Here is a 115,343-nt window from a genome sequence, read left to right as displayed (position 1 = left end):
CGCGAACGACCAGAGCGCGAGCCGCGACGGCGGAATTCTCGCCAGTACGCGCGGATGGCGCCGGCGCATCAGCAACACCAGACCGAAGCCGATCACCAGCACGCTCGCGCCGATCTGCATCTGACGCTGCCACGCGAGCACGCTGGCCAGCATCGCGAACGGCAGCATCATCAGCAATATGGCGAGCGCGTGCCCCGCCGCGAGATAAAGAAGCGCTACGACCAGCGCTTGCGAGCGCCGCTGCATCAGCGCGTTCGACACCGCGAGCGGCCACCCCATCGCCGGATTGAGTCCGTGATACACACCGCTCGCGAGGACGGCCAGCCACAGTGCCGCTTGCGGCGACACCGCGCCGCTCAAACGCCCACCGAGGGATAGCAGAACGAATCGGTCGAACAGTCGCCGCCTTCGAGGCGAATCTGGTGCGCGCGATAGCCGGCGGGAAACTCGACGAAGTAATCTTCGACGAGTTCGAGACCGCCATTGGGCTCGGCATGCGCCATCACTTGCACGCCGGGCACACCATCCGGGTAGAACTGGTCGTCCCACGTCGAATAGAGCGAGTTGGTCCAGTAGATGCGCTTGCCGTCGCGACTGATCTCGACCATCTGCGGACCGCCGGCGAAAGCCTTGCCGTTCGGATGCGGCGCGCAATGTTCGATTCCACCGATGCGCACCGAGCCCGTCAATTTCGGCTTGCGCGGTTCGCTCACGTCGTACTGGCGCATCTCGCCGGTGCCCCAGCAGGAGACGTAGAGGAATTTATCGTCGATCGAAAGATCGATGTCGGTGACGAGCGGCGGCACCGCGCCGAAACCTTGCAGCAGCGGCGGCAATTCATCGGCATGCGCGGGCTCCGGTGGAATGGTCGCGGTCTTTTCGATGTGGAAGTGGCCGCCTTCGCGCCACCAGGTCCAGATCGACCCTTCCAGATTCGTCGTATCGACCACGACGCCGATAAAGCCGTACTCGCGGCTCGGGTCGTGCGCGGGTCGCACTTCGAGCGCCATCTGATGATTCGCGCCGAGATCGAGCGTCTGCACGTTGCGCCTCGCGCGCAGATCCCAGCAGTGCACGCGGTGGCCGTATTTGTTCGCGAGCAGGTCTTCGGGCACGATGCCGTTTTCGAATTGCGGCGGCAGCGCCCATTCGGTCGACACCATGTAGTCGCGCGGCAGATTCCACCAGAAGTCGTAATGCTTTTCCTGCGCGCCGCGCTCGATTTCCCAGCGGCCCAGCACCTCGAATGTTTGGCAGTCCATGATGAAGATTCCGGGCGGCCCGTCGGTGCCGTCCTTGCCACCGCCGCCGAGCGTGCTCACGTAGATGCCCTCCGGTCCGCAATGCACGGTGTGCGGACGCGAATAGCCGGTCTTGCGGAAAATTTCGTCCGGCTCGATGATCTTGTGAATCTTCGCCTGGGTCGGATGCGGCTTCGTATCGACGATATAGATGCGCGACGAGCGCATGCCCGGAATGATCAGATAGCGACGTTCCAGAAACGCGTGGCCTGTCAACGGCGACAACGCGGACGAACACGCGTTCCAGCCGAAGTGATGGAATTCGTCGCCCTTGTTCGGCACCGGCACCGTGTGGACCACCTGGCTATAAGTCGGCGAACCGGGCTTCACGTCGATCACGGCGAGCGCGTCGGGCTGGGAGGAGTCCGGACTTAGCAGCACCGTGTACGCGTATTCTTCCGCCGGCGCATCCATCGCGAGCTTCGGCGATGCATGAAAGGTAGGATCGGGGCGCATTCTCATGACGGCACTCTCCCTGTCGTTCGAACGGTTCTGAACGGAAGCCCGGCCCGCCAAAAATCGAGCCAGCGTAACTTTAGATTTGTAGTTCACGATAGCCGCGGACGCAACCGGAAATATGCACCCGAACGCAGGTGCGATCCGACTGCCGGGCCGCATCGCACGAGAACTGCCAATTTGGTGGGGGTGAAGAGGCGCGGGGAAGGCGGTATGGCGGGGTGGTATTGGAGGAATGAAAGGGAGCCAGCGGTTTGGGGCTATTGCGCTATCGCGCACGCCGAGCTTCGATAAAAGCTTCGACATAACGCAGCGCCTGTTCGCACTGCTCGGGCGTGAACGCGTGAATGCTCGCCGGAACCGGATCGAAGCCAAGCTCGGTCGCGACCCACCGGATCGCTTTCGCGCGGGCTTCGAACGCGTTGACACCATCGCGGCGCACCTTCCCGGCAACGAGCGGTTCGAGCGCATCGTGCAGCTTGCTCTTCGACTCGCGCAACGTTGCGTCGGCGAGGCGGCCGAGCGGCAGGTTGTGTTTGCTGCGCGAATAAACGCCGATCCACGCCTGACATGCGGTGCAGATCCACAGCGGCCCTTGATCGCTGCGATAGGGGTAGGACTCGTCGCCGTAACGCGCGAGCAACGCACGGTTGCCGCAGTAGTCGCATGACGGCTGCGGCAGTGCCTTGACGGGCTTGCCTACGCGCATGGGGAGTGCCCCCGGGATAATTCGCCGTACTTCATCGCATCGATCCGACTGACGGAAACGGGTAGAGCCACACAGTTTAATGGAATGCCCGTACCCGCATGCAAGACTTAGCTTCTCTGCGCGATCTCCATCACCACCCGGCGCCGCGCGGCCAGGCCTTCCGCCGAGCGTCGCCGGACCAGTTCCACCACCGCTTGCGGCGCCAACGCCGGATCGCCCGCGTCGAACGGCGGGGCCGGCGCGTATTCGAGTTCGAGCTGGATCGCCTGCGCCTCTTCTACGCCCGCCAGTTCGGCCGCGACGGTCAACCCGAAATCGATGCCCGCCGTCACGCCGCCGCCGGTAATCAGATTGCCATCGCGGACCACACGCGCATGTGTCGGTATCGCGCCGAGCGGTTCAAGCAGCGAGTGAAACGCCCAGTGAGTCGTCGCGCGCCGCCCGCGCAGCAAGCCGGCCGCGCCAAGCAGCAACGCGCCGGTGCAGACCGACGTCACGTAGCGCGCGCTCGCGGCCTGTCGGCAAACGAAGTCGATCGTTTGCTCGTCTTGCAACAGGTCGGTCACGCCGCTTCCGCCTGGCACACAGATCACGTCGAGCGGCGGGCAGCTTTCGTAGGTCGTGCCCGGCGTCAGCACGAGCCCGTTACTCGACACCACGGGCTCCCGTGTCTTCCAGATCAGATGCATCGTGGCGCCCGGCAACGATGCAAGTACGTCGTGCGGGCCAGTCAGATCGAGTTGCTGTACTTTCGGAAACACCAGAAAACCGATTTGCAGGTTCATAGGGATACCTTATTCAGGGAGAAATCGAAACGCGTGATCCGCCGCGTCTTCCACGTGGACGGATTGATTCTATGCGCGTAGGCTTTGGCAAGACTGCCATTAACCCCAGTTTTTCTGCCACGCGCGCTCGCTCCCTCTTACAGCCCCCCTGTTACACACGATATGTTCAGCGCTCCCCCCTCCATCGTGCTGCTCGCCTTCCCCAACATGCAACTGCTCGACGTCAGCGGTCCGCTGCAGGTATTTGCGTCCGCCAATGAACTCGTCGCGCAGCGTGGGCTCGACGAACTCTACTCACCCCGCGTCGTGGCAGCCGAAGCCGGGCCCGTCACGTCGTCGTCGGGACTTGCGGTACTCGCCGGTTCGCTGCGCTCGGTGAAAGCGCCGGTCGATACGCTGATCGTTCCGGGCGGCTGGGGGATTCGTCAGGCATCGGCCGATCAGCGTCTGATTCGCTGGACGCAGCGCCATGCGCCGCATTGCAGACGCGTTGCCTCGGTCTGCTCGGGCGCGTTCCTGCTCGCCGAGGCGGGACTGCTCGACGGCCGCCGCGTCGCCACGCATTGGGGGCGTTGCGACGAACTCGCGCAGGCGTATCCGCAACTGCGCGTCGAAGCCGATCCAATCTTTATTCGCGACGGGGCTATCTGGACATCGGCGGGCGTCACCGCCGGCATCGACCTCGCGCTGGCCATGCTCGAAGAAGATCATGGACGCGCGTTGGCGCTCGATGTCGCGCGCGAGCTCGTCGTGTTTCTGAAGCGGCCGGGGGGTCAGTCGCAGTTCAGCGCGACGCTGTCGCTGCAACATGCCGACGACCGTTTCGGCGAATTGCATGCATGGATGACGTCGCATCTCGCATCCGACCTGTCGGTCCCCGCGCTCGCGCGAAGGCTTCATATGAGCGAGCGCAGCTTCATGCGCCACTACAAGGCACAAACGGGCCGCACGCCGGCCCGCGCGGTCGAGCAGTTGCGCATCGAAGCGGCACAGCGCTTGCTATGCGAGACATCCTGGTCGATCAAACGAATCGCGGCGCGGTGTGGATTCGGCAGCGAGGAAACGATGCGATGCAGCTTCGTGCGTCAGCTGCGCGTGGCGCCGCAGGTGTATCGCGAGCGCTTTTCGTCGACGTGACTCGTCGACGTGACATGCGCGGCCGTCCGACATCACTCAGTAGCGACGTTTGACGATCAGCGTCGCGCCCGTATCGTGAGAATGCAGAACCGCGACGCGCGCGGTGCCGGAGAACACCCAGTCGTCGATCGTCAAGGACAAGCGTCGCTGCGGTGACGCGCCTATCGACAACGCTGAACTGTTCATCTGAACGATGGACAATTGCGGCGCGGTAGATGGACCCAGATGCAGAGGATTCGAAGCATTTTGCGCGGCAGGTTTTGCGCCCGGTTCGGACACCGGCGCGAACTCCGGTCCGGACGACCCCAATGCCTTCGCCGTGCCGAGCTGGACATCGCGCGTCACGTCCACACTATAGTAATTCTCCATTTGCGCGAAGAACGGCTTGCCCTGATCCCCGTGATACTCCATCGCATAGCGCTGCTGCTCGAAGTAGTGCCGAGGCTCGGGAATCGGCGGCACGACTTCGACGGGCGACGCGACGATGTTGGCGACCATCATCGCTTGCGGCACATCGCCGAAGGGGCCGCCCGCAAACGCGTAGCCGCTCACCAAGACGAGTACCGCTCCGACAATCCTCTCGTTTTGGCACGTCATCGCATGCCTCCAGTGAAGGAATTGAAATGTCACATGACACGGCGCTCCCGTCGAACCGAGCGCCTTGCAGCGTCGCTTGCACTCAGACATTGTAGTCAGTCATTGGCGTACTGGTAGGTCAAAGTGTGAGGTACGTCGCGTGTGTGGCGAGCGCATGCGCCTTCGCGACTCAGCGCTGGAGTCGACGTCGAAGTGGACCGATTGAGAATGATTCCTGGCAACGCTCTCCGGCCTCGAAGACCGGCAAGACCTTCTGGCGCAAGCCTCGTGAGTCGGTCGAACCCGGCAACTCTTGCGAGGTTTCGCAAGCAACTACGCTGCTCGATTGGATACCTGCACCTTCAACCGTTGCAGCGTCAACGTTCGCGCCCGCGTGAGTCAGTCGACTCGTGTCGGCCGGCCATTGAATGCCGGCGCGATCTGCAAAACGATCGTTCGAATGCGCTTTCGCCAGGCGCGCGGCCATGCGAGAACGGCATCCGGCATGAAGCGCGCGACGAGCAGCAGCAACGCGAGCAGCGCTGGACACCAGCGCAGATCGGTCGGCACCGGTTCGCGGCGAGCGAAGCGCGCATCGAGCAGCGCATCGCCGAACGACGTCACGTTCAGCAGGCGCCGGTAGTCGAGGCCAGTCTGCCCCGCCACCGACGCAAGGTACTCGCCGCGCAATTCGGACAACTCCTCGTGCGTTTGCGCCTCGACACCGGAGCCTGGCGTCGGCGGCACCTGGATCACGTCGTCGGCCTGCCAGTAGCCGATCCGGTTACCGTCGGCGTCGGTCTTCGGAATGGCCGCGGGCTGGTCGCCGCCGACGCCGATCAGCCAGCCCCTGATTCGCGCGGCATTGATGCCCTCCATCAGCGGGCGCGCCGCCGATACCGGCGGCGCCTCCTGACCATCGGTGACGAACGCGATGGCCGCGCCGCCGCCGACCTCCTGCGCGACCCGCACGGCCGAATACACACCGCCCTCGGCAATGCGGCTCCAGTTGGTCCAGCGCATGCGCCCGTCGATGCCCTCGAGCGACACCAGCAGCGCGTCGTAGTTGCCACAGACTTCGACCGGCGCCATCAGCAGCAACGCCCGCTGCCCCGTGAACACGCTCCAGCCGACCTTCGAGCCGCACGGCAAGCGCCCGAGCGCGTCGCGCATCGCGGCCTGCGCGAATTTGAGCCGGCTGACCGGAGCGCCGTCGAGCACCACGTCCTCGACGTCCATGCTTTGCGTGATATCGAACGTCACGATGTAGTTAAACGTGTTGCGCGGCAAAGTGACCTCCGGCATCGCAACCGCCGCGATCAATGCGACGAGCGCGAGCGGCGTCAACGCGTGACGCCATCTTGCGAAGCCGCGCTCGCGCGAGACGCCGCTCATGGCAAGTCCTGGCTCTGCGGGTCACGCAGCTTGACATTGTGCTGCTCTTTCACATCGGGCCCGGCGAGCGCGGACGGCGTTTCCGGCGCAAGCCACAGCGCGCGCTCGAGGTTGTAGCGCACGTCCCAATCGTCGGGCGCCGCGCGCAGCGCGAGCCGGTAGCGCGCCTTGGCCTCACCGATCATCGCGAGAGACCTGACCGTCTGCGCCGTGTCGCCGCTGCCTTCGCGCAGGTACAGGTTGCCGAGATCGAACAGCGCCGCGCGGCCGACTTCGTCCGGCGGGCTGCCCTCGGGGATCAGACCGTTATAGAGCCGCGCCGCCGCGTCATACGCGCCCGCTTTCGACAGCGCTATCGCGCGGGCCAGTTGGACCTCGCGCGCGTCGTCGCCGGCAGCCTGGTCGCGCGAAGCGGCGTTCGTCGCGAGAATGGCCTGATCGACGCGCTCCGCGTGCTGCAGACGAACGAAGCCATACGCGGCCCACGCGGCGCAACAGATCGCCACGGTGCCGAACAGCGTATGGATCAGCGTGCGCTTCATGCCCAGCTCCTGACCTGCAACTGGTGCAGCAGCACCAGCAGCGCCGAACAGAACAGCGCCAGCGCGAAACAGTACAGACTCAGGTCCTGGCGAGGCAGATGCTCGACGAACGTCGTCGTCGCGTTCTGCTGCCGGTTGATCTCCGCGATCGCCGCCATCATCGCCTTCGGGTCTTCGGCCTGAAACAGCCTATACGGTGTCCTGAGCGTCAGAAAGAAGCGATGCAGCTGCGCTTCGGCCGAGGTTCCGCTGACGGGCTGCGTCGCGTTCAGATCGGGACTGAAGACGCTGCTGCGCAAGTAGATGAAGTACAGGGCGATCCGGTTGCGTCGCAGTCCCGCCTCGATGCGCCGTTGCATCGTTTCGTCGAGCAACGCGCCGCCATCGGAGACGAGCACGATCGCGCGGCGGCCCGACGACAAGCGCCCGTCGAACTGCGCGATCGCCGCGAGCATGCCGCGATCGAGCTCGGTGTCCGGCATGCCACGGCCAATCGCCGTCGCCGCCACAGCGGCCTCGATCACGCGATGGTTGTACGTGAACGGCATCGCCAGCACGGGGTTGGTGCCGAACATCATGAACGCGAGCCGGTCGTTGGGCCGCTGCTCGACGAAGCGCGTCAACGCGGCGCGCGCCACGTGGTTCTTGGAGTCGCCGCGCGGCGCCTCGACGCCCTTGCTGCCCATCGGCTCGTCCATGCTCGCGCTGCGGTCCATCAGGATCAGGATCTGCGCGCCGCTGCCGGTGCGCAGCACCTGCAACTGCGAGCGCCCCGGCCCCGCCAGCCCGACGACGATCGCGGCGATCGCCAGTGCCGCGCCGCCGCGTACGAGCCAGCCGGCCGCGCGCCCGAGATCGTCGGCGGGCAGCCACGCGACGCTCGAAAACACCAGCGTGTCGCTGCGTCGCCGCAGCAGCGGCAGCGCGGCGAGCGGCAGCAGCACCAGCATCCACGGCAGAGCGAAATCGAGGCTCATGGTCATCGCTGATGGCGCCTCTCCGCCCGATACAACGCACGGCACAGCGCGTGCAACGAAAGCTCGCCGGGATTCCCGACGGCCTTCGGCGCCGGTGTGAAAAAGCGCTCGGACGACGCCAGATAGAAACGTTCGAGCTGCGCGCGCAGCGGTTGCAGATAGGGCGCGCGCGCGAGCAACGCGGATAGCGAAGCCGCATGCACGACCTGGCCGGCGGTTTCGTTCAGTGCGCGATGCAGGCAGACCCACGCATCGTTCGATGAAGCAGCGGGCGCCTCCGGCAGCCGCTGCATCTGCCGCCATGCACGCGCGAACGGCAGCCGTGCCGCCTCGCGTCGGTTGCGCGCCCACCACCAGCTCGCCCACGCGAGCAGGGTCGCGAGCAGCAGGCCGAGCGCCCACGCGATCTGCCGACGCCAGCCGGCCGTGCCCAGCATGGGTGCCTGACGATCGGGCCGCAGCGGCTGCAAATCCCCTGCGGCGAACGCGGTTTGCGGCGTCAACGGTCCGATGCTCGCCGGCCATTCGGCGACCTGCAATTGCGTGCCCGCCGCCGACGTCAACGTCAACGCGGGCAACGTGATCTGCGTGAGCGTCTGCGGCGCGTTGACGACCTGATACGCGATCACCATCCACTTGCGGCCGTTGGCATCGGTTTCGAGCGTCACGGGCCGGCGCTCGAGCCACACGCCCGTGCGTCCGACCGAAGGCGGCGTGACCGCGCCGATGTCCCGATCGTTGGCCTCCAGCAGCACGCGCTGCGTCAGCACATCGCCGAGCACATAGCCGAACGCGCGCGGCTCCTGAACGAGCGCGGTCGCCACGGCAGCGCTGGCCGTCGCGCTCGCGGCGCCGCAAAGCGACGCGATCAGCATATGCAGCGCCGCCCGCCGAGCGCCGCCACCGCGCACACCGCGCGCGCTCATACCGTCATCTCCAGAAAGTAACGCGACATCGCTTCCGGATCGAACGCGCCTTCGACATAGAACGGCCGGATGCCGCGCGCGCCGAACCCCGCGGCGAGTTCGTCGCGACGGCGCGCGACGCCTTCGCGCCAGCGCTCGCGCACATCGCGCGAAAGCCACACGCGACGCTCCTCGCCGGACTCCGCATCGTTGACGGCCAGCAGCGACGCGTGGTGCGGCGGCGTGATCTCGGCCGCGTCCCACACGACCATCGGCACCACACACGCATGCACCAGCATGTCGAGTACCGACGACAGTCGCGCGAGCGGCCAGTGGAAATCGGACACGACGAACACGAGCGCCTGGCGTCCAGCGATACGGATCGCGCAACGCCGCAATCCTTCGACGGCCGCGCGTCCGGCCTGACGCTCTGCCTGACGTTCTGCCTGACCATTCGCCTGACGATCAGCCGTTTCACCGGCGCGTTCGCGCAGCATGCTCGCGAGCAGCGAGCCGGTGCCCCGCCCCGTGCGCGCCGGCATGAACAGATCGTCGCGTTCGCCGCCATCGAAGGCCAGCATGCCGAGCCGGTCGCCGACCCGGAACGCGCTATGGCCGAGCGCTTCGACGAAATCGGCGACGACCTCCAGCTTCGTTTTACGGCTGCCGAACCGCATCGACGCCGATACGTCGACGATCACGAACACCGGCACCGCGACGCGCTGCAAATGCACGCGCACGAGCCACTCGTCGCGCGCCGCGCGCAAGCTCGCGCGCAGATCGAGCCGGCGCGGGTCCGGGTAGTCGAACAAGCGGCCGTGCATCGCGAACTGCTGACCCGAGCCGAAGCTCGAGCCCGGATGCGAGCCGGGCCGCGCGCCGGCCGCGCGCATCGGCAGACGGTAGTGGAATTCCGCGGTGTCGTTCATCGTGGTGCGCGCGCCGCCGGTCAGCGAGGCACGGCGACGTTCGCGACGATCCGCGCGATCAGCGCCTCGGCCAGCTCCTGGCGGCGTAGCTCGTAGATCGGTGTGAAGAACACCCGATGCCCCAGCGCCGGCAGCAGCACTTCGTGAATGTCCTCCGGAAGCAGATGCGTGCGTCCCGCGAGCCACGCGACCACGCGCGCGGCCCGCAGCAGCGCGCTCATGCCGCGCGGACTTGCGCCCGCGAGAATCAGCTGCTCCATGTCGACGCCGTCGAGCGCGATGCCGAAGCGCGCCGGCGTTTCCGTCGCCTGCCAGATGTCGTGCACGTAGCGCTCGATCGTCTCGCTCGCCTGCACGCCCTGCTGGATCGCCGCGCCGATCCGGTTCAACTGTTCCCACGGCACGATCGACGGAGTCAGTTGCGCGAGCAGGCCGTCGACGTCGTGGAACCTCGTGTCGAAGACGAGGCTGCGCCGCGCCTCCTCGTCGGTCGGCGTCGGCATGTTCAGCTCGAACAGGAAGCGGTCGCGCGCCGCCGACGCGAGCTCGAAGGTCTCTTCCTTCTCGACCTTGTTGCGGTCGGCGTATACGGTCATGTGCGGAAAGCGATGCTCGCGGTCGAACGCCCACACGGAACGTTCGGCCATCGCGCGCAACAGCAGCGATTGCACCTGCGGACGCGCGCGATTGATCTCGTTGAAGAAGAAGGTGGTCAGCTGCTCGCCGTGGCGCAGCAGCGGGCCCGGTTCGATACGCGGCTTGCCGTCGGCATCGACATAGGTGTGATAGACGAGGTCGCCCGGCATCAGATCGATCGTGCCTTCGACGCGCTCGAAGTCGCCGCCGACCACGCGCGCGAACGCCCGCAACACGGTCGTCTTGCCGACCCCGACGCCGCCTTCGAGCAGGACGTGGCCGCGTGCGAACAACGCGACGTTGATAAGCCTCAGCGTTTGCTGCTGACCGACGACGACTCTCGCGACTTCGTTTTCGATCCGCTGGGCGTGAGAACGCCAGTCCTGAAGCTGCTCGCCGGAAACCATCGCTGCGATCCCCTTCCGTGGTGCTGGCGTTTATTTGCACGACGCCCGAACGTCGACGCGCTTCAAGCGCTCGCCAGCCTTCCGTTCAAGCATGGTTTATGCCGATCGTGAGCACGGGACCCAAGAGTTAAATCGAATGCGAAAAGTTGGCAGCCTGTCACGACAGCCGGGTACAGACTGTGCCATCGACGCCGCCTGGGACGCGTCGTTCACCAGCAAGCCGACGAGCGCAGTCGCGCGACGCGCGCATGACGCTACCGCTTCGCGCCGACCGGCGGTTTCGCAAACACCCCGGCAAACTGCGCATATTCCTGCTCCAGATGCACCGCCGCATGCTCGAGCAGAAACTGCCGGAAGATCATGCTGGTCGGCGAAAGCTGCTTCGTGCGCAGATGCACGACCTGCCACGCGCGTTCGATCGGCGTGCCGTTCACGTCGAGCAGCGCGATCTCGCCGGTGCGCAACTCCAGCTGCAACGTATGCAGCGAGATCAGACTCACGCCCATGCCCGCCATCACCGCCTGCTTGATCGTTTCGTTGCTGCCGAGCGTGACCGTTTTCGCGGGTGTGAACAGATGCTGCCGGAACATCGCCTCGGCGGCCATGCGCGTACCCGAGCCCGGCTCGCGCAGCAGGAAGGTGTCGCGGCGCAACTCCTGCAGATCGAAGCGGCGCGCGCCGCACAGCGGATGATCGAGCGGCGCGATCACCACCTGAGGATGACTCGCGAGCGGCTCGGCCGTCGTATCGAGTTCGGGCGGCGGGCGGCCCATGATCGCGAGATCGATCGCGTTGTCCTGCAACAGACGCAGCAACGCGTCGCGATTGCCGACCGAGAAGTGCACGTCGACCTTCGGGTATAGATGCGAGTACATCGCCAGCAGTTTCGGCGCGAAGTAAGTCGCCGAACTGACGATGCCCACGTTGATCGAGCCGCTGTCGGCCTGCTTCAGCGACATCATCGCGTCTTCGGTGTCCTTGATTTCGCCGAGAATGCGGCTCGCGTGATGGGTCAGCACCTCGCCCGCTTCGGTCAGCGTGAGCTTGCGCGCGATGCGCTCGAACAGCCGCAGGCCGACCGCCTCTTCGAGCTGATGAATCTGCATCGACACCGCCGGCTGCGTCAGATGCAGCTCCTCGGCCGCGCGCGCGAAACTCGTATAGCGGCTCGCGACGACGAAAATCTGCAACTGCCGCAGGGTCAGCGTGCGAACGAAATTCAGCTTGACCCGGTTCGCCGCGAAACTCGCGTTCTGCATTGGATTCAGCGACTCGCTCGCGGCGCATTCGATGACGGTTTCGCCGGCGCCTTGCCCGAAGGCAACTTGTTCAGTGCCGATTGAAAGCTCAACGACTCCGTATGCGCCGGATGCGCAAAGTCGTTGTTAGGACCCGGCACGTCGGTGCGGATCTGCACGACCTGGCCCGGCACGCCGTCTGCGAGCAGGAACGTGTAGCGCTTGCCCGTGTATTGTGCGAAGCGCTCCGCGTTCGGATCGTTCAGATAAGGCTGCACGACGATGCGCCGCGCGCTGACCGGCTTGCCGCCGACCTCGCTCGGCACGCTCTCGATCTGCGGCCCCGCGGCGAGCGCGAGACGCAGACGCTGCTGGAAATAGCGGCGCTGCCCGCCGGTGAGACCCTGCATCTCCGCGATGTCGTGTTCGAGAAAATAAATGATTGCCGGATTGCACTGCAGGCCGCCGATCGGCAGGTTCACGCTGCCGCCATGGTCGGACACCTGTGCGTCGCCTTTCGCGTTGTTCTCGCTCAGCACCAGCACCTTGACGACATCGGCGCTGCGAGACGGTTGCCCGGAATCGATCAGCGCGTAGTCGAGTTCGGTCTGCGCGGCGACGCCGTGCAGATGATCGGTCAGAAAAATCAGCCGCTCGGCCGGCGTGATCTCGTCGCCGCCCGGCGCCGACGCCGGACTCGCCGCACGCGCGGCGGCTGGCGCGAGGCACAGCACACACAGCGTCCCCATCAGCGCGGCGCGTGCCGCGCGCAGCCACGCGCCGCGCGCGCGCGTCATGGCGACGCGTCGCCAGGCTTGCCCGCCGGCGCGTCGACCGGTTTGAGCATCGGCACCTGGTAGGTCGCGAGGATGCTGTCGATCTTGTCGTGATTCGCGCCGATCCATTGATCCACCTTGTCCTTCCAGTCCTTCTCGCCGTAGCGCACGCCCATCGAAATCGTGTAGTCGAAGCGGATGCCGGGCCCCGGCGGGAACGGCACGAGCCTGACCGAATCACCGGCGCGCTTTGCGAAGTAGCCGGCAATCGGCCCCCACAGGAACACCACGTCGACGTTGCCCGCGCGCAGGTCGTGTTCGATCATCTGGCCCGGGTACACGGCCGGATCGCCGCTTTGCACCTGGTACGACACCGCCTGGTCGATCAGGTTGTGGCCGAGCAGCCAGTCCACCGCGGGGGTTTGCGAAAAGATGCCGAAGCGCAGCTTGTGCAGTTGATCGGGCGGCAGCTTCAGCAGGTCGTCGGGCGTCTTGATGCTCGCGAACTCGGGGCGGTTCGGCAGCACCATTGCGTAGGTCGAGCGCAGATACGGCTGCGTCGTCGACGTCATGTCATAGCCCTTCGGCACACCGATGATCAGGTCGCAGCGATAGCGCTCGCTGCCGTCCTCCTTCTCGCGCAGCGTGTGGCGCACGAAGCCCATGCGCTGCGGAAAGTACGTGTATTCGAGCTTGTAGCCGAAGTCGCTCGCCATCTGGGCCGCGATGCGGTTCTCGTAGCCCTCGCCCTTGTCGTTCGACAACGGCATGTTGTTCGGGTCCGCGCACACCCTGAGCACGCCGTCCGCGCCGTCGTTGTTCGGCAGCGCGGGGCCGTCCGCCCGGACCGCGGCGCTCGCGAGCGCCGCGCCACACAACGCGGCCGCGATCACGCTGACATGCACGGACATGCTTCTCTTATTACGCATCGTGAGCCTCCGGAAGAGTGACGGCACGGCGTTAGTTGGCGTCGATGGCCTTCAGATCGCCCGGCTTGATCTGTCCATCGGAGCGCCCTTTCAGGTACGCGTAGAGGTTTTCCCAGTTCTTCTGCATCATCTGGCTCGTGCTGAAATCGGGCATGCCCTTGTCCACCCGGCCGCCGAACACCGTGCGATGAAACTCGGTCTTGTCCAGCGTCTTGAACGCGTCGATCAGCGACGGCCCGACCATGCCCTGCTGCTGCGCGCCGTGGCAGCGTTCGCAAGCGAGCGCGCGCCACGTCTTCCAGCCCTGCAGCGTATTACTGTCCACCTTGGTGCCGTCGACCACCTTGTACGCGACCTGCGCAATCGAAGGATTGTTCTGCGCGTATCCGACGGGCAGCACGACGAGCGCTGCGGGCAACACCGTGAGCAACAGGATAGATCGGCCTTTCATGCACATGTCTCCATCTGGGAATAAGCCGCGCCCCGATGCGTTTCATCGACGCATCCATCCACCAACGGGCGCGATCTGGGGGTGATTCAATGCTTGCGCGAGGCTGACGGGGCGGCCGTGCCTGTTCAAGCCGCCCCGCTCGTTCAGCCTTTCATTTCAGCCGTTCGTTCAGCTCTTTTCGCCGGGAATCGCGAACACGAACAGCGTGCCGCCGAGCGCGGTGTACTTCGCGAGATCTTTGTAGCCGCCGACCGCACCCAGACCTTCGGTCGGCTTCTCCAGACCTGCCGCCATGCCGATGCCGGCCCAGCCGCCGATGCCCGAATACACGCCGACGTACTGCTTGCCCTGATACTCATACGTGAAGACGTTGCCGATGATTCCCGACGGCGTCTTGAAGCGCCACAGTTCCTTGCCGTCCTTGATGCGCACCGCCTTCAGGTAGCCTTCCAGCGTGCCGTAGAACGCGATGCCGCCCGCGGTCGCCAGCACACCCGACCACACCGAGAACCTCTCCGGCTTCGAGTAGACGATCTTGCCCTTGCTCGCATCCCACGCGATGAAGTTGCCCATCGCGTTGCCCTCGTTCGGGCCCGGATACATCGACAGCGTGGCGCCGACATACGGCTGTCCCGACACGTAGTCGACATCGAACGGCTCGTAGTCCATACAGACGTGGTTGGTCGGCACGAGGAACAGGTGCGAGTTCGGATCGTATGCCGCCGGTTGCTGGTCCTTCGAACCGAGTGCCGCCGGGCAGATGCCCTTCACGTTGTGATCGGAGCCGGCCGCCTGCGTCGAGTACGCCGCGTTGCGAATCGGCAGGCCGCTTTGCAGGTCGACACGGTCGGCCCAGTTCACCGCCGGGTCGTACTTCTGCGCGACCAGCAGCTGTCCGGTTACGCGATTGAGCGTATAGCCGAAGCCGTTCCGGTCGAAGTGCACGATCGCGGGCACCTGCTTGCCGTTGATCGTCAGATCGGACAGGATCATTTCGTTGACGCCGTCATAGTCCCATTCGTCGTGCGGCGTCATCTGGTAGACCCATTTGGCCATGCCGGTATTCAGGTCGCGCGCGAAGATCGACATCGACCATTTGTTGTCGCCCGGACGTTGCGTCGGGTTCCATGTGCCCGGATTGCCGGTACCGTAGTACACAAGGTTGAGTTTCGGATCCCACGCATACCAGCCCCACGTGGTGCCCCCGCCGAGCTTCCACTGATCGCCCTTCCATGACTTCAGCGACGAATCCGCGCCCACCGGCACCATCTGGCCGTTGGAGTACGTCATCGTCTTTTGCGGGTCGAGCAGCATATCGTTGTCGGGGCCCGTGCTGTACGCGGTCCAGGCCGGTTTGCCGGTCTTGATGTCGTACGCGATCAGACGCCCGCGCACGCCGAACTCGCCGCCCGAGATCCCGGTCAACACCTTGTCGCCGAATACGTGCGGCGCGTTGGTGTTGGTTTCGCCGGCTTTCGGATTGCCGTTCTGCGCGGTCCACACCACGTCGCCCGTCTTCGCGTTCAGCGCGACGAGCTTGGTGTCGGCCTGCTGCAGGAAGATCTTGCCGTCGCCGTACGCGAGACCGCGATTGACGGTGTCGCAGCACATCACGGAGACGACCTGTTCATCCTGCTTCGGCTGATACTGCCAGAGGAACGTCTGATCCTTCAGGTTGACCGCAATGACCTTGTTCGGAAACGGGGAGTGGACATACATCGTGTCGCCGATCACGAGCGGCGCGCCTTCATGGCCGCGTAGCACCCCGGTCGACATGGTCCATGCGACCTGAAGTTTGCCGACATTGTTCTCGTTGATCTGCTTGAGCGGGCTGTAGCGGTGATTCGCATAATCGCCCGCCTGGGCCGCCCAGTTGGCTGGATTTTTCATCAGCGCGTCGAGCTGCGAATCGGCCTGCGCAGCCAGAGAGCCAAAGGCTGCGGATGCGAGGATCGCGAGCCCAAGAACTACAGTGCGTAAGTTCATGTCTCCTCCAGAATTGTCCTGCTGTTCAACTCACGAATGACCCACGCTACCTCATCGCATCGTGCGCGCCTTCTCGAGTGCGGGTAACGATTAACGCGCTATCCCGATTCGATGTCGGGCTTCGCGACGCATGAACGGCCGACGCATATTCCATGCCGGAATAGCGGCAACGTTTGCCGCTATTGGCTGCGCTGGCCCGGCGACTCGGCACGCGCGAGGTGTCGCGGCACTCGGGCGTTGCACGCTGATGCTTGCATGGCGGTAAGCTGAAGGGCCTGCGTCACGCGATGCGGCACATACTGTGTCACTTGCGTGATACGAATCGTGTCCTTTGCGAATCACACGCCGCGGCACGGGCCTGTCACTTGCAACGATGCTTCGTTCGGCGATCGATTCGCGCATTCGAGGAGCAATAGCCATGGCAAACACCGAGCACGTCTATACCGACGAAGAGATCCAGCAGCGCCTCGTCGGTCCGCTGCAGCACTGGTATCTGGAAGATGGCTGGCTGCGGCGCAAATACCGCACCGAGGGCTGGAAGGGAACGCTGATGGTGGTCAACACCGTCGGCCACCTCGCGGAAGCCGCCTGGCACCACCCCGATCTGACGGTCTCGTACGCCTTCGTGACCGTGAAGCTGAAGACGCACAGCGCCAAGGGCATCACCGACAAGGACTTCGCGCTCGCGACGAAGATCGAATCGGTGGTCCACTGGCAGCCCGGCCTCGAGGACGGCCCGCTCGAAGGCACGCCCGCCGACGATCAGCGCTTCCGCTATATCAAGTACGACGCGCCCAAACCCGCGCAAGGCAGTTGACACGCGTTCCTGTCGCCGGATGAAACAGCGCGTGACACACTGCGCCTTCGGCGTCACACAGCGTCCATGCGGCGGCGAACCGCGTGGGGCGCGGCGTGCCCGTTTAGAGGTTCCAATGGGCCGAACCCGCGGCGGCGGCCGTTGCGCGTGCCTGGTACGGCTTTCGCTTGACGTCGCCGGGTGCACTTATCGCTGGAACCCGCGACGCGTTGCGGACGCCCCGCGGCCGAACCCGGTCTTGCGCACCCGCAAGGACACCTGAGGACACTCGAGATGCCGCTTCAGCTCCGCCGCCTGCCGCCACGCGCCCCCATCACGATCGATGCGCCCGCGCGGCTGCATCTGGGCTTTCTCGATCCGAACGCGTCGCTCGGGCGTGCGTTCGGCAGCCTGGGGCTCGTCATCGATACGCACGGCACGCGGATCGAAGCGCGGCTCGCCGAACGCGAGCAGATCGGCGGGGTGGTCAGCGAGGCCGAGCGCGAGCGCATCGCGCTGAGTCTCGCGCGGCTGCAGGCTGCCTATGGACCGGCGACACTCGCGATCGACCTGCTGGAGGCGCCACGCGCGCACACCGGCCTCGGCTCCGGCACGCAGCTGGCGCTGGCGGTCGGCACCGCGTTCGCGCGCCTCGTCGGCCAGCCGGCGCGGAGCGCCGAGCTCGCCAGTCTGCTCGGGCGCGGCGCCCGCTCCGGCATCGGCATACTCGGCTTCGAGTGCGGCGGCCTGCTGCTCGATGGCGGCCCGCCCGGCGATCTGCGCCAGAGCATGCCGCCGCTGCTGTCGCGCCAGCCGTTTCCGCAGCCGTGGCGCGTGCTGCTCGTCAGCGACAACAGCCGCGAGGGCTTGCACGGTACCGAGGAACGCAGCGCGCTCGCATCGCTCGCGCCGTTTCCGCAGCGGCTCGCCGCGCATCTGTGCCATCTGGTGCTGATGCAGATCCTGCCCGGCGCCGCCGAACATAACTTCGCGCCGTTCGCGCACGGCCTCACCGAGCTGCAGCAGACCATCGGCGAGTATTTCGCGAGCGCGCAAGGCGGCGTGTTCGCGAGTCCCGACGTCGAGCACGTACTGCGCGCGGTCGCCGCCGAACGCACCGCCGGCATCGGCCAGACCTCGTGGGGCCCGACTGGCTTCGCGGTGCTCGCGAGCGCGCGCGAGGCCGACCGCGCACTCGCGACCGCGCGCGCCGTCGCGAGCGCGCTGCCGCATATCGAATGCAGCGTCGTCGCGGGCCGCAACAGCGGCGCGGCGATCAGCGGCGCCGAGGCGCGCGCGCCGCACATCGACGCCGCATGATGCGCTGCACCGCTCAGGCCGCCGCTTACCGCCGCTTACATAAGGCGCTGCCACGCGCGGCGCGGCCTTGCCTTGCCTTGCGCCGTCCCCGAGATTGCCACTAAAACGAGCCCCTGCCATGTCAGAAACCCTTGAAAGGCCCTACATCCTGCACATGTTCACGGCCACGCCGCAGATGAGTCCGTTCGACGTCAACATGGCCGCCGACGCCGGCTATCAGGTCATCGTGCCGTATTGCAACGTCGAAGCGGGCATGGTCGCGAATCTGACGCAGGACGCGATCTTCTCGCGCGGCCCGAAAGGGGTGTCGCGCACCGGCATCTTCATCGGCGGACGGGACGTGATGCAGGCCGCCGACATGCTCGACACCGCGCGCCGCGCGATGGTCCCGCCGTTCGAGGTCTCGGTGTTCGCCGATCCGAGCGGTTCGTACACGACCGCGGCCGCGCTCGTCGCGCTGGTCGAGCGGCATCTGGGCAAACAGCACGGCGTGGAGCTGGGCGGCAAGCGCGTGCTGATTCTCGGCGGAACGGGCGCGGTCGGGCGCATCGCGGCGGCGATCGCCGCGTCGCGCGGCGCCGACGTGACGATCGCGAGCCACCACGACCGCAATCGCGCGCTCGGGGCCTCGGCCGAAGTCAACGAGCGCTTCGGCATCTTCACGAACGGCATCAGCGCCACGACGCCCGACGAACTGCGCGGCGCGCTCGCCGACGCGGAAATCGTGCTCGCCACCGCCGTCGCGGGCGCGCAGGTAGTCGGCAGGGACGACCTCGTGCATGCGAAGCGCCTGCTCGTCGCCGCCGACGTCAACGCGGTGCCGCCCGAAGGGATCGCCGGCGTGAACGTGATGAACGACGGCAAGCCGATCGACGGCGTGCCGAACGCGGGCGCGGTCGGCATCGGCGCGCTGGCGATCGGCAACGTCAAATATCAGGTCGAGCATCGCCTCTTCATGCGCATGCGCACGGGTGGTAAGCCGGTCTACCTGGGCTTCCCGGAAGCCTACGACGAGGCCCGCGCGGTCGCGGCCGGTCTCGGCTGAGCGCGGTCGTCATGAAGTCGCACCGCCCGCTCATGCATGCGCCGTTAGTCGCGGTCGTCGGGCAGTCCGCGCGCTTGCTCGCGCAGTCCGCGGCGCGCGCCGGCCTGCATGTCGCCGCGCTCGATATCTTCGGCGACCGCGACACGCGCGAGGCCGCCGAGCTATGGTTCGACATCGGCCGTGGTGATGGCGCGCTCGGGATCGACCGGGCGCGGCTCGTCGATGCGCTTGCACGTGTCGCGCGCTTGCCGGGTTTGCTTGGCTGGATCGGCGGCAGCGGGCTCGAACCTTTGATGCCTCAGTTGTGCCGCGAATCCGGCTTGCCGCGCTTTCTCGGCAACGCTGCCGAGGCGATCGCGGCCGTGCGCGAGCCGCGGCGTTTTTTCGCGCTGCTCGACGCGTTGCGGATTGCGCATCCGGCTGTGTCGTTTGAGCGGCCCGCGACGGCCGAGGGCTGGCTGTTCAAGCAGGCGGATGGTTGTGGCGGAACGCATATCGAGGCGGCCGACTCGTTCCATTTGACGACCGACTCCGCGCACGGCTACTTCCAGCGCATTGGCCAGGGCCGCTCGCTGTCGGCACTTTTCATCGGCGCGCACGGCAGCGCGCATCTGATCGGTTTCGCCGAGCAATTCACCTGCGCGATCGGCGATCTGCGCTTCGTGCATGCGGGCTCGATCGGGCCGATCGACTTGCCGCCAGCGTTCATCGCGCGCGTGCAGCAAGCGCTCGACGCGCTGTGCGCAAACACCGGCCTCGTCGGCATCAACAGCTGCGACTTCCTGTCGGACGGCACCTCGTTCGACGTGCTCGAAATCAACCCGCGCCCTTCGTCGACGATGGCGCTCTACGAAACCGCGTCGCCCGATGCATGGCCGGCCGGCCTGCTCGCCTGCCACCTCGACGCGTGCCGCCACGGCCGCGCGCCGTCGGCCGCGAGCCTCGCGCTCGCCCGCGCGCCGCGCCGGCGTGCCGGCCAGCGCGTGCTGTACGCGCAGCGGCCGTTCAGCGTCTCGGCCGCGTTCTCGGACGCCTGCCTGCGTGATCCGCAATGCCGCGACGTGCCGATGCCGGGCACCCACATCGACGCAGGGCAGCCGGTCTGCACGCTGCACGCGCGAGCGGCATCGGTGGACGCGGTGCTCACCGCGCTCGACGCGCAGCACGAACGCGTCGTCCAACGAATCGAAACCTGCGATGAACCCGACCATGCCTGCCTCCACGCCCACAGCTGAGACTTCCCCGCCCGCCGCGTTGCCGAGCGTGAACGCGCTTTCAGAGCGCCTCGTAGCACGGCTCGTCGATCAAGCGGCACAGCTCGGTGTCGCACTGACGCGCACGCGCGATGGCACCGTGATCGCGGACGCCGGCGTCGATGCGCGCGGCGGCCTCGACGCCGGCGTGCTGATCGCGCGCATCTGCATGGGCGGTCTCGGCCGCGTCGCGGTACGCGCGAACTTCGACGCCGCGCCGCTGTGGCCGACGATGCTCGAGGTCAGCACATCGTCGCCGGTGCTCGCCTGTCTCGGCAGCCAGTACGCGGGCTGGAGCCTGTCGGCGACCAGCGAGCAGACCGGTGGCAAGAAATTCTTTTCGCTCGGCTCGGGGCCCGCGCGCGCGCTCGCGGTCAAGGAGCCGCTATTCGACGAACTCGGCTATCGCGACCGCCACGAGCGCGGCGCGCTGGTGCTCGAAGTGGACCGCCTGCCGCCGCAGGTCGTGATCGACAAGGTGCTGCACGATTGCGGCCTCGCGCCCGAACACCTGACGCTGATCGTCACGCCGACACACTCTGTCGCGGGAACGGTACAGGTCGTCGCCCGCGTCGTCGAAGTTGCGCTGCACAAGGTGCACGTGCTCGGCGTGCCGCTCGATGAGATCGTCGCGGGGACGGGCTCGGCGCCGCTGCCGCCGCCCGCGCCCGACGGCATTCAGGCGATGGGCCGCACCAACGACGCGATCCTGTACGGCGGCCGCGTGCACCTGAGCGTCCAGCACGACGAGATCGCGCAACGTCTCGCCGACACCCTCCCCTCCGCCAATTCGCGCGACTACGGCCGGCCGTTCGCGGACGTCTTCACGGCCGTCAACTTCGACTTCTATCAGATCGATCCCGCGCTGTTCGCGCCCGCTGAGGTGTGGGTCAGCAGCCTCGAAAGCGGCGCGACCTATCATGGCGGCCGGCTCGACGGCGGCCTGCTGCGCAAACAGTGGGGCGGCGAGTCGGTCGCGCGATGATGATCACATCAGGCGTGCGCATCGCGATCATGACCGACGAAACCGGCTGGCACACCGGCCGGCTGAAAAAGGCGTTCCGCGCGCGCGGCGCCGAGGCGCGTTGCGTCGATCTCGCGGATTGCCGCATCGACACCACGTGGCTGCCGCACGGCCTCGCGATCCCGGGCTTCGGCCGCACGCTGCCGGACGCGGTGTTCGTACGAGGCATCGCCGGCGGCAGCTTCGAGCAGGTGACGCTGCGGCTCGGCATCCTGCACGCGCTGCGTGAATCGGGCGTGCCGGTGTACAACGACGCGCGCGCGATCGAGCGCAGCGTCGACAAGTCGATGACGAGCTTCCTGCTGCATCGCGCGGGCGTGCCGACACCGGCCACCTGGGCCGGCGAATCCGCCGCGTTCGCGCAACGCGTACTGATGCGCGAAGCGGCCGCCGGCCGTCAGGTCGTGCTCAAGCCGCTGTTCGGCTCGCAAGGCCACGGGCTCAAACGGCTCGGCGCGCGCGGCGGGCTGCTCGCGCCGTTGCCGTCGCTCGCGCGTTATCGGCAGGTCGCTTATCTGCAGCGCTTCGTCGCAAGCGACCGGCCGGGTTTCGACTGGCGCGTGCTCGTGATTGGCGGCAAGGCGGTTGCGGCGATGCGGCGCAGCGGCGGCAAGGGCTGGATTCACAACGTCGCGCAAGGCGCGCGCTGCGAGCCCGCCGAGCTGACGGTCCCGCTCGCACAGACGGCAGTGCGCGCAACCGCCGCGCTCGGGCTCGACTACGCGGGCGTGGACCTGATCCCGAATGCCGACGACGCCGCGCTGCCCCTCGTGCTCGAAGTCAACGGCGTGGCCGCGTGGCGCGGTTTGCAGTCGGTCGTGCCGCTCGATGTCGCGGCGGCGCTCGTCGACGATCTGCTCGATCGCAGGCTGGCCGGGCAAGCCGCTAGCGCCGGGTTGCCCGAGCAGTCTGCGCAGCGCCGGGCTTGAGCGTGATGCCCGACACTCATGCGATTCCCGTCGAGCACGCGCGCGCGGCCTTCCTCGAAGCCTGCGCGCTCGACGTCACCACGCCGAAACCCGGCAACGTCAGCACCCAAAGCCCCGGCCACGGCATGCACGCGGCCCAGTTCCTCGCCAGCGCGGACGCGTCGCTCGACGCGCTATTCGCGCGCGGCGAGCGCGTCGGACGGCGCATTCTCGACGCGGTCACGCGCACGCGCGCGGCCGTCGGCTGCAATACGAATCTCGGCATCGTGCTGCTGGTCGCGCCGCTCGCCGCGGCCCTCGACGAAACCGGCGAACCGCCGGTGTCGGCGCAAGCGTGGCGCGCGGCCGTCGGCGACGTGCTGAGCCGGCTCGACGTCGAAGACGCTCGGCTTGCTTACCGCGCGATCGCGCTCGCCAATCCCGGCGGCCTCGGCGACGCGCCCGAGCAATCGGTCCACGCACCGCCGACGATCGGCCTGCGCGAGGCGATGCGGCTTGCCAGCGAGCGCGACAGCATCGCGCGGCAGTACGCGAACGGTTTCGCCGACCTGTTCGACACCGGCCTCGCCGCCTACTTCGAAGCCTCGATACCGACGCCCGAACCCGCGCCCGCCGATCCAGGCGAAATCGCGATGCTCAACCTGTTTCTCACGTTCCTCGGCGGCTGGCCGGACTCTCACATTGTGCGCAAGCACGGCCGCGCGCTGGCGCAGAGTGTCACGCTCGTGGCACGCGAACAGCACGCGCGCTGGCGCCAGGCGCGACCCGCCGCGCGCCGCCCGGCGGGCGACCCGCAACTCGGTGCCTGGGATGCCGAATTGAAGGCCCGCGCGATCAATCCCGGCACCAGCGCGGACCTCGCGGTGGCCACGCTGTTTCTTGCGCGCTGCGTCGAAGGGCGCGGTTAACCCTGAATCGTCTGGACTGAAGAAGACCCGAACAGCCGCGTCAGCAGGCCCTTAGCAACAACTGGCACGGAACCTGTTAGTTAGTACCGCCGTGCATTCCCGCACCGCTCTCGCGATGCTGATCTGGACGATCGCGGGCGGCGCCTCGTCGGCAGGTCCATACCTACTCATTGGAGGAACAGAATGGCCAAGATCAACCGCGTCATGATCGGTGAATCGCTCGTCGGCGACGGCAACGAGGTCGCGCACATCGACTTGCTGATCGGACCGCGAGGTTCGGCTGCGGAAACCGCGTTCTGCAACGCGCTCACCAACAACAAGGACGGCTTCACGTCGCTGCTCGCCGTCGTCGCGCCCAATCTCATCACGAAGCCCAATACGATCCTGTTCAACAAGGTGACGATCAAAGGCGCCAAGCAGGCCGTGCAGATGTTCGGCCCGGCGCAGCACGCGGTCGCGCTCGCGGTGGCCGACAGTGTCGAGGACGGCACGATCCCGCAGGAAGAAGCCGACGATCTGTTCCTCTGCGTCGGCGTGTTCATTCACTGGCAGGCCGAGGACGACAAGAAGATCCAGCAGTTCAACTATCAGGCGACGCGCGAGGCCATCAAGCGCGCGGTCAGCGGCGACCCGAGCGCGGCTGAAGTGCTGGCGAAGAAGGGCAGCGTCGCGCATCCGTTCGCGCCGAACTGACGGCGCACGCAAGCGCAGGAGACGCGGCGCCGTTGCCGGCCCCGCCTCCTCGCGCATCCCGTCGCCTCGCGGCCGCAAGGCACGCATCTCGCGCAGCGGTTCGCGAAGCAGGCTCAATGCTCTCGCAGAGGCATTCAATGACCAACAGATGTCGCGCGCTTCTCGCCTTTACCTCGCTCCTGCTCGCCGCGCCGCTCGCGTGGGCGGGCGGCTACAACTATCCGACCGAGGGTCGCGTCGAATACGTGCTCAGCTGCATGGACGATAACGGCCACGATTTCGCGAACGTCTACAAGTGCTCGTGCGTGATCGACAAGATGGCCGCGTCGTTGCCGTACGACGAATTCGTCGACCAGTCGACCTTCTCGAAGTACGCGACGCTAGGCGGCGAAGGCGGCGCGGAATTCCGCGTCGATCATGCGAAGGCGCAAACCAGGCGCTTCCGCGCGCTGCAAACCAGCGCATATCAGGCGTGCGGACTCGGTCCGCAGAAGACGTCGACCGTGGCGAAATGACCACGGCCTGAAACGCGCCGGGCGTTTGGCGCGCCCGGCTCGGCGCGTCCGGCTCGGCGCCCCCCGCTCGGCGCGTCCGGCTAGGCGCCCCCGGCTAGGCGCCCCCCTCAATTCGGCACCAGCCCCTCGCCCAGCGACGCGTACCGCGCGAGACCCACGGCCGCCGCCGAGCCATCGCCGCGACGCCGCTCGATCTGCACGCCGACGGCCGCGAGGTCGGCGAACTTGGCCGGCTTCGCGAGCGACACGCGCACCCAGTGCGCGCCGAAGTCGGCGATCAGCCGTTGCGCGATCGTCTCGGCAAGCGCCTCCAGCAGCCGCACGCGATGCGACGCGAACAGCTCGAGCAGCGCCCCGCGCACGGCCGCGTAGTTGACCGTATCTTCGATCCGGTCCGTCGCGCAGGCACGGATCGCTGGCACGCCGATAGCCAGGTTCACACGCACCGGTTGCGCAACATGCAACTCGCTGCTATCGATACCGATGACCGTCTGGCCGATGAAATTCTCGATGAATACGATGTCGAGGCGCTCGGGCAACGCGCCGACTTGCGGGCCGGGATTGGCGCCGAGGCTGGAAAATGCGGCAAGGCGAACAGTATCGAAACGATCCATGATTTGATCTCCGCCGCGGCGCGGCCCAGGATTGAACAGCCTGTGATGACGAGCGAAACGATGCAACAGTAGAACAGTAGAACTGAACGACGCGCGGCACACTCTGTGCCGAAGCTGCGACAGGCATGCAACCTGCAACCCGTTTAACGCGTCGCGCATCGAGAAAAGCAAAATCCGGGCACAGTGAGGTAAACCCAGTGTGACTTTCTGTTGAACCAATCCTGCATCGGGCGTACAGTTTTCAACACCCGCCTCCTAGTAGGGCCGGTCGGGAGGGCGCAGGCGAACCGAGATTGCGCCGCGCCAGGGGCAGGCAGGCTTGATAAAGCGGCATTCGCGGCGTGCGAAGCAGTCACGCTTGCGAAATGACGCAACGGAGACAAATCCCATGTCGTTGCTCGCTGACAGCAGTACGCACGTCCGGGAAGTTCTGAACGTGGTCAACCATCAGTTGACCACGCGCCCGACAAGCGAACCCGTAGCTCAGTCGTGGACGCGCTGCATCAACGAATTCCAGCTGGACCCCGCGCGTTTCGTGCCGCCGCCGGTGCTCACCGAGTACGAACTCAGCGCGCGCCGTGAGGCGCTCGGCGATCTGATCGCGTGTTCGAAGCTCGAGATGACGACGCTCTACCAGCAACTGGCCGATCCCGAGCTCGCGGTCGTGCTCGTCGATTCTGGCGGCGTGATCGTGCATCAGGTGTCGTCCGTGCCGTTCGCCGAGGCGGTCGCCGTCGACGGCTTTCGCGTCGGCGCGCTGTGGAGCGAACGCGAAGCCGGCACCAACGGCATGGGCACCTGTCTCGCGGAGCGCGACTGCATTGCCGTCTGTCAGCACGAGCATTTCTATCCGCGCTATACGTCGCTGACGTGCTCGGCCGCGCCGATCTTCGACGACGGCGGCGAAATCGCCGGCGTGCTCGACGTCACGAGCCGCTCGAAGCTGCTGCAGCAGCACTCGCTGGTGCTGGTCGGCATGTCGCGGCAGATGATCGAAAACCGTCTGCTCGATGCGCGCTACCGGCACGCCAACATGATCCATTTCCACAGCCGCCCGGAATTCGTCGGCACGCTGCACGGCGGCAAGCTCGCGGTCGGCGACGACAGCACCGTGCTCGCCGCGAATCGCAGCGCGCTGTTCCAGCTGGGCTTCCGCTCGCTGAGCGAGCTGCGCGGCCGGCGCATCGAGGAAGCATTCAACGCGTCGCTCGAAGACATGATCGCGCGCAGCATTCGCGGCTCGTTCCATCCGGTCACCGTCTACAGCGCAAACGCGACGAACCGCTTTTTCCTCGTCGCGCAGACGCCGCAAAACGCCACGGGGCGCGTGACGCGCGTGCTCGTCCCCGACTCCGCCATGCGCGCCAACGCCGCCGAAAAACACGAGAAACATCCGCCGGTGCCGAAGCTCGACGAGATCGCGCACCTCGAATTCGGCGACCCGCGCATGGCCTCGCAGATCCAGTTGGCCGCGCGCGTGATCCAGCGCAAGATTCCGATCGTGCTGCGCGGCCAGACCGGCACCGGCAAGGAAGTCTTCGCGCAGGCGTTGCATAGCATCAGCCCGCACGCCGACGGTCTGTTCGTGCCGGTCAACTGCGCGTCGCTGCCGGAGAACCTGATCGAGAGCGAGCTGTTCGGCTACCGCGCGGGCGCGTTTACCGGCGCGCAGCGCGAAGGACGGCGCGGCAAGATCGTGCAGGCCAACGGCGGCACGCTGTTTCTCGACGAGATCGGCGACATGCCGCTCGTGTTGCAGGCTCGCCTGCTGCGCGTGATCGAGGAACACGAGGTCACGCCGCTCGGCGCCGAGACCACCGTCAAGGTCAATTTCCAGCTGATCAGCGCGAGCCACCGCAATCTGCTCGAACTCGTGCAAAGCGGGCAGTTCCGCGAGGATCTGTACTACCGGCTCAAGGGCGTCGAGCTGAATCTGCCGGCGCTGCGCGAGCGCGTCGACAAGCTGCCGCTGATCCATCATCTGCTCGCGAACGAAACCGACGATCCGCCCGATCTGACGCCGGAAGCCGAACACGCGCTGCTCACCTACGCGTGGCCCGGCAATATCCGTCAGCTGCGTCACGTGTTGCAGATGGCCATCGCGCTGTCCGACGGCGAGCCGATCCGCTGCGAGCATCTGCCGCCCGAGGTCACGCAACGCACGTCGGCGGTCGACCTGCCAATCGCGCTGCGCCTCGCGAACGCGGACATGGACGGGCATCTCGCCGACGAAGCGGACATTTCTTCGCTGAACGCGATCCAGCTGAACGAGCGCGAAACGGTGCTGTCGCTGCTCGACGAGCACCGCTGGAACGTCAGCAACGTCGCGAAGGCGCTCGGCATCAGCCGCAATACGCTGTATCGCAAGATGCGCCGGCTGCACATCCGCGCTGTCGCATGAAGGCTCGCCGGCCGACGGCATGCCGTTCGATCTCGACGCATGACCGGGTCGTCCCTCAGGTCCCCCAGCGAGTCTGCCCGCAAGGGCGCCCGCGATCTCGCCGACTTCAGGCCGGATGCGCACTTCGCGTGGTGCGTGACCGGCTCCGGTCATATGCTGGAAGAATCGATCGCGCTCGCGCGGCGCTTGCCGCGCGTCGATCTGTTTCTGTCCGCGGCGGCCGAGGAAGTGCTGCCGCTCTATGGCTGGTCGCTCGACAAGCTGCGCGAACACTTTCGCGTACTGCGCGACAACAGCGCGAGCGGCGTGCCGGTCGGCATGCTGTATCACGGCGTGTATCACACGGTCGTGATCGCACCCGCCACCAGCAACACGGTCGCCAAATGTGCTTACGGCATCTCGGATACGCTGCCGACCAATATGTACGCGCAGGCCGGCAAGCAATGCATCCCCGGCATCGTCTTTGCGTGCGACACCGAACCGAGCGTGATCACGCATAGCCCGGACGAATGGGTCGAACTGCGGCCACGGGCGATCGAACTCGACAACGTCGAGCGTCTGGCGCGCTTCGAATACACGACGCTCGCGCGCTCGCTCGACGAACTCGAAGCGGCGCTCACCCAACGCCTCGCGACCCTCGACCTCGCATGGACCACCTCCTCTTCCTGACCGGCCGGCTTGCCGAACCGAGCCTGCGGCGCGTGCTCGACGGCATGGCGCCGACACCGTTCAGTTGGGAGGTGCGCGAAATCGGCCTGCAAGTGGCCGCGTTGATGACCGCCGACCTGATCCAGCGCCGCGTGAGCGCGCCGCTCGCCGCGCAGCGCGTGATCGTGCCGGGCCGCTGCCGTGGCGATCTCGACGCGCTGGGCGCGCACTACGGCGTGCCGTTCGAACGCGGTCCCGAGGAGGTCAAGGACTTGCCGCAATTTTTCGGCCGCAAGGCGAAGCCGTTCGATCTGAGCCGCTACGACACGGAGATTTTCGCGGAGATCGTCGATGCGCCGCGCCTCGACCTCGACGGCATCGCGGCAAGGGCGCGCGAGTATGCGGCCCAAGGCGCGGACGTGATCGACATCGGCTGCCTGCCGGACACGGCGTTTCCGCATCTCGAAGACGCGGTGCGGCGGCTGAAGGCCGAAGGCTATCGCGTCAGCGTCGATTCGATGCGCAACGACGAACTGCTGCGCGGCGGCCGCGCGGGCGCCGACTATCTGATGAGCCTGAACCTCGACACGCTATGGATCGCCGACGAAGTGCCGTCGACGCCGATCCTCGTCGCGCGCGAACCGGCCGACCCCGCTTCGCTCGACGCCGCGATCGACGCGCTGTCCGCGCGCGGCCGCGCGTTTCTCGCCGATCCGATTCTCGATCCGATTCCGTTCGGGCTGGCCGCGTCGATTGCGCGCTATGTGCGTTTGCGCGAGCGCTATCCCGACATCGCGATCATGATGGGCATCGGCAACGTGACCGAACTGACCGAGGCCGACACGAGCGGCATCAACGCGGTGCTGCTCGGCATGGCGGCTGAATTGCGCGTTGGCGCGGTGCTGGCGACGTCGGTGAGCCAGCATGCGCGGCGCGCGTTGCGCGAAGCCGATGTCGCGCGCCGCGTGATGCATGCCGCGCGCGATGCGCAGGTGCTGCCGAAGGGCATCAGCACCGAACTCGCGACGGTCCACGCGAAACGGCCGTTTCCGTACAGCGCCGAAGAAATCGACGAATTCGCGCGCGGCGTGCGCGACCCGAATTTCCGCGTGCAGATCAGCGCCGACGGCATTCACGTGTACAACCGCCACGGCCATCGTCGCGGCGACGATCCGTTCGCGCTGTACCCGCAGTTGAACCTCGAAACAGACGGCGGCCACGCGTTCTATATGGGCGTGCAGCTTGCGCGCGCCGAGATTGCATGGCGGCTCGGCAAGCGCTTCGATCAGGACCAGCCGCTCGACTGGGGCTGCGCGGTCGACCGGCCTGAAGAAGATCTCAGCGCATGGTGCGCGCCGGGCGAGACGATGAAAAAGCGCTGAAACAGCAGCGCCATCACTGCATGGCGGCCACCCCCGCGGGTTCGTCGACAGTAGCCAGTTCGCCGCGCATGCCGCGGATCGCCTGCGCGCGATCGCCCGCACCGAACACGGCCGACCCGGCAACGAACACGTCCGCGCCCGCCATGGCGACACGCGCGATGTTCGACGCCTTCACGCCGCCGTCCACTTCGATCAGCAAGGGCCGCCCGGTGCGCTGCATCGTCGTGTCGACGCGCTCGCGCAGCAGCCGCAGCTTGTCGAGCGTTTCGGCGATGAATGCCTGGCCGCCGAAGCCCGGATTCACCGACATCACCAGCACGACGTCGAGCATCTCCAGCACGTGATCGAGCGCCGCGAGCGGCGTCGCCGGATTCAGCGCCAGCCCCGCGCGCGCACCGTGCGAGCGGATCAGTTCGATGGTCCGATGCACGTGCAGCGTCGCCTCCGGATGAAAACTGATCAGGTTCGCGCCGGCCTCGGCAAACGCCGACACCAGCGGATCGACGGGCGTGGTCATCAGATGCACGTCGAACGGCAGCGTCGTGTACGGCCGGATCGCCGAGCACACGAGTGGGCCGACCGTCAGGTTCGGCACGTAGTGGTTGTCCATCACGTCCAGATGAATCCAGTCCGCGCCGGCCGCCGTCACGTCGCGAATCTCGTCGGCGAGCCGGGCAAAATCCGCCGACAGCAGCGACGGCGCAATCAGGAATTCGCGCATTGCGTTCTCCGTCCCGTGGCGTTAGTGGTAGCGGCTCGCCATCGTATCGAGCGGCAGCGGCTTGATGCGCGCCGCCCGCCCCGCGCAACCGAACGCCTCGAATCGCTCGACGCAGATCGCGCTCGCCGCGGCGGTGGCGGCCTTCAATGCCGCGCGCGGATCGAACTCCGCGCGCGCGTTGGCGAGCGACCTGCGCATCGCGCCGCTCATCGCGAGACGGATGTCGGTGTCGATGTTGACCTTGCGCACGCCGTGCGCGATGCCGCGGCGGATTTCGTCGACGGGCACGCCGTAGGTGGTCGGCATCTCGCCGCCATATTCGCGGATCACCGCGAGCCATTCCTGCGGCACCGACGACGAACCGTGCATCACCAGATGCGTGTTCGGAATGCGCGCATGGATATCGGCGATCCGGTCGATCGCGAGGATGTCGCCGGTCGGCTCGCGGCTGAACTTGTACGCGCCGTGCGACGTGCCGATCGCGATCGCGAGCGCATCGACGCCGGTCGCGTCGACGAAGCGCCGCGCTTCGTCCGGATCGGTCAGCAGGTGCTCGCGTGTGAGCTTGCCTTGTGCGCCGACGCCGTCCTCTTCGCCTGCCGTGCCGGTTTCGAGCGAACCGAGACAGCCCAGCTCGCCCTCCACCGACACGCCGACCGCATGCGCGGCGTCCACCACGCGCCGGCTCACCTCGACGTTGTAGTCGTACGCGGCGGGGGTTTTCTGATCGGGCAGCAGCGAGCCGTCCATCATCACCGACGTGAAGCCCGAGCGGATCGCCTGCTGACACACCGCGGGGCTCGCGCCGTGATCCTGATGCAGCACGAGCGGAATGTCCGGGTGCGCTTCGAGCGCGGCGAGCACCAGATGGCGCAGATACGGCTCGCCGGCGTACTTGCGCGCGCCGGCCGAGGCCTGCAGGATCACCGGGCTAGCGGTGGCCTCGGCCGCGCGCATGATCGCGTGAATCTGCTCCATGTTGTTGACGTTGAACGCGGGCACGCCGTAGTCGTGTTCGGCCGCGTGATCCAGCAGTTGCCGCAGGGTGATGAAGGCCATTGCGTGCTCCTCGATATGAAATGAAATCCTGGCGAACGGCGGGCTCAACGCGCGCGGTCCGCGACGCGTGGCGGGTGCGCCAAGCGGTTGCGCGACTGCACTCATCGAATCTCTCCTTGCGAAATGAACCTCGGTATCCGTCCGGTACCGCTCAGGCGCGCGAGCGTCGGTCGATCAGTTGCAGGATCATCGGCGTGAAGATCAGCTGCATCGCGAGTCCCATCTTGCCGCCCGGCACGACGATCACGTTCGGGCGCGACATGAACGAGTCGTGCAGCATCGTCAGCAGATACTGGAAGTCGATACCCTTCGGCCGCGCGAAGCGGATCACGACGAAGCTCTCGTCCGGTTGCGGAATCTCGCGGGCGGTAAACGGATTCGACGTGTCCACGGTCGGCACGCGCTGGAAGTTCACATGCGTGCGCGAGAACTGCGGGCAGATGTAGTTCACGTAGTCGGGCATGCGCCGCAGGATCGTGTCGACCACCGCTTCGTGCGTGTAGCCGCGCATCGTCTGATCGCGGTGCAGCTTCTGGATCCATTCGAGGTTGATGATCGGCACGACGCCGATCAGCAGATCCGCATGCCGCGCGATATCGACCCTGTCGGTCACCGCCGCGCCATGCAGCCCTTCGTAGAACATCAGGTCGGTATTGGGCGCGACCTCCTCCCACGGCGTGAAGGTGCCGCCGTCCTGCTTGTACAGTTGCGCTTCGCCCGCGTCGTGCACGTAGTGGCGAAACTGCCCGCTGCCGTTTTCGCCGTAGCGCGTGAACAGCGTTTCGAGTTCTTCGAGCAGATTCGCTTCCGGCCCGAAGTGGCTGAAATTCGGCACACCGTCGCGTTCGCGCTCCTGCATCGCCGCGCGCATGCCGTTGCGGTCGTAGCGATGGAACGCGTCGCCTTCGACGATCTGCGCATTGATGTGCTCGCGTCTGAAGATATGCGTGAAACTCTTCATGACGGTGGTGGTGCCGGCGCCGCTCGAGCCGGTCACCGCGATGATCGGATGTTTGACTGACATGCGTTTGTCTCCGGATGACTGTGTTCTGTGCGCTGAGCGCGCCGTCAGTCGCTGATCACGCCGTGAAATCCGGCAGGAACAACGAGCGCGTGCCGAACAGCGGCGACGTGAACGGCTTGTCCTCGCCGCGGTCGTATTCGCCGTGATAGCGCGCAATGCGCTCGACCTCGTTCTTCGAGCCGAGAATCACCGGCACGCGGCCATGCAGCGCGCGCGGCGCGACGTCGAGAATGCGTTCCCGGCCGGTGATCGCGAGGCCGCCCGCCTGCTCGACCAGGAAGCTCATCGGGTTCGCTTCGTAGAGCAGGCGCAGGCGTCCTTCCATCGCCGGCGTTTTCGAGTCGCGCGGATACATGAACACGCCGCCGCGCATCAGGATGCGATGCACTTCCGCGACCATCGACGCGATCCAGCGCATGTTGAAGTCGCGCGCGCGGCAGCCGCTGCGGCCGTCCTTGCACTCCTGCACGTAGCGGCGCACGGGCGGCTCCCAGAAGCGCTCGTTCGATGCGTTGATCGCGAACTCGCCGGTTTCTTCCGGAATCCGGATGTTCGAATGCGTGAGCACGAAGTTGCCGATGTCGCGCTCCAGTGTGAAGCCATGCGTGCCATTGCCGACCGACAGCACCAGCATCGTCGACGGTCCATACACGGCATAGCCGGCCGCGACCTGTTCGCAGCCCGGCCGCAGGAACGCGGCTTCGCTGGTTGCATCCTCTGCCGGGTCGCGCGTGCGCAGCACCGAGAAGATCGAGCCGACCACGCCGTTGATGTCGATATTCGACGAGCCGTCGAGCGGATCGAACGCGAGCAGATACTCGCCGCGCGGATAGTCCGGCGGAATCGCGTAGACGTGCTCCATTTCCTCGGACACCATCGCGGCCAGCAAGCCGTCCCACTCGCATTGCTGCACGAAGATCTCGTTGGTCGAGACGTCGAGCTTCTTCTGTTGCTCGCCGTGCGTGTTGAGCGTTTGCGCGGAACCGTAGTTGCCGCCTAGCGCGCCCTTGGTCAGCATCGCCGAGATCGACTTGATGGCCGCCGCTACGTCGATCAGCAGCGCGGAGAGTCCTGCAGTGTCGCGCGTGTCGTCCGTACACGGCGGGCGATCGAGCGTGTCGATCAGGAACTTCGAAAGCGTCGTGCGTCCATCCTGCATGGCGTTCTCCGTCGATGGTGTCGTGATTCAGCACGGCGGCGCCGTGACGGCGCGCGCGGTGGAAGGCGATTGCGAGGACTGCGGCGGCGCGTCGAACACGCGGCTCGCGCGCACGTCGGCGGCATCGATCAGCGTCAGCGTGGCGGCGTCGACCGGCTCGCCGCCTTGCAAAGCGCTCGCGAACAGGCGGTTCGCCTGGCGCAGCCGCGCGCGGTCGAGCGCGTTGCGCACCGAGCGCGCGTTGGCGAAATTCGGCTGGCGGATGCGGCGCGCCAGATAGTCGGCGAACGCGCGGCGCGACGCGGCATCGAAGCGGTAATGCATGGCGCCGAGCATCCGCTCGGCGATTTCGAGCAGCTCCGTTTCCTCGTAATCGGGAAACGTAACGTGATGCGCGATGCGCGAGCGGAAACCCGGATTGCTCTCGAAGAACACTTCCATTCGCGACGAGTAGCCGGCCAGAATCACGACCAGGTCGCTACGCTGGTTCTCCATCGTCTGCAACAGGATTTCGATCGCTTCCTGCCCGTAGTCGCGCTCGTTCTCCGGGCGATACAGGTAATACGCTTCGTCGATGAACAGCACGCCGCCCATCGCGCGCTTGAGCACATCGCGCGTTTTCGGCGCGGTGTGGCCGATGTACTGGCCGACCAGATCGTCGCGTGTGACCGACACCAGATGATTGCGGCGAATGTAGCCGAGCCGGTGCAACACTTCCGCCATGCGCAGCGCAACCGTCGTCTTGCCGGTGCCGGGGTTGCCGGAGAAGCACATATGCAAGGTCGGCGCGCTGCCCGCGAGACCCAGCGAAGCCCGCGCGCGCTCGACCAGCAGATGCGCGGCGACCTCGCGAATGCGCGTTTTCACGGGCGCGAGCCCGACCAGATCGCGATCGAGTTCGCCGAGCACGTCGCCGATGCCGGAGTCGCGGTACAGCGCCGCGAGGTCGATGTGGGGCGCGGCGGCGTCGCTGTGCGCGGTGGACGCGGGCAGTGCGTCCACGATGGCGGCGTCTGTCATGGTTCCTCCTCGCTGCGGGTCGTCGTGTGCGTCGTTGCGCGATCAGCGGCGTCATCCCGCCGCGCCATAACGCTCGCCCGCTGGCCGGTCGCCCGCGTAGCCCGTCATGCTGTAGCGCTGCGTGCGCCCCTGCGCGTCCTGCCGCAACAGCCGGAAGCCCGGCTCCACGTCCGGCCGGTTGACGATGAACGACAGGCGCATCGTCTCGAAGCTACGCACCGAGTCGAACGCGTTGACCTTGATGTAGTGCTGCGGCCGCGCCTCGCGGCAAGCCCTGACCTCCTGCAACACGCCGGCCGCGTCGTGCAGGTCGAACATCGGCAGACCCCACATTTCCCAGTAGGTGTTGCGCGGATGCGGGTCGTCGGTGAATTCGACCGAACAGGCCCAGCCCTGGCGCAGCGCGTAGTCGATCTGCAGGCCGATTTCCTCGTCGGTCAGCTCGGGCAGAAAAGAAAACGTTCCTTGAGTAATACGCATGACGAACCTCGTGGATGGATGTCGCGTTCGGAACGGCGTCAACGGTGCCCCGCGCGGTGCCGTTGCACCGCGTTGCGGATGCGCTCGTGAGGCGCTCGCGGGAAAAGCTCGGCGTTGCTAGGCCGCCGTCGGCGTAGCGGCGAAATCGGGCGTATCGGTCGATGCGTAGTTGAAGCTCACGTCGCGCCACGTATCGAGCGCCTGCTTGAGCGGCGTGCACCAGCGCGCGGCGGCTTCGAGCACGTCGGGCCCTTCGCGCAGAATGTCGCGGCCCTCGTTGCGCGCCTTCACCATCGCTTCGAGTGCGACGCGGTTCGCGGTCGCGCCGGCCTGGATGCCGGCCGGATGGCCGATCGTGCCGCCGCCGAACTGCAGGATCGCGTCGTCGCCAAACAGATCGAGCAGCTGATGCATCTGCCCCGCGTGAATCCCGCCCGAGGCGACCGGCATCACCTTGCGCAAGCCGGCCCACGGCTGGTCGAAGAAAATGCCGCGCGACAGATCGACCGCGTTGTGCGCGTCGCGGCACACGTTGTAGTAGCCCTGCACCGACAGCGGATCGCCTTCGAGCTTGCCGACCGCGGTGCCCGCATGCGCGTGATCGACGCCCGCCATGCGCAGCCATTTGGCGATCACGCGAAACGAGATGCCGTGGTTGCGTTGCCGCGTGTAGGTGCCATGCCCCGCGCGATGCAGATGCAGGATCATGTCGTGCCTGCGGGCCCAGCGCGACATCGACTGGATCGCGGTCCAGCCGATCACGAGGTCGATCATCACGATGCACGAGCCGAGCTCCTTCGCGAATTCGGCGCGCTCGTACATGTCCTCCATCGTGCCGGCCGTCACGTTCAGGTAGTGCCCTTTGAGCTCGCCGGTCTCCGCCTGGGCGCGGTTCACCGCCTCCATCGCGAACAGGAAGCGGTCGCGCCAGTGCATGAACGTCTGCGAGTTGATGTTCTCGTCGTCCTTCAGGAAATCGAGGCCGCCGCGCAGGCCTTCGTAGACCACCCGTCCATAGTTCTTACCCGACAGGCCGAGCTTCGGCTTGACCGTGGCGCCGAGCAGCGGCCGACCATACTTGTCGAGCCGTTCGCGCTCGACGACGATGCCGGTCGGCGGCCCCTGAAACGTCTTCAGATACGCGACGGGAATGCGCATGTCTTCGAGCCGCAAGGCCTTCAGCGGCTTGAAGCCGAACACGTTGCCGATGATCGACGCGGTCAGGTTCGCGACCGAGCCCTCTTCGAACAGATCGAGTTCATAAGCGATGTACGCGAAGTACTGCGGCTCGTCGGCGCGAGACACCGGCACCGGCTCGACGCGATACGCCTTCGCGCGATACATGTCGCAGGCGGTCAGGCGGTCGGTCCACACCACCGTCCACGTCGCGGTCGACGATTCGCCGGCCACCGCGGCCGCCGCTTCCTCGGGTTCGACACCGGGTTGCGGCGTGATGCGAAACAGCGCGATCACGTCGGTGTCTTTCGGTTCGTAGTCCGGTTGCCAGTACCCCATCTCGCGGTATTTCATCACGCCCGCCGCGTACCGTTCGCGCGGATTGTGCGGATCGCGCGCTTGAGGTTCGGGCTGGATCGGCGGTTGACTGAAATCGTTCATGACGTGTCCTCGAAGGTGGCAAGCGCACTGCCGGAAGAACGAAGCGCTTGAGTTGCACTGTAGGCACGGACACGCCCAAGGTGAATTCACGATTTTATTTGGCAGACTTAACGGATCGGTTATCGCTATCACATCGTGAGGTTCTTTTTCGAGCCGTGCGACGCGAATGGGAGCAGAATGTGTTGGTGAGCGAGGCGGGCGCAGCGTGACAGCGCAATCGAATTAGCGAATCGCGATGGCACACTTTGCTTCGTTTTCGCCACACCGCGCGGCTCTTTGCGTCAGGCAACCCGCGCGAGCGCCACGGCATGGCGCAATTCGCCGGGTGCTGTATTGGCCGTCGAACGCCCGCCCGCCTGACCGGCCGGTACCCGAACAGGCATAAAGCTTGCGTGATGCCGGCTGCCGTCGACACCGGCATTACACGGGGCCGGCGGCGCAACGCTGTTCCACCCGCTGTTTCAACCGAAGGAGAAAGCACGTATGCAATGGACGACTCCGAGCTACACCGACGTACGCCTCGGTTTTGAAATCGTGATGTATGTCGCTACGCGTTAAGCCCGCAACCGGGCCGCACGCCGCGGCCCCTTTGCGGTTTCCGTTTGTGTTTGACCTCTGCTGACGGCCGGCCTTCCGGCGCTGTCGGGACACGCGTTCCCAGCCATGATCCACGAAACGATCGTCACCACGGCAGCGTGCGATGGCCGTCCACACATCGCGCCGATGGGCGCGCGCTCCGAGGGCGAGCGCATCATCCTCGCGCCTTTCCGCCCGTCGGTCACGCTCGACAACGTGATCGCGACGCGCGCGGCGGTGCTGAATTTCACCACCGACGTGCGTATCTTCGCGGGCTGCGTCACGCACTGCGCAACCGATTGGCCGACCGTGGCCGCGAGCCGCGTGCCGAGCGTACGTCTGGCCGGGTCGCTGGCCCACGCCGAGCTCGAACTCGACGAGCTGCGCGACGACGCCGAGCGCCCGGTGCTGGTGATGAAATGCGTGCACCGTGAAAACCACGCGCCGTTCGCGGGCTTCAATCGCGCGCAGTCGGCGGTCGTGGAAGGCGCGATTCTGGTGAGCCGGCTCTTCATGCTGCCGGCCGACAAGGTCGATCGAGAAATGGCGTATCTGCAGATCGCGATCGACAAAACCGCCGGCGACAACGAGCGCACCGCATGGAGTTGGCTCGTCGCCGCGATCGCGCGATATCGCGCGAGCCTCGCAGACGCGGCGCATCAGGCCGCCGCTTCGGCCCATCACTGAAAACCCTTTCCTCCGCGGAGAACCCCGATGACCGCATTGCTCGCGAGCGTCCGCTCGGCTGACGAAGCATTCGACGCCGCCCGCGCCGGCGCCGAGCTGATCGACCTGAAAGAGCCGGACGACGGCGCGCTCGGCGGCCTGTCGATTGGCGCCATCACGACCATCGCGCAACAACTTCGCGCGCTCTACCCGGTCAAGCCGATCAGCGCGGCGATCGGCGACGTGCCGGCCGATGCGTTCGACGAGATCGCCGCGCGCGTGATCGACGTCAGCGATGCCGGCGTCGACTATGTGAAGGTCGGCGTCGCGCGCGGACCGGCCGCGCGCCGCTGCATCGAGCAGCTCGCGAATCTGCCGGCTAGCGTCGTGCCGGTGCTGCTATGCGACGGCGGCATGGACGACGAACTGGTCAGCCACACCGCGGCGCTCGGCTTCGCCGGGCTGATGTTCGATACCGCGAGCAAGGACGGCGGCACGCTGTTCGATCACGTCGATGTCGACTCGCTCGCGCGCTGGTTGCGGCTCGCGCGTCAGCGCGGCGCGATGGCGGGCATCGCCGGTGCGCTCGGCTGGGCGCAACTGCCGCAGATCCGTGCGCTGGCGCCCGACGTGGCCGGTTTTCGCACCGCGCTGTGCGCCGACGGGCGCCGCTCGCGGCTCGACCCCGAGCGCGTCGCGCAATGGGCGAGCGCGTTGCATCGGCCGGCTGGAGAGATTCGCGTCGATGGCGGCGCGCCGTTGCCGGGCTCGACGAACGCGACGCGGCTGTAGCAGCCGATCACATCACCGGAATATTCAGCAAACGGTCGCGCATCAGCGCGACGTTGCTCTTGTCGAGCAATTCGACCACATAGTTCGCATCGTTCACGTAGTCGACGAACCTGCGGTCGACCACCCCCGCCGCGGCCAGCGTTTCGAGCGGATCGTCGACGGCGATCGGACAGGATTTGACGACGACCAGCCGCTCCGCGTTGAGCATCGTCGATAGCCAGGCGGCGAGGCTGTCCGAGGTCGTGTCCCAGTTGCTCATCGCGTCGGGCGTGTCGCGCATCAGCGCGGTCGGCGCCCACACGGCGACGTGACCGTCACGCAGGGTGCGGCGAATCTTCGCCTCGCTCGACGCGATCACCAGTTCGGGCGAAACGCCCTGCATCAGCAGCGCATATTGCGTCATCGCGAGCAGACACATGTTGTGCGCGGCCAGATCGTCGAAGTTCCACTCGCCCTGGTACTGGCGGACCTTGTCCGCGAAATCGCCGCCGCCGGGCACGATCACGACCCGTCCGCCGCCGACTTCGCAGAGCTCACTGAGCCAGTGGCGCAGTGCCGGGTCGTGACTCAGGCTGCCTCCGATCTTGACCACCCACATGACTGTTGCCCTCGTGTCCAGTTGAGTGCCCGGCCGGGTCGCGTCGTTTCGCAACCTCGTTCATCACCGAACTTGTCCCGCTCGCCTTATCGTGTCCCCTGCCCCTCTTTGCGCTACGCGTGCGCCGGCGCGCCGCGTCCCCGGATTGCGCGCCGCGCCTCTCAACTCATGCCGCGCGCGCCGCGATACCACGCGCGCCGCGCCGTTGCGCGCCCGGATTGCGTACCGCGAGCAGCGCGACCGCCACGCTCGGCGCGCAGGTCGCCGCCCATGCCGCGCAAGCATCGGGCACGCCCGCCAACGCGCCGAAATCGATATAGCCGCGCGCCTCGTCGCGCGCCAATGCGGCGACGAGGAAGCGGCCGCAGCCGGCGCCGACCAGCGGCGCGGCCGCGAGCGCCGGCTGCGCGGCGACCACCCGCATCAGGTTCGCGCCGATTTCGCGCACCTGCAGCGCGCGCCAGCGCCGCGCAAAGTGCAGCCATTCGACGTCCGACGCGTCGTGCGCGTCGTGCCCGATCATGCGCGCGAGCCGCGCGCGGCTCGCCGCCTGCGTCTTCGGCCCCTGGTCGGCGCTCGGCTGCACGTCGTGCAGCGGGTCCAGTTCGCCGGTCAGCCGGTAGACGTCGGCGGTCGTCGCAAACCATTCGTTCATCACGTTCAGCATGGCGCCGCCGAATTCGATCCGCTGCGCGACGCCGCACAACGGCGTGCGCACGACGCCGTGATACACGAGTTCGCCGGTCGCGAGCCGGCCCGCATCGGTCGCGGCACGCGCGACGACGCGGCCGTCGACGATCGGAATGATGTCGGTGGTGGTGCTGCCGATGTCGATCAGCAGCGCGTTCGCCATGCAGGTAGCGACCCAGCTCGCGGTCGCGAGCCAGTTCGCCGACGCGACGTGACGCCAGCCGGCCGCGCAGTCGGCGGCGGCGAGCCAGCCGGCGGCGCCGGCGTAGAAACGCAGTGATGGACCGAGCCGCTGCGCGAGCGCGGCCACGATCGCGCGCACGCCTTCGGCGCGATCCGCGAACAGGTCGACCATCTCGCCGGTCATCGTCACCGCATGCTGCGCGGCGTCCGTGCGGGCCTGCGGCCAGCGCTCGAAAACGAGGTCGATCGTGCGGTGCAGATGGTCGAGCCCCTGCCAAAGCGGACACGACCATTGCACGACGTCCAGCACGGCGTCGCTGCCGTCGACGAGCGACACCTTCACGTGCGCGCCGCCGACGTCCCAGCCGAACCGCGCCGCCGGGTTCGAACGGGCCGGGCTCAAGGGCGCACCTCGTACGTCGGCGAATTGGCGCGCGCCGCGCCGCAGCGCTCGATGCGCACGCCATGCGCGGCCAGCAGCGCGCGCGTCAGGCCGCTGCCGCGCGCCGCCGACAGCCCCGCATAGGCGACCGTCAAACGCGGATTCACTTCGATCACGACCGGCCCGAGTTGCGGATGCCACACGACATCGATGCCGACGAAGCCGCGCAAACCCGGGATGGCCCGCGCGACGCGATGCGCGAGCGTGTCGAGCGCGCGGCCCATGTCGCTGTGCTGGTCGATCTGATCGACCAGCACGCCGTCGAACTCGACGATCCGCGCAACATCACCCGACGCGTCGCCGCCGCTCAGCCCGATCTGCTGACGGTTGATGCTGAGGAGCTTGGTAGCGTCACCGCGGCAGATCAGCGACAGGCTCAACGGCTCGCCATCGACCCACGCCTGCAGCACCGGATTGCGCGCCGCCGCCGCGCGCGCCTCGTACTCGGCGCAGGCATCGGCGAAGCGCTCGTACAGGATGGTGTCGAGGCCGCCCGCGCCGTCGTCCGGTTTGACCACCCAGCGGCCGTCGTGCTGCGCGGCTGGGTCGCCGGGTTCTAACGCCGGCGTCGTCGCAATGCCGTGCGCGGCAAGACACGCCGCCGTCGCGCTCTTGCTCGACGCGACGCGGATCGCTTCCTTCGCGCAGCCGAGCCAGCGCGCAGTGCCGACCGCATCGTGAAAGCGCAGCAGCAGCCCGTCGCATTCCGGCGCGACGACCCAAGCGTAATCGTGCTCGCGCGCCGCGCGCGCGACGAACGCCGTCATCGATTCGCCGGGCGCGGCCATACAATGGGCCTCGCCCGCCCCTGGCGTTTCGAAGCGCGAGGTCGCGAACGTGACCTGCACGCCGTCGAGTTCGCGCAGAGCGGCGACCAGCGCGTCGCGCATCACGCGTCCTTCGACGATCAGCGCGCTCAAATCGGCGAGACTGCCCGCGCCGGCGAGCTGGGGGTCGATGCCGCCGCCGGTGAGATACTCGTAGACAAAGATTCTGGTCAAAGGAAAGCGCCCCTATGCAGGTGATACCTGTTCTCGATCTGCTCGACGGCCAGGTCGTACGCGCGGTGCGCGGCGAGCGGAGCGCCTATCGGCCCATCCAGTCCCGCCTCGTCGCGACGAGCGACCCACTTGCCACCGCCCGCGCGCTGCTCGAAGCCAGCGGCGCGCGCACGCTCTATATCGCCGATCTCGGCGCCATCCTGCAGCGCGGCGCGCATGCTTCGACGCTCGCCGCATTGCGGGCCGCGCTGCCCGGCATCGAACTGTGGCTCGACGCGGGTTTCGCGGACTACGCGTCGATGCGCGCGCTGTTCGAGCGCATCGACGACGCCATCGATCAGCACGACCGCTCCGCTGCCGCTTCCCACCTCGCGACTCTCGTGCCTGTGTTCGGCTCGGAGACGCTGCGCGATATCCACGCACTGCACGCGGCTCAGCGCGCCGGCCTTGCGCCGATCCTGTCGCTCGATCAGCGGGCGGGCGAACTGCTCGCCGCGGCCGCGCTCGACCGCTCGTCGGCGTGGTGGCCGCCGCGCGTGATCGCGATGACGCTCGACCAGGTCGGCAGCTACGCCGGCCCCGATCTCGCGACGTTCGAGCGCGTGCGCGCGCAAGCCGCCGCGCACACCACGCTGATCGGCGCGGGCGGCATCCGCAATCGCGACGATCTGGCCGCCGCGGCCGGCACCGGCGCAAGCGCCTGGCTGGTGGCGTCCGCGCTGCACGATCGACAGATCGACTGCGCGCATTCCGATTCCGCGTAGGCCTTCCATACAATTTCCATGCCACGCGTCCTGACAGCGCTGTCGGTAAACGCAACACAAGCCGGACTGTTCGCGTGTGACACTCTGCTTGACACTCTGCTCCAGAACGGCACACATTTTGTATGGCGCAGCGGGCCTTTGACGCGCGCGCCGACGCAGGATCAGGCACGCTGACCGCAGGGATCCCGCGTTTGTTCATCCGCTGAATGCAAAGCAGTACGACCGTAGGCGCGGCCCCGCTTCAACGCGGCGCTCGCCCGCCGATGCGTGTCGAAAGATCGGCATGGAGCTTGCTAAACCTGCCCCATGCATAGCCCCTCCATCGATCCATCGACCCCCAGCCCGAGCGCAACGCGCGCCGCGGCGCTCACACGCGACTGGATCTGTCCGTTCTGCCCTTTGCTGTGCGACGACCTGGCCGCCGCTGCCCACGACGACGGCACGCTCGATGTGCCGGACACCGAATGTTCGCGGCTCGCTCACGCGCTCGCGCAGTACGGCGTAACGGACGCGCAATGCGCTTGCACCGTCGATGGCGACGAAGTGGCCAAGGATGCCGCGCTGGCGAGCGCCGCGCAGTTGCTCGCGAACGCGCGCCGCCCGCTATTCGGCGGCCTCGCCACCGACGTCGCCGGCATCCGCGCGCTGTATCCGCTTGCCGCCGCCTGCGGCGCGATCCTCGATCATCTGCACGGCGATGCGCTGACGCCCGCGACGCTCGCTTTGCAAGACCGTGGCTCGTTCTTTACGACGCTCTCCGAAGTGCGCGCCCGCGCCGACCTGCTGGTGTTCTTCGGCTGTCAGCCGTCGCGGCGCTATCCGCGCTTTTTCACGCGCGCGCTGGCGGGCACCGAACTCGCGCGCGAGCTGGTCTTCGTCGGCTGCGAAGCGGACCCGGCTGCAGCCGGCTTCGCGCAAACGCGCATCGACACGCTGCTGCCGGACACCGATCCGTACGACACGCTCGCGCTGTGGTCAGCGCTCGCGGAAGGACGCGACGCCGCCGCGCTGAGCCACGGCGATGGCAGCGCAGCCAACGCGGCAACCGCGCTCGCGTCGTTGCACGCACGCAGCGCCGGCGCGCGCTATACGGTGGTCGTCTACGAACCGGCCGCACTGCCCGCGCCGCACGCGGCGCTGCTGATCGAAGCGCTGAACCGGATCGTGAAGGCCGTGAATCGCACGACGCGCGCGGCATGTCTCGCGCTCGGCGGCGACGACGGCGCGTTGACGGTCAATCAGACCGTCACGTGGCTGTCCGGCTTGCCGCTGCGCACGCGCGTGTCGATGCCGGCGCACGCCGCGGGCACCGCGCCGCTCGATCACGATCCGTACCGCTATCGGACGGCTCGGCTGCTCGCCGAACGCGAAGTCGATGCGCTGCTGTGGATCGCGGGCTTCGCGCCGCACGCGTGGCCGGCGTCGCTCGATCCCGCGCTTGCCCTGATCGTGCTCGGTCATCCGGCGCTCGCCGATGCCGCCAGGGCACGCGGCGCGAACACCGTGTTCGTGCCGGTCGCGACACCGGGCGTCGATAGCGGCGGACATCTGTTTCGCATCGACGGCACGGTCGTGATGCCGCTTACCGCCGCGCGTGGTGCCGCGCTGGAGTCGGTGGCGTCGATTGCCGCGAAGTTGAGCGGGCGATTGAGCGGGCAACTGAGCGAACGCTCGAGTACGCGCGAGGATCAGCCATGACTCTCGTCCGGCTCAAGGGCGGCACGTTGTTCGACCCGATCCACAACGTCAACGGCGAGCGCCGCGACCTGACGTTCCGCGACGGCCGCATCGTCGACGTGCCCGCCACCACGCCCGTCGATCGTGAATACGACGCGACCGGCATGATCGTGATGGCGGGCGGCATCGACCTGCATTCGCATATCGGCGGCGGCAAGACCAATCTGTCGCGCCTGCTGCTGCCCGAGGACCATCGCGCCGATGCGCCGCGCGAGGCCGCCTACGAAGCCGCGCGCGACGACAACGGCCGCTACCTGCGCCTGCCGTCGTGCGGCGTCTGCACGCCGGGCACGCTCGCGACCGGCTACCGCTACGCCGAAATGGGCTACACGGCCGCGTTCGAGCCGGCGATGATGCCGTCCAACGCGCGCCACACGCACCTCGAAATGGGCGACACGCCGATCATCGATCATGGCGCGTACGTGATGCTCGGCAACGACGAGCTGTTCCTGCGGATGCTCGCCGCGCGCGACGACTTCGAACGTCTGCGCGATTACGTCGGCTGGACGATCGACGCGAGCAAGGCGCTCGGCGTCAAGGTGGTCAACCCCGGCGGCATCTCGGCGTTCAAGTTCAACCAGCGCTCGCTAAACGTCGACGAGCCGCACGCGCACTACGGCATCACGCCGCGCGACGTGCTGCGCACGCTGACGCGCGCGCTGACCGAGCTGCGCGTGCCGCATCCGCTGCACGTGCACACGAGCAACCTCGGCGTGCCCGGCAACCTCGCCTCGACCATCGCGACGATGGACGCCGCCGACGGTCTGCCGATCCATCTGACGCATATCCAGTTTCACAGCTATGGCACCGAGGGTTCGCGCAAGTTTTCGTCGGGCGCGCGGCAGATTGCCGAGGCCGTGAACGCGCGGCGGAACGTGTCGATCGACGTCGGCCAGATCATCTTCGGACAGACCGTCACGGCCTCCGGCGACACGATGATGCAGTTCCGCAACGCGCCGCTCGCGCGGCCGCACAAGTGGGTGGTGGGCGATATCGAGTGCGACGCGGGTTGCGGCGTGCTGCCGTTCCGTTATCGCGAACAGAGCTACGTGAACGCGCTGCAATGGATCATCGGCCTCGAAATCTTCCTGCTCGTCGACGACCCGTGGCGCGTCGCGATGACCACCGATCATCCGAACGGCGGACCGTTCACGAGCTATCCGCATCTGATCCGCCTGCTGATGGACAAGCCGTTTCGCGATGAGCAACTGGCGAAGCTGCATCCCGAGGCGCAGGTCGCCAGTGCGCTGCCGGAGCTCAAGCGCGAATTCTCGCTGTACGAGATCGCGATCATCACGCGCGCCGGTCCCGCGCGGCTGCTCGGTCTGCGCGATCGCGGCCATCTCGGCGCGGGCGCGGCGGCGGACATCGCCGTCTATCGCGACGAGCCGGACCGCGAGCGGATGTTCACGTCGCCGGCCTATGTGTTCAAGGACGGCGAACTGGTCGCGCGCGACGGCACGCTGGTCGCGACGCCGACGGGCGGCATCCATTTCGTCGCGCCGCAATTCGATCGCGGCATCGAGACAACGCTGCGCGCGTATAGCGACGCGAACCTCGCGAGCAACTTCGCGCACGCCGCGATCAGCGCCGACGAAGCCTGCCGCTGCTGCCGCGGCGGACGACTGTTGCCCGTCGAATGTCTAACCTGACGCGTCCACGATGAACGCTCCCGCCCCGCTCGACATCAACGGCACCGCGATCGACGCGACCTTCGCCGAAGCCTTTCCGATGAAGGCGACCCGGCTCGTGATCACCGCGCACACGGCGACGTGGGCGATGCACGCGGCGAACTCGCTGGCGGGCTTCGCGACCTCGGTGATCGGTTGCGGCTGCGAGGCGGGCGTCGAGCGTGCGCTCGCGCCCGCTGCCACGCCCGACGGCCGGCCCGGCGTCGCGGTGCTGTTGTTCGCGGTGTCGTCGAAGGAGCTCGCGAAGCAGATCGGCCGGCGCGTCGGACAGTGCGTGCTCACCTGCCCGAGCACGGCCGTCTACGGCGGCATCGATCCGGCCACGAGCCGCGCGCCGCTGTCGGACCCGGCGCCGCTCGGCAGCGGGCTGCGCTTTTTCGGCGACGGCTGGCAGATCGCGAAGATGATCGACGCAGGGAACGGACCCACGCGTTACTGGCGCGTGCCGGTGATGGACGGCGAGTTCGTCTGCGAAGACATGGCGGCGACGGTCAAGGCCGTCGGCGGCGGCAACCTGCTGCTGCTCGCGCGCGACCTCGGCGCTGCGCTCGCGGCGGCCGAAGCCGCGGTCGCCGCGATGCGCCGGCTGCCGAACGTGATCATGCCGTTTCCCGGCGGCATCGTGCGCTCGGGCTCGAAGATCGGCTCGAAGTACGCGGGCGCGACAGCGTCGACCAACGACGCGTTCTGCCCGAGCCTGATCGGCCTCGCGCGGCGCAGCGAGTTGAGCGCGGACGTTGGCTGCGTGCTGGAGATCGTCATCGACGGTCTGACCGACGCCGACGTCGGCGCGGCGATGACGGCCGGGATCGGCGCGGCCGCCGGACTCGGCCGCGCGGCCGGCGTGCTGCGCATTTCGGCGGGCAACTACGGCGGCAAGCTCGGGCCGTACCACTTTCATCTGCACGAACTGGCGGCGGGGCTCAACGGGGGTCACGCATGAGCACGACCACGTTGCGCGTGAACACACCATCCGGCTTTCGCGTCGATGCCGCAGCGCTGTCACCCTCGGCGCTGGCCAGCATGAGCGTGGCCGAGATCGAGCGCATCGTGCTGCCGGCCGGCAACGAGCGCTGCGAGGTCGGCGACGTCTTCGAGGTTTCGCGCGATGACGCGCCTGCGTCCGGCGACGACATGGCCACGCTGCTGATCGACGGCGCCGCGCGGTGGCTCGACCGGCTCGGCGCTCAGATGGATGGCGGACGGCTCGTCGCGCGCGGCTCGGTCGGCGACTACAGCGGCTTCAGAATGAGCGGCGGCTTGCTTGAAATCGACGGCGACGCGGGGCACTTCACCGGCTGCGAAATGCGCGGCGGACGCGTGACGGTGCGCGGCGACAGCGGCGACTTCGCCGCCGGCGCACTGACGGGCGATATGGAAGGCATGAGCGGCGGCACGCTGACGATCCACGGCAACGCCGGCGCGCGGCTCGCCGACCGGATGCGCCGCGGCCTCGTGCTGGTCGGCGGCAACGCGGGCGACTTCGCGGCGTCGCGGCTGGTGGCGGGGACCGTCGGCGTGGCGGGGCAACTGGGCGCGCATTATGCCTATGCAATGAGGCGTGGCACGCTACTGCTCGCGCAACGGCCAGAGCCACTGCCGCCCCCTACTTTCACCGGCGGCGGACACGGTTTCGACGTATTCTGGTCATTGCTCATACGCAGTCTCGCGGCCGAAATCGCGCCGTTTTCGCAGTGGCGCGCGGACCGTCTGCCGGTCCGCTTCACGGGCGACCTCGCGGTCGACGGCCGCGGTGAAATACTGATCGTCGGCTGACGCAGCGCTATGTCAGCCAGGACTGAAACGGTGTTCGGCAAAAAAGAAACGTCCCGCAACGATGTTGCATGGAGACAGGGCATGACGACAGCGGATTCTGCAAACGCGAAGCCTGATATCGACGTCAACGCAAATGCCAGCGCCGGCGGCCCGCGCTATGCCGGGCTGCTGATCGCGCTGCACTGGCTGATCGCGCTCGGCATCGTCGGGCTGCTCGCACTCGGGCTCTATATGGTCGGCTTGCCGAAAGGCTTGCCCGTCAAGGCGACGCTGATCAATCTGCACAAGTCGCTCGGACTGACGGTTTTCCTGCTGGTGCTTTTGCGCATCGTCGCGCGGCTGGTCCTTCACCGGCCTCCGCTGCCGCCGATGCCACCGTGGCAACGCGCCGCCGCGCGCACTACGCAGGGTCTTTTATATGTCGGCATGGTGGCGATGCCGCTTGCCGGGTATCTCGGCTCGTCGTTCAACACCTACGGCACGCGCTTCTGGGGCATCCTGCTGCCGAAGTGGGGCTGGGACGACGCGCATCTGCGCGCGCTGTTCTTCGGCCTTCACCACGCCATCGGCTTCGCGCTGATCGCGCTGATCGTGCTGCACGTGGCGGGCGCGTTCAAGCATCAGTGGATCGATCGCGACAACCTGCTCGCGAGGATGCTGCCATGACGATGCGAAGCTTATCGCGCCACACGCAGGCGGCCGCCGCACTCCAAGTCCATACGCTGCGCACGCGCGATGGCCATCGCGTGTGGTACGCGCTGGCCGGCGCGCGCGACGGCGTGCCGGTCGCGGTGCTGCACGGCGGCCCGGGCAGCGGCAGTCAGCCCGGCGTGCTGCGGCTGTTCGATCTGCAGCGCTTTCGCGTCGTGCTGATCGACCAGCGCGGCACCGGTGCCTCGACGCCGCACGGCAGCGTGCGCCACAACCGCACCGACTATCTGATCGCCGATCTCGAAGCGATTCGCGCGCGGCTCGGCTTCGCGCGCTGGGGCGTACTCGGTGGATCGTGGGGCGCGGCGCTCGCGCTCGCGTATGCGGGGCAGTGTCCGCGGTCGGTGACGGGCGTCGTGCTGCGCGGCCTGTTCCTGACGTCCGAGCGCGAAGTGCGCGGTTTGTTCATCGCGTCACGCAAGCGTGCGCCGCGTGCGTGGTCGAGACTGCGTGCCGCTGCTCGCTGCGAGCAGCCCGCGACACTGGCCGCGCGTTGCGGCGACACCTTGCAATACGGCGCGAATGAAGCGCGGCAACGCGCGCTCGCGCTGGCCTGGCGCGGCTATGAAAACGCGGTGCTCGCGAGCGCATCGCCGCGAGGCGCCGCACAACGACGTGCGAACCTGCGAAACCCACGCGAATCCCAACGCCACGCGCGCAAGCTGATCGGCAAATACCGGATTCAGGCGCACTACCTCGCGCATCGCTGTTGGCTCGGCGAGACGCGTTTGCTGTCGCTCGCGAGCCGCGCGGCGGCGGCCGGGGTATCGATTGCGGCCGTGCACGGTGCGCGCGATCCGGTGTGTCCGCGCGGCAATCTGCGACGTCTGTCGCGCGCGGTTCCGTCGGCACGCGTCGAGTCTGTGAGCGCGGCGGGTCATCTGGCGAGCGACCCCGCGCTGCATGCATGCGTCGCGCAGGCGCTCACCGCGATGTTCACTCCCACCGTCGAAGAGGGGCGCAGCAGCATGCGTCGCGCGGCATGAAGATCAAGGTACTCGGCTCGTCGGCGGGCGGCGGCTTTCCGCAGTGGAACTGCAATTGCCGCAATTGCGACGGAGTGCGTCGCGGCACGGTGAAGGCGACGCGCCGCACGCAGTCGTCGATCGCGGTCAGCGCGAACGGCGAGGACTGGCTGCTCGTCAATGCATCGCCCGATCTGCTCGCGCAGATCGCCGCGCATCCCGAACTGCAACCAGCGCGGCGCGCGCGCGACAGCGGCATCGCCGCGGTGCTCGTGATCGACGCGCAGATCGACCACGTGACCGGCCTCTTGATGCTGCGCGAACGCGACACCCCGCTGCCGCTATACGCAACCGATGCGGTCTGGCAAGACCTCCGCTCCGGCTTTCCGGTCGCGCCGATCCTGTCGCACTACTGCGGAGTCGAGCACCGCCGTATCGCGCTCGACGGCGCGCCGCTCGCCGTCGACGCGCTGCCCGGCATGCGCATCGACGCGCTGCCGCTGTCGAGCAAGGCGCCGCCGTACTCGCCGCATCGCGATGCGCCGGAGCGCGGCGACAACATCGGACTCGTACTGACGAACCTGCAATCGGGCCGGCGCGTGTTCTACGCGCCGGGGCTCGGCGCGATCGAGCCGCACGTGCTGGCGGCGATGCGCGAGGCCGATCTGCTACTCGTCGACGGCACGCTGTGGACCGGCGACGAAATGATCCGCCTCGGCCTGTCGAAGAAGACCTCGGCGGATATGGGCCATCTGCCGCAGAGCGGCGCGGGCGGCATGATCGAAACGCTCGATTCGCTCGGCGCGAAACGCAAAGTGCTGATCCATATCAACAACACGAATCCGATCCTGATCGAAGACGGCCCCGAGCGGCGCACGCTAGGCGAGCATGGCATCGAGGTCGCGTACGACGGAATGAGCCTCGAGCTTTGAGGCGCGCAGTGAAGGGTACGGAGTGATGCGGTAACGAGGCGCAGCTGTGAACGACGATAAAACGGAGACGGCATGAACGCGAAAGACATTCAGGACACGACACCAACAACACCAACACGCGACGTGAGTACCACGGGAACTCAAGGCATCGACCGACCCGCCTGGAGCCGTGAAGAATTCGAGGCGCAGTTGCGCGCGAAGGGCACCGCCTATCACATCCACCATCCGTTCAACGTGAAGATGAATAGCGGCGGCTGCTCGCGCGAGCAGATTCGCGGCTGGGTCGCGAACCGCTTCTACTACCAGATCAACATTCCGCTGAAGGATGCGGCCGTGCTGTCGAACTGTCCGGACCGCGAGACGCGCCGCCGCTGGGTGCTGCGCATTCTCGATCACGACGGCTACGATGGCGCGGAAGGCGGCATCGAAACCTGGGCGCGTCTCGCGGATGCGGTCGGCCTCACACGCGACGAACTGTGGTCGCTCGAACACGTGACGCCGGGCGTGCGCTTCGCCGTCGACGCGTATGTGAATTTCGCGCGCCGCGCGCCGTGGCAGGAAGCAGTGTGCTCGTCGCTGACCGAAATGTTCGCGCCGCAGGTGCATCGCGACCGGCTCGCGAGCTGGCCCGAGCACTATCCGTGGATCGAAGCGGAGGGCCTCGCGTATTTCCGTTCGCGCATCTCACTCGCGCAGCGCGATGTGCAGCACGGACTCGAGGTCACGCTTGCCCATTTCACGCGACGCGATCAGCAGGAACGGGCGCTCGACATCCTGCAGTTCAAGCTCGACATTCTGTGGACCATGCTCGACGCGATCGAGAAGGCGTTTCCACAATGAACGACTCGACACGCGCCGACCCCGCCACGCCGCTCGCGATCGCGAAGCCATTTCGCCTGCAATGGGAGCCCGCGCAGAACGCGCACGTGCTGCTGTACCCCGAGGGCATGGTGAAGCTCAATCAAAGCGCGGGAGAAATCCTCAAGCGCTGCGACGGCACACGCGACATCGATACGCTGATCGCCGACCTCGAACAGGCGTTCAACACGACCGGCATCGGCAGCGAGGTGCGGGCCTTCATCGCCGACGCGCATGGGCGCGGCTGGCTGGAGTAGCGCGATGACCGATCTTTCTCAACCTGGCTCTCAACCCGGCGCGCAAGTGCAAAGCGACGCGGCCGCCGTCGCGCCGCCGCCGCTGTGGCTGCTCGCGGAGCTGACCTATCGCTGTCCGCTGCATTGCGCGTTCTGCTACAACCCGCTCGACTACACCGATCACAACCGCGAACTGACCACCGGGCAATGGCTCGACGTGCTGCGCGAGGCGCGCGCGCTCGGCGCGGTGCAGCTCGGCTTTTCGGGCGGCGAGCCGCTGGTGCGCGACGACGTCGAAGTACTCGTCGAAGAAGCGCACAGGCTCGGCTTCTACACGAACCTGATCACGTCGGGCGTCGGTCTCACCGATCAGCGCCTCGGCGATCTGAAGGCCGCCGGGCTCGATCACATCCAGTTGTCCTTCCAGGATTCGACGCAGCAGTTGAACGACTTCCTGAGCAGCACGCGCACCTTCGAGCTGAAGCAGCGCGTCGCCGTCGCGCTCAAGCGGCACGGCTTTCCGATGGTGATGAACTGCGTGCTGCATCGCTACAACCTGCCGCATGTCGACAAGATCATCGAGATGGCATTGGCTCTCGGCGCCGAATATCTGGAGCTGGCGAACACGCAGTTCTACGGCTGGGCGCGCGAGAACCAGGCGCAACTGATGCCGACGCAACAGCAGCTCGAAGAAGCCGAAGCGGTGGTCGCGCGCTATCGCCGCACGCATGGCGAGCGCTGCAAGATCTTCTTCGTCGTGCCCGACTACTTCGAGCGCCGCCCGAAGCGCTGCATGAACGGCTGGGGCGCGGTGTTCCTCGGCGTCGCGCCCGACGGCGCCGCGCTGCCGTGTCACGCGGCGCGCGGCCTGCCCGGCCTGACGCTGCCGAACGTGAAGGACATGCCGTTGCGCGAGATCTGGTACGACAGCGACGCGTTCAACCGCTTTCGGGGTTTGCAGTGGATGAAGGAGCCGTGCCGCAGCTGCGATGAAAAGGACCGCGACCTCGGCGGCTGCCGCTGCCAGGCCTACCTGCTGACCGGCGACGCGGCCAACGCCGACCCGGTCTGCGACAAGTCGCCGTTTCACGACACCGTGGTCAAGATCGTGCGGCGTGCAGCATCGGGATCTGCATCCGAAACCGGGGCGACAGTAGCGGCCCGCGAACAGCCGATCCTGTTCCGCAACGACGCCAACTCACGCAAGTTCGCGGCCGCTGCCCGCGAGCCCGACGCCGGCGGCGATAACCGGGCGTCACCCGGAGTCCAATCATGAGTGCCGACACCATCTCCGTTCTGCTCGTCGACGACCATGCGGTCGTGCGCGAAGGCTACCGGCGTCTGCTCGAACTGAATGCCGACGTCGAGGTGTGCGGCGAAGCGGGCGACGCCGCGCAGGCCTATCAGCGTTTTTGCGCGCTGCGGCCCGACGTGGTCGTGATGGATGTGGCGCTGCCGGGCGCAAGCGGCATCGAAGCGATGCGGCGCATGCTCGCGCGCGAACCGGACGCGCGCGTGCTGATCTTCAGCGTGCACGAGGAATCGATCTTCGTGCGGCGCGCGCTCGACGCGGGCGCGCTCGGCTACGTGACCAAGGCGAGCGCGCCCGACGTGCTGGTCGAAGCGGTGCGCTCGATTGCGCGGCGTGCCCGCTACCTGAGCCCGGACATCTCGCAGGCGCTCGCGCTGCGCACCGCGTTCAACGAAGGGCCGCCGGGGCGTCAGTTGTCGGCGCGCGAGTTCGAGGTGCTGCGGCTGCTCGTGCAGGGCTATACGCTGCCGAGCATCGCCGAAAAGCTGGGCTTGAGTCAGAAAACGGTGGCCAACCACCAATCGGTGATCCGGCAGAAGTTCGGCGCCGACAACGGCGTACAGCTCGCGCAGATGGCAAGCCGCCTCGGGCTTCAGTTCACGGGCTCGGCCAGCCCCGCCTGAGCGGGCACGCGCGCGCAGAACAGAAAACCGCGCTGCGGCTCGCTCGCGATGTGAAATTCGCCGCCGAGCGCCTCGACGCGTTCGCGCATGCCGATCAGCCCGAGCCCACTGCGCGGCTTCGTCAGATCGGTGCCGGGGCCGTCGTCGGCCATCGTGACGACGATCTCGTCGATCTGCGCGCCGTTGTGTTCGCGCGGCGCGCGCACCATGAACAGTTCGACACGCGAGCGGCGCGCGAACTTCGACACATTCGTCAGTCCTTCCTGCACGAGCCGGTACAGCGTGATCGTCAACGCATCGCTGAGGCCGCTGAAATCCCCTTCGATCGTCATCGAGAACGACGCTTCGGGCAAGCGCTCGCGCCAGCCGTCGACGCAATGTTCGAGCGCGGTCGGCAAGCCGAATTCGTCGAGACCGATCGGCCGCAGGCGGCGGATCATGCCGCCGATCTCGCGGTACACATGCGTCGCGCTCTGCATCAGCCCGAGCGCGATGCGATGAATTTCCGGCTCGCGCTCGCCCGATAGATCGCGGATGCGCGCCGCGTCGAGCGAGATCGCGTTCAGGTATTGACCCAGCTCGTCGTGCAGTTCGCGCGCCAGATGGCGGCGCTCCAGTTCCTGCGCCTGCAGCGCCTGACTGGCAAGGCGCCGGTTGTCGGCGAGCAGCCGTTCGGCCTGTTCCTCGAGCACGCGGCGATGGCGCAGTTCGCGGCGCGCATCGCGATAGCGGCGCCACGCGAACCACGCGAGCGCGATCGACAGCACGAACAGCGCGCCCGGCAACTCGTCGAGCTGGAAGCGCTCCATGCCACGCGTGAACCGGTAGACCTTCTCGCTGAGATCGAAGGCGGCGCCGAGCACCGCCGCGAGCACGGTCACGGCGACGACCCAGCCGAGGTCGCGCCATATCGGCGACGATGGCGGCGCTCGGTCAGCGGAAGAGGAATGGATCGGTTCGCTTGACATGACGCTTGCATTCTACTCAGCGCCGGCACACGCAGCGGGTTTTGCGCGAGTTTGGGAACGCTTCCCCGGCAGATCGGGAAAAGCTCCCGCGCGGCTTACAGACGCGTATGCGAAGCTTTACACCAACGTCAAGCAACGCGCGACACGCGTACAAATCAAGCCGGCAGGAGACAATAACGATGAGCATGCGATCACAAGCACGCCGCAAACGCCGGCTTCAGCGGCGTGCCGGCATCACCTTCTGCGTCGGCGGCGCTCTCGCCGGTCTGTCCACGAGCGTATGGGCGCAGGCGGAGCCGCCAGTCGCGGCGTCGGCGCCGGCCTCGGCGTCTTCCGCTGCGTCTTCCGCTGCGTCTTTCCGCTGCGTCTTCCGCTGCGTCTTCCGCTGCCTCGTCCGGCACAGCCGACGGCAACGCCAACAGCAACACCACACCCACCACGACGCTCGCGCCGATCGTCGTCGTAGGCACCACGCCGCTGCTCGGCATCGGCACACCGCTCACGCTGGTGCCGGCCAACGTGCAGACGGTCCACGCGGCCGATATCCAACGGCAGGGCCGCCAGACACTCAGCGACTATCTCGCGGCGAATCTGCCTAGCGTCACGATCTCCGACGCGCAGGGCAACCCGTATCAGATGAACCTGTTCTATCGCGGCTTCACCGCGTCGCCGCTGCTGGGCACGCCGCAAGGTTTGTCGGTATTCGTCGACGGCGTGCGCGTGAACGAACCGTTCGGCGACGTCGTGAACTGGGACCTGCTGCCGCAACAGGCGATCGACACGATGCAGCTGATCCCCGGCTCCAATCCGACTTTCGGCTTCAATACGCTCGGCGGCGCGCTGTCGATCACGACGAAAAACGGCAAGGACAACCCGGTCGGCGAGGCCGAAATTCAGGGCGGCTCGTGGGGACGCAAGGCCGCGCAGATCGAACAGGGCGGCACGATCGGCCAGAACCTCGACTACTACTTCACCGCCAACGCCGCGAACGACAACGGCTGGGCCGAGCAGAACGAGAGCCGCATCCGCCAGGCGTTCGGCAAGCTGCGCTATACCGACGCCGACACGACGCTGTCGTTATCGGCCGGCGGCGCGGACAACGATCTGCACGGCGCGCAAACCATTCCGCGCTCGTTCCTCGGTAACCCCAGGCAACCGTACACGTATCCCGATCAGAATCAGAACAGCGCCGGCTACCTGACGCTGTCGGGCGATCATTACTTCAACGACACCGTCGAGCTGAGCGGCAACGCGTACTACCGGCACTTTCGCAATGCCAACACCAGCAGCAACGTCAACAACGACTACGGCACGATCAATCCCGACGGCACCGTCGACACGTTGCAGGCGACCAACGTACAGTCCACCGTGACGACCGACAGCTACGGCGCGAGCCTGCAACTGACGCTGCTCGGCAAGCTCGGCGGCATGCAGAACCAGTTCATCGCGGGCATGGCCGTCGATGCCGCCGACTCGCGCTTCACGCAGTCGTCGCAGGACGCGACGTTTACCGATTCGCGCGCGACGGTCGGCATCGGGAATTTCGCTCAGCAGACCAACGCGAACACGCACAACACGAACTACGGCATCTACCTGACGGACACGCTTTCGCTGACGCCGCAGTGGTCGCTGACGCTGTCGGGCCGCTACAACTGGGCCGATGCGACGATCGGCGACGAATCCGGCACGCAGCCGCAGCTCGACGGCCACCATACGTTCTCGCGCTTCAATCCGGCGGTCGGCATCAACTGGAATCCGACGCCGGCGCTCACCGCCTACGCGACCTACAACGAGGGCATGCGCTCGCCGACCGCGATCGAGCTGGCCTGCGCCGATCCGAACGCGCCGTGTTCGCTGCCGAACGACTTCATCTCCGATCCGTCGTTGCAGCCGGTCATTTCGAAGACCTATGAAGTCGGCGCGCGCGGCAGGATCGGCGGCAACACGACATGGAGCGCGGCTGCCTACAGCACGACGCTCGACAACGACATCGAGTTCATCAGCAGCAACGGCGCGGGCAGTTCGCAGGGGTTTTTCCAGAACGTCGGGCGCACGCGCCGGCAAGGTGTCGAACTGGCTGGGCAGACGAAGTACGGTCCGTTCACGGTGACCGGCAGCTATAGCTACGTCAATGCGACCTACCAGTCGACATGGGTCGAAAGCAGCCCCAGCAACTCGAGCGCCGACGCGAACGGCAACATCACCGTGCATCCCGGCGACCACATCCCGAGCATTCCGGCGACGACCGTCAAGCTGCGGCTCGATTACGCGGCCACCGCGAAATGGCGAATCGGCACGAATCTGACGTGGCGCGGCAGCATCTACGCGCAGGGCGACGAGAACAACCAGGACGTGAACGGCAAGATCTCCGGCTATCTGTTGATCGATATGGACACCAGCTACCAGGTGACGAAGCAGTTGCAGGTGTTCGCGTCGGTGTCGAACCTGCTCGACAAGCGCTATGCGAGCTTCGGCGCGCTCGGGGAGAACTTCTTTACCGGACCGGGCAATACGTTCAACGGCACGGCGCCGGTCAACGAGCAGTTCGTCGGGCCGGGTGCGCCGAGGGGGTTCTGGGTGGGGATGAGGTATGCGTGGAAGTAGTGGCGCGTCGCGTGGCGGATCGCGTGGCTTCACTCTTTCCGCCACCTGAGGCTTTATCACGAGCGCACTGCCCGGGAACGCTCGGATTTTGAGGAATATGTACGCCTCGTCGCGGCACCCGTAAGCCCGGCGTCTGATGCCTAACGACTTCGTGCTCGCGGGATCGAGTTGATAAGCGACGTGGCCGATGCTCAGTCGTGGTGGTGCCGCTTGCCTGCGTGACCCGCCTTTAAATGGCCCCGCCGAAACGGGTCGTTCAATCCGTTTTTATCGAATAGAGGTCGCGCAGGATTTCGTTTTGCTGCTTGCGAATTGAATAATGGCAACGCGCTCCCGTGACATCGTACATATCCACGTGTGTTTTTGGCGGTTCTTCAATATTCCAATCATAAGCTAGTTTAGGGGCTAGATCGCAAGCCTTTGCCGATTCATCTTGTGCGCGCATGTACCGATCGAGCTCAGCCTTGCTCGCGCCTTTGATGCCTCGTGCGGATTTAATTGAATTCGCCAGTTTCTTGTTGTCGACTTCAAGGGATCTTGCATGATGCTCATAGCAATCAAAATCTCCAAATCCGCCACCGCCCAGGTACTGCATGCAATTCGAATCGTTGATCACCTCATCGGCAAATATCGGCCGAAAGCTGCAAAGCGCCATGACTAGCAAGAAGCACCTCCAAAATTTATTCAATGTCGATACCTCTGCCATGTCGAGCATCACCTGACGATTACCAGGAATACCGGTAATGAGGGGACGCTCAATGTCCAGTCTCTCCTTACGACAAGGACCAGGGATCGACCTTGCCACCCTCGATCACGAAATGCTTCGCGTCGGGATTCGAGGGGAATAGGCGCCAGTCCTCATCATCAGGTATCGCATCCGCAAGAATGACTAGTCGCATATCTCTTGCCAGCAAAATGACGGCATCACCGTTCTCGCCCGCCTCGATATTCAAAACAGCCGTTGGGCCATGTGTCACAAGGAGATCACGGATTCGTTCCGTTGTCACTCTCGTTCTCTCTTCAGACGCTGCGAAGTCCGAATAAGACGCAACGATCACGTGTCCCTGCTCGATGCGCCAGTCGCACTGAATATGGAGCGCCCAATCGCCCAGATACTTGATGGTTCCTCTGCCGGTCTTTACCTCCCGAAGCGGACCGAACTGTAACGTAAGCATGTCGGCCGCGTGCGCCACTCCGCTAACGTTAAGCCCGATCAAGGCGGAAAGGTGAAGTCCTACCTGCTCTTTCGTATCGATCATTCCAATTTGTCTCCAAACAGGTCCAGGGCGCGCTCCATCATGCCGTGATACTCAAGATCGTCCATCTGAATATCGTAGTGAAGGCGGCGTGCTTGATTCTTGCTTATTGATTTTTCCGTAAATCATGACAACCGTTGAGTGTCTCAAGCGTTATATTTTCAGGACGGTCCTGGAGACAAGTTGGCATGGCGCAAAGGCGAATGAGCGAAGCAGCAAAGAAGCGATTGAAGGCGGGTCGGCTGCTGCTGGCGGGCAAGGGCTGCGCCGAGGTGGCGTTGGCGGTGGGTGTGGCTCGGCAGACGGTGTACACATGGAAGCGGCTGCTCGATGAAGGCGGCATCGATGCGCTGCGAGAGGTGGGCGAGCGAGGGCGCCCGGCCCAACTCGATGAGCAACAGTTGGCGGCTGTTCGCGCCGCCCTGCTGCAAAGCCCCGTCGAGCATGGATTTGGCACTGAACTGTGGACTCTCAAGCGCGTGGGCGCGGTCATCGAACGCATGCACGGCATTCGCTTTGGCCAGACGCAGGTTTGGCGCATCCTGGGCTCACTGGGCTTTAGCCCGCAAAAGCCCGAGAAACGGGCCATCGAGCGCAACGAGGATGCCGTGCGCAACTGGAAGCGCCGCACCTGGCCCGCCCTTAAAAAAAAGCCCGACGAGAAGGCCGGCTGATTGTCTTCGTGGACGAGTCCGGCATCAGCGAGCGCCCGACCAGAGTCCGCACCTGGGCGCCCAAGGGACAGACGCCCATCATCCAGTTTCACTTCAACTGGAATCACGTCTCGGTCATCGCCGGGCTCACGCGCACCAACTGTTTGTTCCGGCTGCACGAGGGGAGCATCAAGAAGGAAGAGATCGTCCAATTCCTCAAGGCGCTCAAGGCCCACCTGAAGCAGCCGCTGCTGGTGATCTGGGATGGCCTGAAGGCGCATCGCAGTCGTTTGGTGCGCGAGTACCTGGACAGCCTGGACGGACACATCCAGATCGCGTTCCTGCCGCCGTACGCGCCGGACATGAACCCGGTCGAATACCTGTGGGCCTGGCTGAAGCGCCACGCGCTGGCCAACTACTGCCCCAATGATCTCGGCGAACTGCACGCGAGCGCCCGCAACAAGCTCAAGAGCGCTCAAAAGCGGCCTTCGATCATTGCCGCTTGCTGGATGCAGGCTACGCTGTGGTGATGTCATGAATTATGGAAGTCTCAATAGTCCAAGTGCTTTGACCACCGCCTTAAATTGCTTGTTCTGCGCCTGATTGTTACCGGGCCGACCATCGGCGCCGGCGAGCTGCACAGCGTCGCCGTCCGGCATGTCGGGCTGATAGACGAACGACTGAGCACTGCCGAGATTCTCCGGCACGCGCGGGCTGCTGCCATAGAGCGAGCTTGCCATCCTCGCGTCGTCCGCTTGTCGTGAGCGCCCGCGACAATCGCACGCCCATGCGGTGCCCAGGGCTACGGCCATCTCGTAACCGTTTGAATACGACTTCAGCCTATCGAACGGAAACCATTCGCCGGTTTCGATGTTCAGCGCCATTGCGGATGGCATTGGCGGAAAGTTTGAGTAGATCGAATAGGTGATACGGCAAAGCAGGCATTCTTCCTCGTCCCCAGTGCCGTCCTGTTTCTGTTGTTTCATTTGACCTCTTCTGATTTTCCAGAAAACACCCGACGAATTAACCATCCGAAGGAGTCACGGTCAACAGTTTTAATTTAAGATAGATCCGTTTTGACAAATATTGACAATAATAAACGTTAAAAAAAAGGGGAGACTTGCGACTCCCGGCTCTACCACGACAAAACACTAACCGGTTCTGTCGGCATTCCAATGAAGGTGGCTTGAGGGCGCTTTTTTTCAATTACACGGCGAGAAGCGGACGTTTATTCGTTTGCATATCTCTTCTGCAAATATTGACGCTTTGCGTCAATCAGACAATTCCTGTTTTTGATTTCTGTTGTTGCTTCGCACTGCATTGACAATTTTGCCTCTTTTGAAACCCGAGTGGGTGATTTGGCGGGTCAAGGGCGGGCGTGAGCCCGGCGCAGCGAACCCTTGAGGCGCCCTGAACCGACAAGCTGGTGCATGGCTGGTTGCGGCAGAATGCGGCAACCAGCCATGCGAGACGAAGCGAACATGACGAATCAACTCTTTGAAGCCGCCTTGGGAATCAAGGCCCCGTGGTACGTGCAAGGCGTCGACTTCGACACGGCCAAACGGCAGCTCACGATTGCCGTGGACTTTGTCGCTGGCAGCCGCTTCGCCTACCCCGGGGTCGCCGGTGAGCACCCAGTGCATGACACGCAAATCAAGCGACTGCGCCACCTGAATTTCTTCCAGCACGAGTGCTATCTGGAAGTGCGGGTACCGCGAGTGCGCTTGCCGGATGGCGCGGTACGGCTGGTGGAACCCGACTGGGTCGGCCAACTCGACGGCTTCACGTTGCTGTTCGAAGCGCTGGTGCTGATGCTGGCGCAGCAGATGCCGTTTGCCGCGGTGGCACGCATCGTCAATCTGTCGTGGCACCGCGTGCACGCCATCTGTTCGCGCTATGTGGAACTCGCGCTCGCGTCGGCGAACCTGTCGGACGTGAGCACGGTAGCTATTGACGAAACCTCGTACCGGCGCGGCCACGAGTATCTGACGCTGGTCGCCGACATGCAGGCGCGACGGGTCGTGTTCGTCACGCCCGGGCGTGACGCGAAGACGATTGAAGGCTTCGCGGCATATCTGAGCCGACACCACGGCACGCCCGAGCAGGTCACCTCGGTGAGCATCGACATGTCGCCCGCCTTCATCAAAGGCGTGGGCGAACATCTGCCCAATGCGCGGCTGACGTTCGACAAGTTTCACGTCGTCGCCCACGCGTCCAAGGCGCTTGATACGGTGCGCCGCCAACAACAGAAAGCCGACCCACAACTTAAAGGGATGCGCTGGACGCTGCTCAAGGACGCCAACAAACTGAATCTGGCGCAATTGACCGACCTCGAGGCGCTGGTCAGGCAGTACGCCACCAAGCGCACCGCCCGCGCATGGCTGTATCGCGAGCAACTGCGCGAGATTCTCGAGCGCAAGCAAATCCATGTCGTCTCCGAGATGTTGCGGCAGTGGTGCACCAACGTCATGCGCTCGAAAGTCGAGCCGATGAAGGACGTCGCGCGTCTGATTCGTCGGCACTTCGACGGCATCGTCGCCTGGACTCAGACGCGCCAGACCAACGGCTTCATCGAAGCAATCAACGGCTTGTTTCAAGCGGCCAAGCGAAAGGCTCGCGGCTACACGCGCTTCGCGACGATGCGCACGGTCCTCTTTCTCGTTGCTGGCAAGCTCGATTTCTCCGGCTTCAACCCGCATGCCTCGTGAGCCCCGTTACCCACTGCATTTTCAAAAGAGCCACAATTTTTAACTTACCCGAGCGGTGGCATGAGGTATTTTTCGGCAGGTTAAAAAAATACGCTATGCAGAATGAACAAGAACATGTTCAAGCTGGTTTTCAGCCGGTGCCGGAGTATGCTCGTCGCTGTTGCGGAAACCGCCATTGCCCACTGCAGCGCAAGTCAGGGCGAGACCCATTCATCGGCCTCACGGCGCCCGATCACACTGTTCGCCATGCGTCACGCAGCTTTCGCCGCGCTGGTGCTGTGCGGACTCGCACCTGTTCTCGCGGATGCGCAGATCGTGCCCTCGGGCGCGCACACGCCGAATGTCATCCAGACGCGCAATGGCCTGCCGCAGGTCGATATCAACAAGGCGTCGAATGCGGGTGTTTCGATTAATACGTATTCGCAGTTCGATGTGCAGAAAAACGGCGCAATCCTGAACAACTCGCCCGTTATCACGAACACGCAACTCGCAGGACAGGTGAGTGGTAACCCGAATCTTTCGCCAGGCCAGTCCGCGCGGATCATTCTCAACCAGGTCAACAGCAATTCGCCCAGCCAGTTGCGCGGCTATCTCGAAGTGGCGGGCAACAGGGCCGAAGTCGTCGTGGCAAACGGTTCGGGGATCGTGGTCGATGGCGGCGGCTTCATCAATACCACGCGCGGCATTCTCACCACCGGTACGCCGATGCTCGATGCGGGCGGCAACCTGAGCGGTTTCAACGTAACTGGCGGCATGATTACCGTCCAGGGCGCGGGCCTGGACGCGACCAATATTGATCAGGTGGACCTGATCTCCCGCGCGGTGGAGGCTAACGCGGCCATCCGTGCCAACGACCTGAATGTCATCACCGGCGCAAATCAGGTCAATCACGACACGCTGGCCGCGACGCCCATCGCAGGCAGCGGCGCAGCGCCAGGTGTGTCCATCGACGTGAGCCAGCTTGGCGGAATGTACGCCAATCGTATCGTTCTGGTCAGCAATGAATACGGTGTCGGGGTGTCCAATGCGGGCGTGATCGCCGCCCAGGCGGGTGACCTGACGCTCACGACGCAGGGCAGGCTGGTTCTCACCGGCAAGACAACCGCGAGCGGCAATCTTGCGATGTCAGCGGCGGGCGATGTGGACAACAGCGGCTCGACCTACGCGCAGCAGAACCTGACCATCAGTGCGGGGAACGTCACGTCAACCGGCACCCTCGGCGCGGGCATCAATGCGGATGGCAGCGTCGCCGAGAGCGGCGACCTGACCCTGAGCGCGGCAGATACCCTTTCCGCAACAGGCCAGAACATCGCGGGTGGCAATGCCACGCTTCAGGGCAACAACGTAACGCTTACGGGCAGCCAGAGCGCCGCTAACGGCGCGCTCAATGTTTCCGCCGCGCAGACGCTTGACACCAGTGCGGCAACGCTCAACGCGACGCAGCTATCTCTGGCGGCAGCGAACCTCACCAACCACGGCGGCACGCTAACGCAGACCGGCACCGGGCCGACTACCGTCAATGTGTCCGGTACGTTCGACAACACGCACGGATCGCTGGCGACGAACAGTTCCAGCCTCACGCTCGCGCCCGCTGCGCTCATCAACGACGGCGGCAGGATTACGGATTCCGGGACCGGCACCCTGTCCATTGCCACCGGTTCGCTGTCGAACAACGCGGGCACCATCGCCACGAACGGCTCGCTGGATGTCCACGGGGGCGTGGTATCGAACCGGGGCGGGACGCTGGCGGGGCAATCGTCCGCGACGTTTCAGGTGGCCTCGCTCGATAACAGCGCAGGCGGCTATGTCGGCGCACGCGACGTATCGATAACCGGCACGGGCACACTGAACAACGCGGGCGGCACGGTGCAGGCCGACGACGTGCTTGACGTGTCAGCGCAGAGCGTTGCGAACGATGGCGGCACGATTGCGAACGGCGGCGCCGGGGCTACGACGGTGAGCGCGAGCGGTGCGCTCACGAACACCGGCAACGGACTGGTCGGCGGCAACGGTGACGTGTCCGTCGCGGGAGGCAGCGTCAACAATGCGGGCGGTACGATCACCGCATCCGGGGCGACAACCGTGCAGTCCGGCAGCACGCTCGACAATTCAGCGGGTCTGATCCAGGGTAACGGCAGCGTATCGGCCTCGGCATCCGGTGCGCTCGTCAATACCGGTGGCCAGATCGAATCGGACGGCGCGGGTACGACATTGCAGGTGTCGGGCGCATCGGTGGACAACACGAATGGCCGTATCGCCAATGTCGGCACAGGCGCGACGACCATCAGCGCGGCAACCATCACGAACGCCAACACGGGCGGCTTGAGCGGTGCCGGCACGATCGGCGGCAACGGTGACGTGACTGTGAACGCGCAGACGCTGTCGAACACGGACGGCGCACAGATCGTGTCAGGTCACGACCTGACGCTGAACGCGACGCAGTCGGTGAGTAACACGGACGGCACACTCTCGGGTGCGAATAACCTCACGCTCGACCAGGCGGGCGCGACGGTCGTGAACCAGAATGGTTCGATCCACGCCAACGGTGCGCTCGGTCTGAACGTGGCGACGCTCGACAACACGTCGGGACGGATCGGCAATGACAACGGTAGTGGTGGCAGCGTTGCCATCACGGCTGGCACGCTGGCCAACCAGGGCGGCGCAATCGGCAGCGACCAGGACCTGAGCGTCGCGACGAACCAGTTGACCGGTGACGGCCGCATCGTGGCGGGCCGTGACGGCGCAGTAACCATCAATGGCGACTACACGCTCGACACCGCCAACCTGATCCAGGCGAATCACGATCTGAGCTTCACGACAGCAGGCAGCTTCACGAACCAGGGGACCCTCGGCGCAGTCAACGCGCTGACGGTCAATGCGGTGAACGTGGACAACCAGGCGGGCGCGGACCTCAATTCGGCCAGCACCACCGTCAACGCGGCGAACGCGATCATCAATGAAGGCCGCATCGAGGGCGACACCGTTACGACGAATAGCGCCACTCTGACCAACACCGCCACCCTCATCGGCAACACGGTCACGCTCAACGGCAGCCAGTCTATTATCAACACCGGGGCGGCCGCCATCATGGCCGCCGCTTCGCAACTGAACCTGTACTCGCCCGGCGATATCTCGAACACGGGCGGCGCGAACCTGTTCAGCCTGGGCAATATCAACATCGCCGCCGACGCGACGCGCGACGGTAACGGTCTGCTCGCGAACCGCTCGAATTCGCTCACCAACGACCAGTCCACCATCGAGGCGCAGGGCAATATCGAAGTCGCGACGCAGACGCTGACGAACTCGCGGCCCGCGCCCACCGTTGAGACAGTGACAACCGATGTTGAGACTGAACACCAGACCAAGCGCGGCAAGTACATCATCTGTCCGACCGGTGGTCCGATTCCGGCCTGTTCCAATCCCACCTGGAGCGATGGCTACAAGAATCCGCTCGACGCAACGTTCAGCGCCTCGCAGATCGTGTCGCAGAGCTCGGGGCCGAATGCGACCGACAACGTGCTGGTGGTCAACGTCAACGGCCAGCAACAGACGATCTGGTACAACACGCTGACGAAGAACGCTGACGGTTCGGTCACCGTCAACTACTGGGACGACTACGACCCGAACATCAACTACCTGCCGTCGACCGAATACCCGACGTTCAGCGGTGGACATAATGGTTATCAGGTCGTCGAGGTCGCGAGAGACACGACGACCACCACGCAGCAGGACCAGGTAACCGGTCCGCAGGCCCAGCAGGCGCAACTGCTGGCGGGCGCCAACCTGACGCTGGCGAACGTCGGTACGCTCAACAACAGCTATAGTGCGATCGCAGCGGGCGGCTCGATCCAGATCGGCGCCAGCCAGCAGGACGGCGAGATTGCCAACGGCAGCGGCAATTACGGCGGCACGCTGGTGAACAATACCGGACAGACGCTGTATCAGTATCAACGTCAGGACATCGTTTCCACCTATGCGTGGAACGTGGACACCAGCCAGGACCGGCAGACGGTGACGGAACCGTCAATCGTCCTGACGCCTGTGGCGATCGGTGGCACGGGCGGCACGATCATCGCGAATAACGCGGTCCAGATAAGCGGCACCGACATCAACAACACGAATGTGGCGGCGGCGAACTCCGCGACCGGGGCCACCGGTGGCACGCTCGGCGCGAACCAGGTCCTGACGGGGCCGCAGGTCGACGCCCCGCAAACGGTCGCCAGCAGCACTGGCAAGCTGAATCTCACCCTGCCGTCGAGCGGCCTGTACACCTATCAGACTGCGCCCGGCGCGTCCTATCTGGTCGTCACCGATTCGCGCCTGACCAGCTATACGAGCTTCATCTCCAGCGACTACATGCTCGGCCAGTTGGGGCTGAATCCGCAGAGCGTCGAGAAGCGCCTGGGCGACGGCATGTACGAGGAACAGCTGATTCGCGAGCAGATCACGCAACTGACAGGCCGCGTCTATCTGCAAGGCTATACGAACAACCTGGACGAGTATCAGGCGCTGATGACGAACGGCGTGAACGTTGCGCAACAGTTCGGGCTTGAGCCCGGTATCGCGCTGACGGCCGCGCAGATGGATGCACTGACGAGCGATATTGTCTGGCTGGTCAGTCAGACCGTCACGCTGCCCGATGGCAGCACGCAGCAGGTCCTCGCGCCCGTTGTCTATCTCGCGCAGACCCACGCGAACGACCTGCAACCGACCGGCGCGCTGATTTCGGCCGATGACGTCGAGATTCATGCGACCGGCAGCGCCACGAACAGCGGCGTGATCAAAGGCGGTACGCAGACGGTCGTCAGCGCCACCGATATCCTGAACCGTGGCGGCACCATCGGCAGCAGTGGGACGAACGGCACCACGGTCGTGGCCGCGACGAACGATGTGGTCAATGCGTCCGGGATGATCAGCGGCAACCGCGTTGCGGTGCTGGCGGGCAACAACATCATCAATACGACGCTGGTCGACACGGTGGGCGTGAGCAACGCGGCCAGCGACAGCAGGATGAACACCACCCTGCTTGGCGCACAGGGCACGATTGCGTCGACCGGCAACATGGTGGTTGCAGCGGGCAATGACCTGACCATGCACGGCGCGAATATCACCGCTGGCGGTGACGCGCAGATCACGGCAGGACATGACATTACGGTTGACGCGGTGCAGTCCACAACGTCGCAGTCCGGGATGCAGAACGCGCAGCACCATTGGGATGCGAGCAGCACGATCAATGAGACGGGTGCGATCACGGCAGGCGGCAGTCTCGCGATGCAGAGCGGCAACGACACGACGCTCAGGGGCGCGACCGTTGCGGCGGGCGGCGACTTGGCGGTGTTGGCGGGCGGCAACCTGACGGCTACCACGGTGACGGACACCGCCACTTTCAACAACGTTGCAACGGACGGTCCCTCCCGCAAGGAGGTTGACCATACGTACGACGAGCGGGCGGTCGGCACGACCTTTACCGCAGGCGGCAATGCGACACTTGGCGCGGTCAGCACCGACGCGCGCAAGGGCAATGTGACGCTGACCGGCTCGACACTCGCGGCGGGTACAGGGGCAGCGACGATTGCCGCAAGCGGCGACGTCGCGCTGAACGAAGCCCGCGAGGAACACGACAGCTACGTGGCGACCGAATCGAAGCGCAGAAGCGCGTTTCACGGCTCGACCACGGACACGACACAGAACACGCAGGCAAATATCGGCGTGGCAAGTATAGTGGCAGGCGATACCGTCAACATCAGCGCGGGCAAGGACCTGACCGTGAAAGGCTCGACGGTGGCAGGCACGAACGACGTGAATCTCGCAGCGGCTGGCAACGTCAACATTACGACTTCGCAGGATACGCAGACTACGTCCACGTACTACCAGAAACATGAGTCGGGATTCGGTACGAGCGGCGGCGTCGGTATCTCGGTCGGCAGCAAGACGCAGACCGATACCACCAATACGTCGCAGGTGACGAACACGGGCAGCACCGTTGGCTCGCTCGCGGGCAATCTGAGCATCGTCGCGGGCAATGATCTGCATGTGACAGGCAGTGATCTCATTGCTGCGAAGAACGTCACCGGTACGGGCGCGAACGTCATCATCGACGCCGCCACCGACACCACGCACTATGACAAATCGCATGCGGTCAAACAGAGCGGGTTCACCCTTGCCGTGAAAGCGCCGGTCATCGATGCCATATCGAATGCGGTTGACCAGACACATGCGGCCAGCAACAGCAAGGATGATCGGGCGGCGGCATTGCACGGCATGGCGGCAGCGAGCGCGGCGTGGGACGCGAATATGGCCGCCGGCGGCCTGGCCAACGATCTTGCGACGGGCACCACGCCTCAGATGAAGGTCGAACTCAGTTTCGGCTCCAGTAGCTCGAAAAGCACCTACGCGGAGGACTCCACGACACACGTAGGATCGAACGTGACGGCTGGCGGAACAGCGGCGTTTGTCGCAACGGGTAACGCCACGGCCGGCAGCGGCAACGTGACCATCGCCGGTTCGAACGTGAATGCCAGCGACGTGATTCTCGCGGCGCAGAATCAGGTGAATCTCGTCAATACGACCGACACCGATTCGACGCGCAGCACGAACCAGTCGAGCAGCGGCAGCGTCGGCATATCCTATGGCAGCAGCGGTTTCGGCGTCGATGCCGCCATGTCGAAGGCGCACGGCGACGGCAATACCGATGCGGCCACGCAGAACAACACGCATGTGACGGCGGCCAATACGGCGACAATCATTTCGGGCGGCGATACGAACATCATCGGGTCCAACGTGAGCGGCCAGCAGGTGAATGCCAGCGTCGGCGGCGACCTCAATATCGCAAGCGTACAGGACACGATGACGAGCGCCGCGCATCAGGAAAGTACGGGCGGCGGATTCAGCATCAGCCAGGGCGGCGGGAGTGCGAGCTTCAGTCACACCGACGCGAACGCGAGCGGCAGCTATGCGGGTGTCAATGAACAGGCTGGAATCTCGGCCGGTGACGGCGGATTCAACATCAGTGTCGTGGGTAACACCGACCTCAAGGGCGGGCTGATCGCGAGCGAGGCCGATGCGTCGAAAAACACGCTTTCGACAGGTACGCTGACGTTCTCTGACGTTCAGAATTCATCCAGCTATGACGCACATTCCAGCGGAATCGGCGGGGGCATCACGGCGGGCGATGGTGGCGCGAACTACAGCACGCACGGCAGCACGTCAGGCATCAACGGGGGCGGCGTCGCGCCGATGCTAAGCCAGAACGACAGCGGAAGCGACAGCGCGACGACGAAAAGCGCGATCGGCGCTGGCACGATCATCACGACCGATGCCGCGCAGCAGACCCAGGACACTGCAAGTTTGAACCGGGATACGTCGAACACAAACGGCACGGTGGCAAAGCTGCCGGACGTGAATGATCTGCTTGACCGACAGTCCGACATGATGGCGGCAGCGAGCGCAGCGGGCGAAGCCGTTTCCCGGCGGATTGGCGACTATGCGAAAACGAAGTATGACGAGGCAGCCGCCGCAGGCGATCAGGCAGGCATGGACGCGTGGAAGGAAGGCGGCACAGATCGCGCGATGATGCAGGCGGCGGGCGCGGCCCTTGTGACCGGCCTGGCGGGTGGCAACGCCATCGGTGGCGCTGCCGGTGCTGCGATTGCGTCGATTGCGGCCGGACAGTTGAACAACCTGAGCGACGCAATTGCCGGTTCGAATCCGACTGGCAATGCGTCAATGAATGAAGCCCTCGGGAACATCGTGGCCAATGCGATTGCCACGGGCGCAGGCGCGGCGGTGGGCGGCAACGCAGGTGCAGTCTCGGGGTACAACGTGGACCGGTTTAATCGGCAGTTGCATCCGGATGAGAAGAAGGCGATTGCGGATAAGGCCAATGGCGACGCGGCAGAAGAGAAAAAGCTGACGCAGGCGGCGTGCTACGTAGTGAAATGCTGGGCCGAGTATCCCCAGGGAAGCGACCAGTACAACGCAAATTACGTGAGTCAACTTGAGGCATCGCAGCTTGGGCCGGAGTTGCAGTGGGTCAACAACCAGAAGGAAGCGGGACTGTTCGACTACACGCCGACGCAGAAGATCTCGGACATGCTTAAGGCTGATCCATTCGGGGTGGCGAAGGATGCAGCAAAAACGGGTCTGGGTGCGTACATGGCAACCACCGGAGCCAGAGTTTGCGCTACGGGCGCTGCATGTGGCGTGGGTAGTGCCATGATTACCTTTGGGCTCAATGATGTATTTGAAGGGAGCAATGGACTGTTCAACCGTTACGAAGGTATTCCAGAGCCCGGTGTCAACCCTCTGCGAATGGGTTTCAACATAGTTTCACCTACTTGGGGTAATGCGCTCTACGACACGGCTGCATTTGCGACAAGTGTTGCGGCATTGACCATGCCAACTCCCCTAAAGATGGGGTGGTCAGACGGCTTGAATCGTCCCGGCACGATGTTCGATGTCACGGTTCCAAAATTTAACAATATGCTCACGATTCCAGTTCTCCAGTGGGAAATCCCTGTCACCGCGAATCAGGCTATGCAGGTTATCAATGTGGGATCAAAGGGTGCCAAAATCGTGAACGATGTGCAGAACGCGGAGAAGAAATGAATTGGAAACGACTCTACGCACTCGTGCAGTCGATCTGCATCGTTTGGGGCGCTGCTATCGGCGCGGGGATTTTGTGGGCGATGATCTTGACAGGTCTATGTCGATTCGCATTCAAGCTCGATGAAAAGCCGGCGATGTTGTTTATTTTTTGCCCGGTTTGCATAGTGTTGGCTGCGTATTGGATCAGAAAACTGCCTGCCCGACTACGCAAGGCCGGTATGTTGAGCGACGATCCGTCGCGGTTTGGGCCGTGGTTTAAGGGTTGATGTGACTAAAGCAATTAACCTTGATGCAGAGGTGGCTATGCAAGCCGAGCACGCATGCAGAAGATTAAGCCGTTCGATAGCAACTACAAGAATGCCCGCGACAGCTACAAAGTCAAAAACGACAAGAACAAGGAATGACCCGTCGAGCAGCCGCAGCCTATTTTGCAGCGGCTTCCTGTCGTTGGTAATCAGGGAGCACGAGCACAATGAAAATCAGAAAGAGGCTGGCGCTTCTACCGCTCACAGCCTTTGTCTCTCTCGCGACTCAGGTACAGCAGGTACGGACACCAGCGGATACCGCAGCAGCGGCGCGCGCCAACGCAGAACCAGCAGGTGCACCTGTAGCGCAGTGCACAGGAACGCGAGTACGCGCGTCCGGCATGCGCTCAACTGCACCGCAGAATAGGATGGGTTGTTTGTGCAAAAGAATATCGATTTTCCGCTGATTGTAGACCTGGACGGAACGCTAACATTGACCGACACGCTGGCTGAGTCCGTCATCAAAGTCGTGAAGCAGAATCCATTGAATATCATCCGTTTGCCAATATGGCTGTTGAAAGGACGTTTGGCATTCAAGCGAGAGATTGCCGCCCGCTCCAGTATTGCAGCCGAGCACCTGCCGTATCGCAAAGCGTTAGTCGACTATCTGATTGCCGAAAAAAAGCGTGGCCGTAAGATCGTTCTCGCCACTGCCGCGCACAGTTCGATTGCGGAACGCGTGTCCGCGCATCTGGGACTCTTCGACGCGGTGCTGGCCACGGAGGGGCGACACCAACCTGAGAGGACGGACGAAGCTTGAGAAAGCGCGCCTATGCGTCGGCGAGCGGTTCGTCTACGCCGGCGACGGTCGTGCTGACCTGCCAGTATGGCTCGGTTCCCAGGCGGCCGTTCTGGCTGGCGCTTCGCCACGTCTTGCCAATCTGGTTCGCACGAATGTCCCTGTTGAGCGGGAGTTCCCAAACAGCAAAGCCGACCTTTCGCTCTGGCTGAAGGCGCTGCGCGTTCACCAGTGGCTCAAGAACCTGTTGCTTTTTGTACCCTTGCTGACGGCATTTTCCTTCTTTGATACAGGCAAGCTGGTGACGCTCGCGCTAGCATTTGTCTCGATGTCGCTGGGCGCATCAGCGACCTACATCGCGAACGATCTCTGGGATCTGGATAGCGACCGACGGCATCCCCGCAAGCGGCAGCGGCCCTTCGCGAGCGGGGCATTATCGATATCGAGCGGCATCCTGTGTGCGGTTGCGTTACTCGTCACGTCGCTCGCGCTGGCGTTATCAACATCGGCAGCGTTTGCGGTGATGCTCCTGTTCTACCTGATCTTGACCACCGCCTACAGCCTGTTTCTAAAAAGGCGCGTGATGATCGACGTCATCGCGCTCTCACTGCTGTATACGCTGCGAATCTTCGCGGGATCGGTGGCGGTAAACATCAGCACGAGTCACTGGCTACTCGCGTTTTCCGTCTTCACATTCCTGAGTCTCGCGCTCGTCAAGCGCTGCGCCGAACTGGTGTCCCTGCGCATGAGCGCCGACGCCGTCACGGTGGGGCGCGACTATCGTGTTGCGGATCTTGAAGTGCTGTGGCCGCTGGGTATCGGCTCGTCCTTCTCGGCAGTGATTGTCTTCGGCCTTTTTATCAACGCGCCGGAGACGATCGACCGGTATGCGGTACCCGGACTGCTGTGGTTTGTCGCAATCGGCCTGATCGCCCTGTTCGCGAGCCTGTGGATCAAGACCGTGCGGGGCGTAATGGATGACGACCCGTTAGTCCATCTGATCGAAGATCACGGCAGCCTCCTTACCATTCTGATCATGGTCGCCACCATGATGACGGCCCACTTTGTGCAGCTTTGACAGGTCCCTGCAAAATGAATTTGAAAAACAGAAACAGGATGCTGGCGTTCTGCCGGTTCTCGATCGTATTCGTCCTGCTGCTCGTGTGCGCAGGAAACATCACGAACAGCGTGTTGCTGAAGTTCGGATTTCGCGACGATCACAAGCTGGACGGCTATGCGCAAAGCCTCACGCTGGTCAGCATGATCGAGGGGACGGCTCCGCGGCCGTACGTCTACCGCTCCACGTTCGCCAAAGCGGCGAAGTACATGGCCGGGCAACTGAACCCCGCGCTCCAGCAGAAACTGTTCAAGTCCATCAGTCGCTATGATTCGCTGCACCATAGCTACTTCAGCGGCGTCCCGGACACGTACTGGACGCCGATGGTCGCCATCACGTACCACATCGTCTATTTCTTCGTGGTGCTGTCGATGGCGCTTGCGCTATTACTGATCTACAAGCTGGCGCGGATGCGTGGCCTGTCGTTCGGGCAGGCACTCGGGTTTCTGGCTGGCTTCAGCTTCATCTACCCACTTACGTTCCAGGCGGGCGCGTACTACTACGACTTCATCGAAATACTGGGCGCGTTCAGCGCATGTTATTTCATGCTAAAGCGCTGGATGATCCCCTGCACGCTGGCGATTGCGTTTTTCTCGTTCAACAAGGAAACGTTCTTTCTCGTGCCACTTGCGTTGTTCTTCCTGCACCAGCGGGACGTCCCGATGCGCAGCCGGTTCGGCTGGCTGGCGCTCCAGTTGGTATGCTGTTTCGTCAGCCGGCATTTCATCATGAACGGCTACGAAGCGAACAGCGGCGGTTTCATCGAGTTTCACGCGAAGGAAAACCTGCTGTTCTGGCTTAACCCGGCTTCATACGTTCGTTTCTATAACCTGGTTGCCAAGGGCATCCTGACGCCGAGCCTTCAGAATCCGCTGATCCTTGTGCCCACGATTGTGTTCTTTCGCCGTGCGTGGCAGGAGACCAGTGTGAGCGACAGACGATACTTCCTTGCCGCGTTCCTGCCGCTCCTCGTTCTGTTCGTGCTCTTCGGCTATACCGACGAGATCCGCAACCTTTCCCTTGCTTTCCCCGCGATCGTGCTCGTCGCATTGAATGGCGCGAGCCGTTTCGGGCAGATCTTCTCGAACGCAGAAAGCGATCAGGCGCACGTTGAGACGCGCGTGCGTTCCAACGTGGTGGGCTAGTCATGTCGTTGATCGCGTTGATTGCCAGCGGCATGTTGAGCGGACTGGCAAGTGTTCTGCTGCGGCTCGCCGCACTTCGGGCGGCGACACCGTCAGTAGGTGATTGGGTGCCGCTTCTGCTCCGCGTGGCCGCAATAGGCTCTTACGGAGTCGGATTTGTTCTCTATGCGCTTGCGCTTCGCAAGGCCAGTCTGGGCGTCGCCTATCCGTTGATGGTCGCCGTCTCGATCCTGGTCGTACTGGCGTTCACGGCGCTGCATGAGCAGGTGTTAAAGCCGACTCAGCTGGTCGGCGCGGTAGTGATTCTTGGTGGTGTGTGGTTAGTTACAAGGCCCGCATGACAAAGCAACAATCTCTACAGGTCAGCAGGGCGGCGCTGTCTGTCCTTCCGTTGGCGGCAGCGCTCTTTGCGCCAGGTAGTTCGACTTCACTCGCGCAGCAGGCGCCGACTCCGGCAGATACAGCCGCCGCGGCGCGCGCCAATGCCGAACAGAACCAGCAGCTCCAGCAGCAACGCGACGCGCAGCAGCGTGAGAAGACCGTCAACGCGCCTTCGGTACGCTCGACCGCGCCGAAGGCCAGCGTCTGGCCGGAACTGCCTGCTGAAACGCCATGCTTTCGCATCGAATGGTTTTTGCTCGACGTACCTGCCACGTTACCTGATGCCGTGCGCAAACAGGGTGCATCCGCGTTACCGCTCGACCGCTTCGCGTTCGCACGCGAATGGCTCGACCATTACCGGGGGCAATGCATCGGCAAGGCGGGACTCGACACGCTCACCAAGGGATTGCAGCAGGCTATTCTCGGTCGCGGCTATATCACCACACGCGTACTGTTACCCGAACAGGACCTGTCAACCGGCACGCTGAAGTTTGCACTGGTGCCGGGCGTGTTGCGCGCGATCCGCTTCGCCAACCCCGCCACGCGCGGCACATGGAAAACCGCCTTCCCGGCCCGCGAGGGTGACATGCTGAACCTGCGCGACCTCGAACAGGGACTTGAACAGATGAAGCGCGTCAGCAGTCAGGACGTGGACATGAAAATCGAGCCTACCGACGTACCGGGCGAAAGCGATGTGGTCGTGACGGTAAAGCGCGCGAAGCCCTGGACGGTGGTCGCCTCGGTGGACAACTCAGGCACGCGGGCCACCGGCAAGCTGCAAGGCAACCTGAGCCTTGGCATCGACAACCCGCTCGGGCTGAACGACATTTTCAACGTCGGTGTCAGCCAGGACCTCGAATTCGGCGACAAAGGTCTCGGTTCGCACGGCTGGAACGGCTCGTATTCGATTCCGTGGGGCTACTGGACCGGCACGCTATCGGCCTACCCGAACACGTACTACCAGCAGATCGCGGGCGCTAACGCGACTTTCGTTTCGAGCGGCAACGCGCAGACCGTTGACTTCAAACTGCAACGGGTATTGATGCGCAGCCAGAACAACGTACTTGGCGCACAGTTCCGCCTGACGAAGCGCTTCGGTGAAAGCTTCATTGAAGACACCGATATCCCGCAGCAGCGGCGCAACAACACGTTCATCGAGGCCGGCCTTACCGATCGCCACTACTTCGGCAGTTCGCAGTTCGACGGCAGCCTCGGGTACCGTCAGGGTGTGGACGGACTCGGGGCGACTCCAGACTTCTACGAGAATGGCCCGACTTACCGCTTCCGCATGGCCGTCCTCGACGCGAACCTGTCGGTGCCGTTCAGGATAGCAAGCCAGCCATTGCGTTACGTGACGAGCGTGCATGGGCAGTTCACGAACAACACGCTGAACTACATCGATGACCTGACCATCGGCAGCCGCTACACGGTGCGCGGCTTCGACGGCGAAACGATGCTCGCGGCCGAGCGCGGTTTCTTCTGGCGCAACGAGTTGCAGCTACCGGTTGGATCGACCGGACAGTCACTTTACGCAGGCATCGACTACGGGCACGTGTTCGGACCGAACGCCGCATATCTCGCCGGTACACAGCTGGCAGGTGCGGTGCTCGGTGTGCGCGGTAGTGCATCAGCAAAGGCTGGCGCGCTCGCCTATGACCTGTTCGCCGGGACGCCGATCTACAAGCCGTCAGATTTTCCCACTGCGCGCGTGACGCTCGGTTTCCAGTTGACCGCTCAATTCTGATAATCACCCTGCCGACGCTATCCGGGTTTCCGCGTTTCAACAAAGAGGAAAACAAAATGAAGTCATCGAAAACGAATGGGCTTGGAGCCGTTGCTGTTGCCGTTGTCGTGGTTCTGGGCGGATGTGCAACCGAATCGTCGCGCTCGCTGCCGGTGCCCCCCGTCGCCAGTGCGCAGAAGCCAGCAGTGGGCCAACCCATCGGCATTTCAGTCGGCAAGTTCGACAACCGGTCGAGCTATATGCGCGGCATCTTCTCGGATGGCGTTGACCGTCTCGGTGGTCAGTCCAAAACCATCCTGATCACGGCGCTCCAGCAGACTGGGCGCTTCAATGTGCTCGATCGCGACAACCTCGACGAAATCCGCCAGGAAGCAGGCTTCCTCAAAAAAGCACAATCGATCAAGGGGGCGCGCTTCGTCATCACCGGGGACGTAACGGAGTTCGGTCGCAAGGAGGTTGGCGACCGGCAGCTATTTGGCATCCTCGGCCGAGGCAAGAGTCAGGTGGCCTACGCAAAGGTCAGCCTGAACGTCGTCGACACGACGACATCGGAAGTCGTGGCTTCGAGCCAGGGAGCGGGCGAGTTCAGCCTTTCGAACCGTGAAGTCATCGGCTTTGGCGGCACCGCCGGCTACGACTCGACACTGAACGGCAAGGTGCTCGATCTGGCGATTCAGGAGGCCGTCAATCACCTGGTCGAGCAGGTCGATGCAGGCACGCTCAATGCCGCACAGTAAGTGCGCCGGACCATTGCGGCCATCCACTTTCAACCGTAGCTGCAATAAACATAACGACGCGATTCACGATGAAACATAGCCGCATGATGCGGGGAATCTGTCTGCCAGTAATGGCGACAGCCATACTCCTCACGGGATGCGCGGCGAACCGCCCCCAGCCGCTTTACCAGTGGACCGGCTACCAGCCGGCCGTGTACGACTATCTCAAGGGGGAAAAGGCTCCGCAGGAGCAGATCGATGCGCTGGAAAAGGCCCTCCAGGACATCAGCGGCAAGGGGCACACGCCGCCGCCGGGATTTCATGCGCAACTGGGCATGCTGTACGCGAGTGTCGGGAACGACACCCAGGCCATGCAGGAGTTCGAGTCCGAGAAACAGCTGTTTCCGGAGTCCTCGACCTACATGGACTTCCTGATGAAGAAACCGAAACAGCCCTGAGCGAGCCGCCATGTCCAAGATCCTTTCCTTCAAACTCTGGTTTGCGCTATCGACTGTTGCACTGCTGTCCGCGTGCGCGCAACCTGTGAAGCACGCCGACTATACGGCATTCAAGAACAGCCGGCCGCGCTCGATCCTGGTGCTGCCGCCGACCAATGAAACGGCGGACGTTCAGGCGACCAACAGCATGCTCTCGCAGATGACGATGCCGCTCGCCGAATCCGGCTACTACGTGATACCGGTGGCGGTGATGGACGAAACGTTCAAACAGAACGGCCTGACGATGGCGGCCGAGATCGAGGCGACCTCGCCCGCGAAGCTGCGCGAAATCTTCGGTGCCGACACGGCCCTGTATTCGAAGATCACACAGTACGGCACCGTGTACCACGTCGTCGACAGTGCAACAGTAGTAACGGCGTCCGCCAGGCTGGTCGATCTCAAGACCGGTGACGTGCTATGGCAGGGTAGTGCGAGCGCCAACAGCAATGAGGGCAACAACAATGCTGGCGGTGGCCTGATCGGCATGCTGGTCATGGCAGCGATCAAGCAGGTTGCGAATTCGCTGACGGACAGGGGGCACGATATTGCCGGAGTGACGAGCTATCGGCTTCTGCATGCCGGGCCGCCGAACGGGCTGCTTTACGGGCCACGGTCACCTCAATACGGCACTGATTGAACAATCCTCGATCAGCAGGGACGGGCTGTGGCGGCAGATGGCTCGTACGGTACTGGGTTGTCGACGGCACCGCATTTGTATTCCTGACGCAAAAGCCAGACGTCGCGCTTTTTCGCGAAGCGGAGACCGTGCTGGACAGCGGTATCTCCGCTGCCGCACAGGGGCATGGCTGGCAGGTGTCGACGGAACAAACCGTCACTGTCGGACAGGTCGCGTCGCGTTACGACGAGGTGGGCGCTCCCTCAAGCGTCGAGTCCTTCGCTTTGCTCGTCTGCGCCCGGAAACTTCAGTTGACGCACCTTGTGATAGAGCGTCTTTTTCGGCATTCCCAGTTCAGCGCTGGCCTCGGCGATATTCCCGTTGTGCCGCCGCAGCATATCCGCGATCAGCATGTGTTCGAAATGGGCAAGTTGCTCCGCAAGCGTTCCGGTTTTAATCCGCTGCCCGCCGGCCGGCAGCAGGCGGTCGCCATCGAGCCCAAGGACAAAGCGATCCGCGACGTTCTGTAATTCCCGCACATTGCCCGGCCACTGATGCGTCATTAGCTCCGAGACCTGGGATGCAGACACAATCGGAGCCGACAGCCCAAAACGAAGTGCGGCAGCGAGTACGAAATGCTCGAATAGCAGCGGTATGTCTTCTCGACGTTCGCGCAGAGGGGGTAAATCGATCAGCGCGACGTTCAACCGATACAGCAGGTCAGCACAGAAACGTCCGTCTGTCGCAAGTTCGACGAGATCTGCCTTCGATGCCGCCACGATCCGGCAATCGACAGCTATCGCCTCGTTCGAGCCCAGTCGCTCAATCTGGCGTTCCTGCAATACCCGCAGCATCTTGATCTGCAATGCGATCGGCATGGTTTCGATCTCGTCCAGAAAGAGCGTGCCGCCGGTGGCCCATTCGATCTTGCCGATGCGGTTCTTGATTGCACCCGTGAACGCACCGGCCTCATGACCGAATAGCTCACTCTCGAATAGCTGCTCCGGTAAGCCGCCACAGTTGAGCGCAACGAAATGACGATCGCGGCGCCCACTGAAATCGTGCAGTCCACGAGCGATCAGTTCCTTGCCCGTGCCCGTCTCGCCGGTAATCAGCACCGACACTGAGGTATCCGCCAGCCGCAGGATTTTCCGTCGAACCTCGACGATCGCGGGCGACTTGCCGAGCACAAGCGCCTCTATTCCCCGCCAGTTGTGCAGCGCCGCGCGCAAACCCTGCACTTCGAGCGTCAAACGGCGCTTCTCGACAGCGCGTGTTACACGACTCGCGATGTGGTCCGACGAAAAAGGCTTCTCGATGAAATCATAGGCGCCCGTTCGCATCGCCCCCACCGCTGTCGCGATATCCGCGTGCCCGCTGATCAGTACAACAGGGATCTGTGGATCGATCGCAAGGACACGTTCGAGCAATTTCAGACCGTCGATGCCCGGCATCCGTACATCGGACACGATCACCACCGGTGCACCCGGTGCGACCTCCGCCAGCGCCGCGGCCGCCGACTCATACGCCCGCACTGGAAAGCCAGCCAAAGCAACCGCCTGCTCGACGCCGAGACGCACGTTCTCATCGTCTTCGACCACAACAACGCTAATCTCATCGCCCATTGGCTGCCTCCTGCTCCGTCGCCACAGAGAATTCAATAGTGAATTGTGCGCCGCCGTTGGGTCGGTTTGCAGCGGAGATTCGCGCCCCAAAGCCGTCCACAAGACGCGAGGTAATCGCGAGCCCGAGACCCAGGCCGCGGCCTCGCGGCTTCGTCGTCACGAATGGTTCGAATAGATGCGCCAGAACCTCCGGCGCGATGCCCGCGCCACTGTCGCTGACGGTGAACCGCACACGGCTCGGCCGTTCGGTTCTGGAAGCTTCGATCGCGATCACGCGCTTATCCTGATCCGCGACGGCATCCAGCGCATTGCCGAGCAGGTTGACGATCACCTGCTGCAGCTGGCTCGGCTCTGCGCATATCGTCGTGCCGGCCGGGATCAGGACATCGAGTTGCACCTGCTCATCGCGAATCCGTGCTTCGTAGATCAGCACCGCATGCGCGACCGCTTCATTCAGTGACACCGCGACACGTTCGAATTCAGGCTTGCGGGCGAAGGTCTTAAGTTCGCTTGTGAGTATCGCCATGCTGTCGACGAGCCGCGAAATTCGTTCGAGGTTTCCGATGGCAGGCGCAGGCTGATTGCGTTCGAAAAACGTCCGTGCATTGTCGCAGAGCGTTTTGATGGCAACGAGCGGCTGGTTCAGTTCATGCGTCAGACCGGCCGCCATTTGTCCGAGCACCGCGAGCTTGCCCGCATGCACGACCTCTTGCTGGGAATCCCGCAGTAGCTGCTCGGTGCGTGTGCGCTCGACAATCTCCTCGCGCATCCTTTCATTGGCCTGCGTCAGTGCCGCCGTGCGCTCGCGAACCGTGATCTCCAGCCGATCATTGGCGCGGCGCAGCGCGTCCTGTGCCCTGAGTTTTTCCGCTATGGCGCGGCGGCGCTGGATCGCATAGAGGCAATACAGTCCGATGATGAGGAAGCCCCCCGTGACGAACGCAAGCGCGATTTGTTGCTGGCGCCGCGCGCTGGACACGTCGAGCAGAATCATGATCGAATCGCCGGCCTGGGGCGCGGTTCGCGACATTGCCAGATATCGCCGCTCGTGGCCTGGGCGACCCCAGTCGGGAAAGCGTGCAAACCACGCCGAAGTGTCCCAGTCACCGAGACGCCGGTGCGGCAGCGCTTCTACGCTACGGCCGGCATATTGCCGCGATGCCTGGATCTGGCGTTGCTGCTGTGCCGTTATCGGTCTAAGCGACGTGAACTTCCACGCCGGAACCGTGGAAATGACAATCACGCCGTTACTATCGATCACCATCGCCGCGACGCCCGGCACTCTCCACGCGGATTCAAGCGCGTCTACGCTGACCTTGACGGCCGTGGCCCCGATCGGCCCGCCATCCTCTCGCACCGCGCTCGCGAAATAGAGGCCAGGCATGCCGGTGTTCGTGCCGATACCGAAGAACCGGCCCGATCCATGTGCGAGCGCGTCCTGGAAATACGGCCGATAAGACACGTTGGTGCCGACGAAACTTTCTGGCCGATTCCAGTTGCTCGCGGCGACGACCAGGCCGTGCTGGTCGATCACGTCTACGGCAACGCTGCCGGCCTCGCGATTCACGGCGTCAAGATAGGTATTGACCGTCTGTAGAAGTCCGGCCGGTGGGTGGGGCATCGCACTCAACAACGCGCGCACGCTTTCCTGCCTCGCGACGATCGAAGGCATCATCTCGTAGCGTCCGAGTTCGCTCCCGAGGCTGGCAGCATACAGGTCGAGCCGGTGTGCGCCGATCTCCACAAGCGCATCGATCGAACGGTCCCACGCAAACTCGACCGCGGCGGCAGCCACACCGACGTAAAGCGCGGCGGCGGCCATCCATCCCCACAACGGAATACCGCTTATTTTCATGCCCAAGGTCGCCCCGCGGCGCTCGATTGCAGAATGACTGCCGATCCCGACGTGGGGAACGGCGTCCCGACGCTTGCCAATAGCAACTCATCATCCCATGCGCGCTAGAACGACCAACGTGACTGTGACGACAATCGCCCCGCCAATGCGGGTGGCAATCTGCGCAAACGGCATCAGTTGCATGCGGTTGGCCGCCGTGAGGATGGCGACGTCGCCGGTCCCGCCCTGCCCACTGTGACAGGCGTTCACGATCGCTGTGTCGATAGGGTACATCTTCAACATGCGCCCGACCATGAAGCCGGTCCCCATCAGTGTGGCCACCGTCGCGACGATCGTGACGATGTTCGCCAGCGTGAACGCAGCCATCAGTTTGTCCCACGGCGTCATCGCCACGCCGATCGCGAACAGCAGCGGATAGGTCACGGCCGTCGAGAAAAACTTATATACGACGAACGCGCCTTCCTGTAATGGCGGCGATACCGCCCGGGCGAGCTTGACCAGCACCGCGAGAAACAGCATGGCCACCGGCGCGGGCAGCCCGAACATGTTGCGACACATCAGCCCGAGCAGGTACAGCGTGATGGCAGTAATTCCAGCCGCCGCGATGTGGGAGACGTCGACGTGCCCGCGAATTTCTTCCTCCACCGGGTTCATCTGGTCCACCTCGCCGGCTTGCAAACGCCCCTGCCCCGTGAGATGCGGAAAGCGTTTGCCGACCATATCGAGCGCGCCCGCGAAGATGATCGCGGTGAGACTGCCAAGCATCACGGGCGGCAGCACCAGGGCGAACAATTCGCCCTGCGGCAGATGAAGGATTTCGGAATAGCCGATCGACAAAGGTATCGCGCCTTCGCCGATGCCGCCCGCCATGATGGGTACCACGACATAGAACAACGTATGGCGCGCGCCGAGCCCGAGTGCCGTGCCGACCAGCGTCCCGACGATGCCCGCCGCGACCGAGCCGAGCCCGAGCGGAACGAAGATTTTGATGAAGCCTTGAATCAGCACACGCCGGTCCATGCTCAGAATGCTGCCCACGATGATCGACGCAATAAACAGGTACAGGAAGTTGGTCGATTTCGTGAAATCCGTGGTAAGCGTGAGGATTGGCTTGGGCAATAGGTGGTAGTAGGTCAGCGCGGAAGGTATAAAGGTCGCAAAGATCGCGGCCGCGCCGATATTGCGCACGATCGGCAGGCGCTTGCCGATCTCCGCGCAGGTGAAACCGAAGAAGGCCAATACGGCGATCGCCATTGATATCTCGCCGGGCAGCTTTCCGGTGATCGCGAAACCCGCGATCAGCGCGAGCAGGATAACGTAGACCGGCAGCGGAATAATGCCGATCCGGTATTCCATCAGTTTCCACCAGCCCTCAGGCCAGAATCGGGGCTTGATTTCGGGTTGCGGCGCCGGCACCGGTACCGGCTGTGATGTGTGTGGAGTGACTGGCACGACGTGTCTCCTCGGCGTTTGAAGCCCGGTGCTGCATTCCGATAAATCAGTCGAATGCGGCCCGGTCTTCGGACTGATCAGTCGATCGTAATACAGCTTTTGGCTCTCACGCGACGAATCGCACGTTTGCCTGAGGTGTGCGAGTGTCCAGGTTGCGACCGCGATTCAAGTGGTCGTCAACCTCCGCAGCGCAGCCGATCATCCGGCCATACAGGAACACGGTAAAGGCCGCGGTCTCCAGCGCCTGACTGGAGAACTCGCCAGCCCGATGGCGCGCCCACAGCATCTTCAGCAACACCGAGGCAATCACTGCATCCACGTTGACCGCGAACACGTTGCGCGTCACGTTTTCATCGTACAACGCCTGCACCAGCGCACGGTAGTAGTCGTGAAAGACGTTGTACTCGCCGCGAGCCTCGAAGCGTTGACGCACGAACGCCTCACGGGGATCGACGTTGATGGGCTTGCCCTTGAACACCGGATGGTTGATGCAGGGCAGTGCCGTGGCTTGCTGCGCGCCGACCTCCTTGCGTTGTGTCCGCTCCTCGCCATATGCCCGTGCGAATCCGGCAGCCATCGCTTTCAGGTCGAGACCGTGCGCAGGATCACCGGGATCGGTCATCGCGACCTCCTTGAAACGCTCAAGCAGGAACGCCACTCCCTCGAAGCCATTGCCGCCATGCGCGTAGCCCGCGTGGGTGAGAAAGCCGACCATCGCTTTGTTGAGTTGGACTCGTTCCGGCGTTTCGGGACCGTCCGCCGATACCGCGCCCTTCGCGCCCTGCGCGGAGATCGCGCCCGGTCCGTTCGTGAGCAGCAGGCCCACGAGTGTCTGAAATCCAAACAGCTCAGCTTCATCCGGCTTGCCCCCAATCAACGCGGCGCACGCAACATCGGTCAGCGAGCGCTGTCCTAGCACCTCGTCCATCGCGATACCGCAGAAGCGTCCCGCTTCATGTTGTCCGGCGTCGACCGACGCGCCGATCAGCGTTCCGAACAGGCGCATCCACCATGGCAGGTTTTCGACGGTCATCCGCGATACGCGTTTGCGCATCAACGGCCCCCACGCGAGCGTCGTGGTGATTGCAGCCAGCACGGCATCGGCGTTCGGGTGTCCGTCGAGGCCCTGTAAATAGCGGATGAACACGGACTTCGCTTCTCGGTTCGCCAGACCTGCGAGCATCGCCTGGGCCTTTTCGTCGGGCGCCTCACACGTGAGCAACGCGCGCGTCTCGGCATCGGACTGCAGCAACGACAACTCGAAGTCTTCGTCGAGCGCATCACGCAGGCCGGCCACGGTGCCGAGGTCGACGAACGCTTGCGCAGCCCGTCGCGCGCGGTCCGCGCGACGAGGCCCGACAATGCTCGCCGCCGCCGCGAGGACGCTATTCGGCGCGTTGCCCGCGTCGCGCGCGGCTTGCGCCGCCGCAAGCGTCGCGTCGCCATGCAGGTTGAGTTCGGCGCCGACCGCAACACTGACGAGTTTCGCGTCGTTTGTGCCCCCCGGTTCGTGCAACAGCGCAAGGCAAAGGTTGCCCTCGAGCGAATACTGCGCGGCCTGTAGCACCGGCACGCCGTGCAGACTTGTCACCTGCGTGTCCGGGTCCATCTGCGATGCGCCCGAAGCGTCCTTCATATTCTGGCGGGGCAACACGATGCCGACCTGCTGGTTCAGCGCGGCGATCTGTGCGTCATACGGCGGCAACGCTGTGACAACCGGCAGGTCGAGCTCGGGCGGCAATGCAATTCCTATTGACGAGCGAAACCATGGCTTGAGCGCGAGACTGCCTTCTGGCGCGAAGTCCGGCCGCGCACCGTTTTCATGCATCACCGCCGTCAGAGCCGCCGGAATGTGGGCGATATTGGTTACGAGCGCGCCTTTTGCGCTGCACACCGGATCGTCCGGTGTGAACGGTCGATCGACGCCAAACTTCTCCATGAACCAGCGCTCTTTTGATGCAGCGTCGTCGTTGCCGCCGGCCAATGCTCCCGCATGGCCGACCGCGCGCGTCAGTTTCTGCTTCCAGCGGCCGACCACGCAGGCGACCACCGGCTTGCTGAAATTCGCCTCGAGTTCGTAATACCCGCCCGGCTCCGAGTACAGCACGGCCGCCTTGCTGCGCGCGTCATTGGCGAGCGCGAACGCGAACTCCGGCGCCGCGAAATGGATATAAACGTCCTTGCCGCTCGACATCAGCGTAGTCGTTCCCCAGCCGGCCATTCGCAGGTACGTCGCGATCGTTGTCGTGAAATTTCCCGAGTTCGAGAAGATCGCGATTGAGCCTTTCCTGAGTGCCTCGTCGGGGCTATCGCCGCCGAGTGCGCCGCCGATGCGCACGCGGTTCCACGCATCGGCAATGCCAAGGCTATTGCCGCCGAAGATGTCAATGCCGTTTTGCTGCCCCATCGCACGTATTTCGCGCGAATCGTGCACGGACAATTTCTCCGTGACGATGAAGATTTTCTTCAGTTCCGGATTAACGCGAATCAGTTCGGCCACACCGTCGCGCGCAGCGGATGGCGGCAAATAGATCACGCCGCAGTTGAAACGATGGCCGTCCTGCAGCCCTTCCAGCACGCTGTTGTACACGGGGATATTGCCAAGCGAAGTCTCCAGCACCTGTCCGCGGCGTCCGGGCGACGTGCCGAAAACGACGTTACCTCCCGAATACGCGTGGCCCACCGGCGTGACTTGCCGCGACTCGCCCCCGAGTATGTTCAGCACGCACACACGGTCCTCGCGGCAGGCGGCCTGCGCGAGCGAACTGATGCCGACGTAGTATTTGAAATCTCCTGCACCTTGCCTGTACATGGTCTTCCTCCAGATTGATTAATGCTCGAGTCATGTCGGCTCAGGCCTGGGCGGGCGCGCCTTGCGCACTGCTGAGCGTCGCGGAGACCAGCTCGCGGCCGCCTGCTTTCATCCACGCGTCCGCCGCCTTCGCGTACTGGATGACTTCGCTGATATCCGAATCGAACCCGAAAATGCTGTAGGGCAGGCCGAGCGCATCGCACGTATCACGCATTGCACCCATGCCGCGTACAAGATTAGGGCCGCCGCGCCCGATCACCACGTTAAGCGGCGTCGGTCCGTTCTTGCTGAAATGCTCGCGCAACGCATCGGCCATTGCGCGCAGCGTCTCGAAGATATCGGTGTTGTTCGACTTCCCGCCGATGATGAATAGCACGTTGGTCTGTTTCAGCCAGTGCTTGAAACAGATGCGAGCGACTTCCTTCATCTTTTCGTAGGGAGGATTCCCACCGAAGTCCGAGGAAATGATCGCGTCGTCGCCCAGGATCTCCGACACCAGCGAGTTGGCCCCGCCGCCAAAAGTCGGCGCGAGGATCGTGCCGCCTTCGTTGATCACGTAGACGTCGCTTTGACCCTGGTAGGTCCGCAACTGGTTGATCTCTGATTCGAAATCGGAATAGTCGACCGAGAACACGTGCGCGGGTATGTCGAGCCGCTGCCAGCGAACGTCGTCGCGATCAAAGCCGCATTTGAAATCGCACGCGACTGGCGTGAGCCGGCCATCGCGACCGGCCTGCATGCGGATCGGGTTTAGCTCTAGCGTCGTCATACCGAAGTTGTGATAGAGCTCCCACAGTTTCGGCAGGTGTTGCACCAGCGGCGAGATGATTTCCTTAGGCGCGTTCAGGCGCGACAGCGCGTTCGCGACGACGAACGCCTTCAGTCCGGTGAGCGGATCGAACGGCACGTGCACGATCATGCTCGGATCAAGTTCTTCGATGTCGACGCCGCCGTGATGCGTGAGTGTCATCGTGGGCGCCCTGAAGCGCGTCGAATCAGTGATCGAGAAATACACTTCGTGCTGCGCCGGCACTGCGCCTTCGAAGGTCACGCCATTAGCCTTGGCGGTCTGATTTCCATGCCGATGTTCGGTGAAATACAGGCGCTCCTTCTCCTTCAGTGCGGTTTTCAGGTCGCTTGCTCGCCCGATGAGTCCCGCCTTGCCCTTTTTGCCTATCCCACCCTTGAACATCGGCTTCACGAATACCGAGCCATGACGATCGATCAGGGCTTTGATCTGCTCTTCGCTTGCGTCAGGGCCGAGAACTTCGGCAGTGGGAAAACCACCGAATTTCAACAGTCTTGAGCCGTACAACATACCAGTGACTTGCATATCGTCTCCTTGTGGGTTGCTTTCTGAATGGACTGCGGGGTGGCATCGTCGGGCGTGCCGGATACAGTGACGAACAATCGACGGACGCATCTGTCCCGCCGTCCGCGGGAGGCAGTCGGTGACCAGGGCAGAGTGGGAAAAGTCGAGTTGCGGCTTAGTAGCGCCGCGCGCGTGAGCGCGGGGGGATAAATCGAATCATGGATGTCGTCTCCGCAGGTGAGTCCTATGTGGACTGCTTTAATGGCGTTGAATGCTCTATGCGTTAAACAACGCAAGGCCCGTGCCATCGATCGCCTGACGTGGAGGTCGCGTATCTTATTGATTTATATGGATTTCATCGACCTGAAAATGACTGGCAGACGAACCGATTCTCGAAAGTCAGAATCCGCCGGCCGTGCAGGCTGAGACTTCAGCCGCCGTAGAAAGCCGAGCGTGGAAAAATTGACGTCGCATTCGGGCATCGGGGACGCGGTCGCCAGCGCGCATTTCCCAGTTGTCCGCGGTGACCAGTGCTTCTTGCCGAAGCTACCGTCAGGCCATTCCCACAATCAGCAAATAAATCGACTGCGCGACTGACCAGGATGCGAGCGGACTCCAATGCCCGCGAAGGCCGGTTTATTGCCGTCCGATGCGGCAGGACAAGTGGCCGTTGTCGGACTTGAAAGCTGCCGCCGAGTCCCGCCGGTGTTCAGCGGCGGCAGTGGGTCGAACTGGTGCGTTCGCCGTTGGCCGCGTTCGGCCATCTGCGGACGGTGGCGATCACGTTAGCATGGACACTCGAACGTCGCTTCCGCTCAGGCTGCGGACGTTAAGCCCGCAGCCTGGCTGATCGCGTTATCGGACGGATATAGCGGCCATCGCATTCGGCTGATAAATATGCCCACGCGACCTATCATGAATGAGCGAGAGCCGTCCAGGAGCATGTTCATGCAGACCACGCGTTGGCTGACAGGCCTGCTCATACTGCTGGCCATGCTGTTAGCTGGATGCCATGGTGGAGGCAGTGGTGGCATTGAAATCACGCAAGGGCCGCCGGCTGGCATGACCGAGCGCGATGCATCGGTGGTGTACGCGGAAGGGCAGGCAATTATCCCCGATACGCCGAGCAGTAGCGGTGGAACAATCACGCAATACAGCGTATTCCCTCCGCTGCCCGCTGGCCTGAGCCTGAATCCCCAGACTGGCGCGATCACCGGCACGCCCATCACCGTCAGCAATGCCACGGAGTACACGGTCACGGGCACCAATGCAGAAGGCAGCGATACAGCGCTGGTGGAGATCGAGGTCAAGCCCAGCGCCGTTGCGCCGGATAGCCTGACCTACCTGGACGATTCAGTCATCTATGTGACCCACGCGGCGATCACGCCCAACACGCCGACTGCCTCGGGCGGCGAGATCACGCAATACAGCGTGTCACCAGCGCTGCCTGCGGGCCTCGCTCTGGATCCGCAGACCGGGATCATTTCGGGCACGCCCACGGCGGTGACCTCGCCGGCGGTCTATACGGTGACCGGAAGCAATAGTGTGGACAGTGTCCAGGCACAGGTCGATATCGAAGTGCAGGCGCAGCTCGAGCCGCCGACAGGCCTCATCTATATGGACCCGGTGCCTGTATACACCATCGGCCGGCCAATCGATTACAACGATCCGCTGTACTCCGGCGGTGAAATCACCCAGTTCTCTGTGTCGCCAACACTGCCACCCGGTTTGAGTATGGATGTGCAGACCGGGGGGATCAGCGGCACGCCAACCGCGACGCAGGCGCAGACGACTTTCATCGTCACCGGCAGCAACGGCGCAGGCAGCGTCACGGCGCAGGTAGCCATCACTGTGGCGACCTCTGTGATTGGTGAGTGGCTGCCTGCCGACGCGATGAATCTGGGGCGTTATCAACATACCGCCACCGTGCTGCCCGACGGCCAGGTTCTCGTTGCGGCGGGATACAACAAACGTGCCCTGACCTCAGCCGAACTGTACGATCCGGCTTCGGATACGTGGTCGCAGACCGGCAATCTGGTTGTGCCGCGGGAACTGCACACCGCCACACTGCTGCCCAACGGCAAGGTGCTCGTGGCGGGCGGATACAACAATGGCGGGGGAACCTCGCAGTCCTCAGCCGAACTGTACGATCCGGCCACGGGGACGTGGTCGCAGACCGGCGGCATGAGCCAGGCGCGTGACAGCCACACGGCCACGCTGCTGTCCAACGGGATGGTGCTCGTTGCGGGGGGCGAAGGCAACGCAGGACTCCTGTCCTCGGCTGAACTGTACGATCCGGCCACGGGGACGTGGTCGCAGACCGGCAACCTGCTTGTGCAGCGGCAACAGCACACGGCCACGCTGCTGCCCAACGGCAAGGTGCTCGTGGCGGGCGGAGCCGGCAGCGGAGGTCGGCTGTCCTCGGCTGAACTGTATGATCCCGCCACGGGTACCTGGTCCCAGACTGGCAGCCTGGGTCAGGTGCGTAACATCTACGCGGCCACGCTGCTGCCCGACGGCAAGGTGCTGGCAGCAGGGGGATACAACGGCACCGCCGCGCTGTCGACAGCCGAACTGTATGACCCGGCCACGGGGACGTGGTCGCAGACCGGCAGCATGAGTCAGGCGCGTTACTACCTCACCGCCACGCTGGTGCCTGACGGCCGGGTGCTCGTAGCGGGGGGGATCGCCCAACGCACCCTGGCCTCGGACGAGCTGTACGATCCGGCGACAGGGACCTGGTCGCGGACCGGCAGCTTGCTTCAGCCGCGCTATCGACATACCGCCACGCTACTGCCGGATGGCAGGGTGCTCGCAGTGGGGGGAATCGGCAGCAACGGGACCGTGTCCTCAGCCGAACTGTTCCATTAACACCGAGACGCCCGGAAACGTTCGTCGCCAGCGAACTGAGTCGAGCTGCGTACCGGAACAGGTTTGCGAAAGACCTCCCACCGATATTTGCAGTTGCCGGTCGTCTGTCGTGAACGTCTGCTACAGAGGCCGACAACCCATCGACAATCCCGGTTGAGGGAAAGACCGTTTGACTCTAAAACCCGCCATCGGGACGAGGCGGCGTTCAAGGTCTGCAACGGGTCGGCTGCCGCCCCTTGCCTCGAACATGGCCGCTGGCGGCCGGATCGGACTGTGGCTGTCAGGTCGCGTCTGGACTTATACATATAACGCCCATTCCATCCACGTTCCGCCCGAGCACGCCAGTATTGCTCCTGATATGCAAGCTGGGCCGCTCGGATGATCGCGGTCGTTTTCGTGACATCGGCGATGCCACGCAGAGTTGTACGTAGTGGTGCCATATGCATACCCTCAAGCGGGAGGGAGGCAGTATGGTATCGCGAGTGTCGGTTTGTTCGGTCGCGTCCGAGTTAAGGAGAACGTGATGCAATCAGCCATCGACGCCATGCTCAGCGCATGCGGCGGCGGCGCGCTGGGCATCATTCCCGAGGTCATCGACGCCTGGAGGCATCGAAGCGATCGGGCCAACACGCTTGAACCTGGCGAAACCCCTTGCGAACATCGGTCCACCTGGTATCGCGCCGCTCGATGGCGTGAACCTTATGGTGCCCGTGGTGACGCTCTGGTTACTCGCGCTATATTCGCTCGACAAGGCGCTCACGGTCTATATCGCATTCTCGCAGCACGCATCGCTTGCGGATGCGACGAATCTCATCTGGACGTCAAGTGACATGGAAATTTTTAGCGGGACGGTGACCTTCTGGTTCATCAACCGGACACTCGCGGCGGCGGTGCCGCGCGCGAACGTACTGGTATGGCAGAACCCGATAACAGCTCATTCGCCCGCCTCGCTCAATGCGATTCGATCGAGCCGTCGCTGTGCGGATACGTGACGATGCCCCACGCGAGCGGCAGCTCACCGATCTGCTTGAGCGGCTGATAGCTTTTCGCGTCGAGCACGTAGACCGCGTCGGAGCGACCACAAGCGACCATCAGCTTCGAGCCGTCCGGCGTGAAGCTGAAATGCCAGCAGCGCTGGCCGACCGGCACATCGGTGACATGTTCGTACGTGTGGCCGTCGAACACCTGCACCACCTTGTCGCGCGCGGCGGCCACGAAGAGCCGCTGACCGTTCGGACCGAACGCGACGCCATAGGGCCCGAGTTTGGTGTCGACGGTCTTGACTACCTCGAACGTGTGCGCGTCGATCACGACGAACTTGCTGAGCGACTCCAGCGTGACAACATAATGCTTGCCGTCAGGCGACAGCCGGATGCCGCGCGGCCGGCCGCCCGCCGCGAGCTTCACGGTTCGGATCGGCGCGCCGGTTCGTGTGTGATAGATCGACACCGTATCGTCGCCTTCGTTGGTGACCAGCATCATCTGGCCGTCGCGCGAGAATTCGATGCCTTCGGTTTCGTGGCCGCTCGTGACCGAACGGATCACGTGCCAGTTTTTCATATCGATGATCGCGATTTCGGCGGGCGGCTTGTTCGCGTCGTCGTCGTCCGCGGCGGGCTTGTTGCCCGCGTTCGCTTCGGGCTTATTGTCCCCCTTCGCGTCGGGTTTGGCTCCCGGCGGCCCGCCGTCCTCGCCGGGCTCGTAGGTCACGTACGCGTAGCCGTTGCGCACCCGCACATATTCAGGGTTTTTGCCGATCTTCACGCGCTGGACGACCTTGCCCGTGGCGGTGTCGATCACCGCGAGATCGTTCGTGTTCTTGTTGGCGACCAGCAGACGCGTGCCGTCGGCGTTCAGGCTCAGGCCGCGCGGGCCACCGGCGCCGACCGGAAAAGTCTGCGTGAGCGTCATCTGGTCGAGATCTATCACGCCGACGCCGGCCTTCTCGCTCGTCACGTAGGCGAGCGGCGCGGCCGCGGCATGCGCGGCGCTCGCGGCCAGCACGAGCGCGCAGGCCAGCGCGAGGGAACGGCGTGGTGGTCGGGGGAAAATCCGTGTCTCCAGCATCGTTGTACTCCGGGTTGATATGGCGGCGCCGCGATGGTTCGCGTCATCGTTTCAAGGTAGCCCACCGGGCGATTGTTTGACAACGCGGATCGGCGGGAGATTTTCCCGAATTGCTTCGCGCCGGCCGTCGCTGGTTTGAAAAGCGGGGTCGGCGGGGGACAATGAACGCGGAGGTGGCGATGATGCTGCAAGTTGCCATGGTGAACCCAGCAAGTCCTACGAATGCCGCGGCCGGTTACCGTCGCGCGGCCATCGTGCTGGGCGCCGTGATCGTCGCGCATCTGGTGCTGCTCGCCATCGCGTTGAGCGCGCGTAACCGGATCGTCGAACGTCCGGTCGAGCCGCGCACGATCACCGCGTCGCTGCTGAGCCCCGAGCCTCCCGCTCCGGTTGTTTCACCTCCCGCGCCGCCCCCACCCGCCGCTGTCGTTCCGACGGCGCCAACGCCGCCGGTCACGCACCCCGCCGTGCGCGTCAAACCGGCGCCGCAGCCTCGCGCGCAGGTGCCACGCAGTGTGGAAAAGCCTGTGCCGACACCGTCTCCGACACGCGAAAGCACCGCGCAGCCCGTCACGCAAGCCGCGGCGCCATCGGCGGCACCGCAGGCCGCCGTGCCAACAGCCGCCGTGCCGTCGGCGGCATCGGCTTCCGCCGTCCGTCCGGCGGTGCCTGCGTCGACCGAGCCGCGCAACGTGTCGCACGTCGACTGCTCGATTCCGAAGCCCGACTATCCCGACATCGCGAAGCGGCGCGGCGAGCATGGCACGGCGATCGTGCGTTTCGTCGTCGGGCTGAGCGGGCATATCGAAACGGCGCAGCTGCAAACCAGCAGCGGCTCCGCGCGGCTCGACGACGCGGCGCTCGCCGCCGTCCATGCGGGCGCCTGCCAGCCGTACACCGAAAACGGCACGCCGGTGCGCGCCGCGTACTCGCAGTCGTTCGTATTCGGACTGACCGAGTGACGCGACAGGTTGAGCGCACCGCCAATCAGACCAGGGACACCAAACGAAGGAACTCGCCATGCAACACTACGGACTCGCAAACGTCTGGGATTCAGGTGATATCGTCACGCGCGGCATTCTGAGCGTGCTCGTGATCATGTCGGTGCTGTCGTGGACGGTGATCATCGTGAAGCTGTGGCAACTGATCCGCCTCAGGCGCGCAACCCGGAGCGACGCGCGCTTCTGGAGCGCGGACCGCTTCGACGACGGGCTGCGCAGCCTCGGCCATCCGGAATCGGGCGCGCACGACAACCCGCTGCTCGCGCTCGCGCTGGCGGGCCATGAAGCCGCGACGCACCATCGGCAGACGCAGCAGCATCTGCACGACCGCATCGACGTGTCCGACTGGATCACCCGGCGTCTGCAGGACACGATGGACGAGACGGTCGCGCGCCTGCAAAGCGGCCTCGCGATTCTCGCGTCGATCGGCAGCACCGCGCCTTTCGTCGGGCTGTTCGGCACCGTGTGGGGCATCTACCATGCGCTGATCGTGATCGGCGAGACCGGTCAGACCTCGATCGACCATGTCGCCGGCCCGGTCGGCGAGTCGCTGATCATGACGGCGTTCGGGCTCTTCGTCGCGATTCCCGCCGTGCTCGGCTACAACGGTCTGACGCGCGCGAACCGCTCGATCGTCGCGCGCCTGAAGCGCTTCGCGCACGGCTTGCACGCGTACTTCGTGACCGGCTCGCAGTTGCCGTCGAGCGCCGGGCCGCAGATGCGCGTGGTGCCGCGCGGCACCAACGCGACGAACGCAACGCGCGACGGAGACCTCGAATGGCAATGAGCCCTTTCTCCGACGACGACGATCAAGGTTTGATGAACGAGATCAACATGACGCCGCTCGTCGACGTGATGCTGGTACTGCTGATCATTTTTCTCGTCACCATTCCGGCGCTGCAACACGCGGTCAGGATCGATCTGCCGCACGCGAGCAGTCAGCCGGAAGCGCTCAAGCCCGCGCACGTGGACGTCGCGGTGCAGGCGGACGGTACGGTGCTGTGGGACGGTCAGCCCGTGACCGACGACGCCTTGCGCGCGCGCATCGCGCAAGCCGCCCTCGCGACGCCGCAGCCGGAGCTGCATTTGCGCGCCGATCGCAAGGTGCCGTACGAGCGGGTGGCGATCGTGATGTCGGCGGCGCAGCGTGGCGGGCTGACGAAGCTGGGCTTCGTGACCGACCCGCAGTTGGGCAAATGACGCGGCGCGGCGTGCGTGTTCGGTGCGTGCCGGCACACAAAGTCCCGCTTATCGGCGGCGAAAGAATCTCTGAATTTGAATCGGCGGACGGCTCGGCTATCGTGGTGCGTGTCTGAACGGCACCCCACCCTCGCGAGGACCGCACGATGCAAGCCCTCATCTTCGACGTCGACGGCACGCTCGCCGACACCGAGACTGCTCATCTGCACGCATTCAACGCCGCGTTCGCGGAAGCGGGCCTCGACTGGTTCTGGGACGAAGCGCTCTATTCCAGCTTGCTGAAAGTGGCGGGCGGCAAGGAGCGTCTGCTGCATTACTGGCGCACGCTCGAGTGCGAGGAAGCCGGGGGCCCGCGAGCGCGAGAGGCCGTCGACGCGCTGCACGCGCTGAAAACGCGCCACTACACCGAGCGCATGCGCGAGCGCGGCGTGCCGCTACGACCCGGCATCGCGCGTCTGATCGACGAGGCGAACGAGGCCGGTCTACGCGTGGCGATCGCGACGACCACGACTCCCGCCAACCTTGACGCGCTGCTGCAAGCGCATTTCGGCGCCAGTTGGCGCCATCGCTTCGCGGCAATCGGCGACGCCGGCACCACGCCGGCGAAAAAGCCCGCCCCCGACGTCTATCGCCACGTGCTCGAACAGCTCCGCTTGCAGCCCGCGGCCTGTCTCGCCTTCGAGGACTCGCGCAACGGCATGCTGGCAGCGCGCGCCGCGTGCGTGCCCGTCGTCGTCACGCCGAGCGCTTTTACCGCGCACGAGGACTTCGATGGCGCGCTGGCCGTGCTGCCTCATCTCGGCGATCCGCACGCGCCGATCGTTCCGATGGTGCGCGGCGAATGGCATCGCTGGGTGGATCTGGCGACACTGCGCCGCTGGCATCAAGACGCCACGCGTCGTCCCGATTCGGCCGCGCACGGCGCACTGAACGCGGACCAGGCGAACGCGAGCGCGTCATGGCAATGAACCGCGACTACCACGCTGTCCTGATCGATCTCGACGGTACGATGGTCGATACCGCGCCGGACATCGTCGCGGCTGCCGGCCTGATGCTGACGGATTTCGGCGCCACGCCGCTGCCATACGACAGGGTGGCCGGCTTCATCGGCAACGGCCTGCGCAAGCTCGTGCAACGCTCGCTGGATGCGGCGGGCCTCGGCAAGCGCGTCGAACTGGACCACGCGCAGGCCGTGTTCGAGCGGCACTACGCGGTGACCAACGCGGCGCTGGGTCGGATTTTTCCTGGCGTGATGGCCGGGCTGCGCGCGTTGCAGCAGCACGGGTACCGCTGCGCGTGCGTGACCAACAAGCCGCAGGCGCTGGCGGCGGCGCTGCTCGACAAAACTGGGCTTGCCGCTTTTCTGGACGTGCTGGTCGGGGGCGACACCGTGGCGAGCATGAAGCCGTCGCCCGAGCCGCTTTGGCACGCGTGCCGGCTGCTCGACGTCGAGCCCGAACGTTGCGTGCTGGTCGGCGATTCATCGGTCGATGTCGCGGCGGCGCGTGCGGCCGCTCTGCCGGTCTTCATCGTCAGCTACGGCTATGGCAGCGCGAGCGGCGCCGACCTGCCGCGCTGCGACGCGCTGATCGATTCGTTCGAGGCATTGCCGGCGATTCTGGCGCAAGCGCGGCCGGCATTGCGGGCGTGATTCGAGCCGTTAACCCGCCGACAACAACCCCGCGACGCGCTCCGACATCGTCTGCACCGCGATATCTTTCGCCGTCATCCCGCGATTGTCCTTCAACGACCGGTTCGCGCCGCGCGCGAGCAACAACTGGGCGGTCTCCGCGCGATCGTATCCCGCCGCCCACATCAGCGCGGTCAGATCGTTCTTGTAGGTCCGGTTCACGTCGACGCCCGCATCGAGCAACTGACCGACGACCTTCGTTTGCCCCTGGCCCGCTGCGTATTCCATCGCGGTCTTGCCGACGCGATCGGTCGCGAGCGGCTCGGCGCCATGCGCGAGCAGCAGCGCGACGATCTCGTCGAAGCCGCCATAGGCGGCGGCCATCAGCGGTGTATCGCCCGGCGCGTTCGCATGCTGCACGTTCGCGCCGCGCTCGATCAGCGTGCGCGCCATCGCCGTATCGCCCTTCTTGCACGCGGTGACGAGCGCGGTGTCGCCGATCCGGTTCATCGCATCGACCGACGCGCCGCGCTGCAGCGCAGCGACGACCGACTGCTGATCGTCGTCCTTCGCGGCTACCAGCAATTGGCGGTTGATTTCCCCCTGGTCCTGCGCGAACACCGGCACGCAGGCACCGAATGCGGCAGCGAACAGAACAGCGCTCGCAAGCGGCCGAATGAACATATCTGTCATGGTGTCTTCCCCGTGCTACTGCAGATTGTTGATATAAGCGGCCAGATGATGGATGTCTTCGTCGGTCAGATTGCGCGTCACGCTGGCCATGTTGCCCGCATCGTTGGTGCGCGTGTGCGAGCGAAAGTCCTGCAACTGCTTGACGATGTACTGATACTGCTGACCGGCGACGCGCGGAATCTCGTTCTGCCCGGAGAAGCCGCCCTGATGGCACATCGTGCACAGCACCTCGGCGGCCTTCCTGCTGCCCGCTTCGATGCTCGCGCCATCGGCGTTGAACCGCACTGGCACGAGCTTCTGCGCGGCGAAGTAGTCGGCGATGTCCTGCATGTCCTCGCTCGATAAATCCGACGCCATCGGCGACATGGGCGGATGGCTGCGCCGTCCCTGCTTGAAGTCCTTCAGTTCCAGATACAGATAGCGCGCATTTTGCCCGGCCAGAATCGGAATGTCCGGATTGGTCGAATTGCCCATCGGCCCATGACAGGCCGCGCACACCTGCGCTTTCGCCTTGCCCGCCTCGGCATCGGCGCGCGCGCCCGTCGGCAGCCGTGCGGCCATCAACCCGCCGCACAACAGCGCCACCCATGCAGCGCGCGCCACCGCCGCCGCTCCCCGCAGCGCCGGCCGCCTCATGGCACCGCGAACACGACAACGCTATTGCCGCGCTTGAAGTCGATCTGCGTATTGCCGCCCGCCGCGACCGCGATGTACTGCTTGCCGTTGACCGTGTACGACACGGCCGGCGCGTTGACGCCCGCGCCGCACTGGAACTCCCACAGCTTCTTGCCGCTGGCGGCATCGAACGCGCGGAACAGGCCGTTGCCCTCGCCGTTGAACACGAGACCGCCCGCCGTTGCAAGTACGCCGCCGATCAGCGGCTGGTCGGTCTTGTAGTCCCACGCGATCTTGCCGGTGTCGACGTTGACGGCCGACAGCTTGCCCCATTGCGCCTCGGACGGAATCAGCTTGAAGGCGCCGCCGAGCCACAGCTTGCTGCCGCCCGGATAGGCGGCGTCCTCGACCTGGTACGTCATCGGCTGATTCAGGTTGGCCGCGTAGACGAGGCGCGTTTGCGGATCGAACGCGATCGGCGACCACTCGACGCCGCCGTTCGCGCCCGGCAGCATGCGCGCGCCGGCTGCAGTCGGCAGGGTCCACATGTTTTCCTGCGGAATCATCGCCTGCGAGAAGCGGATCAGCCGGCCGGTCGCACGATCATGCACGTACACGTGACCGGTCTTGCCCGCATGCACGATGCCGGGGATCATCTTGCCGTCGTTGTCGCGCACGTCGATCAGGATCGGCGGGCTCACCGCGTCGAGGTCCCAGACGTCGTGCGGCACGTACTGGTAGTGCCATTTGTACTTGCCGGTGTCGAGATCGATCGCGACGAGCGAATCCGTATAGAGGTTGTCTCCCGGCCGGATCGCGCCATACAGGTCCGGCGACGGGTTGCCGACCACGAAGTACACCGTGTGCGTTTTCCGGTCGACCGCCGGCGTCATCCACACACCGCCGCCGAGCGTCTTGTAGAAGTCGCCGCCCTTGTCGGCCAACTGCTTCTTCTCCGCGTCGATGTCGCGCTTCTCGTCGCGGCCGGTGGCGTCTTTGGTGGCCCACACGCCTTCCTGGCCGGTTTCCGGAATCGTGTAGAAGGTCCACAGCAACTGGCCGGAATTCGCGTCGTACGCCTTCACGAAGCCGCGAATGCCGTACTCGCCGCCGTTCGTGCCGATCAGCACCTTGCCGTCGACGACCGTCGGCGCCATCGTTTCCGAGTAGCCCTCGTCGGGACTGGCGATCTGGCTTTGCCACAGCACGTTGCCGGTTTTGGCGTCGAGCGCGACGAGCTTGGAGTCGAGCGTGCCCATATAGAGCCGGTCACCCGAAATCGCGACGCCACGATTGTTCGGCCCGCAACAGAACGTCGTGACCGGACCCATCTTGTGCTTGTAATGCCAGAACTCTTTGCCCGTCGTCGCATCGATCGCGTATACGTGATCGAACGACGTGGTCAGGAACATCACGCCGTCCTTCACGATCGGCGCCGTTTCCATCGACTCGTTGACGGCCGTCTGGAAGATGAACGCCGGTCTGAGCTTCGCGACGTTCGTCCGGTTGATCTGCGAGCCGGGGTAATAGCGCGTCTGCGCGTACGAGCCGTTCGGATGGAGCCAGACCGACGTCATGCTGCCGGCGCGATCGAGCTGATCCTGGGTCACGGGCTGAAGCGTCGATGGCACCGGCGCGGCGGTGGTGGTCGAGCTGTTCTGTACTTCGTCGGCGGCATGAGCCGCGGGCACGCCGAACGCGATGGCGAGCAGTGGCAGGCCGACAATTCCCTGAATACGGTTGAATGGCATGAGCGTCTCCTAGCTTTTTATTGTTCCTATGAATTGCAGCGCAGGAGTGCGACATGGATCCACGCGGACGACAGCGTGAAAGAGCACGATGGCGCAACCCTCGCAGACAACAAAAGCGTACGACTTCGAATCGTTGTTAGCTTTGTCAGGATGGGTCGGCTTCGCAGAGAGGGGAGAAGTGATGCACGGGTCCGCGGCAAACCGGCTCGATTAAGGGTAGGCGATGTGTTGTGGATTTTCTAGATTAAATCGTTAAGGAGTGGAACGCCCGTAGGCTGGCGCTGCACTCCCCCGGTCGCGCATTTCTCCAATCAGAACCGGCCGCCGCGCGAATCGGCACCCTTCAGATAGCTCCGGTTGCTCTGTTCCGGGTTCCGGTTCACCAGCGCTCGCGCGTACAGCGGATGATGCAGGCTCCGCACTTCGTGCTCGAGCCTGAAGCAACGCGCGCCCGACGACTGATCGACGAAGTCGGCAAACCGGTATTGATGCGGCTCTTCTCCATAGACAAGCCCTTTTTCAGCGAGCCGCCTGAACGGCGCCGAGAAAGCAGCGGTGTAAATCGCAATGTGGTGTCCGTCGTATTCAGGAATGGGCTCGGGTGTTTCCGCGTACAGCAGTTGCTGATGCGTGCCGACGTCGATCACCGCGCGATGCAATCCATGCTGCTCTTCGATGTCGACCGTCGCATCGAAAATATCGCGGTAAAAGCGCGCGATAGGCAACGCGCTGCCGAGCGGCACATCCATCTTCACGAACGCAATGCCCAGATCGATTTCCGACCAGGGGTCCGAAGTGAATCGACCGGTGGGATCGAGACACTCGTAGCGGTTGCCCCATGGACAGGTCACTTCGACACTGCCTGCGCGCTCCGACCAGCCGAACGCGGTGCCGGCGAGCAGCGGCTCGACCGAGCGCAAACGCCTCACGAGCGCTTCACGCTCGCCTACCATGAGACCGACACTGCCCCGCAGTCGCTGTGCTGCTCCGTGCGGCAAGTGAATCTGCGATCGGCCGATGTTGATCCACATGTTCTCGACACCGGTCATCATGAACGGATCGCGTGTGAGCCCGAGTCCCGTGACGTAGAAGGCGGTGGCGAGAATCTGGTTGGGGATTTTCAGGTTGACGTGTTCGAGCAGGACCAGGTTGCCGGTATCTTCGCTAGCGTAAGAGTGTTCCATGTATTTGCCTTGTGCATGAGCCGCGAAACGCTGGGCCAATTATGCATCAACAAGGCAGGCATTCCGCGGACGGAACACCGCATGAGCCTTCGCAATAGCCCCGCACGTTCCGTCTGTCACGCTCAGCACTTGCTCGGCGTCTCCTGCCCCGCCGCGTGCCTGTGCAACTCGGGCGGCTTTGCGTTGCCGCCATGTTGTTCGAGGTATTTGCACGCGCTGACGATGTCGTTGGCAAGCAGTTCCGCCACGGTCCGGTTGACGTGCGGCCTCACCACGACCCGCAGGCTGTTGACCGATTCCGCGTCGGGCGGCATCGAATAGGCCGAGAGCACCCAGCCTTTTTCGCGCACCTTGTTCGAAACGTCGAACTCGTTGAAATTTTTGATCTTGCTGTCGAGCGTCACGGCCACGACCGGAATCCGCTGCGTTTCGTTCATCATCGTGAAGTATCCGCTTTCGACCAGAACGCCCCGCAACGCGATCGCGTTATCGAGCGTGTGCTGCATGATCCTTCGATAGCCTTCGAAACCGTGCCTGAGGAACATGTAGTACTGCACGGCGACCTGAAACGCGTTACGGCTGAAGTTCAATGTCGCGGTCGGCATTTCGCCGCCCAGATAGTTCACGTAGAAAACCAGCTCTTCATTGAACACTTTGCGTTCGCGAAACACGACCCAGCCGAGGCCTGGCGGCACGAGCCCGTATTTGTGCCCCGATGCGTTGATGGACTGCACGCGCGGCAGCCGGAAATCCCATTTGTAGTCGGGATAAAGGAACGGATTGACGAATCCTCCCGATGCGCCGTCGATATGCATCGGAATCGAAATGCCGGTGCGCTTCTCGTAATCGTCGAGCCAGTCGTGAATGCCCTGGATATCGTCGTCCTCGCCGGTGAAGGTTTGCCCCGCGATTGCCACGACGGCAATCGTGTTTTCATCCACGTACTTGTCGAGATGTTCGGCAGTTAGCCTGTAGTTGCCCGGCGTCAACGGCACGATGCGCGGCTCGACATCGAAATAGCGAAGGAATTTCTTCCATACGATCTGCACGTTGCCGCCTGTCACCATGTTCGGTTTGCTGCCGTCCTTGCCTTGCGCTTCGCGGTTCTTGCGCCAGTTCCATTTGTGCGCGAGACCGGCCAGCATGCAGGCCTCCGAGGAACCCACCGTCGCGGTGCCATACGGCTCGACGCCTTGCGGTCCGTTCCATAGCTGATGCAGCCATTTGACCATGCGCGCTTCCATCGCGAACACCTGCGGGTACATGTCATGGTCGATATAGTTCTTGAAGATGTTGCGCTTCGCGGTCTCCGCCGCTTCGGGTTCGGCCCACGTCGTGACGAACGACGACATGTTCAGCATCGGATTGGCGTCGGTCCATTCCGAGCTGATCGCGATGGCGGCCGCCGCGCGCGCGGACATTCCGTCCTTGGGGAATTCGTTTTCTGCAATTGCGTAGTTGAACTCGTCATACGGCGTAATCTTTTCGATTGACGTGGTCATCTTTTGCTCCTCAGTTCGCGGGCGTTTCATGCGAACGCCGCAGCGGCTCGCGTGAAACGCCCGGCTGGCTCCGGTTCGAGATCTACAGGACCTTGTTCTTGTCGAGGGTGCTGCCGGTCGCCGCGTTGTAGCGTTCGACGTAATCGCCGAGCAGTGCACGGATCGCCTGGCCGATCGCGCGGTAGTCCGACTCGTTCAGATTCGCGAGCGATACGCGGCCGGACGGATGCTGCGTGCCGAATCCGCGTCCCGGCAGCAAGACCACGCGCGCCTCCCGCGCGAGTCTGAACAGCAGCTCGGACGGCTCCGTATTCTTCAGCAGCCACTCGACGAAATCGCGTCCGTATGCGCGCTCGCCAAGATATTCCATGTCCAGAATCGTGTAGTAGTCGACCTGGTTGATGTCGATGTCGTCGAACGTAACGCCCATCCCGTCGTACAGAGCGCGCTTACGGCTGCGAATCAGACGCTTCAGCGCATTCTTGTACGCGTCCGGCGTATCCATCAGCGAGAACAGCGAGAACAGCACCATCTGCACCTGCTGCGGCGTCGAGAGCCCCGCGGTGTGATTGAGCGCCACGGTGCGGCTATCGGCCACGAGCCGATCGATGAACTTGAGCTTGTCGGGCTCCGTCGTGATCGACTCGTAACGGTGATGCAGTTCCTTCTTCACGTCCTTCGGCAACTCGGCGATCAGCCGATCGAAGATATTGTCGCGGTGCGTGGCGATCGTGCCGAGACGCCAGCCGGTCGCGCCGAAGTACTTCGAATACGAATACACGAGAATCGTGTTCTTCGGCGCCAGCGCGAATAGCGACACGAAACCGTCGGCGAACGTGCCATACACGTCGTCGGTGAGCAGGATCAGATCGGGCCGTTCCTTCACGATTTCGGCGACATACTCAAGGCTCTCGTCGCTGATCCGCACCGAAGGCGGATTGCTCGGATTGACGAGGAAGAACGCCTTCACGGCGGGGTCGCGCAGCTTGTCGAGTTCCTTTTTCGAGTACTGCCAGTTGTTTTCGACATCGGCATTCACGTCGACGACTTTGAGCTGGTAGTCGTTCAGCGCCGGGATCTCGATGTAGGGGGTGAAGATCGGCATGCCGAGCGCGATCGTATCGCCCGCCTTGATCAGGTGGTTCTGGCGCATCGTGTTGAAGATGTAGGTCATCGCGGCGGTGCCGCCTTCGACCGCGAAAATATCGAACTCGCCGATGAACGGATGCTTGCCGACCATCTCCCGGCGCAAATACTGCCCGACGATGATTTCCGACAGCTTCAGCATCCGGTCGGGCACCGGATAGTTCGATGCGAGAATGCCTTCGCACATCTCGTACAGAAAGTCGCTGGCCGACAGCCCGAGCTGATCGCGCACGTACGAGACGGCGCTCGCTAGAAAGGCGATGCCCGGCACGCCCTTGTTCTCGCGCAGGAACAGGTCGAGCCGCTCGACGAGCCCGTCACGCTTCGGAAAGCCACCGACGCCTTCGGGCATATAGGCAAACGAGCGCTCGGATTCACGCATCGCAAAGAGGCCCAGTTGCCAGAACCCGTGGCGTGGGATCGTCGCGACGAAGTTGGGATTGCCGCGTCCGGCGTTGAGCATCGCAAGGTTCGCGGGCCGCTCGACCGCACCGCCGCCCGCCGCCTTGATCAACTCGTCTTTCAGTTCGAACGGACTGAGTGCCGCCAGCTTCGCCTTGTCGGCGTCCTGCTTGTCCCGCTTGCTCATGTCTCCTCCTGAACCATGTCTTGCGCATCGTGTTCCGCGCGCAGTGCGACGATACGGCATCGCCGGCAGCGATGCCCCTGGTCAAGCCAGCATCATTACGACGACCATGCCCCAGATCGTCAGCAGCGTATTGCCCACCGCATAGGTCACGGTGTAGCCGAGCCCCGGGATCTGGCTTTGCGCGGCATCGCAGATCATGCCGAGCGCCGCGGTCGTCGTTCTCGAGCCCGCGCATACGCCGAGCAGGATGGCCGGATGAAAGTGAAAGATGAAGCGTGCGATAAACATGCCGAGTATCAGCGGCAGCGTGGTGGCGAAGATGCCCCACAGAAACAGGCCGACGCCGAGGTTCTGCAAGCCGGAGACGAATCCGGGTCCCGCCGTCAGCCCGATCACGGCAATGAACACGTTCAGGCCCACTGAGTTCATGAACCACACGGTCGGCTCGGGAATCCGGCCGAAAGTCGGATGAATGGCGCGCAGCCAGCCGAACACGAGACCGGCGATCAGTACGCCGCCGGCCGTCGACAGCGTGATCGGAATGCCCGCCGCCTTGATCACGATCGCGCCCACCAGCGCGCCAACGGTAATCGCGAGCGTCACGAACGCGACGTCCGTCACGTTGGTCGCGCGGTCGATCACGCCGAGCACTTTGGCGGCGGCGCTCGTGTCTTGCGTGCGTCCGACGATCGTGATGGTGTCGCCGCGATGCAGCTTCGTGCTCGGCAGAATCGGAATCGGCGTTTCGGTGGGCCCGCGCTTGATCCTGCGCAGAAACACGCCGCGCGCGAGCGGCATGCCCGCGAGTTCCTGCAAAGTCTTGCCGTCGACCACCTTGCTCGTCACGTAGACGTCCACGCCTTCGGCGGGTACGGCGAGCAGTTCGGGATCGTCCACTTCGAGCGCGCGCGCGCGGCGCACCGCGACCGTGTGATCGCCGCCGTCAACGCCGGTCCCATTGCCGGCTCCGAGCACCGAGACGAGTTGGTCACGCGGGCCGGCTATCGCAACGACATCGTCGGACTGCAGCACCATGTCGAGCGTCGCGTCTTCGACCTTGCCGCCGCGTCTGATGCGCTCGATAAAGAGGCGCGTGTTTTGCGGTTGCAACGCTTCGACCTGACTCACCGTCTGGCCACAAGCCGGGCTGTCCGCGAGGACCCGATAGGCGCGCAACTCGTAACGGTGCCACGCCTGACCCTCGCCGCCCAATTCCTTCGTTCCGCCCATCGTCGCCTCGTATTCCTTGCAGGCGGCGACGAGGTCGATGCGCAGCAGCCTCGGTCCGAGGGTCGCGAGGATCACCGCGGAGCCGACCGTGCCGAATATGTAGGTGACCGCGTACGCGGTCGGCATCGCATTCAGTAGCGTTTTAGTCTCGTCTGGTGGTAGCGACAGCCGGTTGATCGCGTCCGACGCGAGCCCCATCGATGCCGAGATCGTCTGTGAACCGGCAAAGAGCCCAGCCGCGGAACCGAGGTCGTAGCCCGCAATCTTCGCCGCGATGATCGCCGCGCCCAGGGACAACACGGCCTGCACGACGGCGAACAGCGCCTGCGGCAAGCCGTCTTTCGCGAGGCCGCGCACGAACTGTGGTCCGACGCCATAACCGACCGCGAACAGGAAGATCAGAAAGAACACCGATTTGACGTTCGGCGACACCGTGATGCGCAGCTGTCCGATTGCGATGGCCACTAGCAGCGTCGCCGTGACTGCACCGAGACTGAAACCCTTGTAGCTTTTTCCGCCGATCCAATAACCGATGCCGAGAGACAGGAATATCGCGATCTCGGGATATTGTCGTAACGTAGTAACGAGCCATTCCATCGTCGTCCTCGTCTGCGGTTCGCCCGTTGACACCGACGTGAAAGCGGGTGTGTGGTAAATGGATAGCGGCCGCCCGGTTTTCTCCAGAGGTCAGCCCACCTCCGGAATCGGTCTCTTCCCGTGAATACAATGGTTCTTCCGGCGAGGCAAAACAATACGACCTTGGTCTCACGAAATTTACGCACTGATTACGCGCGAGTCCTTATTTCTTGAGAACTTTCCACACCCCATTGCCGGTTTTGCAGGCGACCGGCGTCCAGCTCTGGGTCTGCCCTTTCGCGACCGCGACGAGCGTCGCGGTCCGGCAGGTTCGATCGCCTTCCTTCGTCGTATCCCGCGGCGTCACCGTGCCCGTGATCGAAACGGGATTGCCGGTCCCCGCATTGCTCCACTCGAGCGATTCGCCATCCTTTTTTGTGTCGAGTGCCTTTTGCGCCGCATTGTTGAGCGCTTTACGGTCAGCGTCGCGCATGTACGTAACGGGCGTGTCCTTCAGAAAGTTCAGGTTCGATGCATGACACAAAACGGGGGCGGCCAGCAGCGCCGCCGCGAGCCACCGCGTGAGCGCGCGCGCGCCAGGACGAAATTGACGTGACATGGGTTTCTCCTCGAGTTCATCCGCGATTCGCGTCGTCCGCGAAATCGCCGTTTTGCTGGAATGCATCGACGACGTCGGCCACCGAGCCGCGTCGGCCGATGTGGCCGACACGAACTTCGAGCCCCTCGGCGCGCAGCATGTCGCGCACGTCCGCGTGCGCGCCGACGACCTTCATCGCGGCGCCCGCGGCCTCCAGCGCGCCGTGCATCGCTTCGAGCATGCGCGCGCCCGCCAGATCGACGACCGCCGATGCGGACAGGTCGCAAATCACGAGCCGGACCGGTTCGGGTGCGGCGTGGATCATGCGCCAGATCGTCTCGCGCACGTGCTCGACGTTGAAGTACAGCAACGACGCCTCGACACGCACCGCCAGCACATGCGCAATCGTCTCGTTCTCGGCATGACGTTCGAGATCCGAGAAATAGCGCGTGCCGGGAATACGCCCGAGCATCGCGACATGCGGATGCGCGGCGCGGTGGATGATCAGCAGCATCGACACGAGCACCGCGACGATGACGCCCTTCAGGATGCCCAACAACAGCACCGCCGCGAACGCCACCATCGAAATCGCGAATTCGAAGCGGCTCACGCGCCACACATGACGCAGTTCGCCGACGTCGACGAGGCCCTTCACGGCCACGAGCACGATCGCCGCCAGCACGACGTTGGGCAGATTCGCGAGCAGCCCGGTGAGGAACATCAGACAGAAGCCGATCGCGAGCGACGCGAATACCAGCGCAAGCGCGCTTTTCGCGCCGGCCTTGTCGTTCACCGACGATTGCGAAAGCCCTCCCGCAACCGGGAAGGCCTGGAATAATCCCGCGGCCAGATTGGCTGCGCCAAGACCCAGCAATTCCTGGCGGGCGTCGATCTCGTAACCATGTGCCTGCGCGAGCGCGCGCGCGGCCGAAACGCTCTCGACGTATGCCAGCAACAGGCACGCGAACGCCAGCGGAACGATGCCGTCGACATCGCGCAGCCGCAGCCCGGGCAGACGGAATTCAGGCAAGCCTTGAGGCAGCGCGCCCACGAGCGTGAAGCCGCGGCTGGCCAGCGGCGTGACGGACAACACGACGATCGAGGCAGCGACGACGGCGAGCGCCACCGGACGCCCCGGCAAAAGCTTTTCGCCGAGCAGCAGCAACGCGATGCAAACGAGGCCGAAACCGAGCACGCCGAGGTTGGACAGCGGAAGCTGCCCCCACAGCACGGCGATCCGTTCGAAGAAGAATTCGCCGCCGCCTTTCACCCCGAACAGCTTCGGCAGCTGGGTCATCGCGATCGTCAGCGCGGCGCCCGCCTTGAAGCCGAGCAGGATCGTCTCGCTAATGAAGCTGACGAGCGAACTCAGGCGCAGCAGCCAGCCGATCACGCACATGCACGCGATCAGCACGGACGTGAGCGCCGCGATCGAAGCCCAGCGCGACGGGTCGCCCCCGGCCATCGGCACGAGCGTCACGCCGACGAGCATCGAGATCGCCGAGGTCGGGCCGATCGCGAGCTGGCGCGACGAGCCGAATAGCGCATAACAGAGGCCGCCGACCAGATAGCCGTAGATGCCGTATTGCGGCGGCAAGCCGGCGAGCGACGCATAGGCGAGCGATACCGGAATGCCATAAGCCGCGAGCGTCACGCCGGCGACCGCGTCCTTCGCGAGCCATCGAGGCTGATAGCTTCGCAGCCACTGCGCGGGAGGAAACGCGGAGCGCCACCCGCGCGCGGGTGGCGTGGAAGACGCGCGGCCGGTGACGCTCTGTGGATGGTTCAACGTAGCGCCTCGAGTACGGAAGCGGACCTGACGGAAGCACGGGCGCGCTGTACGGCCATCGCCTCAGCCGACCCGGAGCGGCTCAGAGCGAATCCTTGACGCGCTGCCACGTATGATCCGGATTGAACTCGGTCACGGGCGGCGCGTGCGCGCCACGGTCCTTCTGGTAGATGACGCCGTTGTTGCTGACCACGAAGGTCATCACGCCGCTCGTGCCGTACTGCGCCGGATAAGCGACCATCGCGAAACCCGCGATCATGTGGCCGTTGATCACGTAGCTGAACGCGCCGCCCGGCGCGTTCTTGCCCTGCCGCGTCAGGATGTGGAAATGGTAGCCCCGGTAAGGATCGCCCGCCGCGTGGCCTTTCAGATATTCGGAACTCGCGGCGACGAGCGGGCCGAACGGACTCTCTTCTTCGTCGCTGTTTTCGTCGGAGTGCCAGTAGAGACCGTCCTGCTTGCCGGGTGTGCTGGCCAGCTTCTGCGCGTATTCGAGCAGGCCGTCGTGGTTGCGGTCGCGCGACGCGTATTGACGCTGCGCGCCGATATAAGCGTGCAGCACCTTGATCGCTTCGAGTTCGTTGGCGCCGATCCGTCGATTGATCAGTTCTTCTTCGCCCTGCTCGGTGGCGAAGCGCCAGGTGCCGTCCTCTTTGACGATCGGTATCGGCATCGGCCACGCCTCGTCGCCGACCAGCAGAATCCGCCGGTTCGGTCCCCTGTCGTCGAGCACGTGATAGGCCTCGATCTCCTTGCTCGCCTTGGCCCAGTTCGCCTCGTTCTCCGCCTGATCCGGCGATACCACGAGGCTCTTGTGCGCTTCGCCGAAGATCGCGACGAGCGACGCTTCGTCGTCGGTCTTCAGTGCGCTGGACAGCGCGGCGACCGCGTCTTCCGGGGTGGCGAAAGTGCGCTGCCCCGCGGCGAGCGCGGCCAACGGAATCGACAGCGCGAGCACCATCGCGCACAGCCGGCGCGATGTGGCCACACGTCGCCGCGAATCGTCGCGTGCGCGCTTTCCGGTGATGCTTTGCCCGCTCATGGCTGCTCCTTATCGCCGTCCGCCGCCGCGGCCGCCACCGCCACCACCACCGCCGGCCCGCGGCGAGAATCCACCACCGCCACCACCGCCACCACCGGAGTATCCGCCGCCACGCGTCGATTGACGGCTCGCCGCGCCGCGCGCGCTGTTGGCTTGCGCGGCGCGCGCCGAGCCGTAGCCGCTGAACGCATCGCCGCCGCCCCCAGGCGACGCGCGCTGACTCACCTCGCGTGTGCCCGCCGACGCCGTCGGACGCTGGGACGGCTGCGGCCGCCCTTGCGCGCCAGCACCGCCGCCCGCGAAGTTTGCGCCGGCGCCGCCACCCGCGCCGCCACCTGCATAGTTTGCGCCGCCGCCCGCGCCGCCGCGGTTGCCGCCCGCCAACCCACCGCCCGCGCCTGCACCCGCGCCGCCGCCGCGCGACGGCGGATCGCCGACCCGTTGCGTGCGCGCCGAGCGATCCGAGATACCGCTGACCTGGCCCGGCTTCTTGTCCGAGGTCCACGCGGAGGTGCCCCCTCCCTGCCCGCGACCACCGCCGCGGTTGATGTCGCCCGTGTTGATATTGCCGCGCTCGACGTTCCTATCGCCGCGCTCGACGTTCCTATCGCCGCGCTCGACGTTTCTTTCGCGGTTGATGTTGATGTTGTTGTTGCCGCCGCCTCCGTAATGCGTTTCATAGTGCCCGCCGTTCCAGGCGGCGGTAATCGCCGCGCCCCAGATCAGCCCCGTCGCGAGCGCGGCGCCGGGCGCGTACGGATAGTAGTAGGCCGGATAGGGCGTGGGCGCGTAGGCGTAGGTCACGGGCGCGCTGGCCACCACGATGGTCTGCGGGTTGTACTGCGGCACGTAGATCACCTGCGGATCGGCCGGCTGGATCTTGATCACTTCCTTCTCGACGACCACGACCTGCTTGTCGTCGGATTTCAGATGCCCCGCCGACTGCGTTTGCCGCCGGAAGCGCTGAATCGCTTCGAGCACCGAGCCCTGATCGGCAACGACGGCCTCGCCGAGATCGATCGTCCAGTCGAGATCGGTGCTCATGTTCTTGACGATGTCGGGGTAATTCAGCAGCGCCTTCACCGGATCGTGCCACGCGTCGTTGAGCTTCAGCGACTTGTTGTTTTTGTACTGGTCGAGAAAGCGATCGGCCTGCACGATTTCGACGGGATAGGTTGAGGCAGGAAGAATGATCGCGATCAGATCGTCCGGATATAGCGCGATCGGTCCGACGAGCTGGTCGAGCGTCGCCGCGGAAACGGGTGCGTTCGGGGCCGCGTTCGCCGGGGCGTTCGCGGCCGGCGCCTGCGCCAGCGACACCGCAGTGGAGAACGCGCCGCAGCACGCCAGAAGCGCGGCGCCCAGTACATGGCTGATGCGTCGCGCGCGCGTCGCCTCGTCGTCGAGCGCCGGCATGCGCCTGCGCCTGTCGAGCGCCGTTGCAAACGGGATGATGCGTGTACGAGCACGCGAATCGCGGTCCATCGATGCTTCCCCTTGCGCTTCGTCAGCGGCCCCGGGCTGCATGGCCATGATCTTTGACAGACAGTTGTCCGAAGCAATGAAAAAGACCTGCACCTGTTGCATGAATACAGTTTGGAAACCATGGACGAAATTGCAAATACGACCTTGGTCCGATTGCGCGCGACAGGCCCGCGACACCATGATGAACGCGAACCTGCCATTGCTGCGCATCCACCGCGCGGCAACCGGTCCCACCGGAATTCCCATTCACGGGTGCCGGTGGCGCCCTAACGCCTGAGCAAACAGGCAGCCGGCGACTCGCACCCGCGTGTACCCACGCAAGGAGCTGTCGTGAACAAGTCTACGAAATATGCCGTGATCGCCGCGTTGAGCGCGTCGCTATCGCTGGAAGGCCTGGCGCAATCGAGGCCGATTGCCTATCCGGCCCGAGGGCAAAGCCCGCAGCAACAGCAGCAGGACGAAGGCGCCTGCTATTCGTGGGCGAAGAGCAATACCGGCATCGACCCGACCATGGTCGCCAATGCCCCGCCCCCGCCTTCCGGCCCCGCGGTGGGAGGCGGCGAGCGCGTGCAGGGCGCCGCGCGCGGCGCGGCCGGCGGCGCGATCATCGGCGCGATTGCGGGCGACGCCGGCAAGGGCGCGGCGATCGGCGCGGCGACCGGCACGATGGTCGGCGGGTCGCGCGCGCGGCAGAACCGGCGCGCGGCCGCGACACAATCGCAGGCGCAAACGCAGGGCTCGATGGACACGTTCAATCGCGCTTTCGCCGCCTGCATGTCGGGGCGGGGTTACACGGTCAATTGATCGCGCAAGGAGAGCAGAATGATTAACCGCAAACTGATCATCGCGGCGGCGCTCGTGTGTCTCGCGAATACGGGGTTCGCTCAGACGGAGGCACCCGTCACGGTCAAGAGCGAGCCCGGCAAAGTCACCGTGTCGGGCACGGTCAAAACGACCGCGACGGTCGTCGGCATCGAGCCGGCAACGCGCACCGTCTTGCTCAAGGACCCGAAGGGCAAGGTCGTGCAGGTCGTGGTCGGCGAGGAAGCGCGCAACTTCGATCAGATCAAGGTCGGCGACGTGGTCAAGGCCGAGTATTCGCAGGCTCTGACCATCATGCTGAAAAAAGGCAACGCGCCGCTGACCGCCAACGAAACGCAGACGCTCGCTCGCACACCGGCGGGCGCGAAACCCGGCGGCTCGGCCTCGCGCGAAGTCACGATCATGGCTAACGTCATCGCGGTCAATCACCAGAGCGGCGTGGTCACGCTGAAAGGCCCGCAAGGCAATACGGTGGATCTGGTCGTGCAGGATCCCGAACAGCTCAAGCGGATCAAAAAAGGCGACCAGATGCAAGCGGTCTATACCGAGGCCGCGGCCATCTCCGTGGAGCCGGTCGCCGGCAAATAGCGAGCATGGCTCGCGTCAGATCAGGCGGTGCGCTTGCGCGAGGCCGCTGAGGGGAGGCGTAAAGTCCGCGCGTCGAAAACGCACCGTCGAGAAAACCCGTATCGCATTGGGACTCGCCGGCAGACGCGCAAGGCGAAACTCGATTTCGTGCGCGGGCCGCGTATCTCCCTCTTCCAGGACGACGTTCATCCGGTCGAGCCGGTACATGCTCTTGCGCACGTAGAAATGCGCATCCGGCGCCCCCAGTACACCGCACATCACGTCGAGATGCCGCTCCAGCGCCTCTGTCTTCAGGCCCAACTGCGCCAGAGCCTGATCGTTCTCTTCGATCTGCGCCTGCAGCTTCGCCACTTCCGCGTAATTCGACGTCGCGTCGCTACCAAGCAGCGAGCGCACGCCCGCCCCCTGCCGTTCGAGAATCGTCAGGCGCGTTTTCAGCAGCGCCCTTTCGCGTTGCAATTTGTCCTGCCGCGAGGTGTCGGCCTCGATCTTGCCGAGCGCTTCGAGCACGAGCTGATCGACGATCCGCAACACGATTTGGCGCCGCAACGCGGCTTCGGATTCTTCGCACACGCGCACCTGGTGATCGCTGAAGTTGATGGTCGTCTGCGCGAGATCGGTTTGCGTCGTTTCGCCGTGTTGCCCGACGCCGAAAATACGCCGCTCGTCCATGGCCATGCCGAGCACCGCGAATACCTGATCGGCAGCGGGATGGTCGCTGAAGAACGTGTTCAGCTCGTGTGAGCGGTTGAAGACCGGGCAGACGTCGTCGGGTGTGGCGAAAAAGGCGTGGATATACGGGTCTGTCGCCCACGCCGCCGCGTTCGCTTCGCGCGTCGGCGGCACTTCATCGGCGAGCCGGAGCAGATAGGCGGTCGTGTGTTGCACGGCGGGCCGCAGGCGCGACGCATAATTGCGCGCGAGCCGCAACGACGGACAGAGCCCGACGATCCGCTCGACGATTTCCTTCGTCTGCTGATCGTCGCTCTCTTCGGAAGCGTTGCGCCTGGTCAGCCACCGCGACAGCAGACCCATGCCCGGCTCCCGTCGCCCGTCACGATTCGTCGCGCTCCGGCAGCAGCTGCGCGACGATCGTGTGGTTCTTCCAGAACAGGTTATGGACGCGGTTTTGCAGTATGCGCAGCCCGTCCGTGGGCACGTCGTCGAAGACGACCACCGCGCCTGGCCGCGAGCCCGTGCCGTGCACCCGCTGGATCGAGCTGAAGCGCGGGAACCCGTAGCGAATCAGGAACTCGCCGATCTCTTCGTCGGAGACGCTTTCCTCGACGTTTCCAAGAAACAGTTCAGCCATGATGCTTACTCCTCCAGACCCTATGCGACGATGTTCAATCCGCCGTCGATATACAAGGTAGAACCGGACACCCGCCGGGCATACGGCGTGGCCAGAAACGCACAGGTATAGCCGACATCCATGATGTCGACGAGTTCGCCGAGCGGCGCGCGCTGCACCGCTTCGTTGAGCAGCAGCTCGAAATCCTTCAGGCCCGAAGCGGCGCGGGTCTGCAGCGGCCCGGGAGAAATCGCGTGCACGCGGATGCCCCTCGGTCCCAGCTCGAACGCCAGATAGCGCGCGCAGGCTTCGAGCGCCGCCTTGACGGGGCCCATCAGGTTGTAGTTCGGCACGACCTTGTTCGCGCCGTAGTAGCTCATCGTCAGCATGGTGCCGCCGTCTTTCATTAGCGGCGCGGCGAGGCGCGCCATCCGCACGAACGAATGGCAGGAGATGTCCATCGCGCTCAGGAAGCCCTCGCGCGACGATTGCAGCAAGCCGCCCTGCAGATCCGCTTTCGGTGCCCATGCAACGGCGTGAACGAGAATATCGAGGCTTCCCCATGTCTTCTCGATCCGCTCGAACACGGCCTCCATTTCGTCCTCGCCCGTTACGTCGAGCGGCATGAAGATCTCGGCCTCGAGTGCTTTGGCGATCGGTTCCACATATGGAGCCGCCTTGGCGTTCGCATAGGTGAGCGCAACGCTCGCGCCGAGGTCGTGAAACGCCTTCGCGCATCCGTACGCAATCGAATGCTCGTTGGCGACGCCGGTCACGAGGGCCTTCGCTCCTCGCAGAATCAAATTCGGTTGCTCGACAGACATGGTGAAACTCCTCTATGGGGCGACAGCGCGCGTATGGCGGGCGATCATCAGTTCCTCGTTGGTGGGCACGACCCAGACCGGCAGCCTGCTCGAGGCGCGGGTGATCAGCGGGCCGCCCGCCCGATTGGCCGCTTCGTCGAGTTCGGCGCCGAGCCACGCGGCATCGCGCACGATGCGCTCGCGGATCGCGACGGCGTGCTCGCCGATGCCGGCCGTCAGCACCAGTGCGTCGAGACCTTGCATCGCCGCGGCGAGACCGCCGAGTTCGCGCCCGATGCGGTAGGTGTAGACGTCGATCGCAAAGCGGGCACGCGGGTCGTTGCTGTCGAGCAGCACGCGCATGTCGCTTGAGAGGCCCGACATGCCGAGCAGCCCCGAGCCCTTGTAAATGAGGTCCGCGATCGACTGCGTATCCATCTTCAGCTCGTCGAGCAGATAGAGCATCACGCCGGGGTCGAGGCTGCCGCAACGCGTGCCCATCGGCAGGCCTTCCACCGCCGTGAAGCCCATCGTGCTCGCCACGCTCTTGCCTGCGACCATCGCGCACATGCTCGCGCCGTTGCCCAGATGCGCGACGACGGTGCGCCCCGCCGCCGCGGCCGGTGCGATCTCCGGCAGCACGCTCGCGATGTATTCGTACGAGAGCCCGTGAAAACCGTAGCGCCGCACGCCGTGGTCGGTAATCGAGGGGGGCAGCGCATAGGCCTGCGCGGTCTCGGTCTGCGTGCGATGAAACGTGGTGTCGAAGCACGCGACCTGTGGAAGGTCGGGACGCAGCTGCGCGAGGATGCGGATCGGGGTCAGGTTATGCGGCTGATGCAGCGGCGCGAGCGGGCTCAGGCTGTCCAGCTGGTCGATCACCTCGGAGGTCGCGAGGACGGGGCCGGCAAAGCGCTGCCCGCCGTGCACGACGCGATGCCCGACCGCCTTCAGTTGATTGCCGCCGCCGTGGTCGTGCAAAAAACCGCCCAGATATTCGATCGCGCCCTGATGGCCGAGCCGGTGGCCATCGCCCCATTCGTGCGAGCTGGCATTACCGTCGCGGTCCGTCACGCGAAAACGCGGGCTCGTGTAGAGCGCTTCGATCTGACCGCGCAAAATGAGCTCGAGTTGCGCTTGTTGCGCGTCGAAGGCGCTGAACTTGAGGCTCGACGAACCTGCGTTCAATACGAGGATCACATCCGCCATGACGTCACCCGACCACCTTGGCGGCCTCGCGCCGTGCCTTGGCCACCAACGCGGCGACCGCGCACGACGCGAGACGCGTCGACAGAGAATCCGCGCGGCTCGTCAGAATGATCGGCACGCGCGCGCCGAGCACGATGCCCGCCGCGTCCGCGCCGGCGAGAAACGACAGGCTTTTCGCGAGCATGTTGCCCGCTTCGAGGTCCGGCACCATCAATACATTGGCGCGACCGGCCACCCGCGACTCGATCTGCTTGATGCGCATGGCTTCGATGCTGATCGCGTTGTCGAGTGCGAGCGGACCGTCGACGAGCCCGCCGGTGATCTGCCCGCGGTCCACCATCTTGCACAGCGCCGCCGCTTCCACCGTCGATGGAATTTTCGGATTGACGCTCTCGGTCGCGGACAGGATCGCCACGCGGACTTCGTCAAATTTCAGCGCGTGCCCGAGATCGATCGCGTTCTGGAGGATGTCGACCTTCTCTTCGAGCGTCGGCAAGATGTTGATCGCGGCGTCGGTGATGATCAGCGCGTTCTCGTACCCGGGCACGTCCATCACGAAGCAATGGCTGATGCGCCGCTCGGTGCGCAGGCCGGTGTCACGGCGAATCACCTCGGCCATCAGCTCGTCCGTATGCAGGCTGCCTTTCATCAGGGCCTCCGCCTTGCCTTCGCGCACCAGTTGCACGGCTGCCGCCGCGGCGGCATGGCTATGCGGCGCATCGACGATCGTGAAGTTCGAAATGTCGATGCCGTGTTCGGCGGAAATCGCTTCGATGCGCGCGCGCGGCCCGACCAGCAGCGGCGCGATCAGTCCCATCCCGGCTGCTTCGACCGCGCCATTGAGCGAACTCTGGTCGCACGGATGCGCGACCGCTGTCGGCATCGCCGGCAGCGTCCGGCAGAAATCGATCAGACGCTGATACTTCGCGTGCTTTTCCATCTGCGTATTCCTCGTGTGTACGGTGCGTTGGATTCGTGACGCGCGGCACGCCATGCTGACGGAAGCCGTGCACACGGGCGCCGTGCACACGGTTCCGTCACGCTTGCGTCCTGCCGCGCATCGCGCCAGTTGCTCACGTGCGAGTAGAGTCAGGCAAACGTGCGTTGCGCTTGCGGCTCTCGCGCGAACCCAGCACCGCGCGGATGCGTTCGAACGCCTCCTTTTGCGCGGCGTCGGGCGCGGTGTTCAACACGCGCTCGTCGCTCGCCAGCTTGTCGAGCAGTTGTAGAAAGCGCTCGCGGTCCTCGCTGTG

At 64.7% G+C, this 115,343-nt stretch carries 103 protein-coding genes and 1 pseudogene (2 of these 104 only partly in view); 50 read left to right on the top strand and 54 right to left on the bottom strand.

Annotated elements, in window-relative coordinates; translation table 11 throughout:
- The 4 genes from OKW30_RS26585 to OKW30_RS26570 all read right to left on the bottom strand — a co-directional run.
- On the bottom strand, positions 1-360 hold the 5' portion of the coding sequence (locus OKW30_RS26585; protein ID WP_184064767.1) for a hypothetical protein. It extends 324 nt beyond the left edge of the window; 360 of the gene's 684 nt are visible here — the first part of the coding sequence; the start codon lies at positions 358-360; its stop codon lies beyond the left edge, outside the window.
- The gene (locus OKW30_RS26580; RefSeq protein ID WP_429348062.1) at positions 357-1,763 is read right to left on the bottom strand and encodes a selenium-binding protein SBP56-related protein; all 1,407 of its coding nucleotides are present in this window, start codon (positions 1,761-1,763) and stop codon (positions 357-359) included. The genes OKW30_RS26585 and OKW30_RS26580 overlap by 4 nt, the downstream gene beginning before the upstream one ends.
- 262 nt (positions 1,764-2,025) lie before the next feature.
- A complete protein-coding gene (locus OKW30_RS26575; protein WP_090809124.1) occupies positions 2,026-2,466 on the bottom strand; it encodes a zinc-finger-containing protein in 441 nt (146 codons plus the stop codon).
- A 107-nt stretch (positions 2,467-2,573) separates the two neighbouring features.
- Positions 2,574-3,251, bottom strand: a complete 678-nt coding sequence (locus OKW30_RS26570; RefSeq protein WP_187629703.1) for a DJ-1/PfpI family protein — start codon at positions 3,249-3,251, stop codon at positions 2,574-2,576.
- 162 nt (positions 3,252-3,413) lie between these two features.
- Here OKW30_RS26570 and OKW30_RS26565 point away from each other — a divergent pair, with 162 nt between their 5' ends.
- A complete protein-coding gene (locus OKW30_RS26565) occupies positions 3,414-4,388 on the top strand; it encodes a GlxA family transcriptional regulator (protein ID WP_429348061.1) in 975 nt (324 codons plus the stop codon).
- 36 nt (positions 4,389-4,424) lie between these two features.
- Here OKW30_RS26565 and OKW30_RS26560 read toward each other — a convergent pair whose 3' ends face one another.
- The 12 genes from OKW30_RS26560 to OKW30_RS26505 all read right to left on the bottom strand — a co-directional run bounded on the left by OKW30_RS26560 (position 4,425) and on the right by OKW30_RS26505 (position 16,135).
- On the bottom strand, positions 4,425-4,985 hold the full coding sequence (locus OKW30_RS26560) for a hypothetical protein (protein ID WP_184064756.1): 561 nt from the start codon (positions 4,983-4,985) through the stop codon (positions 4,425-4,427).
- A 378-nt stretch (positions 4,986-5,363) separates the two neighbouring features.
- Complete coding sequence (locus OKW30_RS26555) at positions 5,364-6,359, bottom strand: MxaL protein (protein WP_429348060.1); 996 nt, start codon at positions 6,357-6,359, stop codon at positions 5,364-5,366.
- A complete protein-coding gene (locus OKW30_RS26550; protein ID WP_429348059.1) occupies positions 6,356-6,901 on the bottom strand; it encodes a tetratricopeptide repeat protein in 546 nt (181 codons plus the stop codon). Before OKW30_RS26550 ends, OKW30_RS26555 begins: the two co-directional genes overlap by 4 nt.
- Positions 6,898-7,884 (bottom strand): vWA domain-containing protein, encoded by a 987-nt coding sequence (locus tag OKW30_RS26545; RefSeq protein WP_090809112.1) that lies wholly within the window; start codon positions 7,882-7,884, stop codon positions 6,898-6,900. The genes OKW30_RS26550 and OKW30_RS26545 overlap by 4 nt, the downstream gene beginning before the upstream one ends.
- Positions 7,881-8,804 (bottom strand): calcium incorporation protein MxaA, encoded by a 924-nt coding sequence (locus OKW30_RS26540; RefSeq protein WP_429348058.1) that lies wholly within the window; start codon positions 8,802-8,804, stop codon positions 7,881-7,883. Before OKW30_RS26540 ends, OKW30_RS26545 begins: the two co-directional genes overlap by 4 nt.
- Positions 8,801-9,712 carry a DUF58 domain-containing protein gene (locus OKW30_RS26535; RefSeq protein ID WP_429348057.1) on the bottom strand — a complete coding sequence of 304 codons (912 nt, stop codon included), beginning with the start codon at positions 9,710-9,712 and terminating at the stop codon, positions 8,801-8,803. Before OKW30_RS26535 ends, OKW30_RS26540 begins: the two co-directional genes overlap by 4 nt.
- 20 nt (positions 9,713-9,732) lie before the next feature.
- Positions 9,733-10,755 (bottom strand): AAA family ATPase, encoded by a 1,023-nt coding sequence (locus tag OKW30_RS26530; RefSeq protein ID WP_184051982.1) that lies wholly within the window; start codon positions 10,753-10,755, stop codon positions 9,733-9,735.
- 254 nt (positions 10,756-11,009) lie between these two features.
- Entirely contained in the window at positions 11,010-12,014 is a 1,005-nt protein-coding gene (locus tag OKW30_RS26525; RefSeq protein WP_429348056.1) for a LysR family transcriptional regulator, read from the bottom strand.
- A gap of 5 nt (positions 12,015-12,019) precedes the next feature.
- On the bottom strand, positions 12,020-12,790 hold the full coding sequence (locus OKW30_RS26520) for a hypothetical protein (protein ID WP_429348055.1): 771 nt from the start codon (positions 12,788-12,790) through the stop codon (positions 12,020-12,022).
- Positions 12,787-13,698 (bottom strand): substrate-binding domain-containing protein, encoded by a 912-nt coding sequence (locus OKW30_RS26515; RefSeq protein ID WP_429348054.1) that lies wholly within the window; start codon positions 13,696-13,698, stop codon positions 12,787-12,789. Before OKW30_RS26515 ends, OKW30_RS26520 begins: the two co-directional genes overlap by 4 nt.
- A gap of 31 nt (positions 13,699-13,729) precedes the next feature.
- Positions 13,730-14,149, bottom strand: a complete 420-nt coding sequence (locus tag OKW30_RS26510; protein ID WP_184064737.1) for a c-type cytochrome — start codon at positions 14,147-14,149, stop codon at positions 13,730-13,732.
- A 168-nt stretch (positions 14,150-14,317) separates the two neighbouring features.
- Positions 14,318-16,135 (bottom strand): methanol/ethanol family PQQ-dependent dehydrogenase, encoded by a 1,818-nt coding sequence (locus OKW30_RS26505; protein ID WP_429348053.1) that lies wholly within the window; start codon positions 16,133-16,135, stop codon positions 14,318-14,320.
- A gap of 418 nt (positions 16,136-16,553) precedes the next feature.
- Between OKW30_RS26505 and OKW30_RS26500 the strand changes: the two genes are divergently transcribed.
- The 9 genes from OKW30_RS26500 to OKW30_RS26460 all read left to right on the top strand — a co-directional run bounded on the left by OKW30_RS26500 (position 16,554) and on the right by OKW30_RS26460 (position 24,618).
- Complete coding sequence (locus OKW30_RS26500) at positions 16,554-16,952, top strand: 4a-hydroxytetrahydrobiopterin dehydratase (protein ID WP_090809095.1); 399 nt, start codon at positions 16,554-16,556, stop codon at positions 16,950-16,952.
- A gap of 273 nt (positions 16,953-17,225) precedes the next feature.
- Positions 17,226-18,251 (top strand): beta-ribofuranosylaminobenzene 5'-phosphate synthase family protein, encoded by a 1,026-nt coding sequence (locus OKW30_RS26495; RefSeq protein WP_184064733.1) that lies wholly within the window; start codon positions 17,226-17,228, stop codon positions 18,249-18,251.
- A gap of 118 nt (positions 18,252-18,369) precedes the next feature.
- On the top strand, positions 18,370-19,296 hold the full coding sequence (locus OKW30_RS26490; protein WP_429348052.1) for an NAD(P)-dependent methylenetetrahydromethanopterin dehydrogenase: 927 nt from the start codon (positions 18,370-18,372) through the stop codon (positions 19,294-19,296).
- An 11-nt stretch (positions 19,297-19,307) separates the two neighbouring features.
- Complete coding sequence (locus tag OKW30_RS26485; RefSeq protein WP_429348051.1) at positions 19,308-20,531, top strand: ATP-grasp domain-containing protein; 1,224 nt, start codon at positions 19,308-19,310, stop codon at positions 20,529-20,531.
- Entirely contained in the window at positions 20,494-21,534 is a 1,041-nt protein-coding gene (mch, locus tag OKW30_RS26480) for a methenyltetrahydromethanopterin cyclohydrolase (protein WP_429348050.1), read from the top strand. The genes OKW30_RS26485 and mch overlap by 38 nt, the downstream gene beginning before the upstream one ends.
- Positions 21,531-22,502 (top strand): ATP-grasp domain-containing protein, encoded by a 972-nt coding sequence (locus tag OKW30_RS26475; RefSeq protein WP_429348049.1) that lies wholly within the window; start codon positions 21,531-21,533, stop codon positions 22,500-22,502. Before mch ends, OKW30_RS26475 begins: the two co-directional genes overlap by 4 nt.
- Before the next feature lie 5 nt (positions 22,503-22,507).
- Positions 22,508-23,410, top strand: a complete 903-nt coding sequence (locus tag OKW30_RS26470; protein ID WP_429348048.1) for a triphosphoribosyl-dephospho-CoA synthase — start codon at positions 22,508-22,510, stop codon at positions 23,408-23,410.
- A gap of 183 nt (positions 23,411-23,593) precedes the next feature.
- A complete protein-coding gene (gene fae, locus OKW30_RS26465; RefSeq protein ID WP_090809086.1) occupies positions 23,594-24,103 on the top strand; it encodes a formaldehyde-activating enzyme in 510 nt (169 codons plus the stop codon).
- Between the two features lie 137 nt (positions 24,104-24,240).
- Positions 24,241-24,618: a hypothetical protein gene (locus OKW30_RS26460; RefSeq protein ID WP_184064719.1), complete on the top strand. Its 378-nt coding sequence runs from the start codon at positions 24,241-24,243 to the stop codon at positions 24,616-24,618.
- 107 nt (positions 24,619-24,725) lie between these two features.
- Here OKW30_RS26460 and OKW30_RS26455 read toward each other — a convergent pair whose 3' ends face one another.
- On the bottom strand, positions 24,726-25,232 hold the full coding sequence (locus OKW30_RS26455) for a dihydroneopterin aldolase (protein ID WP_184064716.1): 507 nt from the start codon (positions 25,230-25,232) through the stop codon (positions 24,726-24,728).
- Between the two features lie 388 nt (positions 25,233-25,620).
- On the opposite strand from OKW30_RS26455, the pseudogene OKW30_RS26450 reads away from it, so the two are divergent.
- The 3 genes and pseudogenes from OKW30_RS26450 (at position 25,621) to OKW30_RS26440 (ending at position 29,663) form a co-directional block, all read left to right on the top strand.
- Positions 25,621-27,676, top strand: a pseudogene (locus tag OKW30_RS26450) (sigma-54-dependent Fis family transcriptional regulator).
- Positions 27,673-28,302 carry a flavoprotein gene (locus OKW30_RS26445; protein ID WP_090809077.1) on the top strand — a complete coding sequence of 210 codons (630 nt, stop codon included), beginning with the start codon at positions 27,673-27,675 and terminating at the stop codon, positions 28,300-28,302. The pseudogene OKW30_RS26450 and the gene OKW30_RS26445 overlap by 4 nt, the downstream one beginning before the upstream one ends.
- Positions 28,281-29,663, top strand: coding sequence for a DUF6513 domain-containing protein (locus OKW30_RS26440; RefSeq protein WP_429348047.1), 1,383 nt, complete (start codon positions 28,281-28,283; stop codon positions 29,661-29,663). The genes OKW30_RS26445 and OKW30_RS26440 overlap by 22 nt, the downstream gene beginning before the upstream one ends.
- 13 nt (positions 29,664-29,676) lie before the next feature.
- Here the strand turns inward: OKW30_RS26440 and rpe are convergent, their stop codons facing one another.
- The 7 genes from rpe to OKW30_RS26405 all read right to left on the bottom strand — a co-directional run bounded on the left by rpe (position 29,677) and on the right by OKW30_RS26405 (position 36,743).
- Positions 29,677-30,384: a ribulose-phosphate 3-epimerase gene (rpe, locus tag OKW30_RS26435; protein ID WP_187629686.1), complete on the bottom strand. Its 708-nt coding sequence runs from the start codon at positions 30,382-30,384 to the stop codon at positions 29,677-29,679.
- A gap of 21 nt (positions 30,385-30,405) precedes the next feature.
- Positions 30,406-31,443, bottom strand: coding sequence for a class II fructose-bisphosphate aldolase (fba, locus tag OKW30_RS26430; RefSeq protein WP_429349174.1), 1,038 nt, complete (start codon positions 31,441-31,443; stop codon positions 30,406-30,408).
- Between the two features lie 151 nt (positions 31,444-31,594).
- Positions 31,595-32,467 carry a phosphoribulokinase gene (locus tag OKW30_RS26425; protein WP_184067321.1) on the bottom strand — a complete coding sequence of 291 codons (873 nt, stop codon included), beginning with the start codon at positions 32,465-32,467 and terminating at the stop codon, positions 31,595-31,597.
- 55 nt (positions 32,468-32,522) lie between these two features.
- Positions 32,523-33,626, bottom strand: coding sequence for a class 1 fructose-bisphosphatase (locus OKW30_RS26420; RefSeq protein WP_187629683.1), 1,104 nt, complete (start codon positions 33,624-33,626; stop codon positions 32,523-32,525).
- 27 nt (positions 33,627-33,653) lie between these two features.
- Positions 33,654-34,646, bottom strand: a complete 993-nt coding sequence (cbbX, locus tag OKW30_RS26415; RefSeq protein WP_429348046.1) for a CbbX protein — start codon at positions 34,644-34,646, stop codon at positions 33,654-33,656.
- 51 nt (positions 34,647-34,697) lie between these two features.
- On the bottom strand, positions 34,698-35,126 hold the full coding sequence (locus OKW30_RS26410) for a ribulose bisphosphate carboxylase small subunit (RefSeq protein ID WP_184064690.1): 429 nt from the start codon (positions 35,124-35,126) through the stop codon (positions 34,698-34,700).
- A gap of 117 nt (positions 35,127-35,243) precedes the next feature.
- Positions 35,244-36,743 (bottom strand): form I ribulose bisphosphate carboxylase large subunit, encoded by a 1,500-nt coding sequence (locus OKW30_RS26405; RefSeq protein ID WP_429348045.1) that lies wholly within the window; start codon positions 36,741-36,743, stop codon positions 35,244-35,246.
- Between the two features lie 483 nt (positions 36,744-37,226).
- On the opposite strand from OKW30_RS26405, the gene pqqA reads away from it, so the two are divergent.
- The 3 genes from pqqA to OKW30_RS26390 all read left to right on the top strand — a co-directional run bounded on the left by pqqA (position 37,227) and on the right by OKW30_RS26390 (position 38,777).
- Complete coding sequence (gene pqqA, locus OKW30_RS26400) at positions 37,227-37,301, top strand: pyrroloquinoline quinone precursor peptide PqqA (RefSeq protein WP_113062024.1); 75 nt, start codon at positions 37,227-37,229, stop codon at positions 37,299-37,301.
- A 105-nt stretch (positions 37,302-37,406) separates the two neighbouring features.
- Positions 37,407-38,006 (top strand): DUF447 domain-containing protein, encoded by a 600-nt coding sequence (locus tag OKW30_RS26395; RefSeq protein WP_187629681.1) that lies wholly within the window; start codon positions 37,407-37,409, stop codon positions 38,004-38,006.
- Between the two features lie 27 nt (positions 38,007-38,033).
- Positions 38,034-38,777, top strand: a complete 744-nt coding sequence (locus tag OKW30_RS26390; RefSeq protein WP_184064684.1) for a (5-formylfuran-3-yl)methyl phosphate synthase — start codon at positions 38,034-38,036, stop codon at positions 38,775-38,777.
- Positions 38,778-38,784: 7 nt separating this feature from the next.
- On the opposite strand, the gene OKW30_RS26385 is transcribed toward OKW30_RS26390, so the two are convergent.
- The 3 genes from OKW30_RS26385 to OKW30_RS26375 form a co-directional block, all read right to left on the bottom strand.
- On the bottom strand, positions 38,785-39,375 hold the full coding sequence (locus OKW30_RS26385) for an aspartate kinase (RefSeq protein ID WP_184064681.1): 591 nt from the start codon (positions 39,373-39,375) through the stop codon (positions 38,785-38,787).
- Between the two features lie 166 nt (positions 39,376-39,541).
- Positions 39,542-40,651 (bottom strand): hydantoinase/oxoprolinase family protein, encoded by a 1,110-nt coding sequence (locus OKW30_RS26380; protein WP_429348044.1) that lies wholly within the window; start codon positions 40,649-40,651, stop codon positions 39,542-39,544.
- Entirely contained in the window at positions 40,648-41,691 is a 1,044-nt protein-coding gene (locus OKW30_RS26375) for an ATP-grasp domain-containing protein (protein ID WP_429348043.1), read from the bottom strand. The genes OKW30_RS26380 and OKW30_RS26375 overlap by 4 nt, the downstream gene beginning before the upstream one ends.
- A gap of 14 nt (positions 41,692-41,705) precedes the next feature.
- Between OKW30_RS26375 and OKW30_RS26370 the strand changes: the two genes are divergently transcribed.
- The 12 genes from OKW30_RS26370 to OKW30_RS26315 all read left to right on the top strand — a co-directional run bounded on the left by OKW30_RS26370 (position 41,706) and on the right by OKW30_RS26315 (position 53,296).
- Entirely contained in the window at positions 41,706-42,455 is a 750-nt protein-coding gene (locus OKW30_RS26370; RefSeq protein WP_429348042.1) for a HisA/HisF-related TIM barrel protein, read from the top strand.
- A 306-nt stretch (positions 42,456-42,761) separates the two neighbouring features.
- The gene (locus OKW30_RS26365; protein ID WP_184064670.1) at positions 42,762-44,153 is read left to right on the top strand and encodes a formylmethanofuran dehydrogenase; all 1,392 of its coding nucleotides are present in this window, start codon (positions 42,762-42,764) and stop codon (positions 44,151-44,153) included.
- Positions 44,150-45,844, top strand: a complete 1,695-nt coding sequence (locus tag OKW30_RS26360; RefSeq protein ID WP_429348041.1) for a formylmethanofuran dehydrogenase subunit A — start codon at positions 44,150-44,152, stop codon at positions 45,842-45,844. Before OKW30_RS26365 ends, OKW30_RS26360 begins: the two co-directional genes overlap by 4 nt.
- A 10-nt stretch (positions 45,845-45,854) precedes the next feature.
- Positions 45,855-46,826: a formylmethanofuran--tetrahydromethanopterin N-formyltransferase gene (fhcD, locus tag OKW30_RS26355; RefSeq protein ID WP_429348040.1), complete on the top strand. Its 972-nt coding sequence runs from the start codon at positions 45,855-45,857 to the stop codon at positions 46,824-46,826.
- A complete protein-coding gene (locus OKW30_RS26350) occupies positions 46,823-47,659 on the top strand; it encodes a formylmethanofuran dehydrogenase subunit C (RefSeq protein ID WP_429348039.1) in 837 nt (278 codons plus the stop codon). Before fhcD ends, OKW30_RS26350 begins: the two co-directional genes overlap by 4 nt.
- An 81-nt stretch (positions 47,660-47,740) precedes the next feature.
- Complete coding sequence (locus OKW30_RS26345) at positions 47,741-48,325, top strand: cytochrome b (protein WP_429348038.1); 585 nt, start codon at positions 47,741-47,743, stop codon at positions 48,323-48,325.
- Entirely contained in the window at positions 48,322-49,356 is a 1,035-nt protein-coding gene (locus OKW30_RS26340; RefSeq protein WP_429348037.1) for an alpha/beta fold hydrolase, read from the top strand. Before OKW30_RS26345 ends, OKW30_RS26340 begins: the two co-directional genes overlap by 4 nt.
- Entirely contained in the window at positions 49,353-50,267 is a 915-nt protein-coding gene (pqqB, locus tag OKW30_RS26335) for a pyrroloquinoline quinone biosynthesis protein PqqB (RefSeq protein WP_429348036.1), read from the top strand. Before OKW30_RS26340 ends, pqqB begins: the two co-directional genes overlap by 4 nt.
- A 72-nt stretch (positions 50,268-50,339) precedes the next feature.
- On the top strand, positions 50,340-51,107 hold the full coding sequence (pqqC, locus tag OKW30_RS26330; protein ID WP_429348035.1) for a pyrroloquinoline-quinone synthase PqqC: 768 nt from the start codon (positions 50,340-50,342) through the stop codon (positions 51,105-51,107).
- A complete protein-coding gene (pqqD, locus tag OKW30_RS26325) occupies positions 51,104-51,382 on the top strand; it encodes a pyrroloquinoline quinone biosynthesis peptide chaperone PqqD (protein WP_090809033.1) in 279 nt (92 codons plus the stop codon). Before pqqC ends, pqqD begins: the two co-directional genes overlap by 4 nt.
- Positions 51,383-51,386: 4 nt before the next feature.
- A complete protein-coding gene (pqqE, locus tag OKW30_RS26320; RefSeq protein ID WP_429348034.1) occupies positions 51,387-52,637 on the top strand; it encodes a pyrroloquinoline quinone biosynthesis protein PqqE in 1,251 nt (416 codons plus the stop codon).
- Positions 52,634-53,296, top strand: a complete 663-nt coding sequence (locus OKW30_RS26315) for a response regulator (protein ID WP_184064647.1) — start codon at positions 52,634-52,636, stop codon at positions 53,294-53,296. The genes pqqE and OKW30_RS26315 overlap by 4 nt, the downstream gene beginning before the upstream one ends.
- On the opposite strand, the gene OKW30_RS26310 is transcribed toward OKW30_RS26315, so the two are convergent.
- Positions 53,266-54,264 (bottom strand): histidine kinase, encoded by a 999-nt coding sequence (locus OKW30_RS26310; protein WP_184064644.1) that lies wholly within the window; start codon positions 54,262-54,264, stop codon positions 53,266-53,268. The genes OKW30_RS26315 and OKW30_RS26310 overlap by 31 nt on opposite strands.
- Before the next feature lie 225 nt (positions 54,265-54,489).
- Between OKW30_RS26310 and OKW30_RS26305 the strand changes: the two genes are divergently transcribed.
- Positions 54,490-56,868, top strand: a complete 2,379-nt coding sequence (locus OKW30_RS26305) for a TonB-dependent receptor (protein ID WP_429348033.1) — start codon at positions 54,490-54,492, stop codon at positions 56,866-56,868.
- 256 nt (positions 56,869-57,124) lie between these two features.
- Here the strand turns inward: OKW30_RS26305 and OKW30_RS26300 are convergent, their stop codons facing one another.
- Positions 57,125-57,532, bottom strand: a complete 408-nt coding sequence (locus OKW30_RS26300; RefSeq protein ID WP_429348032.1) for a hypothetical protein — start codon at positions 57,530-57,532, stop codon at positions 57,125-57,127.
- Positions 57,533-57,641: 109 nt separating this feature from the next.
- Positions 57,642-58,127 carry a hypothetical protein gene (locus tag OKW30_RS26295; protein ID WP_090809023.1) on the bottom strand — a complete coding sequence of 162 codons (486 nt, stop codon included), beginning with the start codon at positions 58,125-58,127 and terminating at the stop codon, positions 57,642-57,644.
- 185 nt (positions 58,128-58,312) lie between these two features.
- Here OKW30_RS26295 and OKW30_RS26290 point away from each other — a divergent pair.
- Positions 58,313-59,307, top strand: a protein-coding gene (locus OKW30_RS26290; protein WP_184074580.1) for an IS630 family transposase whose coding sequence is annotated in 2 segments (ribosomal slippage) — positions 58,313-58,778 and positions 58,778-59,307 — 996 coding nt in all. Because the reading frame shifts where the segments join, the coding sequence is not laid out codon by codon here.
- A gap of 9 nt (positions 59,308-59,316) precedes the next feature.
- Here the strand turns inward: OKW30_RS26290 and OKW30_RS26285 are convergent.
- Entirely contained in the window at positions 59,317-59,763 is a 447-nt protein-coding gene (locus OKW30_RS26285) for a hypothetical protein (protein ID WP_429348031.1), read from the bottom strand.
- Positions 59,764-60,258: 495 nt separating this feature from the next.
- Here OKW30_RS26285 and OKW30_RS26280 point away from each other — a divergent pair, with 495 nt between their 5' ends.
- The 11 genes from OKW30_RS26280 to OKW30_RS26230 all read left to right on the top strand — a co-directional run bounded on the left by OKW30_RS26280 (position 60,259) and on the right by OKW30_RS26230 (position 77,373).
- Positions 60,259-61,485: an ISL3 family transposase gene (locus OKW30_RS26280; RefSeq protein WP_429348030.1), complete on the top strand. Its 1,227-nt coding sequence runs from the start codon at positions 60,259-60,261 to the stop codon at positions 61,483-61,485.
- 102 nt (positions 61,486-61,587) lie between these two features.
- Positions 61,588-70,092: a hemagglutinin repeat-containing protein gene (locus OKW30_RS26275; RefSeq protein WP_429348029.1), complete on the top strand. Its 8,505-nt coding sequence runs from the start codon at positions 61,588-61,590 to the stop codon at positions 70,090-70,092.
- Positions 70,089-70,358, top strand: a complete 270-nt coding sequence (locus tag OKW30_RS26270) for a hypothetical protein (protein ID WP_429348028.1) — start codon at positions 70,089-70,091, stop codon at positions 70,356-70,358. The genes OKW30_RS26275 and OKW30_RS26270 overlap by 4 nt, the downstream gene beginning before the upstream one ends.
- 418 nt (positions 70,359-70,776) lie before the next feature.
- Entirely contained in the window at positions 70,777-71,157 is a 381-nt protein-coding gene (locus OKW30_RS26265; RefSeq protein ID WP_429348027.1) for a haloacid dehalogenase-like hydrolase, read from the top strand.
- The gene (locus OKW30_RS26260) at positions 71,066-72,214 is read left to right on the top strand and encodes a UbiA family prenyltransferase (RefSeq protein ID WP_429348026.1); all 1,149 of its coding nucleotides are present in this window, start codon (positions 71,066-71,068) and stop codon (positions 72,212-72,214) included. The genes OKW30_RS26265 and OKW30_RS26260 overlap by 92 nt, the downstream gene beginning before the upstream one ends.
- Positions 72,215-72,228: 14 nt before the next feature.
- A complete protein-coding gene (locus tag OKW30_RS26255) occupies positions 72,229-73,398 on the top strand; it encodes a hypothetical protein (RefSeq protein ID WP_429348025.1) in 1,170 nt (389 codons plus the stop codon).
- Positions 73,399-73,400: 2 nt separating this feature from the next.
- On the top strand, positions 73,401-73,739 hold the full coding sequence (locus OKW30_RS26250; protein WP_429348024.1) for a small multidrug resistance protein: 339 nt from the start codon (positions 73,401-73,403) through the stop codon (positions 73,737-73,739).
- Positions 73,736-75,523 (top strand): ShlB/FhaC/HecB family hemolysin secretion/activation protein, encoded by a 1,788-nt coding sequence (locus tag OKW30_RS26245; RefSeq protein WP_429348023.1) that lies wholly within the window; start codon positions 73,736-73,738, stop codon positions 75,521-75,523. The genes OKW30_RS26250 and OKW30_RS26245 overlap by 4 nt, the downstream gene beginning before the upstream one ends.
- Before the next feature lie 56 nt (positions 75,524-75,579).
- The gene (locus OKW30_RS26240) at positions 75,580-76,260 is read left to right on the top strand and encodes a CsgG/HfaB family protein (RefSeq protein ID WP_429348022.1); all 681 of its coding nucleotides are present in this window, start codon (positions 75,580-75,582) and stop codon (positions 76,258-76,260) included.
- 68 nt (positions 76,261-76,328) lie between these two features.
- A complete protein-coding gene (locus OKW30_RS26235) occupies positions 76,329-76,697 on the top strand; it encodes a DUF4810 domain-containing protein (protein ID WP_429348021.1) in 369 nt (122 codons plus the stop codon).
- 10 nt (positions 76,698-76,707) lie between these two features.
- Positions 76,708-77,373 carry a DUF799 domain-containing protein gene (locus OKW30_RS26230; protein ID WP_429348020.1) on the top strand — a complete coding sequence of 222 codons (666 nt, stop codon included), beginning with the start codon at positions 76,708-76,710 and terminating at the stop codon, positions 77,371-77,373.
- A 242-nt stretch (positions 77,374-77,615) separates the two neighbouring features.
- On the opposite strand, the gene OKW30_RS26225 is transcribed toward OKW30_RS26230, so the two are convergent.
- The 5 genes from OKW30_RS26225 to OKW30_RS26205 all read right to left on the bottom strand — a co-directional run bounded on the left by OKW30_RS26225 (position 77,616) and on the right by OKW30_RS26205 (position 86,429).
- Positions 77,616-78,977 (bottom strand): sigma-54-dependent transcriptional regulator, encoded by a 1,362-nt coding sequence (locus OKW30_RS26225; protein ID WP_429348019.1) that lies wholly within the window; start codon positions 78,975-78,977, stop codon positions 77,616-77,618.
- On the bottom strand, positions 78,967-80,832 hold the full coding sequence (locus OKW30_RS26220) for a sensor histidine kinase (protein WP_429348018.1): 1,866 nt from the start codon (positions 80,830-80,832) through the stop codon (positions 78,967-78,969). The genes OKW30_RS26225 and OKW30_RS26220 overlap by 11 nt, the downstream gene beginning before the upstream one ends.
- 90 nt (positions 80,833-80,922) lie before the next feature.
- The gene (locus OKW30_RS26215) at positions 80,923-82,248 is read right to left on the bottom strand and encodes a 2-hydroxycarboxylate transporter family protein (protein WP_311539618.1); all 1,326 of its coding nucleotides are present in this window, start codon (positions 82,246-82,248) and stop codon (positions 80,923-80,925) included.
- 142 nt (positions 82,249-82,390) lie between these two features.
- The gene (locus OKW30_RS26210) at positions 82,391-85,096 is read right to left on the bottom strand and encodes a CoA-binding protein (RefSeq protein WP_187631587.1); all 2,706 of its coding nucleotides are present in this window, start codon (positions 85,094-85,096) and stop codon (positions 82,391-82,393) included.
- Positions 85,097-85,136: 40 nt separating this feature from the next.
- The gene (locus tag OKW30_RS26205) at positions 85,137-86,429 is read right to left on the bottom strand and encodes an ATP citrate lyase citrate-binding domain-containing protein (protein WP_429348017.1); all 1,293 of its coding nucleotides are present in this window, start codon (positions 86,427-86,429) and stop codon (positions 85,137-85,139) included.
- A 927-nt stretch (positions 86,430-87,356) separates the two neighbouring features.
- Here OKW30_RS26205 and OKW30_RS26200 point away from each other — a divergent pair.
- The gene (locus tag OKW30_RS26200) at positions 87,357-89,279 is read left to right on the top strand and encodes a kelch repeat-containing protein (RefSeq protein WP_429348016.1); all 1,923 of its coding nucleotides are present in this window, start codon (positions 87,357-87,359) and stop codon (positions 89,277-89,279) included.
- Positions 89,280-89,911: 632 nt separating this feature from the next.
- Positions 89,912-90,271, top strand: a complete 360-nt coding sequence (locus OKW30_RS26195; RefSeq protein ID WP_429348015.1) for a hypothetical protein — start codon at positions 89,912-89,914, stop codon at positions 90,269-90,271.
- Here the strand turns inward: OKW30_RS26195 and OKW30_RS26190 are convergent.
- Positions 90,231-91,346 (bottom strand): beta-propeller fold lactonase family protein, encoded by a 1,116-nt coding sequence (locus tag OKW30_RS26190; RefSeq protein WP_429348014.1) that lies wholly within the window; start codon positions 91,344-91,346, stop codon positions 90,231-90,233. The genes OKW30_RS26195 and OKW30_RS26190 overlap by 41 nt on opposite strands.
- 179 nt (positions 91,347-91,525) lie before the next feature.
- Here OKW30_RS26190 and OKW30_RS26185 point away from each other — a divergent pair, with 179 nt between their 5' ends.
- The 5 genes from OKW30_RS26185 to gph all read left to right on the top strand — a co-directional run bounded on the left by OKW30_RS26185 (position 91,526) and on the right by gph (position 95,198).
- The gene (locus OKW30_RS26185) at positions 91,526-92,308 is read left to right on the top strand and encodes a TonB family protein (RefSeq protein ID WP_429348013.1); all 783 of its coding nucleotides are present in this window, start codon (positions 91,526-91,528) and stop codon (positions 92,306-92,308) included.
- A 58-nt stretch (positions 92,309-92,366) separates the two neighbouring features.
- A complete protein-coding gene (locus OKW30_RS26180) occupies positions 92,367-93,134 on the top strand; it encodes a MotA/TolQ/ExbB proton channel family protein (protein ID WP_429348012.1) in 768 nt (255 codons plus the stop codon).
- The gene (locus OKW30_RS26175; protein WP_018424565.1) at positions 93,125-93,547 is read left to right on the top strand and encodes an ExbD/TolR family protein; all 423 of its coding nucleotides are present in this window, start codon (positions 93,125-93,127) and stop codon (positions 93,545-93,547) included. The genes OKW30_RS26180 and OKW30_RS26175 overlap by 10 nt, the downstream gene beginning before the upstream one ends.
- Before the next feature lie 146 nt (positions 93,548-93,693).
- A complete protein-coding gene (locus tag OKW30_RS26170) occupies positions 93,694-94,515 on the top strand; it encodes an HAD family hydrolase (protein WP_429348011.1) in 822 nt (273 codons plus the stop codon).
- A complete protein-coding gene (gene gph / locus OKW30_RS26165) occupies positions 94,506-95,198 on the top strand; it encodes a phosphoglycolate phosphatase (protein WP_429348010.1) in 693 nt (230 codons plus the stop codon). The genes OKW30_RS26170 and gph overlap by 10 nt, the downstream gene beginning before the upstream one ends.
- Before the next feature lie 9 nt (positions 95,199-95,207).
- Here the strand turns inward: gph and OKW30_RS26160 are convergent, their stop codons facing one another.
- From OKW30_RS26160 to OKW30_RS26110, 11 genes are all read right to left on the bottom strand, one after another.
- Positions 95,208-95,870, bottom strand: coding sequence for an ankyrin repeat domain-containing protein (locus OKW30_RS26160; protein WP_429348009.1), 663 nt, complete (start codon positions 95,868-95,870; stop codon positions 95,208-95,210).
- 15 nt (positions 95,871-95,885) lie between these two features.
- Positions 95,886-96,506 (bottom strand): c-type cytochrome, encoded by a 621-nt coding sequence (locus tag OKW30_RS26155; protein ID WP_429292231.1) that lies wholly within the window; start codon positions 96,504-96,506, stop codon positions 95,886-95,888.
- Entirely contained in the window at positions 96,503-98,236 is a 1,734-nt protein-coding gene (locus tag OKW30_RS26150; protein ID WP_429348008.1) for a pyrroloquinoline quinone-dependent dehydrogenase, read from the bottom strand. The genes OKW30_RS26155 and OKW30_RS26150 overlap by 4 nt, the downstream gene beginning before the upstream one ends.
- Positions 98,237-98,547: 311 nt before the next feature.
- A complete protein-coding gene (locus OKW30_RS26145) occupies positions 98,548-99,420 on the bottom strand; it encodes a VOC family protein (RefSeq protein ID WP_429348007.1) in 873 nt (290 codons plus the stop codon).
- A 122-nt stretch (positions 99,421-99,542) separates the two neighbouring features.
- Positions 99,543-100,922, bottom strand: coding sequence for a glutamate decarboxylase (locus OKW30_RS26140; protein WP_429348006.1), 1,380 nt, complete (start codon positions 100,920-100,922; stop codon positions 99,543-99,545).
- An 82-nt stretch (positions 100,923-101,004) separates the two neighbouring features.
- A complete protein-coding gene (locus tag OKW30_RS26135; RefSeq protein WP_429348005.1) occupies positions 101,005-102,657 on the bottom strand; it encodes a bifunctional aspartate transaminase/aspartate 4-decarboxylase in 1,653 nt (550 codons plus the stop codon).
- A gap of 81 nt (positions 102,658-102,738) precedes the next feature.
- On the bottom strand, positions 102,739-104,484 hold the full coding sequence (gene aspT / locus OKW30_RS26130; RefSeq protein WP_429292226.1) for an aspartate-alanine antiporter: 1,746 nt from the start codon (positions 104,482-104,484) through the stop codon (positions 102,739-102,741).
- A 202-nt stretch (positions 104,485-104,686) separates the two neighbouring features.
- Positions 104,687-105,082, bottom strand: a complete 396-nt coding sequence (locus OKW30_RS26125; protein WP_429292225.1) for an RT0821/Lpp0805 family surface protein — start codon at positions 105,080-105,082, stop codon at positions 104,687-104,689.
- Between the two features lie 16 nt (positions 105,083-105,098).
- Positions 105,099-106,850: a SulP family inorganic anion transporter gene (locus tag OKW30_RS26120; protein ID WP_429348004.1), complete on the bottom strand. Its 1,752-nt coding sequence runs from the start codon at positions 106,848-106,850 to the stop codon at positions 105,099-105,101.
- 82 nt (positions 106,851-106,932) lie between these two features.
- A complete protein-coding gene (locus tag OKW30_RS26115) occupies positions 106,933-107,892 on the bottom strand; it encodes a DUF2950 domain-containing protein (protein WP_429348003.1) in 960 nt (319 codons plus the stop codon).
- 9 nt (positions 107,893-107,901) lie between these two features.
- Positions 107,902-109,377 (bottom strand): DUF3300 domain-containing protein, encoded by a 1,476-nt coding sequence (locus tag OKW30_RS26110; protein ID WP_429348002.1) that lies wholly within the window; start codon positions 109,375-109,377, stop codon positions 107,902-107,904.
- 330 nt (positions 109,378-109,707) lie between these two features.
- Between OKW30_RS26110 and OKW30_RS26105 the strand changes: the two genes are divergently transcribed.
- The gene (locus tag OKW30_RS26105; protein ID WP_090810400.1) at positions 109,708-110,181 is read left to right on the top strand and encodes a glycine zipper family protein; all 474 of its coding nucleotides are present in this window, start codon (positions 109,708-109,710) and stop codon (positions 110,179-110,181) included.
- Between the two features lie 18 nt (positions 110,182-110,199).
- Positions 110,200-110,787 carry a hypothetical protein gene (locus OKW30_RS26100; protein WP_429348001.1) on the top strand — a complete coding sequence of 196 codons (588 nt, stop codon included), beginning with the start codon at positions 110,200-110,202 and terminating at the stop codon, positions 110,785-110,787.
- 15 nt (positions 110,788-110,802) lie between these two features.
- Here the strand turns inward: OKW30_RS26100 and OKW30_RS26095 are convergent, their stop codons facing one another.
- From OKW30_RS26095 to OKW30_RS26070, 6 genes are all read right to left on the bottom strand, one after another.
- Positions 110,803-111,822: a hypothetical protein gene (locus OKW30_RS26095; RefSeq protein WP_184064552.1), complete on the bottom strand. Its 1,020-nt coding sequence runs from the start codon at positions 111,820-111,822 to the stop codon at positions 110,803-110,805.
- Positions 111,823-111,841: 19 nt separating this feature from the next.
- Complete coding sequence (locus OKW30_RS26090) at positions 111,842-112,099, bottom strand: RNA-binding protein (RefSeq protein WP_184006824.1); 258 nt, start codon at positions 112,097-112,099, stop codon at positions 111,842-111,844.
- 20 nt (positions 112,100-112,119) lie between these two features.
- The gene (fabI, locus tag OKW30_RS26085) at positions 112,120-112,902 is read right to left on the bottom strand and encodes an enoyl-ACP reductase FabI (protein ID WP_184064549.1); all 783 of its coding nucleotides are present in this window, start codon (positions 112,900-112,902) and stop codon (positions 112,120-112,122) included.
- Between the two features lie 12 nt (positions 112,903-112,914).
- Complete coding sequence (locus tag OKW30_RS26080) at positions 112,915-114,090, bottom strand: acetate/propionate family kinase (protein WP_429348000.1); 1,176 nt, start codon at positions 114,088-114,090, stop codon at positions 112,915-112,917.
- A 4-nt stretch (positions 114,091-114,094) separates the two neighbouring features.
- Positions 114,095-115,084 (bottom strand): phosphate acetyltransferase, encoded by a 990-nt coding sequence (locus tag OKW30_RS26075; RefSeq protein ID WP_429349173.1) that lies wholly within the window; start codon positions 115,082-115,084, stop codon positions 114,095-114,097.
- A 79-nt stretch (positions 115,085-115,163) separates the two neighbouring features.
- Positions 115,164-115,343, bottom strand: the end of a protein-coding gene (locus OKW30_RS26070; RefSeq protein ID WP_429347999.1) for a DUF3141 domain-containing protein. It continues 2,157 nt past the right edge of the window; 180 of the gene's 2,337 nt are visible here — the last part of the coding sequence; the start codon falls outside the window, past its right edge; the stop codon is at positions 115,164-115,166.

Origin of the sequence: Paraburkholderia sp. Clong3 (genome assembly GCF_050436485.1) — a bacterium.
Taxonomy (GTDB): domain Bacteria; phylum Pseudomonadota; class Gammaproteobacteria; order Burkholderiales; family Burkholderiaceae; genus Paraburkholderia; species Paraburkholderia tuberum.
The sequence above is the reverse complement of the archived record's forward strand: the minus strand, read 5'-3'. Positions and strand labels throughout refer to the sequence as shown.

Bases quoted from the DNA above. Each gene is read 5' to 3' on its own strand.
- OKW30_RS26580 (WP_429348062.1), bottom strand. From the start codon at position 1,763: ATGAGAATGCGCCCCGATCCTACCTTTCATGCATCGCCGAAGCTCGCG.
- OKW30_RS26575 (WP_090809124.1), bottom strand. From the start codon at position 2,466: ATGCGCGTAGGCAAGCCCGTCAAGGCACTGCCGCAGCCGTCATGCGAC.
- OKW30_RS26570 (WP_187629703.1), bottom strand. From the start codon at position 3,251: ATGAACCTGCAAATCGGTTTTCTGGTGTTTCCGAAAGTACAGCAACTC.
- OKW30_RS26565 (WP_429348061.1), top strand. From the start codon at position 3,414: ATGTTCAGCGCTCCCCCCTCCATCGTGCTGCTCGCCTTCCCCAACATG.
- OKW30_RS26560 (WP_184064756.1), bottom strand. From the start codon at position 4,985: ATGACGTGCCAAAACGAGAGGATTGTCGGAGCGGTACTCGTCTTGGTG.
- OKW30_RS26555 (WP_429348060.1), bottom strand. From the start codon at position 6,359: ATGAGCGGCGTCTCGCGCGAGCGCGGCTTCGCAAGATGGCGTCACGCG.
- OKW30_RS26550 (WP_429348059.1), bottom strand. From the start codon at position 6,901: ATGAAGCGCACGCTGATCCATACGCTGTTCGGCACCGTGGCGATCTGT.
- OKW30_RS26545 (WP_090809112.1), bottom strand. From the start codon at position 7,884: ATGACCATGAGCCTCGATTTCGCTCTGCCGTGGATGCTGGTGCTGCTG.
- OKW30_RS26540 (WP_429348058.1), bottom strand. From the start codon at position 8,804: ATGAGCGCGCGCGGTGTGCGCGGTGGCGGCGCTCGGCGGGCGGCGCTG.
- OKW30_RS26535 (WP_429348057.1), bottom strand. From the start codon at position 9,712: ATGAACGACACCGCGGAATTCCACTACCGTCTGCCGATGCGCGCGGCC.
- OKW30_RS26530 (WP_184051982.1), bottom strand. From the start codon at position 10,755: ATGGTTTCCGGCGAGCAGCTTCAGGACTGGCGTTCTCACGCCCAGCGG.
- OKW30_RS26525 (WP_429348056.1), bottom strand. From the start codon at position 12,014: ATGCAGAACGCGAGTTTCGCGGCGAACCGGGTCAAGCTGAATTTCGTT.
- OKW30_RS26520 (WP_429348055.1), bottom strand. From the start codon at position 12,790: ATGACGCGCGCGCGCGGCGCGTGGCTGCGCGCGGCACGCGCCGCGCTG.
- OKW30_RS26515 (WP_429348054.1), bottom strand. From the start codon at position 13,698: ATGCGTAATAAGAGAAGCATGTCCGTGCATGTCAGCGTGATCGCGGCC.
- OKW30_RS26510 (WP_184064737.1), bottom strand. From the start codon at position 14,149: ATGAAAGGCCGATCTATCCTGTTGCTCACGGTGTTGCCCGCAGCGCTC.
- OKW30_RS26505 (WP_429348053.1), bottom strand. From the start codon at position 16,135: ATGAACTTACGCACTGTAGTTCTTGGGCTCGCGATCCTCGCATCCGCA.
- OKW30_RS26500 (WP_090809095.1), top strand. From the start codon at position 16,554: ATGGCAAACACCGAGCACGTCTATACCGACGAAGAGATCCAGCAGCGC.
- OKW30_RS26495 (WP_184064733.1), top strand. From the start codon at position 17,226: ATGCCGCTTCAGCTCCGCCGCCTGCCGCCACGCGCCCCCATCACGATC.
- OKW30_RS26490 (WP_429348052.1), top strand. From the start codon at position 18,370: ATGTCAGAAACCCTTGAAAGGCCCTACATCCTGCACATGTTCACGGCC.
- OKW30_RS26485 (WP_429348051.1), top strand. From the start codon at position 19,308: ATGAAGTCGCACCGCCCGCTCATGCATGCGCCGTTAGTCGCGGTCGTC.
- mch (WP_429348050.1), top strand. From the start codon at position 20,494: ATGAACCCGACCATGCCTGCCTCCACGCCCACAGCTGAGACTTCCCCG.
- OKW30_RS26475 (WP_429348049.1), top strand. From the start codon at position 21,531: ATGATGATCACATCAGGCGTGCGCATCGCGATCATGACCGACGAAACC.
- OKW30_RS26470 (WP_429348048.1), top strand. From the start codon at position 22,508: ATGCCCGACACTCATGCGATTCCCGTCGAGCACGCGCGCGCGGCCTTC.
- fae (WP_090809086.1), top strand. From the start codon at position 23,594: ATGGCCAAGATCAACCGCGTCATGATCGGTGAATCGCTCGTCGGCGAC.
- OKW30_RS26460 (WP_184064719.1), top strand. From the start codon at position 24,241: ATGACCAACAGATGTCGCGCGCTTCTCGCCTTTACCTCGCTCCTGCTC.
- OKW30_RS26455 (WP_184064716.1), bottom strand. From the start codon at position 25,232: ATGGATCGTTTCGATACTGTTCGCCTTGCCGCATTTTCCAGCCTCGGC.
- OKW30_RS26445 (WP_090809077.1), top strand. From the start codon at position 27,673: ATGACCGGGTCGTCCCTCAGGTCCCCCAGCGAGTCTGCCCGCAAGGGC.
- OKW30_RS26440 (WP_429348047.1), top strand. From the start codon at position 28,281: ATGGACCACCTCCTCTTCCTGACCGGCCGGCTTGCCGAACCGAGCCTG.
- rpe (WP_187629686.1), bottom strand. From the start codon at position 30,384: ATGCGCGAATTCCTGATTGCGCCGTCGCTGCTGTCGGCGGATTTTGCC.
- fba (WP_429349174.1), bottom strand. From the start codon at position 31,443: ATGGCCTTCATCACCCTGCGGCAACTGCTGGATCACGCGGCCGAACAC.
- OKW30_RS26425 (WP_184067321.1), bottom strand. From the start codon at position 32,467: ATGTCAGTCAAACATCCGATCATCGCGGTGACCGGCTCGAGCGGCGCC.
- OKW30_RS26420 (WP_187629683.1), bottom strand. From the start codon at position 33,626: ATGCAGGATGGACGCACGACGCTTTCGAAGTTCCTGATCGACACGCTC.
- cbbX (WP_429348046.1), bottom strand. From the start codon at position 34,646: ATGACAGACGCCGCCATCGTGGACGCACTGCCCGCGTCCACCGCGCAC.
- OKW30_RS26410 (WP_184064690.1), bottom strand. From the start codon at position 35,126: ATGCGTATTACTCAAGGAACGTTTTCTTTTCTGCCCGAGCTGACCGAC.
- OKW30_RS26405 (WP_429348045.1), bottom strand. From the start codon at position 36,743: ATGAACGATTTCAGTCAACCGCCGATCCAGCCCGAACCTCAAGCGCGC.
- OKW30_RS26395 (WP_187629681.1), top strand. From the start codon at position 37,407: ATGATCCACGAAACGATCGTCACCACGGCAGCGTGCGATGGCCGTCCA.
- OKW30_RS26390 (WP_184064684.1), top strand. From the start codon at position 38,034: ATGACCGCATTGCTCGCGAGCGTCCGCTCGGCTGACGAAGCATTCGAC.
- OKW30_RS26385 (WP_184064681.1), bottom strand. From the start codon at position 39,375: ATGTGGGTGGTCAAGATCGGAGGCAGCCTGAGTCACGACCCGGCACTG.
- OKW30_RS26370 (WP_429348042.1), top strand. From the start codon at position 41,706: ATGCAGGTGATACCTGTTCTCGATCTGCTCGACGGCCAGGTCGTACGC.
- OKW30_RS26365 (WP_184064670.1), top strand. From the start codon at position 42,762: ATGCATAGCCCCTCCATCGATCCATCGACCCCCAGCCCGAGCGCAACG.
- OKW30_RS26360 (WP_429348041.1), top strand. From the start codon at position 44,150: ATGACTCTCGTCCGGCTCAAGGGCGGCACGTTGTTCGACCCGATCCAC.
- fhcD (WP_429348040.1), top strand. From the start codon at position 45,855: ATGAACGCTCCCGCCCCGCTCGACATCAACGGCACCGCGATCGACGCG.
- OKW30_RS26350 (WP_429348039.1), top strand. From the start codon at position 46,823: ATGAGCACGACCACGTTGCGCGTGAACACACCATCCGGCTTTCGCGTC.
- OKW30_RS26345 (WP_429348038.1), top strand. From the start codon at position 47,741: ATGACGACAGCGGATTCTGCAAACGCGAAGCCTGATATCGACGTCAAC.
- OKW30_RS26340 (WP_429348037.1), top strand. From the start codon at position 48,322: ATGACGATGCGAAGCTTATCGCGCCACACGCAGGCGGCCGCCGCACTC.
- pqqB (WP_429348036.1), top strand. From the start codon at position 49,353: ATGAAGATCAAGGTACTCGGCTCGTCGGCGGGCGGCGGCTTTCCGCAG.
- pqqC (WP_429348035.1), top strand. From the start codon at position 50,340: ATGAACGCGAAAGACATTCAGGACACGACACCAACAACACCAACACGC.
- pqqD (WP_090809033.1), top strand. From the start codon at position 51,104: ATGAACGACTCGACACGCGCCGACCCCGCCACGCCGCTCGCGATCGCG.
- pqqE (WP_429348034.1), top strand. From the start codon at position 51,387: ATGACCGATCTTTCTCAACCTGGCTCTCAACCCGGCGCGCAAGTGCAA.
- OKW30_RS26315 (WP_184064647.1), top strand. From the start codon at position 52,634: ATGAGTGCCGACACCATCTCCGTTCTGCTCGTCGACGACCATGCGGTC.
- OKW30_RS26310 (WP_184064644.1), bottom strand. From the start codon at position 54,264: ATGTCAAGCGAACCGATCCATTCCTCTTCCGCTGACCGAGCGCCGCCA.
- OKW30_RS26295 (WP_090809023.1), bottom strand. From the start codon at position 58,127: ATGATCGATACGAAAGAGCAGGTAGGACTTCACCTTTCCGCCTTGATC.
- OKW30_RS26285 (WP_429348031.1), bottom strand. From the start codon at position 59,763: ATGAAACAACAGAAACAGGACGGCACTGGGGACGAGGAAGAATGCCTG.
- OKW30_RS26280 (WP_429348030.1), top strand. From the start codon at position 60,259: ATGACGAATCAACTCTTTGAAGCCGCCTTGGGAATCAAGGCCCCGTGG.
- OKW30_RS26275 (WP_429348029.1), top strand. From the start codon at position 61,588: ATGAACAAGAACATGTTCAAGCTGGTTTTCAGCCGGTGCCGGAGTATG.
- OKW30_RS26270 (WP_429348028.1), top strand. From the start codon at position 70,089: ATGAATTGGAAACGACTCTACGCACTCGTGCAGTCGATCTGCATCGTT.
- OKW30_RS26255 (WP_429348025.1), top strand. From the start codon at position 72,229: ATGAATTTGAAAAACAGAAACAGGATGCTGGCGTTCTGCCGGTTCTCG.
- OKW30_RS26250 (WP_429348024.1), top strand. From the start codon at position 73,401: ATGTCGTTGATCGCGTTGATTGCCAGCGGCATGTTGAGCGGACTGGCA.
- OKW30_RS26245 (WP_429348023.1), top strand. From the start codon at position 73,736: ATGACAAAGCAACAATCTCTACAGGTCAGCAGGGCGGCGCTGTCTGTC.
- OKW30_RS26240 (WP_429348022.1), top strand. From the start codon at position 75,580: ATGAAGTCATCGAAAACGAATGGGCTTGGAGCCGTTGCTGTTGCCGTT.
- OKW30_RS26235 (WP_429348021.1), top strand. From the start codon at position 76,329: ATGAAACATAGCCGCATGATGCGGGGAATCTGTCTGCCAGTAATGGCG.
- OKW30_RS26230 (WP_429348020.1), top strand. From the start codon at position 76,708: ATGTCCAAGATCCTTTCCTTCAAACTCTGGTTTGCGCTATCGACTGTT.
- OKW30_RS26225 (WP_429348019.1), bottom strand. From the start codon at position 78,977: ATGGGCGATGAGATTAGCGTTGTTGTGGTCGAAGACGATGAGAACGTG.
- OKW30_RS26220 (WP_429348018.1), bottom strand. From the start codon at position 80,832: ATGAAAATAAGCGGTATTCCGTTGTGGGGATGGATGGCCGCCGCCGCG.
- OKW30_RS26210 (WP_187631587.1), bottom strand. From the start codon at position 85,096: ATGTACAGGCAAGGTGCAGGAGATTTCAAATACTACGTCGGCATCAGT.
- OKW30_RS26205 (WP_429348017.1), bottom strand. From the start codon at position 86,429: ATGCAAGTCACTGGTATGTTGTACGGCTCAAGACTGTTGAAATTCGGT.
- OKW30_RS26200 (WP_429348016.1), top strand. From the start codon at position 87,357: ATGCAGACCACGCGTTGGCTGACAGGCCTGCTCATACTGCTGGCCATG.
- OKW30_RS26190 (WP_429348014.1), bottom strand. From the start codon at position 91,346: ATGCTGGAGACACGGATTTTCCCCCGACCACCACGCCGTTCCCTCGCG.
- OKW30_RS26185 (WP_429348013.1), top strand. From the start codon at position 91,526: ATGATGCTGCAAGTTGCCATGGTGAACCCAGCAAGTCCTACGAATGCC.
- OKW30_RS26180 (WP_429348012.1), top strand. From the start codon at position 92,367: ATGCAACACTACGGACTCGCAAACGTCTGGGATTCAGGTGATATCGTC.
- OKW30_RS26175 (WP_018424565.1), top strand. From the start codon at position 93,125: ATGGCAATGAGCCCTTTCTCCGACGACGACGATCAAGGTTTGATGAAC.
- OKW30_RS26170 (WP_429348011.1), top strand. From the start codon at position 93,694: ATGCAAGCCCTCATCTTCGACGTCGACGGCACGCTCGCCGACACCGAG.
- gph (WP_429348010.1), top strand. From the start codon at position 94,506: ATGGCAATGAACCGCGACTACCACGCTGTCCTGATCGATCTCGACGGT.
- OKW30_RS26160 (WP_429348009.1), bottom strand. From the start codon at position 95,870: ATGACAGATATGTTCATTCGGCCGCTTGCGAGCGCTGTTCTGTTCGCT.
- OKW30_RS26155 (WP_429292231.1), bottom strand. From the start codon at position 96,506: ATGAGGCGGCCGGCGCTGCGGGGAGCGGCGGCGGTGGCGCGCGCTGCA.
- OKW30_RS26150 (WP_429348008.1), bottom strand. From the start codon at position 98,236: ATGCCATTCAACCGTATTCAGGGAATTGTCGGCCTGCCACTGCTCGCC.
- OKW30_RS26145 (WP_429348007.1), bottom strand. From the start codon at position 99,420: ATGGAACACTCTTACGCTAGCGAAGATACCGGCAACCTGGTCCTGCTC.
- OKW30_RS26140 (WP_429348006.1), bottom strand. From the start codon at position 100,922: ATGACCACGTCAATCGAAAAGATTACGCCGTATGACGAGTTCAACTAC.
- OKW30_RS26135 (WP_429348005.1), bottom strand. From the start codon at position 102,657: ATGAGCAAGCGGGACAAGCAGGACGCCGACAAGGCGAAGCTGGCGGCA.
- aspT (WP_429292226.1), bottom strand. From the start codon at position 104,484: ATGGAATGGCTCGTTACTACGTTACGACAATATCCCGAGATCGCGATA.
- OKW30_RS26125 (WP_429292225.1), bottom strand. From the start codon at position 105,082: ATGTCACGTCAATTTCGTCCTGGCGCGCGCGCGCTCACGCGGTGGCTC.
- OKW30_RS26115 (WP_429348003.1), bottom strand. From the start codon at position 107,892: ATGAGCGGGCAAAGCATCACCGGAAAGCGCGCACGCGACGATTCGCGG.
- OKW30_RS26110 (WP_429348002.1), bottom strand. From the start codon at position 109,377: ATGGACCGCGATTCGCGTGCTCGTACACGCATCATCCCGTTTGCAACG.
- OKW30_RS26100 (WP_429348001.1), top strand. From the start codon at position 110,200: ATGATTAACCGCAAACTGATCATCGCGGCGGCGCTCGTGTGTCTCGCG.
- OKW30_RS26095 (WP_184064552.1), bottom strand. From the start codon at position 111,822: ATGGGTCTGCTGTCGCGGTGGCTGACCAGGCGCAACGCTTCCGAAGAG.
- OKW30_RS26090 (WP_184006824.1), bottom strand. From the start codon at position 112,099: ATGGCTGAACTGTTTCTTGGAAACGTCGAGGAAAGCGTCTCCGACGAA.
- fabI (WP_184064549.1), bottom strand. From the start codon at position 112,902: ATGTCTGTCGAGCAACCGAATTTGATTCTGCGAGGAGCGAAGGCCCTC.
- OKW30_RS26080 (WP_429348000.1), bottom strand. From the start codon at position 114,090: ATGGCGGATGTGATCCTCGTATTGAACGCAGGTTCGTCGAGCCTCAAG.
- OKW30_RS26075 (WP_429349173.1), bottom strand. From the start codon at position 115,084: ATGGCGTGCCGCGCGTCACGAATCCAACGCACCGTACACACGAGGAAT.